Here is a 101,804-nt window from a genome sequence, read left to right on the forward strand (position 1 = left end):
CCAGCGTGGTTTCAGCTTCTCGCGGCCATACGGCAGTCATGTGATGGAAAACGTGCTGTTCAAGATCAGTTTTCCCGCCGAGTTCCACGCACAGACGGCCTGTGAGGCCGCTGTGACCCTGCACCCGCTAGTGCGCAATCGCCTGCATGAAATCGACAGGATCGTCATCACCACCCAACAATCGGCGATCCGCATCATTTCCAAGGTCGGCCCGCTGGCCAATGCTGCTGACCGCGATCACTGCATCCAGTACATGACCGCGGTGCCACTGGCGTTCGGCAACCTGGTCGCCGAGTACTACGAAGATGATTTTCACCAGGCGCATCCGATCATCGATGTGCTGCGCGAAAAGATGGTCATTGTCGAAGATCCGCGCTTCACCCGCGAATACCTGGAGGCCGACAAGCGCTCGATCGCCAATGCCGTCCAGGTGTTTTTCAAGGATGGGTCCAGCACCGAGAACGTGGTGGTGGAGTATCCGATCGGTCATCGTCGGCGGCGTGCCGAGGGCATTCCATTGTTGGAGGACAAGTTCAGGGCGAACCTGCTGACACGATTCACCGGGCAGCGCAGCGAGGAGATTTTTGCGTTGTGCAAGGATCAGCAGAGGCTTGAGGCGACACCGGTTAACCGGTTTGTAGACTTGTTTGTTATCTAGGAGACCGCGTCATCGTTCAATCGCCAGCAGGCTGGCTCCCACAATTGATCTGTGTTCACCGCAGATCAACTGTGGGAGCCAGCCTGCTGGCGATGAGGCCAGAACAGGCAAAAGAGAACTACTTGAAGCGCCGCTCCACACCTTTCTCCACAAGAATCTTCGCGGAGATCTCTTCCACGGAAAAATGCGTGGAGTTGATGTTCGGAATGTTCTCGCGGCGGAACAGGTTTTCCACCTCGCGCACTTCGAATTCGCACTGGGCGTAGCTCGAATAGCGGCTGTTGGGCTTGCGCTCGTTGCGGATCGCGGTGAGGCGGTCCGGGTCGATGGTCAGGCCAAACAGCTTGTGCTGGTGGGCACGCAGGGCGCTGGGCAGTTGCAGGCGCTCCATGTCGTCTTCGGTCAGCGGGTAGTTGGCCGCGCGGATACCGAATTGCATGGCCATGTACAGGCAGGTCGGGGTCTTGCCGCAGCGCGATACGCCGACCAGGATCAGGTCGGCCTTGTCGTAGTAATGCGTGCGGGCACCGTCGTCGTTGTCGAGGGCGAAGTTCACCGCCTCGATACGCTCCATGTAATTGGTGTTGGCACCGATAGAGTGGGATTTGCCCACGGTATAGGAAGAATGCTCGGTCAGTTCCTGTTCAAGGGGCGCCAGGAAGGTCGAGAAAATGTCGATCATGAAACCATTGGAAGTCGCGAGGATCTCACGAATGTCCTGATTGACGATGGTATCGAAGATAATCGGACGGAAGCCGTCGGTTTCGGCGGCTTTGTTGATTTGTTGTACCATGGCCCGCGCTTTGTCCACGTTGTCGATGTACGGCCGCGTGACTTTGCTGAAGGTAATGTTTTCGAACTGCGCCAAAAGGCTTTGGCCGAGGGTTTCGGCGGTAATGCCCGTGCCATCGGAGATAAAGAAAGCAGATCGTTTCATTTGCACCTTGGGCCTTAAGCTAGTGACGAATCTTGGATATGATAGGCGCGATTTGCCGGCCGCCAATGGCCCGCATTCTCACTTATTTTCCAGGTCCAGGCCATACAACTGGCAAACGCTCCTTTGAGCCGCCGGTTTCTGAGCTTTTCCAACACAGTTAGTGGAGAGATCACCTTGGTAGAGTACGTAGTTTCCCTCGACAAGCTCGGCAAAGACGACGTTGAGCACGTGGGGGGCAAGAACGCATCCCTGGGCGAGATGATCAGCAATCTTGCGGGTGCCGGTGTATCGGTGCCCGGTGGCTTCGCCACGACCGCTCAGGCATATCGTGATTTCCTCGAACTGAGCGGCCTGAACGATCAGATCCATGCCGCCCTCGACGCCCTGGACGTCGACGATGTCAATGCCTTGGCCAAGACCGGTGCCCAGATCCGCCAATGGATCATGGAAGCCGAGTTCCCGGAAAAACTGAATGCCGAAATCCGCACCGCGTTCGCCACGCTGTCTGCCGGCAACCCTGACATGGCCGTGGCCGTGCGCTCTTCCGCTACCGCCGAAGACCTGCCGGATGCTTCCTTCGCCGGCCAGCAGGAAACCTTCCTGAACATCCGTGGCGTCGAAAACGTCATTCGCGCCGCCAAAGAGGTGTTCGCTTCCCTGTTCAACGACCGCGCCATTTCCTACCGCGTGCACCAGGGCTTCGACCACAAGCTGGTCGCCCTGTCGGCCGGTGTGCAGCGCATGGTCCGCTCCGAAACCGGCACTGCCGGCGTGATGTTCACCCTCGACACCGAGTCGGGTTTCCGTGACGTGGTGTTCATCACCGGCGCCTACGGCCTGGGTGAAACCGTCGTACAAGGCGCGGTGAACCCGGATGAGTTCTACGTCCACAAAGGCACGCTGGCCGCCGGTCGCCCTGCGATCCTGCGCCGCAACCTGGGCAGCAAAGCCATCAAGATGATCTACGGCGACGAAGCCAAGGCCGGTCGTTCGGTCAAGACCGTCGACGTCGACAAGGCCGAACGCGCGCGTTTCTGCCTGACCGATGCCGAAGTCAGCGAGTTGGCCAAGCAGGCGATGATCATCGAGAAGCACTACAAGTGCCCGATGGACATCGAATGGGCCAAGGACGGTGACGACGGCAAGCTGTACATCGTGCAGGCCCGTCCGGAAACCGTGAAGAGCCGCACCCAGGCCAACGTCATGGAACGTTACCTGTTGAAAGAGACCGGCACCGTGCTGGTCGAAGGCCGTGCCATTGGCCAGCGCATCGGCGCCGGCAAGGTCCGCATCATCAAGGACGTGTCCGAGATGGACAAGGTCCAGCCAGGCGACGTACTGGTGTCCGACATGACCGACCCGGACTGGGAACCGGTCATGAAGCGCGCCAGCGCCATCGTCACCAACCGTGGCGGCCGTACCTGCCACGCGGCGATCATCGCCCGTGAGCTGGGCATCCCGGCCGTGGTCGGTTGCGGCAACGCCACCCAGCTGTTGAAAGACGGCCAGGGCGTGACCGTTTCCTGCGCTGAAGGCGACACAGGTTTCATCTTCGAAGGCGAACTGGGCTTCGACATCAAGAAGAACTCCGTGGACGCCATGCCGGACCTGCCGTTCAAGATCATGATGAACGTCGGCAACCCGGACCGCGCCTTCGACTTCGCCCAGCTGCCGAACGCCGGCGTGGGCCTGGCCCGCCTGGAATTCATCATCAACCGCATGATTGGTGTGCACCCCAAAGCGCTGTTGAACTACGACGGTCTGCCGCAGGACATCAAGGAAAGCGTCGACAAGCGCATCGCCGGTTACAACGATCCGGTCGACTTCTACGTCGACAAGCTGGTCGAAGGCATCAGCACCCTGGCTGCAGCGTTCACGCCGAAAAAGGTCATCGTGCGCCTGTCGGACTTCAAGTCCAACGAATACGCCAACCTGATCGGCGGCAAGCTCTACGAGCCGGAAGAAGAAAACCCGATGCTGGGCTTCCGCGGCGCTTCGCGTTACATCAGCGAATCGTTCCGTGACTGCTTCGAACTCGAGTGCCGTGCCCTCAAGCGCGTGCGCAACGAGATGGGCCTGACCAACGTCGAAATCATGGTGCCGTTCGTCCGTACCCTGGGCGAAGCCAGCCAGGTGATCGATCTGCTGGCTGAAAACGGCCTGGCCCGTGGCGACAACGGTCTGCGCATCATCATGATGTGCGAACTGCCGTCCAACGCGATCCTGGCGGAAGAGTTCCTCGAGTTCTTCGACGGCTTCTCCATCGGCTCCAACGACCTGACCCAGCTGACCCTCGGCCTGGACCGTGACTCCGGGATCATCGCGCACCTGTTCGACGAGCGTAACCCGGCGGTGAAGAAGCTGCTGGCCAACGCCATTGCCGCCTGCAACAAGGCTGGCAAGTACATCGGCATCTGCGGCCAGGGTCCTTCGGACCACCCGGACCTGGCCAAGTGGCTGATGGAGCAGGGCATCGAAAGCGTTTCGTTGAACCCCGATTCCGTTCTGGAAACCTGGTTCTTCCTGGCTGAGGGTCAGGCGCAGGCCTGATCCGGTGTGAACGGGCCGCTCTCTCTCTCTGTAGGAGCGAGCTCGCTCGCGATGGACGTCAACGATGACGCGTTTATCCTGGATAAACGTGGTGTCCTGAAGTTCTTCGCGAGCAAGCTCGCTCCTACAGGGGGGGCGGTCTGTTTTGAGATTTCAAGTAGGGCGGGCTCCTCCGGATGCCGCCCTTTTTTGTGCAAGAGATTATGCAAAGCAGCAGCAACCTGTTTCCTGTCGCCCTGATCAGCGCCGAGCGGCGCGGCGATCTGAGCGAAGATGTCTACCGGCTGAAACCCGGTAACAGCCCCGACGGCACCGTAGAGCTGGCGGTGACGCGCCTCGGCATGGCTGATGAACCGGCGTCCCGTGGCGTGCCGGTGATCCTGTTACACGGCAGTTTTTCCAATCGACGTTTCTGGTTCTCCCACAAGGGGCTGGGCCTGGGTGCCTATCTGACGCGCCTGGGGTTCGATGTCTGGATCGCGGAAATGCGCGGTCACGGGCTGTCCCAGCGCAACCAGAACTATCGCAAGAACCGTGTTGCCGACTACGCGCGATACGATCTGCCCGCCATTGGCGCCTTCGTGCGCGAGCAGAGCGGCCAGGTCCCGCACTGGATCGGCCATTCGCTGGGCGGCATTACCCTGGCGGCCGCGCTGGGGGGTGAATACATTGGCGAACCCGTGGTCGCTTCCGCGGCGTTTTTTGGCACGCAAGTCAGCCGCACCTACTGGCCGCTGAAGATTCCACCGGTGGAATGGAGCGGTCGTTTCATCCTCAAGCGCTTTGCCCAGCTGTCCGGTTCACGGCTCAAGCGTGGCCCGGAGGACGAGCCGATCGGCCTGGCCCTGGAAAGCATGCGCTGGTACGGTCTGTTCGGGCGCTTTGGCGACGCCGACAAGGACTGGTGGGCGGGGCTGGCCGAGGTCAAGGTGCCGGTGCTGGCGGTGAGTGCCGCCGGCGATCATCAGGACCCGGCCTGGGCGTGTCGCAAGTTGTTTGATCAGTTGGGTTCCGAGCACAAGCAATTTATCAACCTGGGACGCGAGCAGGGTTTTGCCGATAATTTCGGTCATGTGGAAATGTTGGTCAGCAAGGCCGCCCAGGCTGAAGTCTGGCCCCTGGTAGCGCGCTGGTTGACGGATCAGCACAGGCCATTGCTCGGTGATCAAGCGGATTTGGCCGCGGCGATCTAAGCTGGACGCTCTATCAAGGGCATTTCGCTCTGGTCGGCATGCGGCTAAGATATGACGCATTGAGCTGTTCCGGTCATTTTCGGTGACTGAATCAGTAGTGATGTTCGTGCTTTCTTCCTCTTTACAGGAGTTTCTCGATGAACCATTACCTCACGCCTGACCTGTGCGACGCCTATCCGGAGCTGGTGCAGGTGTTGGAACCGATGTTCAGCAATTTCGGTGGCCGGGATTCCTTCGGCGGCGAGATCGTGACCATCAAGTGCTTCGAAGACAACTCGCTGGTCAAGGAACAAGCCGAACTCAAGGGTAATGGCAAGGTGCTGGTAGTCGATGGTGGTGGCTCCCTGCGCCGTGCATTGCTGGGCGACATGATCGCCGAGAAAGCCGCGAAAAACGGCTGGGAAGGGCTGGTGATCTACGGTTGCATCCGCGATGTCGACGTCATCGCGCAAACCGACCTGGGGGTCCAGGCATTGGCCAGCCACCCGATGAAGACCGACAAGCGCGGCATTGGCGACCTGAACGTTGCCGTGACCTTCGCCGGCGTGACCTTCCATCCTGGCCACTACATCTATGCGGACAACAACGGCGTGATCGTCTCGCCCAGCCCGCTGAAGATGCCTGAGTAATTTTTTGAGCCAAGGAATGCGGATGTTCGAGGAAGAAAACGCGCAGTGGGGGCTGGTACATGCCCTGGTGCTGGACGGTAAAGGCGGTGCGCGTTCGATAGCCCGGACAGAACTCGACGAATTGCAGCTGCAGGCTCACGAAAGCCTGTGGCTGCACTGGGATCGCAGTCACCCGCAGACCCAGACCTGGCTGCGCAAGTCCAGTGGCCTGAGTGAGTTCAGCTGCGACCTCTTGCTGGAAGAAAACACCCGCCCGCGCCTTCTCGCGCTTTCGGACAGCGAACTGCTGCTGTTTTTACGCGGGGTCAACCTCAATCCGGGGGCCGAGCCTGAAGACATGGTGTCGGTGCGGATCTTCGCCTCCGCCCAGCGGGTGATTTCCCTGCGCTTGCGTCCGTTGCGCGCCACCGAAGAACTGCTGGTGCAGCTGGAGGAGGGCAAGGGGCCGAAAACCGCCTCCGAACTCATTCTCTACATGGCCCAGTACCTCACCAACAAGGTGCAGGACCTGGTCAGTTGCCTCTCGGAAGTGGTCGATGAGGAAGAAGAAAAGCTGGATTCCGACGAACGGTACACGCCCGAGCACGGCGCCGTTTTACAGATCCGTCGCCGGGCCGCTGCGTTGAAGCGCTTTCTCGCTCCGCAACGGGACATTTTTGGTCAACTGACGCGGATCAAGCTGCCCTGGTTCGTCGAGGACGACGGCGATTACTGGAACGAATTGAACAACAGCCTGACCCGCTATCTGGAAGAGCTTGAATTGACGCGGGAGCGGGTGGGGCTGGTCCTGGAGGCTGAAGACCGACGATTGAGCGTGCGCATGAATCGCACGATGTATCGCTTCGGCATCATCACCGGGATATTTTTGCCGATGAGTTTTCTGACCGGTCTTCTGGGGATCAACGTCGGAGGCATTCCATTTTCGGAGAGCCCCTATGGCTTCCTCGTCGCCTGCCTGCTGATGATCTCGGTGGCGCTTGGGCAGTGGTGGTTATTCCGACGTTTGCGCTGGGTTTGAAAATGCGCCATGTGACCCGGGCAAATTTGACCGCGTCTTTCACAGACATCACGAGAGGTGCGTATGCACGATCCGTTTGAACAGTCTTTGCGTGACATGCTCAATGCATCACCGTCTACCCGGGACGACGATGCGTGCCTGGGACGTGTCCTGAAAACCGCCAATCGCCAGGTTGGCGCCGGTGATTTGTTCAGCCTGCTGGGCCGCTGGCTGCCCGCCTTGATGATCGCTCTCAATAACGGCTCGGCCCATGTCACGCCGGTCTCCCGACTTCGTAAACCTACCGCTCGCACTGCTGATAAGGCTGATTGAATATGGAACTTGATCTCTGGACACAGAGCCTCGTCACTGCAATGACTGCGTTATGGACCAAGGTCGCGAACTTCATTCCGAACCTGTTTGGCGCACTGGTTGTGCTCCTGCTAGGGTTTGTCGTGGCCAAGCTGCTGGACACCCTGCTGTCCAAATTGCTCGCCAAACTGGGTCTGGATCGCCTGATGGGCGGTACCGGTTTGACCAAGTTGATGTCCCGCGCCGGGCTTCAAGTCCCCATCTCGACGCTGATCGGCAAAATCGTCTATTGGTTCGTTCTGCTTATTTTTCTGGTTTCTGCCGCAGAATCCCTTGGACTTGAGAGAGTTTCAGCTACGCTGGATATGCTTGCGTTGTATTTGCCGAAAGTATTCGGCGCGGCGCTGGTGCTGCTGGTGGGTGTCTTGCTGGCGCAACTGGCCAATGGCCTGGTGCGCGGTGCGGCAGAAGGCGTAGGACTGGACTACGCTTCCGGACTTGGGAGAATTGCCCAGGGCCTGGTGATCATCATCAGTATCTCGGTCGCGATCAGTCAGTTGGAGGTCAAGACTGACCTGCTCAACCACGTGATCGTGATCGTATTGATAACCGTTGGTCTGGCGGTTGCGCTGGCCATGGGGCTGGGAAGCCGGGAAATTGCCGGTCAGATTCTTGCGGGAATCTATGTGCGTGAGTTGTACCAGGTTGGGCAACAAGTGCGAGTTGGAGAGGTCGAAGGGCAGATCGAAGAGATCGGCACGGTTAAAACCACATTGCTGACCGATGAGGGTGAGCTAGTCTCTCTTTCCAATCGGATCCTCCTCGAGCAGCATGTGAGTAGCCGCTAACCCGGCAAACCCTGCTAATGTATGCCGCCGTAAAATGCCGCCTGATGCTGGCTGCGGCGGACATTGACCTGACTGTCGGCACGACTTGTTTTGAATAAAGCCCAATCGCTATCCATGCGCTACGACCCCCGCGAGCTCTCTGATGAGGAGTTGGTCGCGCGCTCGCATACCGAGCTGTTTCACGTGACGCGCGCTTATGAAGAACTGATGCGGCGTTACCAACGAACATTATTTAACGTCTGTGCAAGGTATCTCGGGAACGATCGCGACGCTGATGATGTCTGTCAGGAGGTCATGTTGAAGGTGCTGTATGGCCTGAAGAACTTCGAGGGCAAATCGAAGTTCAAGACATGGCTATATAGCATCACGTACAACGAGTGCATTACGCAGTATCGAAAGGAAAGGCGAAAGCGTCGATTGATGGACGCATTGAGTCTTGACCCCCTCGAGGAAGCGTCCGAAGAAAAGGCGCCGAAACCCGAGGAGAAGGGTGGACTTGATCGTTGGTTAGTGTATGTGAACCCGATTGACCGCGAAATTTTGGTGCTACGATTTGTCGCAGAGCTGGAGTTTCAGGAGATCGCAGACATCATGCACATGGGCTTGAGCGCAACAAAAATGCGGTACAAACGCGCTCTAGATAAATTGCGTGAGAAATTTGCAGGCATTGCTGAAACTTAGTTCAGCGCAAATATCTCTTACGTGTAGGCAAGTTCTGATAGACTTGCTGCCGAGTTGTCCCCCGGTTTGCGGGACTGCTTCACAATCACCAGATGGGGATTTAACGGATGAAACTGAAAAACACCTTGGGCTTGGCCATTGGTTCTCTTATTGCCGCCACTTCGTTCGGCGCTCTGGCACAGGGCCAAGGCGCAGTTGAAATCGAAGGCTACGCAAAGAAGCAGTATTTCGATAGCGACCGTAACTTCAAGAACGACGGTATCCTGCCGGGCGGTTCGATCGGTTACTTCCTGACTGACGACGTTGAACTGCGTCTGTCCTACGACGAAGTCCACAACGCCGTTACCGATGATGGCCAGAACGTGAAGGGCTCGAACGCAGCTCTGGACGGCCTGTACCACTTCAACAACCCAGGCGACATGGTTCGTCCGTACCTCTCCGGCGGTTTCTCCCACCAGAGCATCGACCAGAACGGTTCGGGCGGTCGTAACCACTCCACCTTCGCCAACGTTGGCGGCGGTGCCAAGCTGTACTTCACCGAGAACTTCTACGCCCGTGCTGGCGTTGAAGCTCAATACAACATCGACCAGGGCAACACCGAGTGGGCTCCTAGCGTCGGTATCGGTGTGAACTTCGGTGGCGGCTCCAAACCAGCTCCTGCTCCAGTTCCAGCTCCAGAAGTTTGCTCCGACAGCGACAACGATGGCGTTTGCGACAACGTTGACAAGTGCCCGGACACCCCAGCCAACGTAACTGTTGACGCTGACGGCTGCCCAGCAGTTGCTGAAGTTGTTCGTGTTGAGCTGGACGTGAAATTCGACTTCGACAAGTCGGTAGTCAAGCCTAACAGCTACGGCGACATCAAGAACCTGGCTGACTTCATGAAGCAGTACCCATCCACCAGCACCACTGTTGAAGGTCACACTGACTCCGTCGGTCCTGACGCTTACAACCAGAAACTGTCCGAGCGTCGTGCAAACGCCGTTAAGCAGGTTCTGACCAACCAGTACGGTGTTGAATCGTCCCGCGTTCAGTCTGTTGGCTACGGCGAATCCCGCCCAGTTGCTGACAACGCTACTGACGCTGGCCGTGCTGTAAACCGTCGCGTAGAAGCGCAGGTTGAAGCTCAAGCTAAGTAATTAGCTCGCAGCTACGAGAAAAGCCCGGCTCAGGCCGGGCTTTTCTTTGTCTGCGATTTGAGGATTTGTGTGGTGTGAAAAGATCGCAGCCTGCGGCAGCTCCTACACAAACTCTGCGTTCAACCTGTAGGAGCTGCCGAAGGCTGCGATCTTTAGATTTTCCTCGCGGGCCGCGACAGCGCCGATTACCAGAATGGCCGGGCTTTTCAACTCAAAGGCGTAGGCATCTTCCTCCATGCCTGTCAGATCACTCCTGCATTCCCGCTGATGGGGCAATGAAGCGTTTTCGATCATCGCCACCGGCGTGTCCGCCGCCATCCCGCCGGCCAACAGCTGCTCGCGGATTTCGCTGAGTTTGGCCACACCCATGTAGATCACCAGGGTCGTACCGCCCTGGGCCAGTGCCTGCCAGTTCAGGCTGCTGCCGTCCTGGGTATGGGCGGTAACCAGTGTCACACCGCGCGCCACACCGCGCAGGGTCAGTGGGATATCGCATTGCGTAGCGCCTGCGAGCCCAGCTGTGATGCCATTGACCAGTTCGACCTCGACTCCGCGCTCGCGCAGCCACTGGGCTTCTTCGCCACCACGCCCGAAGATGCACGGGTCACCCCCCTTGAGTCGTACCACGCATTTGCCCTGCCGGGCGTAACGCAGCATCAGGCGATGAATGAACGCTTGCGGCGTGGAGCGGCAACCACCGCGTTTGCCCACGGCCACGATCCGTGCCTCAGGGCAGTGTTCGAGAATCGCGCCATTGACCAGGTCATCGATCAGCACCACATCCGCTTCCTTCAATGCGCGCACCGCCTTGAGGGTCAGCAGTTCAGGATCACCGGGTCCCGCGCCCACCAGCCAGACTTTTGCGTTCATAGGGTTTTTCCTCACGAAATGACGATGATCGGTTTAAAAGGCAAGACAGGCTCAGCCATGGAACACCAGGAACAGCAGCGCCAGGTTCGCCACCAGCGACAGCAGGGCCAATGTGCGCCACACCTTCAGCGGTTCGCGCTCCAGCAAAGGCCTGGGCCGTATGCTTAAGCTGTTTCGCTCCCCCTGTTCCAACAGCCGCAACCATTCCTCTGCCGTTTCAAAGCGCTGGGCCGGGTCTGCGGCCACCGCGCGTTCCAGGCTTTGCGCCAGCCAATCCGGCAGGTCGGGGCGGTAGCGACTGGCACTGACCGGCACGCCGAACCGGGGGCGTTGAAAGGCTTCTATCTCACCGTAGGGATACTGCCCGGTGAGCAAAAAATACAAAGTCACCCCCACCGCATACAGGTCCTGTTGCGGCGTGGGTGCGTCACCGCGGAAGGCTTCCGGGGCGATATAGCTGGGGGTTCCCGGCAGGGCGCTGGGTTGATCCTCAGACAGGCCGGGGCAGTAGGCGAGGCCGAAATCCAACAGGCGCAGCTCGCCGTCGTCCCCTGACAGCAGGTTCTGCGGCTTGATATCGCGATGCAGGATCTGCCGTCGATGCAGCAGGCCGACCGCTCGCAGCAGGCGTTCCGCCACATCCTGCCACTGCGCCAGGGGCAAGGGCCCGATCTGCTCCTGCAGTTGCGCCAGGGTCGAGCCCGGATACTCGCGCATCACGTAGTACAGATGCTGACGCTGGCTGGCCGCATGCACTTCAGGAAAGTGCCGCCCGGCCACGCGCTTGAGGAACCACTCTTCGGACAGCAGCGCTTGTCCGGCCTGATGATCGTCGTGCAAGCGCGCGGGCAGTGTTTTCAGCAACCAGGATTGCTGTTGGCTGTCGCGTACCCGATAAAGCAACGATTGCTGGCTCTGGCCGAGAATCCCTTCAATCTGCCAGCCTTCGAAAACCTGCCCCGGTTTCAGTGTCGGCGGCAGCGGCCATTGCTGCAGATGGATCAAGGCATCGCCGATACTCGCTTCACCCAGGGCATCGACGCGCACCAGCAAGGCGCTGGCGTTGTCCTGGCTGCCCGCCAGGTGTGCGGCGTTGACCAGGGTTTGCGCGGCGCTGTCGAGGTCCGGTTGATCGCGCAGGATCGCCGCAATGGCAGTGTCACCCAGGACCGCCCACACGCCGTCGCTGAGCAGCACGAAGCTTTCATCGGTGCGCAGCTCGCCATCGAGGAAATCCAGCACCAAGTGCTGATCCAGTCCCAGTGCGCGCTTGAGTACATGCTGCATGCCCGGTTGGTCCCAGACGTGATCTTCGCTGACCCGCTGCAACTGCCCGGCGTGCCAGCGATAGACTCGGCAATCGCCGACATGGGCCAGGGTAAAACGCCGGCCACGCAGGACCAGGGCGCTGACGGTGGTCAGCAGCGGTTGGCCTGCGCCGTTGGCCTGCAACCAGCGGTTTTGCGCCAGCAGCAAGCGATCCAGGGCCTGGGCAACCCCCCAGGTTTCCGGCGTGGCGTAGTAGTCCAGGGCCAGGGCCTGCAAGGTCGAGCGAGCCGCCAGGCCGCCATCGGCGCACTGGCTGACGCCGTCAGCGATGGCGAACAGGAAGCCCTTGCTGGCCGCCAGCGCCGGGGCCGGTGTGACCAGGCGCAAGGCATCCTGGTTCTCTTCGCGCGGGCCGATGGCGCTGGCTTGGGCGAAACTCAGTTGCAGGCTCATCGCGCTGTCAGACCCGTGCAGCCGTCACGGCGGCCGAACCCCAGGTGGTCCTCCAGCGACGTTTCACGCCGTGAAGGCCGAACCAGGCGAGCACCCCCAGGCTGGCGAACAACCACAAGGCCATCTGGTAGCTGCCGGTGCTCTGCTTGATCGCGCCCATGCCGGCTGCCAGGGCAAAGCCACCGATGCCGCCGGCCATGCCGATCAGCCCGGTCATGACGCCGATCTCGCGACGGAAACGCTGGGGCACCAACTGGAACACCGCGCCGTTGCCTGCACCCAAACCGAGCATGGTGCACACGAACAGGGCCAGTGCGGCATAGGAACTCGGCAAGTTGAATCCGACGGCCGCGATGCAGATGGCCGCGACGGTGTACATCGCGAGCAGGGTGCGAATGCCACCGAAGCGATCGGCCAGGGCGCCGCCCAGCGGCCGCATCAGGCTGCCGCCGAATACACAGGCTGCGGTGTAGTAACCGGCAGTGACCGGGCTCAGGCCGTATTGGTCGTTGAAGTAACCGGGCAGGGCGCTGGCCAGGCCGATGAAACCACCGAAGGTCACGCTGTAGAAAAACATGAACCACCAGCTGTCGCGGTCGCCCAAGGCCTTGAAGTAGTCGGCCATGGATTTGGCTTTTGGTCGCTCAGGCGCGTTTTTCGCCAGCCAGGCGAAGACGATCAGGGTCAGGATCAACGGAATCAGCGCAAAGCCGAACACGTTGCTCCAGCCAAAGGCCGCAGCCAGCACCGGTGCAATCAGCGCCGCCAGTACGGTGCCGGAGTTACCGGCCCCGGCGATGCCCATGGCCTTGCCCTGATGTTGCGGCGGGTACCACTGCGATGCCAAAGGCAGGGCGACGGCGAAGGACGCGCCGGCCATGCCGAGGAACAGCCCCAGCAGCAAGGCTTGCTCGTAGCTGTGGATGCCCAGTTTCCAGGCGCCGAACAGCGCACAGATGACGATCACCTGGCCGATCAGGCCGGCGGTCTTGGGTGACAGGCGATCAGCCAGCATGCCCATCGCAAAACGCAGTACCGCCCCGGCCAGAATCGGCGTGGCGACGACCATCCCGCGTTGCTGGGTGGTCAGGTGCAGGTCGCCGGCGATCTGTACGGCCAGCGGGCCGAGCAGGTACCAGACCATGAAGCTCAGGTCGAAATAGAGGAAGGCCGCGAACAGTGTCGGGGTGTGGCCGGATTTCCAGAAGCTTGAATTCATCGCGCACCTCAGCTGATAGGAGTCTCGAACGGGGGCCAAAACAAAAAAAACGCCGCCACCTGATTCGCCATGGGGCAAATGAGGTGAGCGACGTCTTTGTCGTAGGTGGGGCAACCGCCGTTGGTTACCTGTAGTGAATACCTAGCGAGATCTGTGCCAACCGAAAAGATCGCAGCCTGCGGCAGCTCCTACAATTGGAATGCGTACCCCTGTAGGAGCTGCCGAAGGCTGCGATCTTTTGCCGTTCAGCCAAGCAACTCACTCATGGCAATGATCTGCTCCGCCACCTGGATCAGCTTCTGCTGGCGGCTCATCGCCTGGCGACGCATCAGGGTGTAGGCCTCTTCTTCGTTGCAGTCCTTCATCTTCATCAGCAGCCCTTTGGCCAGCTCGATGCGCTTGCGCTCGGCCAGTTGCTGGTCGCGGGCGTGCAGTTGGGCGCGCAGGGCCTGGTCGCTTTCGAAGCGTGCCATGGCCACGTCGAGAATCGGTTGCAGGCGCTGTGCGTGAATGCCTTCGACGATGTAGGCACTGACCCCGGACTTGATCGCCTGGCGCATCACATCGGGGTCGTGTTCGTCGGTAAACATCACGATCGGCCGTGGCTGGTCGCGGCTGACCAGCACCACTTGCTCCATGACATCGCGGCTCGGTGACTCGGTATCGATCAGGATCACGTCCGGGCGCACCGTTTCGACGCGTTCGGGCAGGTCGATGGTCAGCCCGGATTCGTCGATGACCTCGAAACCGGCCTCGGTGAGGGCGGCTTTCAGGCGTCCGACTTTTTTCGCGGTGTCGTTGATCAGCAGGATACGCAACATGTTCGCAGTCTCCTGTTCAGCGGCTGGCGAGAAGGGGCGAGCTGTCGCTCAAGGCGTTCAGTTTGAAACTGCGGGCATAACCGGCCGGGTCCGAACCGTCCCAGACCTTGCCGTCGATCAACTGGCTGCTGCGCATCTCGTTGCCTGGGGCGGTGACACCGACGGCGCTGGCGGCTTCACGGTATAAGCCTAGTTGTTGCACCTGGCGGGCCACGGCGAGGTAATCGGGGTCGTCGCGCAACAGGCCCCAGCGACGAAACTGGGTCATGAACCACATGCCATCGGACAAGTACGGCAGGTTGACCGCCCCCTGGCCATGGAAGCGCAGCGCATGCGGGTCCTGCCATTGGTTGCCCAGGCCGTCGGTGTAGTCACCCAGCAACCGCGGTTCGATGCACGCCAGCGGCGCATCGAGGTACTGCGGTGCGCTGAGTAATTGCGCGGTACTGCGGCGATTTTCGCTGCTGTCGTCGATGAAGCGGCTGGCTTCGAGAATCGCCATCACCAGTGCGCGGGCGGTGTTGGGGTATTGCTCGACGAAGGCACGGGTACAGCCGAGGACTTTTTCCGGGTGGTCGGGCCAGATGGCCTGGGACGTGGCCAAGGTAAACCCGAGATCCTGTTTCACTGCGCTGTCGGCCCAGGGCTCGCCGACGCAGAAGCCGTCGATGCGCCCGGCCTGCAGGTGCGCGACCATTTGCGGTGGCGGCACCACCACGCTGTCGACGTCGTGCAGCGGGTGAATACCCTGGCTCGCCAGCCAGTAGTACAACCACATGGCATGGGTGCCGGTGGGAAAGGTCTGGGCGAAGGTCAGTTTTGGGCGACTTTGGTGCACGTGCCGGTCCAATGCTTCAGGACTGGTCACGCCGGCGGCCTGCAGGCCGTGGGAGAGATTGATGCTCTGGCCGTTCTGGTTCAGGCCCATGAGCACCGCCATGTCGGTTGGAGCCACGCCGCCGATGCCCAGGTGCACGGCATAGATCAAGCCGTACAGGCTGTGGACGGCATCGAGTTCGCCGCTGACCAGTTTGTCCCGCAGGTTGGCCCAGGACGACTGGCGCTTGAGGTTCAAGGTCAGTCCATAGGGTTGGGCGAAGCCCTGGGTGGCGGCGACCACCACCGAAGCGCAGTCGCTCAGGGCCATGAAACCGAGGTTGATTTCGCTTTTTTCCGGGGCATCGCTGCCATTGACCCAGGCCAGGGGGCCGATTGAGGGTTCGTTCATCGATTTCGCACCTTCCAAAAAAAACGTCGTCCCGGACCCCGCAAGAGCAGGGCCGGCTGACGACGCCATTGTCCTGGCACGCATTCCGCCGTTGGCCTGCGTGCTGATGCCTGTGCTGGTGCAAGGCATATGCCATCGCCCGCTGATTTTGTCGCGCGCCTCGCTTGCGACCCCGATGCGCGGGTATAATCGCCGCCTCATTTCGCCGCCAATCGAGTCAAATCCGCCCATGTACACCCTGGCCCGTCAGCTGTTGTTCAAACTTTCCCCGGAAACCTCCCACGATCTGTCCCTGGACCTGATCGGCGCGGGCGGGCGACTGGGGCTCAACGGTTTGCTGTGCAAGGCCCCGGCAAGATTGCCGGTGAACGTCATGGGCCTGGAGTTCCCGAACCCGGTGGGCCTGGCCGCCGGCCTGGACAAGAACGGCGCCGCCATCGACGGTTTTGCACAATTGGGTTTTGGTTTCGTCGAAATCGGCACCATCACCCCGCGTCCGCAACCGGGCAATCCGAAACCGCGGTTGTTCCGTCTGCCGGAGGCCGAGGCGATCATCAACCGCATGGGCTTCAACAACCTGGGCGTCGATCACCTGCTGGCCCGCGTGGCGGCCGCCAAATACAAGGGCGTGCTGGGCATCAATATCGGCAAGAACTTCGACACTCCGGTCGAGCGTGCGGTCGACGACTACCTGATCTGCCTGGACAAGGTCTATGCCCATGCCAGCTACGTGACGGTCAACGTCAGCTCGCCCAATACCCCGGGCCTGCGCAGCCTGCAGTTCGGTGACTCGCTCAAGCAGCTGCTGGCGGACCTCGCCACCCGTCGGGCCGAACTGGCGCTGCGCCATGGCAAACACGTGCCGCTGGCGATCAAGATCGCCCCGGACATGACCGACGAAGAAACCGCGCAGGTCGCACAGGCGTTGATCGAAACCGGCATGGACGCGGTCATCGCCACCAACACCACCCTGAGCCGCGTGGGTGTCGAAGGCATGGAGCACGGTGACGAGGCGGGCGGTCTGTCCGGCGCACCGGTGCGTGACAAGAGCACGAACACCGTGAAGGTGCTGGCTTCGGAGCTGGGTGGGCGCTTGCCGATCATTGCAGCGGGCGGCATCACCGAAGGCAAACACGCAGCGGAGAAAATCACCGCGGGTGCGAGCCTGGTGCAGATCTACTCAGGCTTCATCTACAAGGGCCCTGCATTGATTCGCGAGTCCGTGGACGCCATCGCCGCCCTGCGCTGATCCCTGTAGGAGCCCGGCTTGCCGGCGATGGCGATCTCGAGGACGCCTTCGCCGGCAAGCCGGGCTCCTACAGAGAATCGGGATTGACCGCAGAGCAGACATAAAAAAGGGCCCCTTCTAAGGAGCCCCTGGGCCGTAGCCCGCCGTCCGGATGGGACGTGCGTGGTTAATTCGCTACAAATCAGATTGTGTGTCGGAGTGTGTGCCCTGTGTTAGCCGACGGCGTGAAGTTCGTTGAGTCTGTGGATTCCCGCAGTGCCGGTCATACCGTCCCAGTTGTCGCCGCGTCCTTCTCGCCAGCCGTTAATCCAGGCTTGGCGTACCGACGGTAGAGTAAATGGGCAAAGCTCACGGGATTTACCACCAACGCCATATTGATATCCGCGCAAAAATGCTCTTTCCAACGGATCACGCTTAAGTCTTCTCATAGGGTGTTGCCCTCACTTGTTGACTGTATGTATCGCGTTGACCTCAATCGAGGTCTGGCAGAAAAAACCTGCCGTTGGGGCTCGTTGCCGGCGTGACGAGCCAAGGTGTTGACGTCATTGCGGCGCCAACCTGTGTTGAGTTCTAACCAATGCGTCACATCGAGGGAATGATCGTTTTGTCATAAGGACGTAACCGTTAATGTGCTATGGCACTAAGTAACATGATGTTTGTGGCGTCTTTATTGATCAAACCCCGGTATGATCGGCCCTGCGTTGGATGATCAGGTTAATCCTTTGCTGAGAATGCCTCCTGTTGCCGGGACGGACTATTCGACGAAGGGTCGACTTATGTCATTTTGTTGCATCAACCTTTTTATCTGTCCTTGCATCTAAGCTCATTTAACCCGGGCAGCAAGGGTGGAATGGCACACCTTCGTGCCACGCGGGCGCTCTTCGAGAAAAGCGCCTGATTGAAAACCGGGCCGGCAATGCGTTGCCGGTCCACTCAGCAAAGGCTCCGAATCCCCATGTCCGATCGTTTCGAACTCTTCCTCACTTGCCCTAAAGGCCTTGAAGGCCTGCTCATCGAGGAAGCCGTCGGGCTTGGCCTTGAGGAAGCGCGTGAGCACACTTCTGCCGTGCGTGGCATGGCCACCATGGAAACCGCTTATCGCCTGTGCCTGTGGTCGCGCCTGGCCAACCGGGTGCTGCTGGTCCTCAAGCGTTTCCCGATGAAAGACGCCGAAGACCTCTACCACGGCGTGCTGGACATCGAGTGGCAGGACCACATGCTCAATGACGGCACCCTGGCCGTCGAATTCAGCGGTCACGGCTCCGGCATCGACAACACCCACTTCGGCGCCTTGAAGGTCAAGGACGCCATCGTCGACAAACTGCGCACCCCGCAGGGCGACCGTCCATCCATCGACAAGCTCAACCCGGACCTGCGCATCCATCTGCGCCTGGATCGCGGTGAAGCGATCCTCTCGCTCGACCTTTCCGGCCACAGCCTGCACCAGCGCGGCTATCGCCTGCAGCAAGGTGCGGCGCCGCTGAAGGAAAACCTCGCGGCGGCGATCCTGATCCGTTCCGGCTGGCCACGCATCGCCGCTGAAGGCGGCGCCCTGGCTGACCCGATGTGCGGTGTCGGCACCTTCCTGGTCGAAGCGGCGATGATCGCTGCCGACATCGCGCCGAACCTGCGCCGCGAGCAATGGGGTTTCACCGCCTGGCTCGGCCACGTGCCGGCACTGTGGAAAAAGCTCCATGAAGAAGCCAGTGAACGTGCGGCGGCCGGCCTGGCCAAGCCACCGTTGTGGATTCGCGGTTACGAAGCCGACCCGCGCCTGATTCAACCAGGGCGCAACAACGTCGAGCGTGCCGGCCTGAGCGAGTGGATCAAGATCTACCAGGGCGAAGTCGCGACCTTCGAGCCGCGTCCGGACCAGAACCAGAAAGGCCTGGTGATCTGCAACCCTCCATACGGCGAGCGCCTGGGCGACGAGGCGAGCCTGCTCTACCTCTACCAGAACCTGGGCGAACGCCTGCGTCAGGCGTGCCTGAACTGGGAAGCGGCGGTGTTCACCGGCGCCCCGGACCTGGGCAAGCGCATGGGCATCCGCAGCCACAAGCAGTATTCGTTCTGGAACGGCGCCTTGCCGTGCAAGCTGTTGCTGATCAAGGTATTGCCGGATCAATTCGTCACCGGCGAACGTCGTACCCCGGAACAGCGTCAGGCCGAGCGTGAGCAGGCGGCCTACGACCAGGCGCCGAGCGAGCCGCAAGAGCGCCAGTACAACAAGAACGGCAACCCGATCAAACCGACGCCGGCACCGGCACCGGTGATCGAGCAGCCGCGCCTGAGCGAAGGCGGGCAGATGTTTGCCAACCGCCTGCAGAAAAACCTCAAGGCGCTGGGCAAGTGGGTCAAGCGTGAAGGCATCGACTGCTATCGCGTCTACGATGCCGACATGCCGGAATACTCCATGGCCATCGACCTGTACCACGACTGGGTCCACGTCCAGGAATACGCCGCACCGAAATCCATTGATCCGGAGAAGGCCTCGGCGCGCATGTTCGACGCCCTGGCGGCGATCCCGCAGGCCCTGAACGTCGACAAGAGCCGCGTGGTGGTCAAGCGCCGCGAGCGTCAGAGCGGTACCAAGCAGTACGAGCGCCAGGCCGCCCAGGGCAAGTTCGTCGAGGTCAACGAAGGCGGGGTGAAGCTGCTGGTCAACCTCACCGATTACCTCGATACCGGGTTGTTCCTCGACCACCGGCCGATGCGCATGCGCATCCAGAAAGAGGCCGCCGGCAAGCGCTTCCTCAATCTGTATTGCTACACCGCCACGGCCAGTGTCCATGCGGCCAAGGGCGGCGCGCGCAGTACCACCAGCGTCGACTTGTCGAAAACCTACCTGGACTGGGCGCGTCGCAACCTGTCGCTGAACGGTTTCTCCGACAAGAATCGCCTGGAGCAGAGTGACGTGATGGTCTGGCTGGAAGCCTGCCGTGAAGAGTACGACCTGATCTTCATCGACCCGCCGACTTTCTCCAACTCCAAGCGCATGGAAGGGATCTTCGACGTGCAGCGTGACCAGGTGCAACTGATCGACCTGGCCATGGCGCGCCTGGCACCGGGTGGAGTGCTGTACTTCTCCAACAACTTCCGCAAGTTCGAGCTCGAGCCTAACCTCAGCGAGCGCTACGCGATCGAAGAGATCACCGCCCAGACCATCGACGCGGATTTTTCCCGTAACACCAAGATCCACCGTGCCTGGAAAATCACTGCCCGTTGATGGGGTGAATGGCACTGTAGGCGCCGGCTTGTCGGCGAAGGCGATTTCAGGATCGCCTTCGCCGACAAGCCGGGCCCCACGGTACTGGTCAAATTAGTGGCTAATAGCTATAACTCAACTCATGGCCAATGGGCTTTCCCGCACCTGGCGTTTTGAGTTGCGTCTATGTCGTTGCACGCCGTGCGCCCCAAGATCCTGGGTTTTATCAGCGAAGATGTCTCGGCCGGGCTGGTCGCGCTCATGGTCTTGCTCATCGGCGGGACTCTCACGGCATTGCTCGCCTGGTCGACGCTGAACCTGTTTCACCATCAATTGCGCCAGCGCTTCCAGTTGCTGGCCAGCGAACGCTACAGCCGTATCGAAGAACGTTTCCAGGATCAGGAACAGCGCCTCGATGGCCTGCGCCGGTTCTTTGCCAACTCCGATGCGGTCTCCCGCGCGGAATTCGACGGCTACACCCAACCTCTGCTGCACCGGACCCAGGCGTACTCGTTTGCCGAAAGGATCACTCGCGACCAGCGACCAGCCTTCGAGCGCCGGGCGCGCGAGGAGGGCCTGGGCGAGTTCACGCTGCGCGAACTGAATGCCGACGGCCAGTTGCAAGTGGCCGGCGAGCGGGATGAGTACGTAGCGGTGTTGTATAGCCAGACACAGAGCAAACTCGGTGCGCCACTGGGCTATGACTTGCTGGCACAGCCCTTGCGTCGCGCCGCGCTGGAACGGGCCGAGCAGCGCGGGGGCATGGCCGTGTCGCAACCGCTGCACCTGGTCAATATCGAGCCGGCTTATGCGCGAGGCGTACTCTTGATTGCCCCGGTCATGCTGCGCAGTAGCGCCGCCGACGCAACGGGCAAGCCGTTCGGTTATGTCATGGCAGTGATCAGCATGCGCCAGTTGCTGGCGGACGGTCTGCCGGAGGTGGACCGTGATTATCTCTCGGTGCGCATTCTCGACCTGTCTACCGATGAGCAGCATGAGGTGTTGTTTCAATCGCCCAATGCGCCCGCGCTCAGTGACCTGTCCGCGACTCGCCTGTTACGTCTGGCCGACCATGATTATCAGGTCGACATCCAGCCCAGCGAGGCTTTCCTGCGGGCCAATCACTCTTCGGTGACCACGCTGATGGTGCTCGGTGGCTTGCTCAGCGTGTTGCTCAGCGCATTGCTCTATGTGCTGGTCAGTCAGCGGCAACGGGCGCTGAAGATGGTCGAGCAAAGGACCGAGGAACTGCGCGCCCGCGAACAGGAGCTGCGCGGCACCCATGGCCAGTTGCGCGGGGTGCTGGATGCCGCGACCCAGGTCGCGATCATCGCCACGGACCTGCGCGGGGTGATCAGCACCTTCAACGCCGGCGCCGAGCACATGCTCGGTTATACCGTCGCCGAAGTGGTCGGGCGCATGACCCTGGAAAACCTGCACTTGCCCCGGGAGCTCGCGGTACGTTCGGCAGAATTGAGTGCCTGTTACGGCAAGCCGGTACCGGCCTGTCATGCGATGCTGGTCGAGGGGCGCGTCGAGGGCGGCCATGAGGCGCGGGAGTGGACGCTGGTGCGTGGCGATGGCAGCCATCTGATCGTCAACATGCTGGCCACGCCGGTATTCGATGAGCAGGGCCTGTGGGTTGGGCACCTGGCGATCTGCATCGACATCACCGAACGCAAGCGCGTGCATGAGGCCCTGGCCGCACGGGACCTGTTGTTGAAGAAACTCAGCGCCCATGTGCCCGGCGGGATCTACCAGTTCAAGATGGAGTTCGACGGGCGCTTCAGCGTGATCTACGCCAGCGACGGCATTCGCGAGATCTATGAGCTGGAGCCGGACGTGCTGCTGCTCAACGCCGAAGCGATTTTCACGCGGATTCATCCCCAGGACACCACGCGCGTGCGTGCCTCGATCCGGGACTCGGCCGAAACCCTCAGCCACTGGCGCGAGGAATACCGCGTGCAACTGCCCCAGCGCGGCCTGCGCTGGGTCCGCGGCGAGGCGACCCCGGAAGAACTGCCCGGCGGCGGCGTACTCTGGCATGGCTACATCTCGGACATTACCGACACCAAGCGGGTGGAAGAAGAACTGCGGGCGCTGTCGGTCACCGACGCCCTGACCGGCATCCACAACCGCCGTTATTTCCAGGAACGCCTGACCACCGAGATGGCCCGGGTGGAGCGCGGGGGTGGCGACCTGTCGGTGATCATGCTCGACATCGACCACTTCAAGCGCATCAATGACCAGTACGGCCATGCCGTGGGCGATCGGGTGTTGCAGGCGGTGTGCGAACGGGTTGGCCATCGGCTGCGGCGCACCGATGTGTTCTGCCGCCTGGGCGGTGAGGAGTTCATGGTCCTGTGCCCGGACATCGGCGGCGAGCAGGCCCATCTGCTGGCGCTGGAGTTGTGGCAATGCCTGCGCAGCGCGCCGATCGATGAAGTCGGCGTGGTCACCGCCAGTTTCGGCATTGCCAGCTGGCGTGAGGGCGAGGGCGCGGATGCGTTGTTGTTGCGGGCGGATTCGGGGGTGTATGTGGCGAAGCAGGAGGGCAGGGATCGGGTGCAGGGCGAAATGAACTGACCCGGGTGAACGCAGCCCCTGTGGGAGCCAGCTTGCTGGCGAAGGCGCAGGCAGATTCAGCATGGAGGTGCCTGGTCGTACGTCTTCGCTGGCAAGCCAGCTCCTACAGGGGGGTGGTGTTTTTATAGAACCGAAGCGGTCTGCGCCAGTTTCGGCTGGCGATACAGGTCCAGCAGCACCTGGTCGAGCACCGACGACGCGCCAAACGGTGCCTTGTCGTTGAGGATCGCCACCACCGCCCAGGTGTTGCCGTTGACGTCGCGGCTGAAGCCGGCGATTGCCCGCACGGTGTTCAGGGTGCCGGTCTTGACGTGGGCTTCACCGCGCATGGCGGTGGTCTTCAGGCGTTTGCGCATGGTGCCGTCGGTGCCGGCAATCGGCATCGAACTGATGTACTCGGCGGCGTAAGGGCTGCGCCAGGCGGCTTGCAGCATCGACGCCATTTCCCGGGCACTGACGCGTTCGGCACGGGACAGGCCGGAGCCGTTCTCCATCACCAGGTGCGGCGCGGTAATGCCTTTCTTCGCCAGCCACTGACGCACCACGCGCTGGGCGGCCTTGGCGTCGTCGGCGTCGGCATCGGTGCGGAACCTCTGGCCCAGGCTCAGGAACAGCTGCTGGGCCATGGTGTTGTTACTGTATTTGTTGATGTCGCGGATGATTTCCGCCAGATCCGGCGAGAATGCCCGCGCCAGTACCTTGGCGCCCTTCGGTGTCGGCGCCAGCACATCCTTGCCCTGGATGCTGCCGCCCAGTTCTTTCCAGATCGCGCGAACGGCGCCGGCGGTGTAGGTGGCGTGGTCCAGCAACGACAGGTAGGTCTGCGAGCTGCAGCCTTCGCCCAACTGGCCGCCGACCGTCACGGTCACGCTGCCATCGGGCTGGGGCACCGGGTTGTAGCGCACACCACCGGTGCATTGCTTGGAATTGAGCGCCTTGACCTGGTTTTCGATGCGGATGCTGGCGATCGGCGGCTCCACCGAGACCAGCACTCTGCCCGAGTCATTGCGCGCAACGAAACGCAGGGCCTTGAGGTTGACCAGCAACGCATCGGGCTTGACCAGGAACGGCTTGTTGTCGTCGTTGCCGTCGTCGTTGAACTCGGGCAGTTGCGGTTGCACGAAGAAGTTCTTGTCCAGCACCAGGTCGCCGGTGACCTGGGTCACGCCGTTGGCGCGCAGGTCGCGCATCAGCAGCCAGAGTTTTTCCATGTTCAGCTTCGGATCGCCGCCACCCTTGAGGTAGAGGTTGCCGTTGAGGATGCCGCCGCTGAGGGTGCCATCGGTATAGAACTCGGTTTTCCACTGGTGATTGGGGCCGAGCATTTCCAGGGCCGCGTACGTAGTGACCAGCTTCATGGTCGACGCCGGGTTGACCGAGACGTCGGCGTTGAAGATGGTCGGGGTGCCGGGGCCGTTGAGTGGAATCATCACCAGCGACAGGGCGTTGTCCTGCAATTTGCTGGCCTTGAGGGCTTTTTCGACGTTGGGCGACAGGCTGGTATTGATCGGTTCAGCGGAAACGGGGAGGGCCAGGGGGAAAAGCAGGCCGGCCAGGAGCAATGGACGCAACGATTTGATCATGTACATAAAACCCTACAGCCGAGGGGGAAATAAAGACGAGGGCATGAAGATAAATTCCCTCAGTGGTCATGAAAGTGTCGGCATTATGCCCCAAGGTGCCACGGCTTGTGCCGTGCGCGGGGCCACCAATGGGCTATTTTTTACCGACGGTAGGCGTTGCGCCCCAGAGAGTCGGGCAATTGGCGGCTTAAACTGCTAAAGTGCGGCCCGTTATTACTTAAGAGGATTGTTCCAATGGCGACTAACCGCTCCCAGCGTCTGCGCAAAAAACTGTGCGTTGATGAATTTCAAGAGCTGGGTTTCGAACTGAACCTGGATTTCAAGGAAGATCTGTCCGAAGAAGCCATTGATGCCTTCCTCGAGGCGTTCCTCAAAGATGCCATGGAAGCCAACGGTCTGGGCTATGTCGGCGGTGATGACTATGGTCTGGTTTGCCTGATCAAGCGTGGCTCGGTCAGCGCTGAACAACGCGCTGCCGTTGAAGCCTGGCTCAAAGGCCGCACCGAGCTGACCAGCGTTGAAGTCAGCCCGCTGCTGGACGTCTGGTACCCGGAAAAGCCGATCAATCCGGTAGCCTGATGTTATAAAAAAACGGCGACCATTGAGTCGCCGTTTTTTTTGGGAAGATCAAAAGATCGCAGCCTTCGGCAGCTCCTACATTGGAACGCGATCCCCTGTAGGAGCTGTCGAGTGAAACGAGGCTGCGATCTTCAGCCTTTACGCCAATTCAGAATCACCAGCGTCACCACCCCCGCCACAATCCCCCAGAACGCCGAACCGATGGAAAACAGCGTCAGCCCCGATGCCGTGACCATGAAGGTGATCAGCGCCGCTTCACGCTCCTTCGCTTCGCTCATGGCGATGCTCAGCCCGTTGATGATCGAACCGAACAACGCCAGTGCGGCAATCGACAGCACCAGTTCCTTGGGCAGCGCGGCAAACAAGGCTGCCAGCGTCGCGCCGAACACGCCGGCGATGCCATAGAAAATCCCGCACCAGACCGCCGCCGTATAACGCTTGTTGCGATCCTCATGGGCATGGGGCCCGGTACAGATCGCCGCGCTGATGGCGGCCAGGTTAATCCCGTGGGAACCGAAGGGCGCCAGCAGCAGCGAGGCGATGCCGGTGGTGGTGATCAGCGGCGAAGCTGGCACGTTGTAGCCGTCGGCGCGCAGCACGGCGATGCCCGGCATGTTTTGCGAAGTCATCGCGACCACGAACAACGGGATGCCGATACTGATGGTCGCGGCGAGGGAGAAGTGCGGTGTGGTCCAGACCGGCGTGGCCACTTCCAGGTGGAACGCGCTGAAGTCCAGCAGCCCCATGAGGCCGGACAAGGCCGTGCCGATCAGCAATGCGCCCAACACGGCATAACGCGGCGACAGGCGCTTGACCACCAGGTAGGTGAGGAACATGCCCAGCACCAGCGCAGTGCGATGCTGCGCTGCGACGAAAATCTCGCTGCCGATCTTGAACAGGATCCCCGCCAGCAATGCCGCCGCCAGGGACGCGGGAATCTTTTTCACCAGGCGTTCGAAACTGCCGGTCAGCCCGCAGATCGTCACCAGCAGCGCGCAGGTAATATAGGCACCGATGGCTTCGCCGTAGGTCACGCCCCCCAGGCTGGTGATCAACAAGGCCGCGCCCGGGGTGGACCAGGCAATGGTGATGGGGGTGCGATAGCGCAAGGACAGGCCGATCGAGCACACCGCCATGCCGATGGAGATCGCCCAGATCCACGACGAAATCTGCCCGCTGGTCAGCCCGGCCGCTTGCCCGGCCTGGAACATCAGCACCAGGGAACTGGTGTAGCCGGTCATCATGGCGATGAACCCGGCGACGATGGCTGATAGAGAGGTGTCGGCCAAGGGGCGCAGTTGGGTGTGCGTGGCGTCGTTCATGACGGCGGTGTTCCTTTATACGTGTGAAGATGTCCGCTGCAACACTGAACCCTTGTGGGAGCGGGCTTGCTCGCGAATGCGGTCCGTCAGCTACATTAATGTCTGCTGACACGCCCTCTTCGCGAGCAAGCCCGATCCCACAGGGATTGCGAACAAAGGCGGATTCTGCGAACAAGCCTAAACTCAAACGTAATGTATTGTTGCCATACAGCGGATGTGACAAACAGCCGTACAGTCGTGTTGGCACTAACCATTGTGTACAATCGTAGTGATTTTCACGCGATACTTGCCAGCGACCCACTGTGCCGTATTACAGTCACCGTCAATTCGCCGCAGTTCTTCCGACTCGAGTGCCCATGAACGAACAGTTGCAACCCCTAAAGAAACAGCCGCGAGCAGGCAAAGCCGGCCGCAGCGGAACCCAGGACGATATTGTCTACGCGCATATCTTCGAGGCCATCCTCGAACAGCGCCTGGCGCCCGGCACCAAGTTGAGCGAAGAAGCGCTGGGGGAAATTTTCGGGGTCAGCCGCACTATCATTCGCCGCGCGCTGTCGCGCCTGGCCCATGAAAGCGTGGTGTTGCTGCGGCCAAATCGCGGCGCCGTGGTTGCCAGCCCGAGCGTCGAAGAGGCGCGCCAGGTGTTCATGGCCCGGCGTCTGGTGGAGCGGGCGATCACCGAGCTTGCGGTCGAGCACGCCACCGCCGAACAGATTGCCGAGTTGCGGCAGATGGTCAACGACGAGCGCGACAGCTTTTCCCGTGGCGACCGGGGCGCCGGCATCCGCCTGTCGGGCGAATTCCACCTGAAACTGGCCGAAGCGGCGAAAAACGCCCCGCTGATCAGCTTCCAGCGCAGCCTGGTGTCCCAGACTTCGCTGATCATTGCCCAGTACGAAAGCGGCAACCGTTCCCACTGCTCCTACGACGAGCACACCCAGTTGATCGACGCCATTGAAAAGCGCGACGCGGAACTGGCGGTGAACCTGATGATGCATCACATGGATCACATCGACAGCAAACTCAATCTCGATGAGGAAAGTGCGTCGGATGATTTGCATGCGGTGTTCTCGCATTTGTTGCAGACCAAGAAGCCAGGGCGGTCGCCGGCGAAAATCTGATGTACCGCGTCGCGCCTATCGCCAGCAGGCTGGCTCCCACAGGATTTTGTGTCGAATGCAAAATTTGTGATCACTGAAGATCAACTGTGGGAGCCAGCCTGCTGGCGATGGCGGCAGGACAGGCAATAAAAATCCCCCGGGCTGAAAAGCGACGGGGGATTTTTATGCCCGGAAAACCTTACCGCTGATGCACCAGATTCCCCGCCGCATAAGTCTGCAACACAGTCCGGTCATCCCCCAGGGTCATCAGCACAAACAACGTCTCGGCAATGTTATTGGCCTGCTGCAAGCGATAACCCAGCAACGGCGTGGCGTTGTAGTCCAGCACCAGGAAATCGGCATCGCTGCCCGGCTGCAGGTTGCCGATCTTGTCTTCCAGGCGAAGTGCACGGGCGCCGCCGAGGGTCGCCAGGTACAGCGACTTGAACGGGCTCAGGCGCGCGCCTTGCAGTTGCATCACCTTGTAGGCTTCGTTGAGGGTTTGCAGCAGCGAGAAACTGGTGCCGCCACCCACGTCAGTGCCCAGGCCGACGTTCAGCTTGTGCTTCTCCGCCATCGGCAGGTTGAACAGACCGCTGCCGAGGAAGAAGTTCGAGGTCGGGCAGAACGAGATGGCCGAACCGGTTTCCGCCAGTCGCGCGCATTCGTCATCGCACAGGTGCACGCCGTGGGCGAACACCGAGCGCTCGCCGAGCAATTGGTAGTGGTCGTAGACGTCCAGGTAACCCTTGCGCTCCGGGAACAACTCCTTGACCCACTCGATTTCCTTGAGGTTCTCGCTGATGTGGGTCTGCATGTACAGATCAGGGTATTCGGTCAGCAACTGGCCGGCCAGGGTCAGCTGTTCCGGGGTGCTGGTCGGGGCAAAGCGCGGGGTGACCGCATAGTGCAGGCGACCCTTGCCGTGCCAGCGCTCGATCAGCGCCTTGCTTTCCAGGTAGCTGGATTCGGCGGTGTCGGTCAGGTAGTCCGGGGCGTTGCGGTCCATCATCACCTTGCCGGCGATCATGCGCAGGTCCAACTGCTCGGCGGCTTCGAAGAACGAGTTCACCGATTGCGGATGCACGCTACCGAACACCAGCGCGGTGGTGGTGCCGTTGCGCAGCAGTTCCTTGATGAAGATGTCCGCGACCTGGTCGGCGTGGGCCTTGTCGGCGAACTGGCTTTCGCAGGGGAAGGTGTAGGTGTTGAGCCAGTCCAGCAGTTGCTCGCCATAGGCGCCGACCATGCCGGTTTGCGGCAGGTGGATGTGGGTGTCGATGAACCCGGGGGTGATCAGCGCATCCTGGTAATGGGTGATCTCGATATCGGCCGGCAGGGTTGGCAACAATTCACTGGCGTGGCCGAGGGCGCTGATCTTGCCGTTGTCGATCACCAGCAAGCCGTCCTCGAAATACTCGTACGAGGCTTCGATCCCGACTTCGGCAGGGTCGGCGATGCTGTGCAGAATGGCGGCGCGGTAGGCTTTGCGAGTCAGGGGCATGATTATTCTCTATTTATGAAGCTCATCAATTGGAGGCTTTCAATTTTGTCGCCTGACTGCGGCGTGAAACGGGCAGCAGTTTGGCAATCGGTTCGGCGCTGGACGTTTGCTGACCGAAATTGGCGTTGTAAGTGGCGATGATCTCGCCGGCGATGGAGATGGCGATTTCCACAGGCAGTTTGCCTTTGACTTCGCCGATGCCCATCGGGCAGCGCATGCGTTGCACGACGCCGCTGTCGAAACCGCGGTCGCGCAGGCGGTGTTCGAATTTCACCCGTTTGGTCTTCGAGCCGATCAGGCCGAAGTAGGCAAAGTCGTTGCGCTTGAGGATGGCGGCGGTGAGTTCGAGGTCGAGTTGGTGGTTGTGGGTCATGACGATGCAGTAGCTGCCGGCGGGCAGGTCGTCGATTTCGTCCACCGGTTCCTCGCTGACGATCTTGCGCACGCCGTGGGGGATCTGTTGCGGGAATTCGTCTTCGCGCGAATCGATCCAGCGCACCCGGCAGGGCAGGCTGGCCAGCAATGGTACCAGCGCACGGCCGACGTGGCCGGCGCCGAATACGGCGATCTGCGCCTGGACCTGGCCCATCGGTTCGAACAGCAGCACGGTAGCGCCACCGCAGCACTGGCCCAGGCTGGCGCCGAGGCTGAAGCGCTCCAGATGGGTGTCCTGCTTGCCGCTGGCGAGCATCTCGCGGGCGATCTGCATGGCCTTGTATTCCAGGTGCCCGCCACCGATGGTGTCGAAGGTCTGGCGAGCGCTGACGACCATCTTCGAACCGGCATTGCGCGGCGTCGAGCCGAGCTCTTCGATGATGGTCACCAACACGCAGGGTTCACCCTGGTTTTGCAGGTCGGCGAGGGCGTCGATCCAGTTGTACATGTTTCACCTCAACATCTCTGTTGTCTGTCCCGGCCTCATCGCCAGCAGGCTGGCTCCCACATTGGAATGCATTCCCCTGTGGGAGCCAGCCTGCTGGCGATTGGCCGCGCCTCGGTATCAGAGCGGAGCCAACTCAACCTCGGTTTCGGCCGCCTTCGCCACCTTCAACTGGCGCATCTGCTCACACCCCCACAACACCCGCTCCGGCGTCGCCGGCGCGTCGATTTTCGGCTGATGCTTGTAATCACCCAGACTGGCCACCGCATCCTTGATCGCACACCACGCGGCGATGCCGAGCATGAACGGCGGCTCGCCCACGGCCTTGGAATGGAACACCGTGTCTTCCGGGTTCTTGCGGTTTTCCACCAGCTTCACCCGCAGGTCCAACGGCATGTCCGCCACGGCCGGGATCTTGTAGCTGGCCGGGCCGTTGGTCATCAGCTTGCCCTTGTTGTTCCACACCAGCTCTTCCATGGTCAGCCAACCCATGCCCTGGATGAAACCGCCCTCGACCTGGCCGATGTCGATGGCCGGGTTCAGCGAGGCGCCGACGTCGTGGAGGATGTCGGTGCGCAGCATCTTGTACTCGCCGGTCAGGGTGTCGATGATCACCTCGCAGCAGGCGGCGCCGAAGGCGAAGTAATAGAACGGACGCCCCCTGGCCTGGCTGCGGTCGTAGTAGATTTTCGGGGTCTTGTAGAACCCGGTACTCGACAGCGACACCTGGGCGAAATACGCCTGCTGGATCAGCGCTTCGAAGGTCAGGATGTGATCGCGAACCCGCACGTGGCCGTTGTGGAACTCCACGTCTTCTTCGCTGACCTTGTACTGGCGAGCGGCGAATTCCACCAGGCGTTGCTTGATGGTCTCTGCGGCATTCTGCGCAGCCTTGCCGTTGAGGTCGGCGCCACTGGACGCAGCGGTCGGCGAGGTGTTCGGCACCTTGTCAGTGTTGGTCGCAGTGATCTGCACACGGTCCATTTCCACCTGGAACACCTCGGCCACAACCTGCGCGACCTTGGTGTTCAGGCCCTGGCCCATTTCGGTGCCGCCGTGGTTCAGGTGGATGCTGCCGTCGGTGTAGACGTGCACCAGCGCGCCGGCCTGGTTGAGGAAGCTGGCGGTGAAGGAGATGCCGAATTTCACCGGGGTCAGCGCCAGGCCTTTTTTCAGGATCGGGCTGTTGGCGTTGTAGCGACGGATCGCTTCGCGGCGCTCGGCGTACTGGCTGCTGGCTTCCAGTTCGGCGGTCATTTCCTCGAGCATGTTGTGCTCGACGGTCTGGTAGTAGTGGGTGACGTTACGCTCGGTCTTGCCGTAATAGTTGGCCTTGCGCACCGCCAGCGGGTCGAGGGCCAGGTGCCGGGCGATGGCGTCCATCACCTCTTCGATGGCGACCATGCCTTGCGGGCCGCCGAAGCCACGGTAAGCGGTGTTCGAGGCGGTGTTGGTCTTGCAGCGGTGACCATTGATGGTCGCGTCGCCCAGGTAGTACGAGTTGTCGGAGTGGAACATCGCGCGGTCGACGATCGACGCCGACAGGTCCGGCGAGCAGCCGCAGTTGCCGGCCAGTTCCAGGGCAATCCCGTGCAGGCGCCCGGTGCTGTCGAAGCCGACGTCGTATTCGACATAGAAAGGGTGACGCTTGCCGGTCATCAGCATGTCTTCGACCCGCGGCAGGCGCATCTTGGTCGGCTGGCCGGTGAGGTGCGCGATTACGGCGCACAGGCACGCCGGGCTCGCCGCTTGCGTCTCCTTGCCGCCAAAGCCGCCGCCCATGCGGCGCATGTCGACGACGATCTTGTTCATCGACACGTCCAGCACTTCGGCCACCAGCTTCTGCACTTCGGTGGGGTTCTGGGTGGAGCAGTAGACGATCATGCCGCCGTCTTCGGTGGGCATCACCGAGGAAATCTGGGTTTCCAGGTAGAAGTGTTCCTGGCCACCGATGTGCAGGGTGCCCTGGATGCGGTGCTCGGCGGTGGCCAGCGCCGTGGCCGAATCGCCGCGCTGATGGGTGTGGCTGTCGAGCACGAAGTGGCGCTTGCGCAAGGCTTCGACCACGTCCAGCACCGGCTCCAGGTCTTCGTATTCGATGATCGCGGCCATCGCCGCCTTGCGTGCGGTTTCCAGGTCTTTCGCGGCGACGGCGAGCACCGGCTGGCCGACGAACTGCACGTCGTCGATGGCCAGCAGCGGGTCACCCGGCAGCAGTGGGCCGATGTCTTTCAGGCCCGGCACGTCTTCGTGGGTGATGGCGATGCGCACGCCCTCGAAGGCGTAGCACGGCTGGGTGTCGATGCTGATGATCCGGGCGTGGGCGCGGTCGGACAGGCGGGCGTACACGTGCAGCTGGTTGGGAAACTCCAGGCGATCGTCGATGTACTGCGCTTCACCGGACACATGCTTGGCCGCGCTGTCGTGTTTGACGCTGCGGCCGACACCGGTGGTCAGGTCCTTGGCGAACAGTTCAGCCAGTTCGGCCTGGGTCTTCTCTACGGCGTGATGGTTAGACATAAGCGGTCACCCGAGTCTCGATGTGCGGCGTTTGCAGTTCGATGAAGTATTTGCGCAGCAGGTTCTGTGCACTGAGCAGGCGATATTCCTTGCTGGCGCGGAAGTCCGACAGCGGCGTGAAATCTTCCGCCAGGGCAGCGCAGGCACGTTCAACGGTGGCGCTGTTAAAGGGCGCACCGATCAACGCGGTTTCGCAACTGTTGGCGCGCTTTGGAATGGCCGCCATGCCACCGAACGCCACGCGGGCATCGGCGATCACACCGTTTTCCAGGCGCAGGTTGAACGCCGCGCACACCGCGGAAATGTCATCGTCCAGGCGCTTGGACACCTTGTAGGCGCGGAACAGCTGTTCGACGCTGGCGCGCGGCACGATGATCTTCTCGATGAACTCGCTTTCCTGGCGTGCGGTGACGCGGTAATCGATGAAGTAATCTTCCAGCGCCAGGGTGCGGCGGGTATCGCCTTTGCACAGGACGATCTGCGCACCCAGGGCAATCAGCAGCGGTGGCGAGTCGCCGATGGGCGAGGCGTTGCCGATGTTGCCGCCGAGGGTGCCCTGGTTGCGGATCTGCAAGGAGGCGAAGCGCTGCAGCAGTTCGCCGAAGTCCGGGTACTCGGCCTTCAGGGCTTCGTAGCAGTCGGAGAGGGCGGTGGCGGCACCGATTTCCAGGCGGTCGTCGAAGCGGTCGATGCGCTTCATCTCGGCGACGTTGCCGACGTAGATCATCACCGGCAGGGTACGGTGGAACTGGGTCACTTCCAGCGCCAGGTCGGTGCCGCCGGCCAGCAGCCGCGCCTGTGGATAAGCGTCATAGAGGTCGGCAAGGTCGGCCACGGTCAGCGGCACCAGGCAGCGCTTGTCACCGCTGTTGAGTTCGCCGATATCGGTCGGCGCGATGGCTTTGAGCCGGGCGATGGTCTGGGCTTCATTGGCATCGAACTGATCCGGTTGCTTGGCGCAGCAGGACTGCTCGGCAGCTTCCAGGATCGGCCGATACCCGGTGCAGCGGCAGAGGTTGCCGGCCAGGGCTTCGTGGGCCTTGTGCTGATCCGGTGCGTCGCTGTTCTTTTGCAGGGCAAACAACGACATCACGAAACCCGGGGTGCAGAACCCGCATTGCGAACCGTGGCACTCGACCATGGCCTTCTGCACGCTGTGCAGCTCACCCTTGTGCTTGAGGTCTTCAACGCTGATCAGTTGCTTGCCGTGCAGGGACGACACGAAGGTCAGGCACGAGTTGAGGCTGCGATAACGAATGCGATCGCGGCCGTCGTCATCGGTCTGCAGCTCGCCGACCACCACGGTGCACGCGCCACAGTCACCGCTGGCGCAGCCTTCTTTGGTGCCGGGTTTGCCCACATGGTCGCGCAGATAATTGAGCACGGTCAGGTTCGGGTCCAGGGCGTGCTCGCTACGGAGTTCCTGGTTGAGTAAAAACTGGATCACGGAAGGCCTCGCAGACTCATTATTGTTGTTAACCGCCATGAACCGAATTTAGCAGGTCTGACTTTCCGGTCAATGATTTTCTGACTTAAAGGTCAGGAAAATGCATTTTGTCGATTAACGCCTGTTTTCTTCAGTATTGACCCTCGATCAATACCTTGCTTTTTGCTTGAATCGTGCCAAAACCACCGGGCAGGCCCTGCGCCATGACGTATCAATTGCGCTACACTGCGCCGCTTGTGCAAATCGAAGAGTTTGAAGGACAACCATGACGTTCAAGGCGCCGGACAGCCTCGCCGAGCAAATCGCGCATCACCTCGCCGAACGCATCATTCGCGGCGAGATGAAGCCCGGGGAGCGCATCCAGGAACAGAAGGTCACCCAGGCACTCGACGTCAGCCGCGGCTCGGTTCGCGAGGCCTTGCTGATTCTCGAGCGCCGGCACCTGATCGCCATCCTGCCGCGCCGGGGCGCCCACGTCACCGAGCTCACCGCGCACAAGGTCAAGAGCCTGTGCACGCTGATGAGCGAGATGTACATCCTGCTGGCCAACGCCGTGGCCAACGGCTGGAAAGTCCAGGCTGACCTGGCGCCATTCCTGCAAATCCAGCAGCGCCTGACGGCCAGCTTCGAACGCCAGGACATCCATAGCTTCGTCGACGACAGTTTCAATGTGATGCGCGCCACCTATCCGTTCGCCAACAACCCGTACCTGCAGGAAACCGTCGAAAACCTGCAGCCGGCCATGAGCCGTGCGTATTTTCTCGCCCTGGACCAGCGCAAGGCCTCGATGAGCGAATACCTGGCCTTGTTCGAGCGCCTGCTCGCCGCCGTGATCGCCCGTGACTTTGCACAGATCCGCGAAGTGCTGACCGCTTACGGCCAGCGCAGCTGCGATCTGGTGATCTCTGCCCTGACGGATGCATAAGCGTGCGGCTAAAGTGCATCAAGCTGGCGGGGTTCAAATCCTTCGTCGACCCGACCACGGTGAACTTCCCCAGCAACATGGCGGCGGTGGTCGGGCCCAATGGTTGCGGCAAGTCGAACATCATCGACGCCGTGCGCTGGGTGATGGGCGAAAGTTCGGCGAAGAACCTGCGTGGCGAGTCGATGACCGACGTCATCTTCAACGGTTCGACCAGCCGTAAACCGGTGAGCCAGGCGAGCATCGAGCTGGTGTTCGATAACACCGATGGCACTTTGCTCGGTGAATACGCCGCCTATGCGGAAATTTCCATTCGCCGCAAAGTCACCCGCGATAGCCAGACCACCTACTATCTCAACGGCACCAAATGCCGGCGCCGTGACATCACCGATATCTTCCTCGGCACCGGCCTCGGCCCGCGCAGCTACTCGATCATCGAGCAGGGGATGATCTCCAAGCTGATCGAGTCCAAGCCTGAAGACCTGCGCAACTTTATCGAAGAAGCGGCGGGAATCTCCAAGTACAAGGAGCGTCGGCGCGAAACCGAAAACCGCATCCGCCGCACCCACGAAAACCTCGAGCGCCTGACCGACTTGCGCGAAGAGCTGGAACGTCAGCTTGAACGCCTGCACCGCCAGGCTGAAGCGGCCAAGAAGTATCAGGAACTCAAAGGCGAAGAGCGTCAGCTCAAGGCGCAACTGTCGGCCCTGCGCTGGCAGGACCTGAACGAACAGGTCGGCCAGCGCGAAGCGATCATTGGCACCCAGGAAATCAGTTTCGAAGCCCTGGTGGCCGAACAGCGCAACGCCGATGCCAGTATCGAACGCCTGCGCGATGGCCATCACGACCTCTCCGAGCGCTTCAATCTGGTGCAAGGGCGCTTCTATTCGGTCGGCGGCGACATCGCCCGGGTCGAACAGAGCATCCAGCACGGGCAGCAGCGCTTGCGCCAGTTGCAGGACGATCTGAAAGAAGCCGAGCGTGCGCGCCTGGAGACAGAATCGCACCTGGGCCACGACCGCACGCTGCTGCTGACTCTCGGCGAAGAGCTGGACATGCTCACGCCGGAGCAGGAAGTCACCAGCGCCGCCGCCGAAGAGGCTGCCGCCGCACTGGAAGAATCCGAAACCACCATGCACGGCTGGCAGGAGCAGTGGGACACCTTCAACCTGAGCGCTGCCGAGCCGCGGCGCCAGTCGGAAGTCCAGCAGTCGCGCATCCAGCAACTGGAAACCAGCCTGGAGCGCCTGGCCGATCGGCAGAAACGCCTCGGCGAAGAGCGCGCCTTGCTCTCGGCGGATCCGGAAGATGCAGCGATCATGCAGCTTAGCGAGCAGCTCGCTGAATCCGAGGCGACCCTCGAGGATTTGCAGACCAGTGAAGAAGCTCAGGTCGAAAAGCTCGAGCAACTGCGTCAGCAACTGCAGCACTCGCTGACGGCACAGCAACAGGCCCAGGGCGATCTGCAGCGGCTCAATGGTCGCCTGGCCTCGCTCGAAGCCCTGCAACAAGCCGCGCTTGATCCGGGCACCGGCACCGCCGAGTGGCTGCGTGAGCAGCATCTGGCGGATCGCCCGCGCCTGGCCGAAGGGCTGAAGGTTGAAGCAGGTTGGGAACTGGCGGTGGAAACCGTGCTCGGTGCCGACCTGCAAGCAGTGCTGGTGGATGACTTCAACGACTTCGACCTGTCCAGCTTTGCCCAGGGCGATCTGCGCCTGCTCAGCCCGGCCAGCGATGGCCAGCGAGTGCCTGGCAGTTTGCTGGACAAGGTCGAGGCGCAGATTGATCTGTCGCCATGGCTGGGCCAGGTCAAACCGGTCGAGAGCCTGGAGCAAGCCTTGGCCATGCGCGGTCAGTTGGCCGCCGGCCAGAGCCTGATCAGCCGCGATGGATACTGGGTCGGCCGGCACTTTCTGCGGGTGCGCCGTGCCAGTGAAGCGGAAAGCGGCATGCTCGCCCGTGGCCAGGAAATCCAGAAACTGGGCCTGGAGCGCGAAGAGCGCGAAGCGGCGGTCGAGTCCCTGGAAACCGAATTGCAAAACCTGCGGGCGCAACAGCGTCAGCAGGAAAACGGTCGCGAACACTTGCGTCGTTTGCTGCAGGACGAAGCCCGTCAGCAAGGCGAGTTGAAGGCCCAACTGTCGGCCGGCAAAGCCAAGGCCGAGCAGTTGGCCCTGCGGCGCACCCGTCTTGACGAAGAAATCGAGGAACTGGGCGAGCAGCGCGCCCTGGAGCACGAAAGCATCGGTGAAGCGCGCCTGCAATTGCAGGAAGCCCTCGACGCCATGGCCCTGGACACCGAGCAGCGCGAGCTGCTGCTGGCCCAGCGCGACAGCTTGCGCGAACGCCTTGACCGGGTGCGCCAGGAGGCCCGCCAGCACAAGGATCACGCCCACCAACTGGCGGTGCGCCTGGGCTCGCTCAAGGCCCAGCACGATTCCACGCGCCAGGCCCTGGAGCGCCTGGAAATGCAGGCCGAACGCCTGACGGAAAAGCGCGAACAGTTGTCTCTGAATCTGGAGGAGGGCGAGGCGCCGCTGGAAGAGTTGCGCCTGAAACTCGAAGAACTGCTCGACAAGCGCATGACCGTCGACGAAGAGCTCAAGACCGCGCAGATCGCCTTGGAAGATGCCGACCGCGAACTGCGTGAGGCCGAGAAGCGCCGCAACCAGGCCGAACAACAGTCCCAGCTGATTCGCAGCCAGCTGGAAACCCAGCGCATGGAATGGCAGGCCCTGACCGTGCGGCGCAAGGCATTGCAGGACCAGTTGCTCGAAGACGGTTACGACCTGCACGGCGTGCTGGCCACCCTGACCGCCGAGGCCAGCGAGAAAGCCGCCGAGGAAGAGCTTGAGCGCATCGCCGCGCGGATCCAGCGCCTGGGCGCAATCAACCTCGCGGCCATCGATGAGTACCAGCAACAATCGGAGCGTAAACGTTATCTGGACGCCCAGAACGACGATCTGGTCGAAGCCCTCGATACGCTCGAAAACGTGATTCGCAAGATCGACAAGGAAACCCGAAACCGTTTCAAAGATACCTTTGATCAGATCAATGGCGGTTTACAGGCACTTTTCCCAAAAGTTTTCGGTGGAGGCCGCGCGTATTTGGAACTGACGGGCGAAGATCTACTCGATACAGGGGTGACGATCATGGCGCAGCCGCCCGGAAAGAAGAACAGCACCATCCATTTGCTCTCCGGTGGCGAAAAAGCCCTGACCGCATTGGCCCTGGTTTTTGCGATCTTCAAGTTGAACCCGGCGCCGTTCTGCATGCTCGATGAAGTGGACGCGCCATTGGATGACGCTAACGTTGGACGTTATGCGCGACTGGTCAAGGAGATGTCGCAGACGGTGCAGTTCATCTACATCACCCACAACAAGATCGCCATGGAAATGGCCGAGCAATTGATGGGGGTGACGATGCACGAACCGGGTTGCTCGCGTCTGGTGGCGGTGGATGTCGAGGAGGCCATGGCGATGGTGGATGCCTGAGGCGTGGCTTTCAGGGGGGATTTTTTTACAGTGGGACTCAATTTGCCATGCCGACTTGCTGGCCAATCGACATATTCGCGGGACCAACGTGCCAGACGGTGTAAAGTTGCCTTTGGTCGTGCTAGTTTAATGTCAATTTTTCGTATACGTGGGTAAAACGCCTGTCAGAACATAGAGTTGGCGCCACGTTTTAAAGCGGTTTACAGAATGTAAGCCCCTTATTTTTCAGCATTTTTTATAGAGGCACGGGATTACATGGAAATCGGTCTGCGCGAGTGGCTGATCGTCATCGGCATTATTGTCATTGCCGGTATTCTTTTTGATGGCTGGCGCCGTATGCGCGGCGGCAAGGGAAAACTGAAATTCCGTCTCGACCGGAGCCTGTCCAACCTGCCCGAAGAGGACGCCAGCCCCGAGGTGTTGGGCCCGTCCCGCGTGCTGGATACGCACAAGGAACCGCAACTGGACGAGCACGACCTGCCGTCGGTGAGCATGCCGGCCCGGGACTCCCGCGATTCGGGCTCCAAGCGCGGCAAGCGTGGCCATGGCGAGCCTTCCCAGGGCGACATGAACCTCAGCCTGGACCTGGACGGCGGCCCGAGCTTCAGCAGCCGTGACGACGATTTCCCGGATGACACCAAGCCTGCGCCAGCGGTCAGCGACAAGGAACAGCCGCAAGCCGAGGAAGTGCTGGTCATCAGCGTGATCTGCCGCGATCCTGCCGGCTTCAAAGGCCCGGCCCTGCTGCAGAACATTCTCGAAAGCGGCCTGCGTTTTGGCGAAATGGACATCTTCCACCGCCACGAAAGCATGGCCGGCAATGGCGAAGTGCTGTTCTCCATGGCCAACGCGGTCAAGCCGGGCGTGTTCGACCTGGACGACATCGACCACTTCAGCACCCCGGCGGTGAGCTTCTTCCTCGGCCTGCCAGGCCCGCGTCATCCGAAGCAGGCCTTCGACGTGATGGTGGCGGCGGCGCGTAAATTGTCGCAAGAGCTGAACGGCGAACTGAAGGACGACCAGCGCAGCGTATTGACCGCCCAGACGATCGAGCACTACCGTCAGCGCATCGTTGAATTTGAACGTCGCGCATTGACCCAGAAGCGCTGATATTTGCACCGTGTGGATATCCACCTCCACACCCTGTAGGAGCCGGCTTGCTGGCGATGGCGTATTTGAAATCGCCTTCGCCGGCAAGCCGGACTCCTACAATGATTTGTACAGCATCAACAAATTGAGCAGCCTCGGCTGCTCTTTTGCTTTATGAGAGAACACCCATGACTGCCGCCCAAGACCGCATTCTAGAGCTACGCGCCGAGCTGGACCTGCACAACTATCGCTACCACGTGCTGGACGAGCCGAGCATCCCGGACGCCGAGTACGACCGGTTGTTCAACGAGCTCAAGGCCCTCGAAGCGGCCAATCCCGACCTGGTCACCAGCGACTCGCCCACCCAGCGGGTCGGCAGCGCCGCGCTGTCGGCGTTCACCCAGGTGCGCCACGAAGTGCCGATGCTCAGCCTGGGCAACGCCTTCGAAGAAACCGACATGCGCGAGTTCGACCGTCGGGTGACCGAAGGCCTGGACCTGCCGGCCGGTGATCTGTTCGGCGCTGGCGCGGCGGTTGAATACAGCTGCGAACCCAAGCTCGATGGCCTGGCGGTCAGTCTGCTCTATCAGGACGGCATGCTCGTACGCGGAGCAACGCGCGGCGACGGCACCACCGGTGAAGACATCAGCGTCAACGTGCGCACCGTGCGCAACATCCCGCTCAAGCTGCACGGCACCGGCTGGCCGGCGACCCTGGAAGTGCGCGGCGAAGTGTTCATGTCCAAGGCCGGTTTCGAACGGCTCAACGCCACGCAACTGGAAGTCGGTGGCAAGACCTTCGCCAACCCGCGCAACGCCGCGGCCGGCAGCTTGCGCCAGCTGGACTCGAAGATCACCGCCAACCGTCCGCTGGAATTCTGCTGCTACGGCATTGGCCAGGTGTCCGCGGACATCGCCGATACCCACATCGGCAATCTGCAGCAGCTCAAGGTTTGGGGCATGCCCATCAGCCACGAGCTGAAACTGGCGAACGGCATCGACGAATGCCTGGACTACTACCGCGACATCGGCGAACGCCGCAACGCGCTGCCCTATGAAATCGACGGCGTGGTGTTCAAGGTCAACAGCATCGCCTCCCAACGTGAACTGGGCTTCCGCGCCCGCGAACCGCGCTGGGCCATCGCCCATAAATTCCCGGCCATGGAAGAACTCACCGAGTTGCTCGACGTCGAGTTCCAGGTCGGTCGCACCGGTGCGGTGACGCCGGTGGCGCGCTTGAAGCCGGTCAAGGTCGCCGGTGTCACCGTGGCCAACGCGACGCTGCACAACATGGACGAAGTGGCGCGCCTGGGCCTGATGATCGGCGACACGGTGATCATCCGCCGCGCCGGCGACGTGATTCCGCAAGTGGTGCAAGTGGTCACCGAGCGCCGCCCGGAAAACGCCCGGCCAGTACAGATTCCAGAGCAATGCCCGGTGTGCGGCTCCCACGTCGAGCGTACGCAACTGGTCAAGCGCAGCAAGGGCCGCGAGACCGTCAGCGAAGGCGCGGTGTATCGCTGCGTCGGGCGCCTGGCCTGCGGTGCGCAGCTCAAGCAGGCGATCATTCACTTCGTCTCCCGCCGGGCCATGGACATCGAAGGCCTGGGCGACAAAAGCGTCGAACAACTGGTCGACGAAGGCCTGGTGAGTTCACCGGCCGACCTGTACGCCCTGAAGTTCGAAGACATCGTCGATCTGGAAGGCTTTGCCGAACTGTCGAGCAACAAGCTGCTCAGCGCCATCGCCGACAGCAAGAAACCGAGCCTGGCCCGCTTCATCTACGCCCTGGGAATTCCCGATGTCGGCGAAGAGACGGCCAAGGTGCTGGCGCGTTCCCTGGGTTCGCTGGAGCGGGTGCAGAAGGCCTTGCCGCAAGTGCTGACCTACCTGCCGGACGTCGGCCTGGAAGTGGCCCACGAAATTCACAGCTTCTTCGAAGACGCGCACAACCAGCAGGTGATCGACGAACTGCTCAAGCACGGCTTGCAGATTCAGGACCAGGGCGAGCTGGGCGCCGAGTTCGCCGCCAGCACCACCCTGGGCGGTTTCCTCGACAAGCTGCACATCCCTTCGGTAGGGCCGGGCGGGGCGCAGAAACTGGCTGACAAGTTCGGTTCGCTGCAAGCGGTGATCAGCGCCGACTGGCTGGACATGCGTCAGGCATTGCCCGAAAAGCAGGCCACCTCGGTACGTGAGTTTTTCGCCGTCGAGGCCAATCGCCAACTGGCTGAGGACGCCGAGAAACAACTGGCCGATTTCGGCATGCACTGGCAGAGCGAGAAGAAAGTCGTCGAAGGCCTGCCACTGGCCGGACAGACCTGGGTGCTCACCGGTTCGCTGGAACTGATGAGCCGCGATGTGGCCAAGGACAAACTCGAAAGCCTCGGCGCCAAAGTGGCCGGCTCCGTATCGGCCAAGACCCACTGCGTGGTCGCAGGGCCTGGTGCGGGGTCTAAACTGACCAAGGCCAATGAGCTCGGGTTAAAGGTGCTGGATGAAGAAGCATTCGTCGAGTTCCTGAAAGGGCACAACATCACGGTCTGACGCCCTCAAGATCAAAAGATCGCAGCCTGCGGCAGCTCCTACAAGGATCGCGCAAACGCCGCCGTCCCCCTGTAGGAGCTGCCGCAGGCTGCGATCTTTTGATTCACCCCCCGCAAAGCGGGGGAACGATCACCCCCCAGCAATGATCTAGTCTTGGCAAGCCCCAGGGAGAGATCGCTCATGTACCGCTTCTTCGAACAGCTCAGCTCGCGCATCGCCGCCCCCTTCATGGGCGAAAGCTCGCGCAACAGCAAGATCTGGCCCTGTCGTTGCGGCCAGTCGCTGTTCTTTCGCAACAGCCAGTGCCTGGCCTGTTCCGCAGCCCTGGGTTACCAACCCGAGCAAAGTCGCCTGTCCTCGCTACAACCGGGCGAGCAGCCCGACACCTGGCTACTCGACGCCGATCCCGCAGCCGGCATGTTCCGTCGCTGCGCCAACCTCGATTCCCCAGCCGCCTGCAATTGGCTGCTACCAGCCAACGACCACGATGCCCTATGCATCGCCTGCAGCCTGAACCGTACCATCCCCGATTTATCCATCGCCGAAAACCACGAGCGCTGGCGCAAGGTGGAAACCGCCAAGCGCCGCCTGATCGCGCAGTTGCTCAGCCTCGGGTTGCAAGTCATCCCGAAAACCCAGGACGAAGAAACCGGCCTGGCCTTCGACGTCATCGGCGTCGACCTCGAAGGCAAGGCACCCACCACCGGCCACGCCAACGGCCTGATCACCCTCGACATCAAGGAAGCCGACGACGCCCACCGCGAACAGGTGCGGGTGCAGATGCACGAACCCTATCGCACCTTGCTCGGGCATTTCCGTCACGAGGTCGGGCATTATTATTGGGACCGTTTGATTGCCAACAGCGACTGGCTGGAACCCTTTCGCGACCTGTTCGGCGATGAACGCGCCAGCTACGCCGATGCCCTGGAACGGCATTACCAGCAAGGCGCGCCGCTCGACTGGCAGCAGCAGTACGTCAGCGCCTACGCCACCATGCACCCTTGGGAAGACTGGGCCGAAACCTGGGCTCACTATCTGCACATGATGGACGCCGTCGACACCGCGCTCGGCTTTGGCATGAGCGCGCGGGAAATGGACTTCGACTACCAGCCGTTTCCCTCCAGCACCCTCTACGATCCGCAGCACCCCGGCGGCGCCGCCTTCCTGTCGTTCGTCAACGCCTGGATCGAACTGGCCGGCATGCTCAACGAGCTGTCGCGCAGCATGGGCCAGCCGGATTTCTACCCCTTCGTGCTGCCGCCCGCGGTGATCGCCAAGCTGCACTTCATCCACTTGGTGATCCAGCGCGAAGGCGGCAGGGCCGACGAGGTGCTGGCACAATAGTCGCGCATGATGGCAATTCAGTTTCAATTAAGTTGGTTTCGCTAAGGTGGCCCCCGTAGGCAACACATAAAAAATACGGAGACACCCATGAAATCCTTTACTGCCCTGTTCGCCGCATCCCTCATCGGCCTGACCGCCAACCTCGCCCAGGCGCGCGACCTCGGCCCCGACGAAGCCCTGAGGCTGCGCGACGCTGGTACCATTGTGTCTTTCGAGAAGCTCAATGCCACGGCGCTGGCCAAGCATCCCGGCTCCACCGTCACCGAAACCGAACTGGAAGAAGAGTACGGCAAGTACATCTACCAGGTTGAACTGCGCGACCCGCAGGGCATCGAGTGGGACCTGGAGCTGGACGCGGTCAGCGGGCAGATTCTCAAGGATCATCAGGACACGTAATGACGCTGCATTCCTTTTCCCCTCGACGCGCCAGCGCCCGCATGGCCCTGGCGCTGCTGGTTTTCTGCTCGGTGGTCATGGCCCGCGACCTCGACCAGGACGAGGCCCTGCGCCTGCGCCAACAGGGCGTGATCCTGCCGCTCGAGCAGCTTCTGCAAAAAGCGCTGGATCGTTATCCGGGGGCCAAGCTGCTGGAAGCCGAGCTCGAAGAGAAGCACGACGTCTACATTTATGAAGTCGAATTGCTGACCACCGAGGGTGTGGTCCGCGAACTGGACATCGACGCCACCACCGGCCATTTACTCAAAGACAAGGAAGATTGACCGATGCGATTGCTCCTGGTGGAAGACCACGTGCCGCTGGCCGACGAACTGGTGGCCGGCCTCAATCGCCAAGGTTATGCCGTGGACTGGCTGGCCGACGGCCGCGACGCGGTGCACCAGGGCAGCACCGAACCCTATGACCTGATCATCCTCGACCTCGGCCTGCCGGGGCTGCCCGGGCTAGACGTGTTGACCCAGTGGCGCGCCGCCGGCCTGGCGACGCCGGTGCTGATCCTCACCGCCCGCGGTTCCTGGGCAGAGCGCATCGAAGGCCTCAAGGCCGGCGCCGACGACTACCTGACCAAACCTTTCCACCCCGAAGAACTGCACCTGCGCATCCAGGCCCTGTTGCGCCGCTCCCATGGCCAGGTCAATCAACCGACCCTGAAGGCCGCCGGCCTGCAACTGGATGAGGGGCGCCAGTGCGTCACCCGCGATGGCGCCGACATCCAGCTCACGGCCGCCGAGTTTCGCCTGTTGCGTTACTTCATGCTGCACCCGGAACAGATCCTCTCCAAAAGCCACCTGGCCGAACACCTCTACGACGGTGAAACCGAGCGCGATTCCAACGTGCTGGAAGTCCACGTCAACCACCTGCGGCGCAAACTCGGGCGCGACGTGATCGAAACCCGTCGCGGCCAGGGTTACCTGCTGGGTGGGCAAGCCCGGTGAGGTCGATCCAGCGCCGTTTGAGCCTGGGCCTGATCAGCGTGATGGTGATCGTCGGCCTGGTGTTGGCACAAACCAGCCTGTGGCTGTTCGAAGTGGGATTGCAGCGCTACCTCGAAGCCGGCTTGCGCAACGACAGCGAAAACCTGCTGGTGGCGCTGGTGCGCGGCCCCCAGGGTTTGCAACTGGATGAGCGTCTGCTGTCGCCGGCTTACCAGCGGCCGTTTTCCGGCCACTATTTCCGCATCGATTTTGCTGACAGCCACTGGCGCTCCCGTTCACTCTGGGACCAGGAACTGCCACGCCTCGAACGGCCGGGCCTGGAGAGCAACCTGCAACTGGGCCCGGAAGGCCAGCAACTGCTGGTGCTGCGTTCGGACTATCGGCGCCTCGGCCAGTCGATTTCCATCAGCGTGGCCCAGGACTACACCCCGGTGCGCGAGAGCTTCCAGCGCATGCAACAGATCGGCCTCGGCCTGGGGCTGGCGGGCCTGCTGCTAATCCTGCTGCTGCAACGGCTCACCGTGCGCCGCGCCTTGCGCCCGCTGGAAAAGGCCCGGGAACAGATCGCGCAACTGCAACAGGGCCAGCGCTCGCAACTCGACGATCAGGTGCCGATCGAGCTGGAACCACTGGTGACCCAGATCAACCACTTGCTGGCCCACACCGAAGACAGTCTCAAGCGTTCGCGCAATGCCCTGGGCAACCTCGGCCATGCCCTGAAAACCCCATTGGCGGTGTTGTTGAGCCTGGCCTCCAGCGAACAACTCGACGCCCACCCGCAACTGCGCCAGGTCCTCAAGGACCAGCTGGAACAGGTCCGCCTGCGACTCAATCGCGAACTCAACCGCGCCCGCCTGGCCGGCGACGCATTGCCCGGGGCCTTGTTCGATTGCGACGCCGAACTGCCGGGATTGCTCGCCACCCTGAACATGATCCACGGCGAACACCTGCACCTCAGCTATGTCGCGCCCAGCGGCCTGCAGCTGCCCTGGGACCGCGAAGACCTGCTGGAACTGCTCGGCAACCTGCTGGACAACGCCTGCAAATGGGCGGACGCCGAAGTTCGCCTGAGCGTGATCGAAACCGCACAAGCCTACGAGCTGAGCGTGGAAGACGACGGCCCGGGAATTCCCCAGGACCAGCGCGATCAGGTAATCAGCCGCGGCACCCGCCTGGATGAACAGACCGACGGCCATGGCCTGGGCCTGGGCATCGTGCGCGACATCGTCGACAGCTGGGGCGGGCAGCTACTGCTACAAGAAAGCGAGTGGGGCGGCTTGAAAGTGACCATCGACTTACCCAAACGCTGAAACAACGGGGCGATCAACGCCCCTCGAGCAACCCGGCCGCCTGATCCAGCAAGGCCAGCGGATCTTTCGCCTTGTGGATATCCACCGACAACAACTGACGAAACTTGCGCGCGCCCGGAAACCCGGTACCCAGCCCCAGCACATGGCGAGTGATATGGTGCATCGCGCCACCGGCTTCCAGGTGCGCAGCGATATAAGGTCGCAACTGCGCCAACGCCTCGGCGCGAGAGATCACCGGCGCGCTGCTGCCAAACAACTGCTGATCCACCTCGGCCATCACATAGGGATTGTGATAAGCCTCACGCCCGAGCATCACCCCGTCGAACGTCTGCAAATGCTCGTGACAGGCTTCCAGGCTCTTGATCCCGCCGTTGAGAATAATCTCCAGCTCCGGAAAATCCGCCTTCAACCGCGCAGCCACGTCATAACGCAGCGGCGGAATATCGCGATTCTCCTTCGGCGACAACCCCTCCAGAATCGCAATCCGCGCATGCACGGTAAAACTGTTGCAACCTGCATCACGCACCGTGCCAACGAAATCGCACAGCTCTTCATAGCTGTCACGCCCATTGATCCCGATCCGATGCTTCACCGTCACCGGAATCGACACCGCATCACGCATCGCCTTCACACAATCGGCCACCAACTGCGGATGCCCCATCAGGCACGCGCCGATCATATTGTTCTGCACCCTGTCACTGGGGCAGCCCACATTCAGATTCACCTCATCGTACCCATGCTCCTGCGCCATCCGCGCACAAGCCGCCAAGTCCAACGGCACACTGCCACCCAACTGCAACGCCAACGGATGCTCGGCCTCGTTGTGCCGCAGGAACCGCTCGTGATCACCGTTGAGCAAGGCACCGGTGGTGACCATTTCGGTGTAGAGCAGCGCGTGTTTGGAAAGCAGGCGCAGGAAGAAACGGCAGTGACGGTCGGTCCAATCCATCATCGGAGCGACGGAGAAACGACGGGAGAGCGGGGCGGGTGTGGCGTTGGATACGGACATGGGGGATCTGGAATCGGTGAGGCTGGGAGGTGGGGGAGTTTATCAGGATTGGGGGTTTGGTGAGTCTTGCGCCTTCTACAGCCATCGGAAACGCCGTAATTAGCTGCGTTTTCAACGGTCCTAGGCTCTGTACGAAATCCCGAGAAACCCAATCGACGCCCCTAGGACGCTGAAATTTTGTAGAGTCCCCCGCCATCGACGGAAAGGAATTCTGTGATGGCAAAGCGTTACGAACTCTCGGACGAGGCCTGGGGAGTAGTCTCCGATCTCTTCATCGAAACCCATGGCCGAGGAAGGCCGCGACTGAGCGACCGCCTGATGCTCGACGGCGTGCTCTGGGTGCTCTGCTCGGGTGCAGCGTGGCGAGATATGCCGGAGCGCTACGCCGCTACTGCGACAAATATCGAATGCAACCCGTCATCCCTCTGCGCTCGATGAAGCGCAAGCCTAAGCCCGGTTTACCCAGACTCTTCGATCGGCCCAAGTACCGTCAGCGCAACATCATCGAGCGCATGTTTGGCTGGCTGAAAGAACCGCCGGATCGTAACGCGCTTCGACAAACTCGCGAAAAGCTACGCCGCCATGGTCTCACTGGCTTGTTCCATGCGGTGTTTGCGACATCTCTTTTCGTACAGAGCCTAGCTATTCGACATCCATAACGTCTTTTCGGCAACATATAGCATGTGCATCGCGCTCGCGTCGGTCGGAGGATAATCGGGATGAAGGAATTCGCCGCCCACAACTCTCGTCATCCCCAGCCGCTGCATTACAATTTCAGAACGCTTGTTCGCCAATGCAGTAAAAGCGTAAACGCGGGGCACATCCAAGGTGCTAAATGCATAATCGAGAGCCGCGCGAGCTGCTTCGGTCGCATAACCCTTGCCCCAATAGTCGCGACCAAGTCGCCACCCCACCTCTAAGGCCGGACCGAATGGAAAATCATCTCCGAGCCAATGGAGGCCAACTGCGCCGACCAACGAGCCATCATCGATACGTTCGGCAGCCCAGAAAGTTGGCTCGCCGCCTTCAGAAAGCCGCGTCAGTTGGTCAACTACATCGCAGGTCTCAGACGCAGTCTTCGTGCCCCCGAGGAACTGCATTACCTCAGGGTCAGCATGGATTACGCAAAGCAGGGGCTTATCCGCCTCTCGCCAATCCCTGAGCTTCAACCGGTCTGTTTCAATCATTCTTTCCCTCATAGCGAACAGGCTTGTTCCCGCTGCCACAATATCATCGTGCCCTTTACAAGTCCCCGTTCTCAATTTATCGAGCGGCGGCTTATGGGAGCTCCCAGGCATGGAATGAATGACCAGAACGGAGACAAGAATGACTTGGGTGTAAGACCTGGAACGGCTAATAGCAAGGTGTTCTCGTTATGAGTTACTTATGAGTACTAGGCTCTGTACGAAAAGTTTTGTGGGAGCGGCGGTGCGGCGATCCGACTTGTCCCGCGATGGAGTGCGAAGCGCTCCTGTAACCGATATCAAATAGTGTCAAAGAAGCCGCGCATTCAGGCTTTGCTGCCGCGTTGCGGCAGATCGCGGGGCAAGCCCGCTCCCACAACGATGGATGACCATACTTTTCGTACAGAACCTAGAGCGCGTGTTTAAAAAACACTCAGTGATTCTTATCAAGAGCCAATTCAAATGAGCGCTCAGCTCGCGCCAGGTGTTCGAGTGGCAGAGGATGACCCGCCCCGAAACCCTCACCGACATTCAGCGCGCCGCCCATCTCCGATACTGCCCCCAAGTCACTCTCGGCAATTCAACATTTCCACTGATTTGCGAAACGGTGTGTCATGAACTGGATAGTCTCCGTCGCGAGATGTACATAACCCACGTTCGAACATTCGTATATTCCAGTCCAAAGGGCCCTAGCGCCGACAAGAAAATTCAGACTGGAGAAACGAGATGGCCAAAGCTGTTCGCTTTTACGAAACCGGTGGACCCGAAGTGCTTTGTTATGAAGACGTCGAGGTCGGTGAACCGGGGCCGGGACAGGCTCGCGTTCGACATAGCTACATCGCGGTCAATTTCATCGACATCTACCACCGCACTGGCTATTACCCTTCTCAACTGCCGGGCGGCCTCGGTTCGGACGCTGTCGGTGTCGTCGAAGCGGTAGGGCCGGGTGTGACCGATATCAAGGTCGGAGACCGGGTCGGTTATCTGATGGGGCCGCAAGGTGCCTATTCCGACGTGCGTTTGATTCCCGCCGAGGTGCTGATTCCGTTGCCAGACGGGATATCGGATCGCACAGCGTCGACGCTCATCATGAAGGGCCTGACGGCGCAATATCTTTTCCGTCAGGTTTATCCGTTGAAGGGTGGCGAGACGATTCTCTACCACGCGGCTGCCGGTGGCGTCGGCCTGATCGCTTGCCAATGGGCGCGTGCGCTTGGGGTCACGATGATCGGCACCGTCAGCAGTGACGAAAAGGCGGAAATCGCCAAGGCCAACGGTTGCACGCATACGATCGTCACCTCTCGCGAGAACATCGCAGAGCGTGTGCGCGAACTGACGGATGGCCAAGGTGTACCCGTCGTCTATGACTCTGTTGGCAAGGACACCCTGCAGGCTTCGCTGGACAGCCTGCAAGTGCGTGGCACCCTCGTCAGCAACGGCACGAGTTCCGGCCCCGTCAATGTCGATGCGCTGACGCTTGCCCTGAAGGGATCAATTTGGTTCACGCGTCCGGCGATGGTGCATTACATCAAGCCTCGCTCGCACATGCTCTCCATGGCCAAGGAGCTGTTCGACCTGGTGCTTGCCGGGAAAATTTCGAGCGAGCCGAAACAGATCTTCGCGCTCGCCGAGGCCGCCGACGCGCATCGCATGCTGGAGTCGCGAAAGACGATCGGGGCGACTGTGCTGGTTCCGTGACGTCAAGGAAGAATCAGGAGACTTTGCGTAATGCACATAAAACAACAAACCTGTGCGCTGGGCGCCGAACTGGTGGGCGTGAAGCTGGCGGATGCCATTCACGATGACGATTTGTTCGCCGAGATCCGCGGGGCAATGCTCAAGTATCGTGTCCTGTTCCTGAGGAATCAGGACATCAGCAGCGCAGAACACGTAGCGTTTGCGCGGCGCTTTGGTGATCTCGAGGATCACCCGGTCGCGGGCAGTGATCCGGATTATCCAGGCCTGGTCCGTATCTACAAGACACCGGATCAATCACCCGACCGATACGAAAATGCTTGGCACTCCGATGCCACCTGGCGGGAAGCACCACCCTTCGGAGCAGTGTTGCGGTGCGTTGAATGCCCTCCAGTTGGCGGAGACACGATGTGGGCAAACATGGCGCTGGCTTATGAAAACCTGCCTGCCCATATCAAGGACAAGATTGCCAACTTGAGGGCTCGCCACAGTATCGAGGCCACCTTTGGCGCATCGATGCCGATGGATAAGCGTCTGGCACTCAAAGCCCGATTTCCGGACGCAGAGCATCCAGTCGTGCGAACGCATCCGCAAACTGGCGAGAAGGTGTTGTACGTGAATGTCTTTACCACGCACTTCACCAATTTTCACACCAGTGAGCATGTCCGCTACGGGCAGGACGCGAACCCCGGTGCCGGGGAATTGCTGCGTTATCTGCTAAGTCAGGCATACATCCCGGAGTACCAGGTGCGTTGGCGCTGGGAGCCCAACAGTGTCGCCATCTGGGACAACAGCGCTACGCAACACTATGCAGTAATGGATTATCCGGCGTGCCATCGAAAGATGGACCGAGCCGGAATCATAGGCACCAAGCCCTATTAGATATTTCTTCCTGTCGACTGACAAAAACGCGTCACCCAACAATACGTCCTCGGAGATACCCATGAATTTCATTGACGGTTCGCTGTACCCCGAAAACCAGGAAAAACTGGTCATCACTGTGGCTCCCTATGGCCCTCAGTTCGAGGTCAGTGACTTCCCGGAAGACATTCCGGTCACCATGGATGAGCAAGTTCAGAAGGCTGTCGACTGCTATGAAGCCGGTGCCACTGTGCTGCACCTGCATGTGCGCGAACTCGACGGCAAAGGCTCAAAACGCTTGTCCAAGTTCAACGAACTGATCGCCGGAGTACGTGAAGCTGTACCGGATATGATCATTCAGGTGGGTGGCTCGATTTCATTTGCGCCCGAATCGGAAGGCGAGGTCGCGAAATGGCTGTCTGACGACACACGCCACATGCTGGCCGAGCTGACACCGAAGCCGGATCAGGTGACCCTGGCTATCAACTCGAACCAGTTCAACATCATCGAGGCGCTGTCCGAGGTCGATCTCGCCGGAACTTCGTTCGCTGATCCGGTGAAGCAGCTCGCCTACCGCGAAATGACCATTCCGGCCGGCCCCGGGTGGGTGGAAGAGCACGTCAAGCGCCTGAGCGCGAATGGCATCCAGGTGCAGTTCCAGATGGGCAACATCAACTCACTGGAAACCGTCGAACGCATGATGCGCCGCGGCGTTTGCAACGTGCCTTTGATTCTGACCTGGATTCCCATCGGTGGCGGCGCTGACGCGATGACGCCGTACAACATGACCAATTTCATGCGCGCAGTGCCGGACGGTGCAGTGCTGACATTCGAGGGCCAGATGAACAACGTGCTGCCGCTTAACATGATGGCCATTGCGATGGGCCTGCATGTGCGCTGTGGTATCGAAGACACGATCTGGACGCCTGATCGTTCGCGCAAGATGAGCAGCGTGGAGCAGATCCAGCAACTGGTGCGCATCGCCAATGAATGTGCACGACCGGTTGCCAATGGCAAGGAGGCGCGCGAAATCTACAAGATCGGCACGTTCTACAAGGACGCGGATGAAACCCTGGCCGCGAACGGATTCACACCGAATCGCAAGCCGCATCAGTAACGGATCTACCCTCACCCAAGACCTGTGCTATCGATGGCCAGCCAGACTGGCCAGGGCAGGGGACGCTTAACGTTCCCTGCCGTCTAACCTAATAACAACAAGACACATCGAATCAAGGATCTGCCATGGCTTTCCATCACGCCACCGTCGGTGACGGCGCGGACGTCGCCGTCAGCGTTCCCCGTACGTTTGCCTGGGTTGTGTTCGCACTGACCTTTGGCCTGCTGATTTCCGATTACATGTCACGCCAGGTGCTCAACGCGGTTTTCCCGCTACTGAAGGCCGAATGGGCGCTGAGTGACGCACAGTTGGGGATGCTCAGCAGTATCGTCTCGGTCATGGTCGGTGTGCTGACCATTCCATTGTCGTTGCTCGCGGACCGTTGGGGACGCGTCAAGAGCCTGGTGCTGATGGCCATGTTCTGGAGCCTGGCGACACTGGGGTGCGCCATTGCGGAAAACTTCAATCAGATGTTTGTCGCGCGCTTTCTGGTAGGTGCCGGTGAGGCCGCCTATGGCAGTGTCGGTATTGCCGTGGTGTTATCCGTTTTCCCCAAACACATGCGCGCCTCCCTGTCGGGCGCGTTCATGGCCGGCAGCATGTTCGGTTCGGTGCTGGGCATGGCGTTGGGCGGCGTCATCGCTGCGCACCTGGGGTGGCGTGTCGCGTTCACCAGCATGGCACTGTTCGGGATGTGCCTGGCGGTGATTTACCTGATTGTCGTGCGTGAGCGACGCATTACCGCGCAACGCCCATGCAGTTCGCAGGGCCGGGCCGCAGGAGCCCCCGTTAAACGGCCACTGGCCACACTGTTTGCCAGTCGCTCGGTGATCTGCGCCTACATTGGCAATGGCCTCCAGCTGTTTGTCGTTGGCTCGGTACTCGCCTGGTTTCCGAGCTATTTGAATCGCTACTACCACATGAACACCGACAAGGCCGGCATGCTTTCGGCGTTGATCGTCCTGATCGGCGGTGGCGGCATGATCCTGTGTGGCATGTTGAGTGATCGCCTGTGCCGCAATGCACCAGACCGCAAAATCACCTTGGCCATCGCTTATTGCCTGATCAGCGGATTGTTACTGGGAGTGGCTTTCCATTTGCCGCCCGGTGCCTTGCAACTCACCTTGATCAGCATGGGGATGCTGGTTGCCAGTGGCACTTGCGGGCCGGCCGGTGCCATGGTGGCTAATCTGACCCATCCTTCGGTGCACGCCACGGCATTCGCGGTGCTGGCGTTGGCCAACAATATTTTGGGTCTGGCGCCTGGCCCACTGGTCACCGGCATGCTGGCCGACGCGGTCAGCCTGGACCACGCCTTCCAGATCATCCCGCTGATGGCCGTCGCGTCTGCCCTGGTGTTCTGGTACGGCAAGCGTCACTACCACCGCGATATCGGAAAGTTGCGGGCGCCTGGCTCCGCCCCGGTGGTGGGAGCGGCGCCATGAGATTCATCCGTTGATGTTGCTGCATCCGGGCTTGACCTGAGCACCTTTTATTTCGGCCGCTTCGCTCTGGCCGTCTGCCTGTACCAAGAGAGACTGATATGAACGAGAAACCCATTTTCCAGCCCAGCGCCGAGCGCATCTCCAACACGCGCCTGATGGCTTTCATGCAATTTGCGCAGTCGCGTACCGGGCATGATTTCACTGACTACGACGCATTGTGGCGTTGGTCGGTCGAAGAGATTGAGCAGTTTTGGCCGCTTGTCTGGGAATTTTGTGGCGGCGTCGGCAAACTGGGTGATGTGGTGCTGGAAAACAGTGGCCAGATGCCCGGTGCACGCTGGTTCCCGAATGCGCAATTGAACTACGCGCAGTCGATGCTGGCGCGCCGCGACGACGCAGATGCCTTGGTCTTCTGGGGTGAAGACAAGGTCCGCCGGCGCTTGTCCCGAGCTGAACTCTATAACCAGGTTTCTCGCTTTCGCCAGGGCCTGGAAGCATTGGGCATCGGCAAGGGCGATCGCGTTGCAGCCGTCATGCCAAACATGCCCGAAACCCTGGTTGCCATGCTGGCCACCGCCTCGCTCGGCGCAGTCTGGTCCTCGGCCTCACCCGACTTCGGTGTGCAGGGAGTGCTCGACCGTTTCGGGCAAATCGAGCCCAAGCTGCTGTTGTGCGTAGACGGCTATTGGTACAACGGCAAACGCGTCGATTGCCTGGCGAAAAATGCTGAAGTAGCGGCTCGACTGCCGAGCCTCCTGCGTACCGTAGTCGTGCCGTATGTCGAGGACGTGCCGGATGTTGCCAATATTGTCGGCGGAGTTCGTTTCGCTGACTTTATCGAGCCCTATGCCGCTGTCGAGATCGCGTTTGTCGAGGTGCCTTTCGACCATCCGTTGTTCATCCTGTTTTCCTCCGGGACGACCGGTGTCCCCAAGTGCATCGTTCATGGTCATGGCGGCTCATTGCTGCAACACCTCAAGGAACACCAGTTGCACACCGATGTGCATGCCGATGATCGCCTGTTCTACTTCAGCACTTGCAGCTGGATGATGTGGAATTGGCTGGTGTCCGGCCTGGCGTCCGGGGCAACGGTGCTGCTCTACGACGGATCACCGTTTATCGCAGGCCGTGACGGACGTCCTGGCAGTATTCTTTTCGATTACGCCGACGACGAAGGCATGACCCATTTCGGCACTTCGGCGAAGTTTATCGATGCGTTGCTCAAGCAGGAGCTTTCGCCACGGCACAGCCATTCGTTGACGGCGTTGCGGGCTTTTCTGTCGACCGGCAGCCCACTGGCTCCAGAGGGGTTCGATTACGTCTACCGCGAGATCAAGAGCGACTTGCACCTGGCCTCGGTCGCCGGCGGGACCGACATCCTGTCGGGCTTCGTGGTCGGCGTACCTATCCAGGCTGTGTATCGCGGTGAAATCCAGCGTGCGGGTCTGGGCATGGCGGTGGCGGTTTTCGATGAGCAAGGTGAATCCGTACGCGAAGTCAAAGGTGAGCTGGTGTGCACCCGGCCGTTCCCATGCATGCCGGTAGGTTTCTGGAATGACACTGATGGCTCGCGCTATCACGCGGCCTATTTCGCCCGTTTCAGCAACATCTGGTGCCATGGCGACTTTGCCGAGATCAATGGTCGTGGCGGTTTCGCTATCTATGGGCGCTCCGACGCCACCCTGAATCCCGGAGGCGTACGCATCGGCACTGCGGAGATTTACCGCCAGGTTGAGCTACTGCCGGAAATTGTCGAATCGTTGGTGATCGGGCAGGAATGGGCGGGCGACACCCGCGTCGTTCTGTTCGTGAAGCTGCGTGATGGCCAACAGCTCGACGATGATCTGGTGGCGCGGGTTAAACAGCAGGTGCGCAACAACACCACACCACGTCACGTTCCTGCGAAGGTCCTGCAAGTCGTGGATATACCCCGGACCAAGAGCGGCAAGATCGTTGAGCTGGCTGTTCGTAATGTCGTTCATGGTGAGTCGGTGAAGAACGTCGAGGCACTCGCCAATCCCGAGGCGTTGGAATACTTCCGTGATCGCAGTGAGCTGACTGTCTAAGGGCCGGGGAGAGGCGCATGGGGGCACTGCAATGGTGCCCCCTGGGTGCAAAAACTTCCCGAGCTTGATACTTGTTCTATTCCTGGTAGTCGAGGTTTTGGCGCCGCCAGGCTGTCGGTGTCATGCCGTACTGAGCGGTGAACCAGCGGGTGAATGAACTTGGGGTCGAGTAGCCAAGCAGACCTGCGACCTGGCTGAAGGAGTAACGTGGGTTCGCCATGTAACGGTTCAAAAGTTCGCGTCGTACTTGATCATGCAGTTCGGAGAAACTGACGCCGCTGTCTTCCAGTCTGCGTTGCAAGGTGCGCACATTTACGTCGAGGGATTGGGCGACCAGACTGATCGAGGCCCGATCCATGGGTAGCAGCAGGTAAATGGCCTGGCGTACTTCATTCAGGGTCGAGCCCTTGCTGGCCCCAGGCAATGCTTCGAAAAACTCTCGTGCATAGTTCGCCATTACCGGGTCAGCGGTAGGATTCGCCGTATTCAAATCAGCGACAAGGCAGACAATGCCATTGAACTGGCAGTTGAATTCAACGTTACAGCCAAATACCCGACGGTGGACGTTCAGGTCTGCCGGGGCGTTGTGAGTGAAGCTTACGCTCTGTGGGCGCCAACTCTTGCCGAGCAACGCACTGCAAAGTCGATGCAGCACCCCGATTGCCAGTTCGATACTTTGCCGCTTTGGCGTGGCCGGGTCGATTGTGATTTCCTCACGGATGATCACTATCTTGTCTGTCTCCGAGATATCCATTGCCAGGGATTCGTTGAGCAGGTGCCGGTATTGTCCGATGGTGGTCAAGGCATCGCGCAGGGTTGGCTGGTGGGTGAGCAACAAGCTGATTGCGCCGAAACTCGAAAGCTGTCGTGACTCAGCCATGCGCAGGCCAAACGTTTCGCAACCACTGGCCTTTGCCGACGCTTCAAGCAACTTTGCCACAACTGTCATGGGGATGCGCAATTCCGGATTCTTCAACATCGCCTTGCTGAGTGCGAACTCATTGAGCAGTGGCAGAGGATTGAGAGCCAGTTGCGTGCACAATTCCAGGTAATTCGTCAGGGCAGCTGTACGTGCCATTAGGGCCATGATGTTGACCTCGTTGTTGTGTTTATTGCCCCATCCTGCCCAGTGCAGAAGTGAAAAAATCGTCTGAAGTGGCAAGTGAATATTTCAAAATCAGGCCCTTTATAGAGGTTTGAGCGAGAAATGAAAACCGTCCTGCCTGCATCCTCCAAAGTAATTTTGCAGACCTTAAATGTTGGGGTTTCGGGCGTTGTACTTTTCGGAATTTGTCGTGAAATGGGCAGTGGCTGGCACCAAATGTACAGCATGGAGGTCCGGTAAAACTTACCTTGCCACACCACGGTTCGAAGTGGATAGGGTCCCTGTACTTGCTGTTTAGCGGCGGGAGAACAGTGGGACAACACCTGAAATACGGGAGTGAGAAAAAACACCATGCTGACTACAAAAATAATCAAGCCAGCGCCAGACGCTTATGCCTACCCGCTACTGATCAAGCGCTTGCTGCTGTCGGGGGTACGGTACGAACCAGATCAGGAAATCGTCTATGCGGACAAACTGCGGTACAGCTACCGCATGCTTCATGAGCGAATCCAGCGCCTGGCCAATGCCCTGACGGCGGCGGGCGTCAAGGCTGGGGATACCGTAGCGCTGCTCGACTGGGACAGCCATCGCTATCTGGAGTGTTTTTTTGCGGTCCCGATGATCGGCGCAGTTCTGCACACCGTGAACATCCGACTGTCCGCAGACCAGGTGCGCTACACCATGAATCATGCTGAAGATGATCTGGTGCTGGTCCATGACGATTTTATCCCCCTGATCGAGCAGATTCACGACGGGCTATCGACCGTCAAAGGTTACATCCAACTCTCTGACGACGTTGCAGCCGTTACGGATTTGCCCGTGCTGGGGGAGTATGAGTCTTTGCTGGGCAAGGCCAGTGCAAACTACGACTTCCCGGATTTTGATGAAAACTCGGTGGCGACCCTTTTCTACACAACCGGTACTACGGGTAATCCTAAAGGTGTGTATTTCTCGCACCGCCAATTGGTGCTGCACACCTTGAATGCAGTCGGGACGTTAGGTGCCTATCAAGGCCAACCGTTATTACGTTCCGATGACGTCTACATGCCAATCACTCCCATGTTTCATGTGCATGCCTGGGGCGTGCCTTATGTCGCCACATTGATGGGGGTCAAGCAGGTATATCCCGGTCGATACGAGCCCAATCGCCTGGTCAGTCTCTTTCGCGAAGAGAAGGTCACTTTTTCCCATTGCGTGCCCACAATCCTGCAAATGATCCTGGGATGCGAAGAGGCCACCCGGACTAACCTGTATGGCTGGAAAATGCTCTTGGGCGGAAGCTCCCTGACCATGGGTATCGCGCAGCGAGCGACCAGCCGTGGCATACGTGTGCATGCTGCATATGGGATGTCCGAGACCTGTCCATTGCTCTGCACCACCTACCTGCATGCGCAGGATCTTGAATTACCTGCACAAGCTCAGCTCCCCAGTCGAATCAAGACGGGGATGCCATTACCGATGGTCGATTTGAAAATCATCGATGCGGGCGGCAATGACGTTCCTCATGATGGTGAGTCGCTGGGTGAAGTCGTGGTGCGAACGCCATGGTTGACCCAAGGTTATTTCAAGGATGAGGAACAGAGTGCAGAACTGTGGCACAACGGATGGCTGCACACCGGTGACATGGCTTCGATCGATTCCCGGGGGGTGGTGGAAATCAAGGATCGAATCAAGGATGTGATCAAGACGGGAGGGGAATGGGTCAGTTCGCTTGAACTGGAGAGCCTGATCAGCGAACACTCATCGGTCAGCGCTGTCGCTGTAGTCGGCATCGCCGATGAGCAATGGGGCGAGCGCCCGATAGCCCTGGTAGTCTGCGTACCAGGCAAACACCTCGACCAGGCATTGCTCGAAGCCCATCTACAACCGTTTGTGGCGTCTGGCCGTATCAACAAATGGGCGATTCCGAGACGGTTCAAGTTCGTCACGGAGATTCCTAAAACCAGTGTTGGAAAGATCAACAAGAAACTGATTCGGGAATCTGAGACCAACTGAACACATCATAGGGACACAGACCATCTCAAAAGCGCATACATTGCCCTCCTGGGAGTACGTGAGGTGGTCGGCATGCGAGTCTCTGGCGCATGTAGCTCACGAATTGGGTCGAGCAGCGGGGAGGTAAGCATTCAGCGTAGCAGTCGGATGTTGAAATAGGGGGACTTACAGCCGCCCGCACTCGACTACCTGAGACTACAAACTAAGAACCGATAGTATCCCTGACAGGCCTGTGTGAAAGCTTGCTTAAAAACTGCTACAAAGCTGAATGAGTAAAGCCGATCGGACCGGCGGGCCGGGGACACAGCGGATACCTACATCCAATCCATTATCGGGGCGACGGAGAAACGGCGGGAGAGGGCAGGTGTGGCGTCGACTCGAGCTACCTGAGTAGCTACGTTCATTGTGGCGAGGGGGGCTTGCCCTATTCGTCAGCGTAGTAGTTGTAAAGCACCATTGGTGTAGAAGCCCATTCTTACTCCAATGGTGTTTTGGCAGAAATGGAACAGATTTATTTTTTCGTCCCCTTTTTCCTCTCCGAACCTGTATATGTCTAGTCCTTCAATAGGTTTACACCGGCTTCACCCTTTTATGCACAGGTTTCGCTACTCATGGGTCGGCACTGCGCAAGCGTAGGGCCGACTTTTCATCGTGCTCTTAGCTGGATAAGTTCATGTGTAGTAGTGGAAACGGTCTGCCTTCACCGTCCAAAGGAGAGCGACCTGTTTGAACGAACCCGTAATGGAGATAGAAGCCTACCGCCTGGGGATTTTGCTCGTTTACGTCAACGCTCATCGTATAGCGCGAACTGCGGGCGTGATTCAGTAGCGCACGGCCTATACCTTGGCCGCGAAGATCAGGATCAATGAAGAGCATTTCTACGTGGTTTTGATTGAGTCCAATAAAGCCAAGCGGACAGTGTTTCACGCCTAACGCAATCCATACGTCAACAACGGGTAGATAGATGTCGCGAAGCTGCGGAAGCAGAGCGTCTATGTCGGACTCTTGAAGGAAGTGGTGAGTAGCGCTAACGGATCGCAGCCAAATGTCGAGCAGTTGCGGGTAGTCGGCAGCATTGGCCTGACGAATGATCATGAAATCAACCTTATACACTTGATATCGAAATAGAGGCACGCCAGTAAATAGCGGCCGCGTAAGTGTCGGCATCTGTATGACCGCTTCGCGAGTTAACGCCTGGGCGGTGCACGGCAGAGGTAGCCGAAAAGGAGGGGAGGTGAAAAATACTTTGTGTTTTTCGATGCGTCAAGAAAACGGGCGCTTGAGAAGCGTCAAGTGCGCGCTCAATCAAAACACCCGTCTCACCTGAGATGTTTTCCCTGAGCATCGAATTGTGAGCACAATGCTAAACACGCTTACGCATGATAAACTCTTACGAAGTCAAACAAATAACCAGTAAGAGCTCGAACAGCATGCTGATACTACTTAAAGGGGAAGCCAAAGGTTTAAAGGTTGCACCTCGCTGGCCATCCTCTAAAGTATTAATTGAAGAAAATGTATTTCTTAAGTTGCTTGAAGTCCAGTCAAAACTCCCATCATCCATTAAGCTACTGCTCGTTCGTGGATATGAAAATAAAAGTAGCAGGCTTGGTATGTTCAGGCACATATCAAGATGGCTAGGTATCAAGCTATTTTGCACATGCTACCCCAGGCGAAAGAGCGAGGTGGATGATATATTTGGCTCCAATGGGCATGACGTGGATGGCTCTCATGTAGATGTGTCAATTGTTCTGGATGGAAAAAGACTGCGATTTTTGCCCCTGGGAGTCTTTACATCGTTGAGTCTTCAACATAGTAGAACGGAGGAGCACCTTACTGTTATTAAACTCGTCAAAGGAGCACTTGAGCAGTGCGACTTCAGTATCCACCACAACCAAACAGAGAGCATGCAAATCCATTGTGACTATAATGGGTGACTACAGTGACGAAGACGGCCTGTTTGTTGGGCACATCGTGGATATCAAGGATGTCGTGGGTTTTCATGGCGAGTCGGTCAGTGAGCTCCGAGTGGCATTTGAAGAGGCCGTCACCGATTACCTGGCGACCTGCACCAAACTCGGACGCGCACCGTAGAAACCCTACTCGGGTAACCTGAGCTTGTGCCTGGCGCAGAGCCCAATGAATACGAGCGGAGCAACGATCATGGAATACGACGAAAAACTGATTGAAGACGCCGTGCTTGCCCTGTTGGCAACCTTCAGTTCGGACGACGGCAATGCCTGGAAAGGGTTCGACTTCGAGATCATGAACCGATTGCATGAGCACGGTTTCATCAGTAATCCGGTGAACAAGAACAAATCGATCTGGTTGACGCAGGAAGGGCTGGAGCGAGGTCGGCAGATAGCCGATCGATTGTTTGGGGTAGCTCCAGGGGAGCCTGCATCCGACTCGCGTTCCTGAGTGCCACATGAGAACAAGTCAGCGGTAACGCCACCATCGGCCAGGTGGTTTTTTGGATTGCATACGGATGAACAGGAGGTGTTGGGAAGGCGCAGTCCTCTACCTTCACCACTTGGTGCGGGGCGTTGTCGAGTGTGAAAGACACCGAGGATTTGAAGGCGATCGCCGCGCACGCGATAAGGAATTAGATAGGACCAGTTTGGTACTGCCCATTCGCGCGTCTGTTTGACTCGCCCTTCACGGCCCATGGCCGGAAACTGAGCCAATTTATCTACACTGGCGAAAATTGCATCGGAAAAGTCGTCAGCGGCCTTGGGATTTTCAAGAGCAATATAGTTGGCTTCGTCTTCCAGGTTTTTGAGTGTTTTTTCCAGCCACTCAACCCGCATTCCGACTCCAGCGCCGAGCGCGCATCGCCGCCACTTGGTCTTCGCTGGCGAAATTGCCTTGGTCAGCTTCCTTTACCGCCAATTCGATCTGTGCGGTCAAGGTCCTTTCGTGCTCGATGTAGTCGCGCAGAACATCCATCGCCAGGTAGCTTGCAGTTTGGCCGTTTGTCTTGGCCAGTTCGACGAGAGAATTCGACAAGTCTTCCGGCAGGTCCAGGGATATCCCAGTCATGGCAGCCTCGATGATGGACGTTTGTCGGGCATCTTACACCGTCAAGCGCCCGCTTGAATCAACAGGCTGTCGCGAGGTGTGTCTCGACATAAATCATTTTCTTTTCTGCACAGATTTAGCCGGTTGCTGGAGATGATAGAGGCTTAAAGGAGCGCTGGCTAAACAAGGTCATCTTCGTCGTCTTTCAGGTGGCGATACCAACCATACAACGCCAAGGCAAGGATGGCGAAGATGATGACTATGAGGAGGATGGCTATGTAACGCATTTTACTCAGTGCCTTCGGCGTGAGTGTCTGTTTGGAATGCGTCCTTGCCGGTGAGCGAATGTAAGCTCCCGGCAAACAGCTGTCTTTAATACATAAGTTTGGGGGAAGGGTAGCGGTTGGACCGACGCCGGGAGAGTTGTGCGCAAACCACCGATCCTGAACGAACCCTGTCACTCATCCAGGTTTCATTATAGGCGACGGGTCAGCGGCCTAGAATGAAGGCGTCGGCTCAAATCACCGCGCCTCCCCACAGGAATCCGAAAATGATCTCAACCCAAATCAAAGTCGCGCTAATCGCCAGCGCTTTGCTGTTGAGCGCCTGTTCGGGGACGAGTACCCACAGCTGTTATTCCGAAGACTGCCAGCCGTCTGCTGGCTTTACCCCAAGTCACAGCAACAACCCCGGCAAACTGAATTTCCAGGGCAGTGCGCTTGGCAGCAGTTTCAGTGAATACAGCTCAGGTTTGCTGCAGGGCGACTGATTCGTCGCGAATTTCAGAACGGCCTTCTTGATCTGACGATCAAGCCTCAACGCTGGGCAAACGTATCCGCCCGACTCCCCGACACCTTCCGGCAATGCACCAGCGCATCGCGAATCATGAAGTTCACCAGCGTCGGTGACACGCCCAACTCCTTGGCGATGTCCTTCTGCGGCACGCCATGCAAGCGGTACATCTCGAAGGCATAACGCGTGCGGCTTGGCAGTTCGGTCAGGGCGTCGGCGATGTTTTCCAGGGTGGAGAAGTTGATGTGCGAGGTTTCTGGTGAGGCGCCCTGGATGACCACGTTTAGGCCTTCTTCTTCAGGGCCGGAGTATTTCTGCTCCAGGGCCTGCTTGCGGTAGTGGTCGATGGCCAGGTTGCGCACGATCTGGAACAGGTAGCTGAGCTGCGCCTTGAACGAGGAGGTGATGTTCGGCGCCGATTGCAGGCGGAAGAACGCGTCCTGCACCACATCTTCAGCGCGCGAGCGGCAGCCGGTGATGCGGGCTGCAATCTTGACCAGTATCAGTCGATTGTCGACGAATGCCTGAAGTAGCGGCGAATCGCACCTGCTTGTGGACGCTTGTTCCGTCATGGAGATCACCTTGCTGCCAATAGGTTAGTGGGACGACAAGAAGGCCGGGGCCGCCCTACACATCGAGCGACAAATTATGTTGAATGATAATGATTGTCAATTGAGAAAGAGAACTAATGCTCCTCAAAGGTGCAGAGTGAGAACTGCGACACGCTGTCGCGCCTTGGTCTGGTTGGCTAGCAGGGCAGTCGACTAATTATTTGCCAAGGTCATCCGTTCTCATTGGTGAATGGCTTCGGGCTGCAGCCCCGGACACCACAGCATTGCCAATGCCTTGCGCGGTCGGCGAAGACCGCGTCCTGCATGCCCCCCCAATGGGGCGTGACGTTACGACACCGATTCCAATTGCAAGCCGAATTCAGGCAGGAAACCTCATGACCGACGCGTTCGAACTCCCCAGCACACTGGTCCAAGCCCTCCAGCGCCGCGCGGCCCTGACGCCGGATCGGGTGGCCTTGCGTTTTCTCGCCGAAACCCAGGACCAGGCTGTGGTGCTCAGTTATCGCGAGCTGGATCAGCGGGCGCGCACCATAGCCGGCGCGCTGCAGGCCGAGGCCGGTTTTGGCGATCGCGCGGTGTTGCTGTTTCCCAGTGGGGCGGATTACGTCGCGGCGTTTTTCGGTTGCCTGTATGCCGGGGTGATCGCGGTGCCGGCCTATCCGCCGGAATCGGCGCGCCGGCATCACCAGGAGCGTCTGCTGTCGATCATCGGCGATGCCGAGCCGCGCCTGTTGCTGACCAGCGCCGGGCTGCGCGATTCTTTGCTGCAGATTGAAGGCGCGCCGCCGCTGCTGTGTGTCGATACCCTCGACAGCGTCCACGCCGAACGCTGGGTCGCGCCGGACCTGGCAGACGATGACATCGCCTTCCTGCAATACACCTCCGGTTCGACCGCATTGCCCAAAGGTGTGCAGGTTAGCCACGGCAATCTGGTGGCGAATGAATTGCTGATCCGCCACGGTTTCGGCATCGACCTGAACCCCGACGACGTGATCGTCAGCTGGCTGCCGCTGTACCACGACATGGGTCTGATCGGCGGCCTGTTGCAGCCGATTTTCAGTGGCGTGCCGTGCGTGTTGATGTCGCCGGCGTACTTCCTCGGTCGGCCGCTGCGCTGGCTCGAAGCGATCAGCGAATACGGCGGCACCATCAGCGGCGGGCCGGATTTTGCCTATCGCCTGTGCAGCGAACGGGTCAGTGAGTCGGCCCTGGAGCGCCTCGACCTGAGCGGCTGGCGCGTGGCCTATTCCGGGTCGGAACCGATTCGTCTCGACACCCTCGAGCGCTTCGCCGAGAAGTTCGCCAGCTGCGGTTTCAGCGAAGCCAGTTTCATGGCTTCCTACGGTCTGGCCGAAGCGACGTTGTTCGTCGCCGGTACTGCGCGTGGCCAAGGCATCGGCAATCTGCGGGTGGACGACGTGGCCCTGGCGCAAAACCGTGCCAAAGCCGGCGAGGGCAGCGCGATCATGAGCTGCGGCATCAGCCAGCCGGAGCATGCGGTGTTGATCATCGACCCGGCGTCGCTCAGCGAACTGGCGGACAACGCGGTCGGTGAAGTCTGGGCCAGCGGCCCGAGCATCGCCCATGGCTACTGGCGCAACCCCGAGGCCTCGGCAAAAACCTTCGTCCAGCATGCCGGCAAAACCTGGCTGCGCACCGGTGACCTGGGCTTCATCCGCGAGGGTGAACTGTTCATCACCGGGCGCCTGAAAGACATGCTGATCGTGCGTGGGCACAACCTTTATCCACAGGACATCGAGCAGACGGTCGAGCGTGAAGTGGAGGTGGTGCGCAAGGGTCGCGTCGCCGCCTTTGCGGTGAATATCGACGGTGAGGAAGGCATCGGCATCGCCGCGGAAATCAGCCGCAGCGTGCAGAAAATCCTGCCGCCCGACGGCTTGATCAAAGCCATCCGCCAGGCCGTGGCCGAGGCCTATCAGCAAGCACCGAGCGTAGTGGTGCTGCTCAATCCGGGCGCCTTGCCCAAGACCTCCAGTGGCAAACTGCAACGCTCGGCGTGCCGAAATCGCCTGGTGGATGGCAGCCTCGACAGTTATGCGCTGTTCCCTTCGGTGGTCAGCGAAAATGCAACCAACAGCGAATCCGGCTCGGAATTGCAAAGCCTGATTGGGCAGATCTGGTGCGAGCAATTGCAGGTCCAGCAGGTTGCTGCTGACGATCACTTCTTCCTGCTGGGCGGTAACTCCATCGCGGCCACGCAGGTGGTGGCGCGTCTGCGCGAACAACTCGGCCTGGAGCTGAACCTGCGCCTGCTGTTCGAAGCGCCGACCCTGGGCGCGTTCGCCGAAGCGGTGGCCCGGCAGCAACAGGACGGTGGCCTCGCCCAAGGCGCGATCACCTCGCTGTCGCGCACCGAGGCCATGCCACAATCCCTGGCGCAAAATCGCCTGTGGATCACCTGGCAACTCGATCCGCAGAGCAGCGCCTACAACATTCCCGGTGCCTTGCGCCTGCGCGGCGAACTCGACGAAGACGCGCTGCGCAGCAGTTTCCAGCAGTTGATCGAGCGCCACGAATCCCTGCGCACGCGTTTCTTCGAGCGTGATGGTGTGGCGTTGCAGCAGGTCGATGCGGCGGCTGAATTCAATCTGCAATGCATCGACATCAGCGATCTGCCGATGGCCGAACGTGAAGCCCGGGCCCGACAAATCCGCGAGGACGAAGCGCGCACCCAGTTCGACCTGGAGAAAGGTCCGTTGCTCTGGGTGACGCTGGTGCGCCTCGACGACGAAGATCACCAGCTGCTGGTGACGATGCACCACATCATCGCTGACGGCTGGTCGATGAATGTGTTGATCGACGAATTTTCCCGGCTGTACGCGGCGGCAACCCAAGGGCAACAGGCCACGCTCGCGCCGCTGCCGACCCAGTACGCCGACTACGGCAGCTGGCAGCGCCAATGGCTGGCGCAAGGGGAGGGCGAGCGCCAACTGGCTTACTGGAAGGCGCAGTTGGGCGATGAGCATCCAACCCTGAACCTGGCCACCGACCACCCGCGCTCGGCGCAACAGCTGCACAGCGCCGCCCGCCACACCGTGCGCCTGGACGCGGCGCTGAGCGATGCCATTCGCCGCACCGCCCATGCCCACGAAGCCACGCCGTACATGCTGTTGCTCGCCGCGTTCCAGACCCTGTTGCATCGCTACAGCGGACTGCGCGACATCCGCATCGGCGTGCCGAATGCCAACCGTCCGCGCCTGGAAACCCAAGGTCTGATCGGCTTCTTCATCAACACCCAGGTGCTGCGCGCCGAGGTGGACTCGCGTCTGCCATTCATTGAGTTGCTGGCGCAAACCCGCCAGGCCGCGTTGGGTGCACAGGCGCATCAGGACCTGCCGTTCGAGCAACTACTTGAAGCCTTCCCCCAGGCCCGTGAACAAGGCCTGTTCCAGGTCATGTTCAACCATCAGCAGCGCGATCTCAGCGCCTTGAAGCGTCTGCCCGGGCTGCTCGCCGAAGAGCTGCCGTGGCACAGCCGCGAGGCCAAGTTCGACCTGCAGTTGCATAGCGAAGAAGACCGCAACGGTCGCTTGAGCCTGTCCTTCGACTACGCCAGCGAGCTGTTCGATGCAGCGACCATCGAGCGTCTGGCGGAGCATTACAGCCACCTGTTGCGCGCCATCGGTGAGCAACCGGAAACCGCCATCGGCGACCTGCCTCTGCTGACCGGACCTGAGATTAATCAACAAGCCGAGTGGGCCGTTGCACCTTGCCCGCCCGCCAGCCAATGGCTACCGGAACTGCTCAACCATCAAGCTCGCCAGACCCCGGAGCGCACCGCGCTGATGTGGGACGGCGGCAGCCTCGATTTCGCCGAGCTGCACACCCAGGCTAATCGCCTGGCCCACTACCTGCGCGACAAAGGCGTCGGTCCGGATGTCTGCGTGGCCATTGCTTGCGAGCGTTCGCCGCAACTGCTGATCGGCCTGCTGGCGATCATCAAGGCCGGTGGCGCCTACGTGCCGCTCGATCCGGATTACCCGGCCGAGCGCCTGGCCTACATGCTCAGCGACAGCAAGGTCGATTTGCTGCTGACGCAAACACCGTTGCTCGATCGCCTGCCGGCCAGCGAAGGCGTCAGCGTCATTGCCATGGATGCCCTGCATCTGGAAAGTTGGCCGAGCCATGCGCCGGGCCTGCATTTGCACGGCGACAACCTGGCCTATGTGATCTACACCTCCGGCTCGACCGGCCAACCGAAAGGCGTCGGCAACACCCACGCGGCCCTCGCCGAACGCCTGCAATGGATGCAGGACACTTACCGCTTGAATGAAACCGATGTGCTGATGCAGAAAGCGCCGATCAGTTTCGACGTGTCGGTGTGGGAGTGCTTCTGGCCGTTGATCACTGGAGCCCGGCTGCTGCTTGCCGGCCCGGGTGAACACCGCGATCCGCAGCGCATCGCGCAGCTGGTCCAAGCGTACGGGGTGACCACGCTGCACTTCGTGCCGGCGCTGCTGGCGGTGTTCATCGACGAGTCGCTCAGCGCCGAATGCACCAGCCTGCGCCGGCTGTTCTGCGGGGGCGAAGCGCTGCCCGCCGAACTGCGCAACCGCGTGCTGGAACAGCTGCCAGCGGTGCAATTGCACAACCGCTACGGCCCGACCGAAACCGCGATCAACGTGACCCATTGGCACTGCACCGCCGCCGATGGCGAGCGCTCGCCGATCGGTCGACCGTTGGGCAACGTCGTCTGCCGTGTCCTCGACAGCGTCCTCAACCCGGTGCCGGCCGGTGTGCCGGGGGAACTGTGCATCAGCGGTATCGGCCTGGCCCGCGGTTACCTGGGGCGTCCGGGCCTGACCGCCGAGCGTTTTGTGGTCGATCCACTGGGCGAGCAGGGCGCGCGTCTGTACCGCACCGGTGACCGTGCGCGCTGGACCGCCGATGGCGTGATCGAGTACCTCGGACGTCTCGATCAGCAGGTCAAGCTGCGCGGCTTCCGTGTCGAGCCGGAGGAAATCGAAGCGCGGCTGTTGGCGCAAGTCGGCGTCACCCAGGCGGTGGTGCTGGTGCGCGAAACGTCAGCCGGCGGTCAGTTGATCGGTTACTACACCGCCGATTCCAGTGAAGCCGAAGAAGCCCAAAGCACCCGCCTGAAAACCGCTCTGGCAGCCGAACTGCCGGAATACATGGTCCCGGCGCACCTGATGCGCCTGGAGCAAATGCCCCTCAGCCCGAGCGGCAAACTCGACCGTCGGGCCTTGCCGGAACCCCAGTGGCAGGTGCGTGAACACGTCGCGCCTGTGACTGCGCTGGAACAGCAGATCGCCGGCATCTGGCGTGAAGTGCTGGGCCTTGCACAAGTCGGCCTGTGCGATGACTTCTTCGCCCTCGGCGGCCATTCGCTGCTGGCCACGCAAATCATTTCCCGCACCCGCCAGGCCTGCGACGTCGAGTTGCCGCTGCGCGCGCTGTTTGAACACAGTGAGCTGGGCACCTTTGCCGAACAGGTGCGTTTGATCCAGGCCAGCGGCCGCACCAACGAACAGCCGCCGATCGCCAGGGTCGACCGCAGCCAACCGGTGCCGCTGTCCTATTCCCAGCAGCGCATGTGGTTCCTCTGGCAGATGGAACCGGACAGCCCGGCCTACAACGTCGGCGGCATGGCGCGCTTGCGCGGGGTGCTGGATGTCGAGCGTTTCGAGGCCGCGTTGCAGGCCTTGATCCAGCGTCACGAAACCCTGCGCACCACTTTCCCGAGCGTCGATGGCGTCGCGCGCCAGCAGGTGCATGCCGAGACTGGCGTGCGCCTGGACCGCAAGGACTTCACCGCGCTGGATGCCGATGGCCGCGAGTGGCAAGTGCAGCAACTGGCCGACGATGAGGCGCACCAACCCTTCGACCTGGAGACCGGGCCGCTGCTGCGCGCCTGCCTGGTCAAGACCGCCGAGCAGGAACACTACCTGGTGCTGACCCTGCACCACATCGTCACCGAAGGCTGGGCGATGGACATCTTTGCCCGGGAACTCAGCGCGCTCTACGAAGCCTTCGTCGACGACCGCGAATCGCCGCTGGCGCCGTTGCCGGTGCAGTACCTGGATTACAGTGTCTGGCAGCGTCAATGGCTGGAGTCCGGTGAACGCCAGCGCCAGCTCGACTACTGGACGGCGCAACTGGGCCGTGAGCATCCGCTGCTGGAATTGCCGGCCGACCGTCCGCGTCCGCCGGTGCAAAGTCACCAGGGTGAGTTGTACCGTTTCGACCTGAGCGATGAGCTGGCGGCACGGGTCCGCGCCTTCAACGCGCAAAATGGCCTGACCCTGTTCATGACCATGACCGCCGCCCTCGCCACGCTGCTGTACCGCTACAGCGGCCAGACCGACCTGCGCATCGGCGCGCCGGTGGCCAACCGCATTCGCCCGGAAAGCGAAGGGCTGATCGGCGCGTTCCTCAACACCCAGGTGTTGCGTTGCCAACTGGACGGGCAGATGTCCGTCGGCGAGTTGTTCGAGCAGGTGCGCCATACCGTGATCGAAGGCCAGTCCCATCAGGACCTGCCGTTCGATCATCTGGTGGAAGCCTTGCAGCCACCGCGCAGCGCCGCCTACAACCCGCTGTTCCAGGTGATGTGCAACGTGCAGCGCTGGGAGTTCCAGCAGAGCCGCCGCCTCGCCGGCATGACCGTTGAGTACCTGGCCAACGATGCCCGCGCGACCAAGTTCGACCTCAACCTGGAAGTCACCGATCTCGATCATCGCCTCGGTTGCTGCCTGACCTACAGCACCGACCTCTTCGACGAGCCGCGCATTGCGCGCATGGCCGCCCATTGGCGCAACCTGCTGGAGGCGCTGATTGCCGATCCGCAACAGCGCCTCAGTGAATTGCCGTTGCTCGACGCCGGCGAACAACAGCAGTTGCTCGATAGCCTTGGCGTCGAGCCGGGCGAGCATCGACTCGACCAGTGCATCCATCAGTTGTTCAGCGAACAGGCCCAAGCACGTCCCGATGCGCCGGCCTTGACCTTCGCCGGGCAGACCTTGAGTTACGCCGAACTCGACAGCCGCGCCAATCGCCAGGCCTGGATGCTGCGCGAGCGCGGCGTCGGCCCGCAGGTGCGCGTGGGCCTGGCGCTCGAGCGTTCGCTGGAGATGGTCGTCGGCCTGCTGGCGATCCTCAAGGCCGGTGGCGCCTACGTGCCGCTGGACCCGGAATATCCGCTGGATCGCCTGCACTACATGATCGAAGACAGCGGCGTCGGCCTACTGCTCAGTGACGCGGCGATGTTCCAGTCCCTTGGTGAACTGCCCGCGGGCGTTGGCCGCTGGTGCCTGGAAGAAGACAGCGCGGCGCTGGCCAACTACCCGGTCACCGAACTGCCAAACATCAACCTGCCGCAACACCAGGCCTACCTGATCTACACCTCGGGCTCCACCGGCAAACCGAAAGGCGTGGTGGTGTCCCACGGCGAAATCGCCATGCATTGCCGCGCCGTGATCGAACGTTTCGCCATGCGCCCCGACGACTGCGAGCTGCACTTCTATTCGATCAACTTCGACGCCGCCACCGAGCGTCTGCTGGTGCCGCTGTTGAGCGGTGCCCAGGTGGTGCTGCGTGCCCAGGGCCAATGGGACGCGGAAGAAATCTGTGGCCTGATCCGTCGCCACCCCATCAACATCCTCGGTTTCACCCCGAGCTACGGCAGCCAGTTGGCGCAGTGGCTGGCAACCCAAAACGCAACCCTGCCGGTGCGCATGATCATCACCGGCGGCGAAGCGCTGACCGGTGAACACCTGGCGCGGATTCGTGCAGCGTTCAATCCCAAGCTGTTCTTCAACGCCTACGGCCCGACGGAAACCGTGGTCATGCCACTGGCCAGCCTCGCGCCCCAGGTGTTGGAAGAAGGCGCCGGCAGTGTGCCGATCGGCAGCGTGATCGGTGACCGCGTGGCCTACATTCTCGATGCCGACCTGGCGTTGGTGCCGCAGGGTGCGACCGGCGAGTTGTACGTCGGTGGTGCCGGCCTGGCCCAGGGTTATCACCAGCGTGCGGGCATGACCGCGGAACGTTTTGTGGCTGATCCTTTTGCCGGCAACGGCGGGCGTATCTATCGCACCGGCGACCTGGTGCGCCAGCGCGCCGATGGCCTGGTGGAATACCTCGGGCGTATCGACCATCAAGTGAAGATTCGCGGTTTCCGCATCGAGCTGGGTGAGATCGAAACCCGTCTGCTGGAGCATGAATCGGTGCGCGAAGCGGTGGTGCTGGCGCTCGATGCGCCGAGCGGCAAACAACTGGTGGGTTATCTGGTCTGCGACGTCGCCGAACAGGACGAGTCCCGACAAAGCGCACTGCGTGAATCGCTCAAGTCGCACCTCAAATCCCAGCTGCCGGATTACATGGTGCCCACGCACCTGGTCCTGCTGGCGAGCATGCCGCTGACCGCCAACGGCAAACTCGACCGCCGCGCACTGCCGGCGCCAGACCCGGAGTTGAACCGCCAGCAGTATGTGGCACCGAGCAACGAGCTGGAGCTGGCGTTGGCGCAGATCTGGTGCGAAGTGCTGAACGTCGAACAGGTCGGGCTCAACGATAACTTCTTCGAGCTCGGTGGCGACTCGATCCTGTCGATCCAGGTGGTCAGCCGCGCGCGGCAGCAGGGCATTCACTTCAGCCCCCGCGACCTGTTCCAGCACCAGACGGTGCAGACCCTCGCCGCCGTGGCCACCCGCACCGAGCAGGTCACCGCCGAGCAAGGCTTGATCAGCGGCGAGTCGCGCCTGACGCCGATCCAGCACTGGTTCTTCGACACCGCCATTCCCCAGCGTCAACACTGGAACCAGGCGTTGCTGCTGCAACCGAGCGTAACTCTCGAACCCCATCGCCTGGAGCAAGCGCTGCTGGCGGTGATTGAACAGCACGATGCGTTGCGCTTGCGCTTCAACCAGGTGGGCAGTCAATGGCAAGCCCGGCACCAGGCGATGTCCGATATGCCGGTACTGTGGCAAGTGCGCGTCACGTCCATGGACCAATGCGCCGCCCTGTTCGCCGATGCCCAGCGCAGCCTCGATCTTGCAGAAGGGCCGATGCTGCGTGTGCTGCTGGTCGATGGTCCCGAAGGCCAGCAACGCCTGTTCATCGCGATTCACCACCTGGTGATCGATGGCGTTTCCTGGCGTGTGCTGCTGGACGATCTGCAGAACGTCTATCGCCAGCTCGACGCACAACAGCCGGTGAAACTGCCGGCCAAAACCAGCGCCTTCAAGGACTGGGCCGCGCGCTTGCAGGCCTATGCCGGCAGCGAATCCCTGCGTGAAGAACTGGGCTGGTGGCAGACGCAATTGGCCGGGCCGAGCGCCGAGCTGCCCTGCGATCATCCGCAAGGTGGCCGTCAGCATCGCCATGCGCAAACCGTCAGCGTGCGCCTCGACAGCGAGCGCACCCGGCAATTGCTGCAGCAGGCGCCGAGTGCTTATCGCACCCAGGTCAACGACCTGCTGCTGACCGCGTTGGCCCGAGTATTGTGCCGTTGGAGCGGCAACGATTCGGCGCTGATCCAACTCGAAGGCCATGGCCGCGAGGCGCTGTTCGACGAGATCGACCTGACCCGCACCGTCGGCTGGTTCACCAGCGCCTATCCGCTGCGCCTGACACCTTTGAACATCGAAGAGGCGGCCGGGCAGGGCGCTTCGATCAAGGCGATCAAGGAGCAACTGCGTGCCGTGCCGCACAAGGGGCTGGGCTATGGCGTGCTGCGTTATCTGGCGGATGAGCCAAGTCGTCAGCGCATGGCCGAGCTGCCGGCGGCACCGATCACCTTCAACTACCTGGGGCAGTTCGACCAGAGCTTTGCCGCCGATGCGCTGTTCCATCCGCTGGATGAAACCATCGGCGCGGCCCACGATGCCCGGGCGCCGCTGCCCAATGAATTGAGCGTCGACAGTCAGGTCTATGGCGGCGAGCTGGTGCTGCGCTGGACCTTCAGCGCCGAACGTTACGAGCCACAGACCATCAGCGAATTGGCCGATGCTTACCTGGGCGAACTGAGCAGCTTGATCGAGCACTGCCTGGGCGCTGACGCGGGCGGTCTGACGCCGTCGGACTTCCCGCTGGCGAAACTGACCCAGGCGCAACTGGATGCGCTGCCGATTGCCGCGGCAGTGATTGAGGACGTCTACCCGCTGACGCCGATGCAGGAAGGCATGCTGCTGCACACCCTGCTGGAACCGGGCACGGGCCTGTACTACATGCAGGATCGCTACCGCATCAACAGCGAGCTCGATCCCCAGCGTTTCGCCCAGGCCTGGCAAGCGGTGATCGCCCGCCACGAAGCCCTGCGCGCCTCGTTCTGCTGGAATGTCGGCGAAGACATGCTGCAGGTGATCCACAAGCCGGGCAGCACGCCGATCGAATATCTGGACTGGAGCGACATCGTCGACGCCGAGCAGGAGCCAAAGCTGCAGGCCTTGCTCAAGTCTGAGCGCGAGGCCGGGTTCGATCTGCTCAATCAGGCACCCTTCCACCTGCGCCTGATCCGGGTGGGCGCGGCGCGTTACTGGTTCATGATGAGCAACCACCACATCCTGATCGATGCCTGGTGCCGTTCGTTGCTGATGAACGACTTCTTCGAGATCTACACCGCCCTCGGCGAAGGCCGGGAAGCGCAGTTGGCCGTGCCGCCGCGTTACCGCGACTATATCGCCTGGCTGCAACACCAGAGCCTGGCCGAAGCGCGGAATTGGTGGAAAACCAACCTGCAAGGCTTCGAGCGAACCACGCCGATCCCGAGCGACCGGCCGTTCCTGCGCGAACATGCCGGCGACAGCGGCGGCATGATCGTCGGCGATCGCTACACCCGCCTCGATGCCCGCGACGGTGCACGCCTGCGTGAACTGGCCCAGGCCCATCAGCTGACCATCAACACCTTTGCCCAGGCGGCGTGGGCCCTGGTATTGCGCCGCTTGAGCGGTGATCGCGACGTGCTGTTCGGTGTCACCGTGGCCGGGCGTCCGGTGCAGATGCCGGAGATGCAACGCACCGTCGGCCTGTTCATCAACAGCATCGCACTGCGGGTGAAAATGCCCGAAGACCATCAGCGTTGCAGCGTGCGCCAATGGCTGAGCGGTCTGCTCGACAGCAACATGCAGCTGCGTGAGTACGAATACCTGCCGCTGGTGAGCATCCAGGAAAATAGCGAACTGCCCAAGGGCCAGCCGCTGTTCGACAGCCTGTTCGTGTTCGAGAACGCCCCGGTGGAGGTCTCGGTACTGGACCGTGCGCAAAGCCTGAACGCGACCTCGGACTCGGGCCGCACCCACACCAACTTCCCGCTGACGGCGGTGTGTTATCCGGGGGATGACCTGGGCTTGCACCTGTCCTATGACCAGCGTTATTTCGACGAGTCCACGGTCGAGCGCATACTAGGCGAGTTCAAGCGCCTGCTGTTGGCGTTGGTCGAAGGCTTCCATGGCGACATGGCGGACCTGCCGCTGCTGGGTGCCGAAGAGCAGGACTTCCTGATCCACGGCTGCAACCAGAGCGAACACGCATACCCGCTGGAGCAGAGCTACGTTGCATTGTTTGAAGCACAGGTGGCCGCGCATCCGCAGCGGGTCGCCGCCAGTTGCCTGGATCGGCAATACAGCTACCTGGAGCTGAACCAGCGCAGCAACCGCCTCGGTCATGCACTGATGGCGGCGGGCGTCGGGCTGGATCAGCCGGTGGCGCTGCTGGCCGAACGCAGCCTCGACCTGCTCGGCATGATCATCGGCAGCTTCAAGGCGGGTGCGGGTTACCTGCCGCTGGACCCGGGGCTGCCGAGCCAGCGCCTGGGCCGCATCATTGACCTGAGTCGCACGCCGCTGCTGGTTTGCACTCGGGCCTGTCACGAACAAGCGCTGGCGTTGCTGGATGAGTTTGGTTGCGCCAGTCGGCCGCGGTTGCTGGTCTGGGAAGAAGTGCAGGCGAGCGATGTATCGGTGGCCAATCCGGGCATCCACAGCGGGCCGGATAACCTGGCCTACGTGATCTACACCTCCGGCTCCACCGGTTTGCCCAAGGGCGTGATGGTCGAACAGCGCGGCATGCTCAACAACCAGTTGAGCAAGGTGCCGTACCTGGAGCTGAGCGCGGCCGACGTGATTGCCCAGACCGCTTCGCAAAGCTTCGATATTTCCGTGTGGCAGTTCCTCGCCGCGCCATTGTTCGGCGCGCGGGTGGACATCGTGCCGAACGCCATCGCCCACGACCCGCAAGGCTTGCTCGCCCATGTGCAGAGCCAGGGCATCACCGTGCTGGAAAGCGTGCCGTCGCTGATCCAGGGCATGCTCGCCCAGGAGCGCATGAGCCTCGACGGCCTGCGCTGGATGCTGCCGACAGGGGAGGCGATGCCGCCGGAGCTGGCCCATCAATGGCTGCTGCGCTACCCGCAGATCGGCCTGGTGAATGCCTATGGCCCGGCGGAATGCTCGGATGACGTGGCGTTCTTCCGCGTCGACCTGGCCTCCACCCGCGGCAGCTACTTGCCGATCGGTACGCCGACCGACAACAACCGCCTGTACCTGCTCGACGGTGCGCTGGAACTGGTGCCGCTGGGTGCGGTGGGCGAGTTGTGCGTCGCGGGCACCGGCGTCGGGCGCGGCTACGTCAGCGATCCGCTGCGCACCGCCCAGGTGTTCGTGCCGAACCCGTTCGGCGCACCGGGCGAGCGTCTGTATCGCACCGGCGACCTGGCCCGCCGTCGCACTGACGGCGTGCTGGAATACGTCGGGCGGATCGACCATCAGGTGAAGATTCGCGGCTACCGCATCGAACTGGGTGAAATCGAAGCGCGCCTGCATGAACAACCGCAAGTCCGCGACGCGGCGGTCGGTGTGCAGGAGGGGGTCAATGGCAAGCATCTGGTGGGCTATCTGGTGGCGGCGGATTCGACACTCACTCCGCCTGAACGCCTGGAGCGCATCAAGCAACGCCTGCGCGCCGAGCTGCCGGAATACATGGTGCCGCTGCACTGGCTGTGGCTCGACAAGCTGCCCCTCAACGCCAACGGCAAACTGGACCGCAAGGCCCTGCCGGCGCTGGAGATCGGCCAGCTGCAAAGCCAGGACTACCAGGCGCCGCGCAACGACCTGGAGCAGACTTTGGCGGACATCTGGGCCGAGGTGCTGAAGGTGGAGAAAGTCGGCATCCGCGACAATTTCTTCGAATTGGGCGGGCATTCGCTGCTGGCCACGCAGATCGCCTCGCGGGTGCAGAAAACCCTGCAGCGCGATGTGCCGCTGCGGGCGATGTTCGAATGCAGCACGGTGGAGGAGCTTTCTGCGTACATCGATGGGTTGGCGGCCAGTGAGATCACCGAGGAGAAGGTGGATCGGTTGAATGATCTGATGGCGGAGTTGGAGGGCCTTTGATTCTCTAGCGCCTGTGAATCCCTCATCGCCAGCAGGCTGGCTCCCACAGTCGATCGCGTTCAACTGTGGGAGCCAGCCTGCTGGCGATGAGGTTGTACGTATGCATACATTCGTGTGATTGACTACAGACCCTCATCCGCTCAGTCTTCCTGCTCCCTTTCCACCGGCGGAGCCACTCGATGCCCTTCGTAACGATAGACGGCCAACCCCTCCACTACCTCGATCAAGGCACCGGCCCGGCAGTCCTGCTGGCGGGCAGTTACCTGTGGGACCAGGCCATGTGGGCCCCGCAGATTGCCACGTTGTCGCAACAGTATCGGGTGATCGCCCTGGACCTGTGGGGCCACGGTGAATCCGGGCCGCTGCCTGCCGGCACAACGTCGCTGGATGACATCGCACACCAGGCCCTGGCGCTGCTCGATCACCTGGACATCGATCGCGTGACCCTGGTCGGCCTGTCGGTGGGTGGCATGTGGGGTGTGCGCCTGGCGTTGGCGGCGCCGCAACGGCTCAACGGGCTGGTGTTGATGGACACTTACGTCGGTGTCGAACCGGAACCGACCCGGCAATACTATTTTTCGCTGTTCAAGATGATTGAAGAAACCGGCGTCATCTCGCCGCAATTACTGGATATCGTGGTGCCGATCTTTTTCCGTCCGGGCATCGATCCGCAGTCGGCGCTGTATCAGGACTTCCGCAGCAAACTCGCCGCGCTGCCGCCTGAGCGTTTGCGTGAAAGCATCGTGCCGATGGGGCGGATTACCTTTGGCCGGGATGACCTGTTGCCGCGTCTGGGGCAATTGAACGCAGCGACCACGCTGGTGATGTGTGGCGATCAGGACAAACCACGTCCGCCGAGTGAAACGCAGGAAATGGCCGGGTTGATTGGTTGCCCGTATGTGCTGGTGCCGGAGGCGGGGCATATTTCCAATCTGGAGAATCCGGGGTTTGTCACTCAAGCGTTGCTGCAGTTTCTAAACGAGAGAACCCGAGCGACCGCGTAATCGTTCTTCGCGAGCAAGCCCGCTCCCACAGTAGATCCCGGTCAAAATGTGGGAGCGGGCTTGCTCGCGAGGGCGTCGGTGAGTTCACCACCGAATCTTCGGAAAACTACTTCGGCCCAAGAATCTGCGCCAACTTATCCGGCGAAGGCGCCCCTTGCTGTTGCTGCAACTCGCCCTTGTCATCCATATAGAAAATCGCCGGAGTGGCCTGCAGCTCCAGGTCTTCCATCAATTGCATATTGGCCGCGAGCTTGGCCTGGATCGCCGGTGGCACTTCTTTCAAGGCCTTGAGCGAGCTGCCCTTGCCAGCCGCTTCGTGGTCCGCCAGGGCTTTTTGCGGGTCCTTCGCAGCCAGCAGCGCGGCGGATTTGCCCGGGCTGTCCTCGCGAATGATCCCGACCATGATGTGCCGCAACTGCACCTTGCCGGCCTTGACCCACGGCCGCGCCTGTTCCCAGAACATGTTGCAGTAGGGGCAGTTCGGGTCGCTGAACATGTAGACAATGCGTGGCGCATCCTTCTTGCCGTCGGCGATCCAGTTGCTCGTTTCCATCTTGGCCCAGACTTCCTTGGACATTGGCGCGTACACCAGTTTCTGCAACGGCGCGCTGCTCAGGTCATTGCCTTTCTCGTCGTACAGGTTGCCCAGCAATACATGCTTGCCATCGGGCGTCAGGTACAGCGCCATACCGCGGTTCTGGTATTGCGCCGCGTACCCGCGCAGGCCGTCGGGGGCGTCGAATTGACCGACGATTTTCGCGCCCTTGGCCTCGATCTTCTTGATCGCCTCGGGCAGCTCTTCGGCCTGCACCGATGGCAGGTGCAGCAGGGCGGCACCCAGGCTCAGGGTTAGCAGGTGGCGGAGGCGGGGCATGGCAGTTTCCTTGCAGAAGTGGCAGGTACGGAATCGAAGTTTTCCAGGGCGCGGGCCAGGCTGGCTTGCGACAGCTCGCCCAGGTGGCTGCCCAGCAGGCGGCCGTCGGGACTATAGAACAGCGTAGTCGGCAAGGCCATTGAGCCGACAGCCTGGCCCAGGCGACCGCTGCCGTCGAACAGCACATTGGACAGGCTCAGGCCCTGGGTCTCCAGGAAGGTGCTGACACTTTGCATGCTTTCGGCCTGGTTGACGAACAGGAAGGTCAGGTCCGGGCGTTGCATCTGGGCGTCTTCCAGCACCGGCATTTCCCGGCGGCAGGGCGGGCACCAGGTGGCCCACAAATTGATCACCAGCGGGCCACCCTTGTAGTCCGCCAGTTGCACGGTTTCACCGGCGGAATTGCGCAGGGTGATCTCCGGCAGGCGCGTGCCCTGTTCATAAATGGTCAGCGAGAAGGTCGCCAGCAACCAGAACGCCAGGCCGCTGGCCACGCCGAAGCCCAGCGGACGGCGCAGGCCCGGGCGACGCCAGCCCCGGTACAGCGCGGCGAGCACCAGCGCGATGACCCCTGGCCAGGCGAGGAACCCGCCATCGCGCAGGTCGATGACCTGCCACGGATCGCTGCGATAGTGGGCCCAGTAAACGGCGACGAAACCGATCCGCGCCGCGAGCATGCCGATCAGGAAAAGGCTAAACAGCACCGACTCGGGGTTCTCGCCACCGCGCTTGGCCACCCGCCAACCGACGAACGTCGCCAGCACCAATGCACTGATCAGCAGCAAATGGTTGAGCGCGATGGCAAAGGTGCCGAGAGTAAAGGTCAGCATTAACGGGCGTCTCGGGTGGTGGTCCAGCGTTGCAGGAAGGTGTCGGCATCGACCTCGCCGGTGATGCGCTGGCTGCGTCGCTCGAGGCCGTCGGCACCTATCCACAGCAAGCTCGGTGGGCCTGGCACTTTGTAACGGCCGAGCAGTTCACGGCTGGCGGCATTGTCGGCGGTGACGTCCAGTCGGAGCAAGCGCACGTCGCTCAGGGCTTGCATTACCTTCGCTTTGCCGAAAACCTGTTTTTCCATGACCTTGCACGACACGCACCAGTCGGCGTAGTAGTCCAGCAGCACCCACTGGCCTTGCGCCTGCGCCGCGTCGAGTTCGCGCTGCAAGGCCGCAGGGTCCTTGATGGTGGTAAAGGCGTCGTGGCCGCTGGGCACGGCGGCGACGGCCGAGCCGGAAGTGCGGAACACCTGCAATGGCTTGAACAGGTCATCACTGCCTCCCGCCGCGCCGATCATCAACAGGCTGCCCCACAAACCCAGCAGGAGCGAGGTGGCGCCGAACAGATGGGCGATGCGCCCAAATCCGTCCGACTGCTTCCAGGCGCTGTAGGCCGCGACCAGCAGCAATGCACCACACAAGCCGACCCACAGCGACTCATCCAGCACCGGGCGCAGCATCAGCAATGCCGTGGCGAGGAACAGGAAGCCGAAGATGCCCTTGAGCAGGTTCATCCAGGCGCCAGGCTTGGGCAGGAAACGATTGCCCACCGTCACCAGCAGCAACAACGGCACACCGATGCCGATGCCCATTGCAAACAGGATCAATCCACCGTGCAGCGCGTTGCCGCTCTGCGCGATATAAAGCAGCGCGCCGGCCAGCGGCGCGGTCATGCACGGGCCGACCAGCAGGCCGGACAACGCGCCCAAGGCACCTGCGCCGACCAGGCTGCCACCGCGCTGGTTGCGCGAGACGTTTTCCAGGCGATCACGCACCGCCACCGGCAGTTGCAGCTCGAAGAAACCGAACATCGGCAAGGCCAGCAGCACGAAAATCGCCGCGAAACTGCCCAGCAACCAAGGGTTTTGTAGCCAGGCTTGCAGGTTCGCCCCGAGGGATGCGGCCAGCACACCCATCGCCGCGTACACCAGCGCCATGCTCACCACATAACTGCCGGCCAGGGCCACGCCACGCTTGGGCGTCGCGCCGCTGCCGACGATCAGCCCGGCCAGAATCGGCAGCATTGGCAGCGAGCAGGGGGTGAACGCCAGCAGCAGGCCCAGGCCGAAGAACACCAGCAGGCTCCAGCCCAGGGCGCGTTGCTGCAGATTGCTGGCCAGGGCCTGGTCCGGCGCTTCATTGGCCGTGCCCAGGGCGTTAGAGTTGCCCAGGTCCACGACCCGGGTTTGCGGTGGATAACACAGCCCGGCATCGGCGCAGCCCTGGTAACTGACCTTGACCTGACCGCTGGCGCCCGCCGGGAGCTTCAGCTCCAGGCCTTGACGATAAACCTGCTGTTCACCGAAAAACTCGTCGCTGTGGGCTTCGCCTTCCGGCAGCGCGGGATGCTGCTCGACAGCCAGACCGTCGAATTTCAAGCGTTTCTGATACAGGTAATAACCGTCGGCAATCTGCCAGAACAGCTGGGTTTCGCCGGACTCAAGGCGCTCGGAGGTGAAAACGAACGCTTTGTCGACGGGCAGGAAGTCGGGTTTGGTCTCGAACGGATTGCCGCCCGCCTGGGTCAGGCCGGAGAACAGCAGGGCGACGAGTAGAAACAGCTGACGCATGGAAAAGCCTTATCCTTTAGCAAGTGAGCTGCACAATGGGTGGTGTCGATTAACCGATGATTAACCCCGGTCGCCGGGTTTCAGCGGCAGTTGCGGCATAATGTCCGCTTAATCGGTCGATGGCCTAATCAGCGTTATTTACACGAGGCTCTCCATGCACGTACTGGTTTGCGAAGACGATGAGTTGATTGCCAGCGGCATCGTCGCCGGCCTGACGGCCCAGGGCCTGACCGTGGAACATGTCGCCACCGCGTCGGCGGCCCGGGCGATGCTCAAGGTCGCCGAATTTGATGTCATGGTGCTCGACCTCGGGCTGCCGGACGAAGACGGTCTGAAACTCCTGCAGCAACTGCGTCACAACGGCCTGGAGTTGCCGGTGCTGATTCTCACGGCCCGCGACTCGGTCACCGATCGGGTCGACGGCTTGCAGGCCGGTGCCGACGATTATCTGCTCAAGCCGTTCGACCTGCGCGAACTCGCCGCGCGGCTGCACACGCTGTTGCGGCGGGTGGCCGGTCGCAGCGTCAACCTGATCGAGCACGGCGCCCTGACCTACGACCCGAGCAGCCGCGAAACCACCCTGGCCGGCCAGCCGGTGGACCTGTCGCGCCGCGAGCAGTCGCTGTTGCAGGCGCTACTGCATAACCGCGGCCGGGTGCTGTCGACCGAGCAGCTCAAGGACAGCGTCTACGGTTTTAACGACGAACTGGAGAGCAATGCCCTCAACGTCCATATCCATCACCTGCGGCGCAAGCTCGGCAACGGCATCGTCGAGACCGTGCGCGGCCTGGGCTATCGCCTGGGGCCGGCCGATGGCGGAGATCAATCGAAGTGATGAGCCTGCGTTTGCGCCTGAGCCTGACGCTCGGCGGCGCCTTTGCCCTGATCTGGGCGCTGGCCGCGGCCTGGATGCTCAGCGACCTGCGCAATCAGATGATGTTTTCCCTCGACCAGCGCCTGGTGGCCTCGGCGCGCATGGTCGCCGGGCTCATGGAGCAATTACCGGCGTTGCCAAGCAAGGGCGAGGGCACCCATTTCAGCGCTGAACAACTGAACATTCCCGGTGGCATGGCGTGTCAGGTCAGTTCGTTGCGCGGGGAAATCCTCGCCCGCAGCCACAGCGATCCGGGGCAAACCCTGGAAGCCGAGAAAATGGGCTTCCACGACCAGATCATCGACGGCGCGCCGTGGCGCAGTTTCACCCTGGCTCGTGGCGATTTGCGGATCACCACGGCCGATCGGCAGATTGAACGCGAGGCGCTGAACATGTCGATCCTGCTGGCCGCTTCGGTGCCGGTGGGCGTGGCGCTGCTCGGCTGCCTGTGCCTGCTCTGGCTCGGCATCGGCCAGGGGCTGGCGCCGCTCAACCGCATGCGCGACGCCTTGATGCGCCGCAGCCCTGACTCCCTGGAGCCTTTGCAGGTCCAGCCATTGCCCAGCGAACTGCAACCGCTGCTCGACACACAGAACCAGTTGTTCCAGCGCATCGGCAAGACCATCGAACGGGAACGGCGGCTGACCGGTGACGCCGCCCATGAATTGCGCAGCCCCCTGACCGCGATCAAGACCCACCTGCAAGTGGCGCGCATGACCGACGGCGCGGCCCGGGATCAATCCCTGGCCCGGGCCGAAGAGGGTGCTGACCGTCTGCACCGAACCCTTGAGCAACTGCTGTTGCTGGCGCGGGTCGAGGGCAGCCTGTCGTTCGACGATGGCGTGCAGTGCAGTGCCGAGCAGGTGGCGAAACTGGCGATCCAGGATGCAGCCGGGGGTGATCGTCAGCGCATCAAGCTCCATCTGCCAACAAGGGCTTCTCCCGCCCCGGTGAAAATGCCCGCGGTGCTGTCGATTGCGGCGCTGCGCAACCTCCTGGACAACGCCTTGCGCCACACACCTGGTAACGGGCCGGTGGAGTTGAGTCTGGAAACCACCGGCAACCGCGTGCAGTTCGTGGTTCGCGACCATGGCCCGGGCATTGCCGAAGACGACCTGCAACACTTGACCCAACGCTTCTGGCGCAACGGCCAGAGCAACGGCTGTGGGCTCGGCCTGGCGATTGTCCAGGCGATCGTCCAGCGCTGCGGCTGTACCTTGCGTTTCGACAGTCGGCCGGATGGATTGCGGGTGGAGCTGACGATGCCGTTGCAACCCCTCTGACGTACATGAGATGTAACTTCTCGACATTGGCCGCCTGGACCTTCCACAACTATCGTTTTGCTCACTCTCAACGGATTGAGGTGACAGCACCATGGAAGCATCGATACGCACCTGCCAGGCAACCCCGGCCGACGCCGGCATCATCAGCCGCATCATCGAGCGCTCCATCCGGGTCGGTTGCGCGCTCGACCATCGCAACGATCCGCACATCGTTGCCACCTGGACCCACAACAAGACCATCCAGCACATCCAGCCGTGGCTGACCGATCAGCGGTTGTACCTGAGCATCGCCCTGCTGCAGGACAAGCCGGTAGGCGTCGCCATGGCCGCAACCACCGGCACGCTCGCGTTCTGTTACGTGCAGCCGGAATCGTTCCGGCGAGGGGCGGGGCTGGCGCTGGTGCAAGACCTCGAAGGCTGGTTGGTCGCCCGGGGCCTGAACCAGGCGCGACTCTATAGCACCAAGACCAGCGAAGCGTTTTATCGGCGCCTGGGCTACCAGCGGTGTGCCCGATCCTTCATGGTCGCGGGGCTTCACGCCATCCCCATGCATAAAGGCCTGGCGTCACCTTCATGGAAAGACGATCAAGGGTCTAAATCCCCGGCGCCCTGATGCGTTTCCAGAACAGGAAAACCTTATTGAGGGGTCGAGAGATGTCAGTCGCTACCAGGCTTATGGAAGACCAGTCGGCCCGGATCACTCCGGTGCCGGCCGAGACGCTTTATCAGTTCAACGAATCGCCGTTGCTGGCGCGTCAAAGCCAGCAGGAGTCCAATGCCCGCAGTTACCCGCGACGCATTCCGCTGGCACTCAAACGCGCCAAGGGCCTGTATGTCGAAGACGTCGAAGGCCGCACCTTCATCGATTGCCTGGCGGGCGCCGGGACGCTGGCCCTGGGGCACAACCACCCGGTGGTGATCGAAGCGATCCAGCGCGTGCTGGCGGACGAACTGCCGCTGCACACCCTGGACCTGACCACGCCGGTCAAGGATCAGTTCGTCCAGGACCTGTTCGGCTTGTTACCGCCGGCCCTGGCCGCTGAAGCGAAGATCCAGTTCTGCGGTCCTACCGGTACCGACGCGGTGGAAGCCGCCTTGAAACTGGTTCGCACCGCCACCGGCCGCAGCACCGTGCTGTCGTTCCAGGGCGGCTACCACGGCATGAGCCAGGGCGCGCTGAGCCTGATGGGCAGCCTTGGGCCGAAAAAGCCCTTGGGTGCCTTGCTCAGCAGTGGCGTGCAGTTCATGCCGTACCCCTACGATTACCGTTGCCCGTTTGGCCTGGGCGGTGCGCAGGGGGTGAAGGCCAACCTCAACTACCTGGAAAACCTGATGAACGATCCAGAGGCCGGCGTGCAACTGCCCGCGGCGGTGATCGTCGAGGTGGTGCAGGGGGAGGGCGGGGTCATCCCGGCCGATCTCGACTGGTTGCGCGGCTTGCGCCGGATCACCGAAAAAGCTGGCGTGGCGCTGATCGTCGACGAGATCCAGAGTGGCTTCGCGCGCACCGGCAAGATGTTTGCTTTCGAGCACGCCGGGATCATTCCGGACGTGGTGGTGATGTCGAAAGCCATCGGTGGCAGCTTGCCATTGGCCGTGGTGGTCTATCGCGACTGGCTCGACACCTGGCTGCCGGGCGCCCATGCCGGGACCTTCCGCGGCAATCAAATGGCGATGGCCGCCGGTTCTGCGGTGATGCGTTACCTGGTGGAGCACAAGGTCTGCGAACACGCCGCCGCCATGGGCGAACGCCTGACCGAGCACCTGCGCATCCTGCAGCGCGACTTTCCGCAGCTGGGCGATATTCGGGGTCGAGGCCTGATGCTCGGGGTGGAGCTGGTCGATCCGACCGGCGCGCCCGATGCCCTGGGTCACCCACCGTCGTTTGCGCGACTGGCGCCGCTGGTGCAGCGCGAATGCCTCAAGCGCGGCTTGATTCTTGAACTGGGCGGGCGACATGGCGCGGTGGTGCGTTTCCTGCCACCGCTGGTGATCACCTCCGCGGAAATCGATCGAGTGGCCGAGATTTTCGGCAGGGCCTTGGCCGCAGCCACCGCCAACCTCTAAATTTTCCCGGCCCTGCAACGTTCCTTCTACATAGCGGCTGCACACAGCGTACAGCCCACCCTACAGCGATGGAGAGACAGCATGACGTCAGTATTCGACCGTGAAGACATCCTCTTTCAGGTCGTGGTCAACCATGAAGAGCAATACTCGATCTGGCCCGACTACAAAGCCGTGCCCGAGGGCTGGCGTACCGTGGGCAAGAGCGGGCTGAAAAAGGAATGCCTGGCCTACATCGAAGAGACCTGGACCGATATGCGTCCGCTGAGCCTGCGCCAGAAGATGGACGAGCAGGCGGCAGTGGCGCACTAAGCCATCTCGCATGAAAAGGCCCGCTGAACCGGTCAGGTCAGCGGGCTTTTTTGTATCTGGGGGCGACATGCCCTTGTAGGAGCCCGGCTTGCCGGCGAAGGCGTCCTCGAGGGCCTCTTCGCTGGCAAGCCAGCTCCTACAATGTTTTGCGCCGCACGTGAATCGGTGGCCGCCGCGGACCTGTAGGAGCCCGGCTTGCCGGCGAAGGCGTCCTTGCGGGCCTCTTCGCTGGCAAGCCAGCTCCTACAATGTTTTGCGCCGCACGTGAATCGGTGGCCGCCGCGGACCTGTAGGAGCCCGGCTTGCCGGCGAAGGCGTCATCGAGGGCCTCTTCGCTGGCAAGCCAGCTCCTACAATGGGTTGTGCAGCGCGTGAGTCGATGGCCGCCGCGGACCTGTAGGAGCCCGGCTTGCCGGCGAAGGCGTCCTTGCGGGCCTCTTCGCTGGCAAGCCAGCTCCTACAATGTTTTGCGCCGCACGTGAATCGGTGGCCGCCGCGGACCTGTAGGAGCCCGGCTTGCCGGCGAAGGCGTCCTCCTACAGTTAGGCGCCGCTCAATCCCTTGATCACCAGATCCACATCCCCTTCCAGTTCGGCCACCGGATCAGCAGCATCGACACTCAACACCACCAACCGACTTCCACCCTCGGTGACCGCCGCTTTCACCGCGTCCGACGGCTGCCGATGATGCAACACCACCGCCACGTCGTTGTCCTTGAGCGTCGCCGTCAAGGTCTTCAGTGCCTCAGGTGTCCACTCGGCATCCGGTCGTGCATCCAGCCCTACCAACTCCAGATTGAGCCCGCCAATCAGGTAGCCAAAGTGATCGCTCAAACTCATCACGCTGAGGTTGTCGGCGGCCGCTAGGCGCGCTTCGCTGGCGGCGCTGAGCTTGAGCAAACGCTGTTTCAGCGCCGCCAGGTTCGCCTCGATCGCAGGCTTGGCCGTGGGGGCCAGGCGCACCAGGTCCGCCGCCAAAACGTCGGCCATGCGTCCCATGTTGTTGCTGGCCAGCCACGGCTGACTGTTCAAGCCATCGACCTGATTGCCCGGCTGCACGGCAATGCCGGGCAGGGCACCATCCACCGGTCGGGCGGCGTCGACTTCGATGATGCGGATGTTGCTGCGCCGGGAGATCGGGTACAGCGGATCGTCCGGCCACAGTGAACGCAAGCCGATCACCGCATCGGCGTCGGTCGCCAATTTAGCCAGCGCCGGGGCACCACGGCCGGTGAAGTAGGCGGTCTGGCGACTGCCCGGCAGGTTGGCGGGCGCCGCGCGTTCAAGGCTGACGTCAGTGCCTTTGAGCAACACTTCGCCCAGGCCGTAGGTGATGGGCAACGAGGCCAGCACCCGCAGCGGTTTGCTGCCGTCAGCGCCGAAGGTTGTGGTGGCGAGCCCGCACAGGGCGAGGGCCAGGGTCAGTTGTCGCAGAGAAAATGACATTTATCCAAGGTTCCCTTTGAGGCTGGGGACGACGCCGCGCGCGATGGCGGCCAGGGCGAAGGCGATACCGGCCACGAGGATGATCGCGGCACCGGACGGGATCGGCAGGTCGAAGACGATCGGCGCGAGAATCCCGCACAGCGTGCTCACCGTGGCGATCAGCACCGAGCACCAGAAGAAGCCCTTGAGTGACTGGCTGAGCAAGCGTGCGGCCGCGGCCGGTATCACCAACAGCGCGCCGACCAGGATGGCGCCAATGACTTTCACGGCGGCGACGGTGATCAGCGTCACCAGGATCACGAACAGGTAATCCAGGGACTTCACCGCCACCCCGCGCACCGCCGCCAGTTGCGGATTGAAGCTGGCGAGCATGATGCGGTTGTACAGCGGCAAGGCCAGGGCCATGACCAGCGAACCGACGATGGCCAGCACCAGCAGGTCATTGCCGTTGACCGTCAGCACCGAACCGAACAGCACGTTTTCGAGGATGTGCACGTTGATCTTGCCGGCCAGGATCAGCAGCAAACTGGCACCCAGCGCCAACGACACCGACAGGAACACGCCGATCAAGGTATCCGGCGCCAGGCCCGTGCGGTTGCGCAGGTAGTTGAGCAGGATGCCGAACAACAGGCAGTAGCCGAACAGGCTGCCGTAAGGCCCGGTGTAGGGTTCGCCCAGCAGGATGCCGATGGCCACGCCGGTCAGCGCCGCGTGACCCACCGCTTCGGAGAAAAACGCGAAGCGCTTGACCACCACCAGGGTGCCCAAACCACCCAGCACCGGGCCGATCAGCAAGCCGGCGAGCAGCGCGTTGACCACAAATCCATAGGCCAGCGCCTCAGGCAGATAACCCGACGAGGCCCAGCCCTGGACCATCAAGCGAAAGGCTTCGTAACTCATCAGGCAAGGCTCCGTGGATGGGTCGAAAACAGCGTCAGCAGGCGATCCGGGGTCAGCGCCTGTTGCGGCGTGGCGTCGAACAGCACCCGGCGGTTGAGCCCGGTGACGTGATCGGCCAGGCGCCCGACCGCTTCCAGGTCGTGCTCGATCCACAGCACGGTGATGCCCGCCGCCCGCCAGTCGCCCAGCAAACGTTCGAATACGCGGATGCCGGCTTCATCGAGGGCTGACATCGGTTCGTCCAGCACCAACAGCTGCGGCGCTGGAATCAACCCTTGCGCCAACAACACCCGCTGACGTTCGCCGCCCGACAGCGCACCCATGCGCCGCTTGCGCTTGTCCTGCATGCCGACCCGCTCCAGCGCCTCACCAATCGCCGTTGCGTAATGCTTGCTCAAACCGAGGAACGCCGGACGCCGCTGGCACATCGCAGCCATGAAATCGTCCACGGTCATCGGCAGGCCACGATCGAATTCCAGCGCCTGGGGCACGTAGCCGATCGTCCCCGGCTCGCCCGGCCATTGCAGGCTCAAACGGCCCTGGTGCGGCATCTGCCCGAGCAGGGTCTTGATCAGCGAACTCTTGCCGCCACCGTTGGGGCCGACCAGCGCATGCACGCTACCGGGGCGGACCTGAAAGGTGACTGTGTCGAGGATCGTCGTGCGCCCGAGGGTCAGGCTGACGTCGGCGAAATCCAGGGTCGGCCCCGAAACCTGTGGGAGCGAGCCTGCTCGCGATTGCGCTGTGTCATTCAATGAAGATGTCGCCAGACTGGACGCCTTCGCGAGCAGGCTCGCTCCCACAGGGGATTGCGCATCGGCCAGGAGGGTTTCTTTCGATGTCATGCCCCGGACTCCTGAATCGCCCTCACCACGGTGTTGAGGTTGCCGGTCATTTCCTTTTCATACTTGTCGGCGGTGTATTCGCCGTAGGAAATGTGCGACAGCGGGTACAGCTTCACCCCGGATTCGCGCTGGATGGTGTCGACGTAGGTGGAAGGGAAGTCCATCTCCGAGAAGATCACCTTCACGTCCAGCTCACGCAGCTGGTCGATGGTCTTTTTCAGCTGGCTCGGGCTCGGTTCGATGCCGTGTGCCGGCTCAACCACCGCCGTCACCTCCAGGCCGAATTCGCGTAGCAGGTAATCGTAGGCGGCGTGAACCGTGGCCACGCGCAATTCGGCGTTCGGCGCCTCGGTCAACTTGGCCAGGGCGTCGGCGCGCATCTTGCGCAGGCGCTTGCCGTAGGCTCGGGCGTTCTCGGTGTAGGTCTTGGCATTGGCCGGGTCGAGTTTTCCCAGTTCCCGGGCAATATTGTTGACCTGGGCAATCGAGGCGCTGATCGACAGGAAGGTGTGCGGGTTGACCACCTTGCCGGCGCCGCGTGCGGCAACGCCGGTAGCGGCCAGCAGCGGCACGTTTTCGTTGGCCTCGATCACCGGCACGTTCGGCGTTTCACTGGCAGCGATCATGCGGTCGGCGAAATCGTCATGGCCGACGCCATTGAGCACGATCACGTCGAGCCCGCTGATGCGCTTGATGTCCTCGGCCCGTGGTTCGTAGGCGTGGGGGTTGAAGCCGGCGGGAATCAGCGGCACCACTTCGGCCTTGTCGCCGACGATGTTGGCCACGTAGCTGTAATAAGGGTGCAGGGTGATGCCGATGCGCAGGCGCTTGGCCTGGTCGGCGCTGGCCAGGGGTGTCAGCAGGCAGGCCAGCAGGCCGACCAGTGACAGGCGCAGGAAAGAACGTAGCGATGAAGTAGGCATGGGAAAGCGGTCTTCTCTCGGAGGAAGGCGAGGGTTCAGTGTCGGTGCTGGCGGGTCACGCCGGCATCGAATTGCGCGACGATCTGCTGCCAGCCGGCGCCTTCGAGCGTGGCATCGCTGAGGTCGGCGGGGGCCTTGAGGTCGGTGGCGCGGTTGAGCCAGATGTCCGGCGCGTCGTCGTCAGCGCTCAGGCGCATCAGGAACGAGCCGGCCACTGTGGTGCTCTGGCTCTGTCCGAAGTACGCCCTGGCGTCGAGCAACTGCCAGGCATGACCACCGCGGCTGACCGAACTGGCGTCTTGGGCAAAGGGGGCAAAGCCTTCATCGGCGAGGGTTTCAGGTGTCGGCAGGGTCTGTTGTTCCTGGCGCAGCAAGTGAATCTCGTCGAGGGTCACGCGCAGATCGGCATAGATGCCTTGTTCGGAGGCGCTCAGGTCGCGGCGGGCATCCAGTTGATGACTGTTGACGCTGCTCACCTGCTGCGACTCACCACGCCAGGCGACCACGGAACCTGCCACCGCCAGGATCATCAGGCACAACAGCAATACGTAGAGGGTTTCGTGGCCGGCACCGGCCGGGCGGACGACTTGGGTGGTTGGCGTACTCATGGGCTTTCGATGTCCGCCTGGTCGATTTCGACCACATGGCCCGGGCCCGCGTCGAACAGCACATAGAACTCGGCCCCGGGTTTCTTGAAGGTCAGGGTCGAGTCGGCCCCGAGCTTGCCTGGCACCAGAATGGTTTCGTCGTAGCCGATCACGTCCAGGGTCACGCCCGGTGCGCCACTGCCGTCGGAAAAACCGCCGGTGCACTTGATCTGCTCGGCATCGATGGCCTTGCATTCGCACATCGGGTTGTGGGCCAGGGCGCTTGCGCTGAAGCCGGCGCAGAGCACCAGCAGCGCGGCGCGCAAAGGACGAAGAGGGTTGATCATGGTTTGCCTCCTTGGGTGGACAGCCAGGCGAGGGTGGCGGGGGAAGCCTGGCTCAGAGGAATGGATGCCTGGTGCATGGAGCCGTCCCAGCCTTCCATGGTGATCCACAGTTCGGCGTCGGCTTTGGTTTTTTCCGGGATCGGCAGCATGGCGCCCATGCGGTACGGGGTGCCGAAGAAAATCACCCCGGCGGCGCGCAGGCTGCGTGGCTTGCCGATGCGCAGGTATGTCGCCTTGACCTGCTCGCGGCAGCTGTCGCACAGCGCGGCATTGAAGCTTTTCATGTGGCCGGCCGGGCCATCGGGCCGTGGTGCTTCGTTGCGCAGTTCGGCCAGGCGCAGGCTCCAGGGTCCGACCTGGACTTCGCCAATTTCCCGCTCGCCCAGACCCGTGTCACCGCGAAACAGCGCAGCATCGGCGAAGTATTTGGGCATGAAGCCCAGCGGCACCAGCAACAGCAGGACGTTGATGTGGAAGCGCCATTTGTGCCAGAGGCGGCTCAGGGTCGAACGGGGTGCTTGAGTGGCGACCTGGCTCATGGGCTGACCTCCGTGGTTTCACGGCTGTTGGCCGTAGCAGGCTCGTTGCGCGGGCGTTTGTTGCTGCGCTTGAGGGCGTTGGCCGTGGCCAGGGCGGTGCGTTTGGTCCAGATCAGCAGGCCGCTGAGCACCATCATGCTCAACAGCAGGCCGAAGAAGCACCAGATCAGCTTGATCCAGATACCACCGAAATCACCGGTGTGCAGCGGACGCATGGATTCGGTGACGAACTCCAGGCCTGAGCGGTCCGACAGCAGGCGCGTGGCGGCGACTTCGCCGGTGTAGGGGTTGATGTCAGCGGTCTGGAACATCAGCGGGTACCAACTGCGCCCACCCACCGACAGGTAGCTGTAGGCATTGGCCGGCATGCTGATGAAACTCTCGTCGAGCCCCGGGATACGTGCCTTGGCCTCGCGGATCGCCGCTTCCAGGCTGATCATCGGCGTGGGCGACCCATCGGCGGTGAGCGGCACGCTTTCCCGCGGGACCACGGCAGCCACCGGCGCGGTGGAGATGGAAATCTGGTTGTCGAACATGAACGCCTCGATCAGGAACCAGGTACTGGTGACGGAAATCACCGCGATGAACCAGATCGACCAGATGCCGCTGAGACGGTGGAAATCCCCCCAGAAAATCCGCGCGCCATGGCGAATGCGCAGGGTCGGACGCAAAAAACCCTTCCAGAACCGCTTGTACACCACCAGCCCGGTCACCAGGGACGCCAGCATCGGCAGGCTGAGAAACGACACCAGGTACCAGCCCCAGCTGTAGCCGTTGGTGAACGGCACCAGCCACCAGCCATGCAGGGCACGGGTGAAGGCCTGGAAGTTGAACTGCGGCGCGGGGCCCTGGATGGCACCGGTGTAGGGGTTGACGTACACCGTCAGCGCCCGCCCGTCGGGGTAGGTGACGCCGACGTCCAGGGCGAAGTGCGATTCGTCGGGGCGGCTGATGCTGTCGACGATGATGTCGGGCTCGGCCTGCCTGATCGCGGCGACGATCTGGTCGTAATTGAGCCGCGGCGCATCGTCCGCAGGGGCGCTAGCGCGCATTTGCGGGTTGGCCAGCCAGACGATCTCCTGGCTGACCACCGCGAGAGTGCCGGTCACGCAGACGATCAGGACGAAAAACCAGATCGGCAGCGCCAGCCAGCTATGGACCAGGAACCAGAGTTTGGAGCGGGATTTCTTCGACATGATCAGGGCGTCTTATATCGATGAAAGGCCTCTGCTACGGGCTTCGCAGCGATGAGGTCAATGGAAGGTCCGGTCGTGGCTTTTGCCTACGCGACAGGACTGCATCTATATAGGACGGATGAGCACCCTAAATCAGGAAGGGAGATATGAAAGAAAATGTTTCGTGTTTCGCCAGGCCATCGTCGCCAGGAGCAAACCCACTCCCACCGGTTCACAGAAGATCCCCTGTGGGAGCGAGCTTGCTCGCGAAGAGGGCCGCTCAGGCACCGCATATTTCATCCTTGCTGGAACATCTCCTTCGCCCGCTGCTCGATCTGCTCCTGGGTCAGGTCCTCTTTACGCGTGGCCAGGAACCACATATGCCCATAGGGATCCTTCAAGGTCCCGGAGCGGTCACCGTAAAACTGATCCTTGACCTCGGAAACCACGGTGCCGCCAGCGTCGATCGCCTGTTTGTAGGACTTGTCCACATCGGTCACGTACAGGTGCAGGCCCACCGACGGCGAGTTGTCGGGATTGCTCAGCGGCCCTTGATCGCACGGAGTGCCGAGCATGATCGGGCAATCGCCAATGCGCAGTTCGGCGTGGCCGATGCCGCCGTCGGGCATGGACAGGCGCATGACCTCGATGGCGCCGAAGGCCTTTTTGTAGAAATCGATGGCTTCGGCTGCTTTTTGAATGCCCAGGTACGGGGTGATGCTGTGATAACCCTCTGGAATCGGTTTAACGCTCATGATGGGTTCTCCCTTTTCTTGTTGTGGATTGAAGATCGCTCTCCAGCCGAACAATTGTAGGAGCTGCAGGAGGCTGCGATCCTTTGATTTTGATCTTCGGAATGTTTCAAGTTCACAAAAAGATGCTCGCGATGGCCGCGCCGCTATCTCGGCTCAACCCCCGATTCCAGCAACTGCGCCCCTGGCCCACGCTCCCCCAGCACATCGCCAAAATTACGCAACGGACACGCCTCCATCGACAAACACCCGCAACCAATGCAGCCATTCAACTTGTCCCGCAACAAGGTCAACTGATTGATCCGCTCATCCAGCTCCCGGCTCCACTGCGCCGACATCACCTGCCAGTCCGCCGCCGTCGGTGCGCGATTGTCCGGCAGGGTCTTGAGCGCCTCGCCGATCTCCGCCAACGGAATGCCCAGGCGCTGGGCCACCTTGATCAACGCCACCCGCCGCAACACCTCCCGTGGATAACGGCGCTGGTTGCCCTGGTTGCGGTTGCTCTTGATCAATCCCTTGGTTTCATAAAAGTGCAGCGCCGTGACCGCGACGCCGCTGCGGGCCGCCAGTTGGCCGACGCTGAGCTCCTTATGGGAGTTTTGCGAGGTAATCATTTAAAAAATGCCCCTTGACCTTGACTTAACTGGAGGTTTTACCCTGCACGTCTTCGGATCGCAAGATTCGCTTTGCACCTGAGTGGGGACTATCCATGAACGCGCCAGCCAAACATCGCAGCTTCACCCAACTGATCGAATTCGAAATCGAACCGCATCAACAATTGGCGCTGGTGTCGGCGCTGTCGCAGCAGACCGAGCGTCTGGCCCAGCATCACAGCGGCTTTCTAAGTGCCAGCATCCAGGCCAGCGAGGACGGTCGGCGGGTGCTCAATTACCTGCAATGGCAAACCCGTGAGGCGGGGGAGGCGGCGTTTCAGGCGTTTGAAAGCGGCGAACAGGATTTCTGGCAGCTGATCCGCGCCCATCAGGCGAAGGCCGTGACCTTCGGCTCGTTCCAGGTGCTGCGCAGCCTGGAACGCAGCCACGATCAGGCGCTGCACTGCAATCTGCCGGGTTAGATCGACAGTTGCTCGGCTAATTGCGCCAGCAGAGCCTGGGTCAGCACCAGGGTGCGCGAAGGGCGCCAGGTACCGCCGGAGAGGGCAATGACTTTCAATGGACGCTACATCATATGAAGCCTGCATTGGAAAATCCCGATAGCCACTATCGAGAGCGTTGATTTCTGCTCGGATAAAGGCGCGAGTAGCCTGTGTTCATTGCCCCGAACCTGATGCCAGGACGCCGAAAATGAAACCTCTAATCGCCACTTTCTTGCTGCTCGCGGTCTCCGTACTCGCTGGATGTGCCAGCCATGTTTCCCCGGAATTGCGCCCCTACACCGCTGAAGAAACCCGGGAACTGGCGCTGGAGGCGCTGAATCGTCGCGGCTTGTCCTTCGACGAATACCACGCGAAGAAAGCCGAACTGCTCGGCCAGCCACAGAAGACATTTGGCTTCGACAAACAGGGCGAGATGAACGCCGAGCGAGCTGTACAGCTGCACGGTCGCCCGAGCTGAGCCAAGACTGTACTGCTCGAACTTTCGCCTAACTGTCCATGGGTTTCCCCCAAGGTTCGCGATAGGGTCAATACCTGACTGACCCCGATGGACTGCCACCCATGACACTCTCGTTCGATCTGCTGCTGGGCTTTGCCCTGTTTGCCCTCGTCACCTCGATCACGCCCGGTCCGAACAACACCATGTTGCTGGCCTCCGGGGTGAACTTCGGCTTTCAACGGACCATTCCCCACATGCTGGGCATCACCTGCGGATTCTTCGTGCTGGTCGTGGCAGTAGGGTTCGGGCTGGGCGCGGTGTTCCAGGCTTATCCCGTGCTGTACACGGTGCTGCGTTACGTCGGTGCGGCATACTTGCTGTACCTGGCGTGGAAAATCGCCCATTCCGGCCCCGTCTCCGACAGCGCGAAAGGCGAGGCCAAGCCGATCAGCTACCTGGGCGCCGCCGCTTTCCAGTGGGTCAACCCAAAGGCCTGGATCATGGCGATCGGTGCCATCAGCACCTACACACCCATGCAGGGCTACTTCACCAACGTGATCGTGATTGCGGCGGTGTTCGCCCTGATCAACCTGCCGAGCGTCGGCGTCTGGGCCGCTTGCGGCACGCTGTTGCGCAACGTGCTCAAGGATCGGCGCTGGTTGCGCCTGTTCAACTGGGGCATGGCCGCGCTGCTGGTGGCGTCGCTGTATCCGATCTTGCTCGAAAGCTTTAGCTGACGCATTGCTTCAACCGCTTGCCCGATGCCTGTTAAGCTGGCTTTTCAGGAGCGTTCCGACGCATTTTTAAATGAAGTTGTTCTTCTTTAACGGCATCCGATCAGGTATTGGTAACCTTCTGAAAACCGCACGCAGCTCATGAGGCTGCGTCTTGCCGTTTGCAGTCATGAGCTTCCTGATCCCGGAACACGCTCTGCGAGTCTTTTATGAATAAACGTCCGCTGTATTTCGACTACGCCGCCACCACGCCGGTGGATGAGCGCGTCATCAAGATCATGGTCGAGTGCCTGGGCTTTGAAGGCAACTTCGGCAATCCGGCCTCCAGCTCCCATGCTTTTGGCCAACAGGCCCGGCAAACGGTCGAGCAGGCGCGGCGCCAGGTCGCCGAACTGGTTGGCGCCACGCCCGAACAGATCGTCTGGACCTCGGGCGCCACCGAATCCAACAACCTGGCCCTCAAGGGTGTTGCCCAGGCCCGCGGCGTATCCGGCGGCCACATCATCACCAGCCAGATCGAACACAAGGCCATCCTCGACACCGCGAAACAGTTGCAGGACAGCGGGGTGGCGGTGACGTACCTGGTGCCGGACGCCGATGGCCTGATCAGCGCGCAAGCGGTGCGCGAAGCCATGCGCGAGGACACCTTCCTGGTGTCGCTGATGCTGGTCAACAATGAACTGGGCACGGTCAACGACATCCCGGCCATCGGCCAGGTGGTGCGCGGGCGCAATGCGTTGTTTCATGTCGACGCGGCGCAAGGCGCGGGCAAGGTAGCGATCGACCTGGCGCAGTGGCCGGTGGACCTGATGTCCTTCTCGGCGCACAAGCTCTATGGTCCCAAAGGCATCGGCGCGCTGTATGTCGGCCCGCGTGCGCAGCAGCGCCTGCTGGCGCAGATCCACGGCGGCGGTCACGAAGGCGGCCTGCGTTCCGGTACCCTGGCGACCCACCAGATTGCCGCGATGGGCGCGGCCTTTGCCCTGGCGGCAGCCTCGTTCGATGAAGAAAAAGCCTCGATCGTGCATCTGCGCGAACGCCTGCTCGAGCAATTGCTGAGCATTCCCGGCGTGCGGCTCAATGGCAGCCTGACTCAACGCATCCCGCATACCTTGAGCCTGACCTTCAGTGAAGGCGAGTTCAACTCGGCGGTGTTGCTCGCCTCGATGGCGTTCTCCGCGACCTCGGCCTGTAATTCCGCGAGCAATGCGCCCTCCCATGTGCTGCTGGCCCTGGGGCATGATGCCCGTACGGCGAGTCGCACCATTCGCTTGAGCCTGGGGCGTTTCACCACCGAACAGGATATCGACCAAGCGGTACAGCTGATTAGAACCGCCTGCGCCAGTGCTCCGGCCTTCTGGCAATAGGGTAACAAAGTGCCGACCTTGATCGGCACCGAACAATAATGACGAGTGGTTAGCAGGAGTCACGATGAATACGCAGTTTACGATCACCGGGTCAGTGCCCCAGCGCCTGGCGCAAACCCGCGAGCTGATGAGCCGGGAGGGCATCCATGCCCTGCTGGTGCCGTCCGCCGATCCCCACCTGTCCGAATACCTGCCGGGTTACTGGCAAGGGCGCCAATGGTTGTCGGGTTTCCACGGTTCGGTCGGCACCCTGATCGTTACCGCGGATTTCGCCGGCGTCTGGGCCGACAGCCGTTATTGGGAACAGGCGAGCAAGGAACTCAAGGGCAGCGGCATCGAGCTGGTCAAGCTGCAACCGGGACAACCCGGGCCGCTGGATTGGCTGGCCGAGCAGACCCCGCAAGGCGGCGTGGTCGCGGTCGATGGCGCGGTGATGGCGGTGGCTTCCGCGCGCACATTGGGCAGCAAGCTGGAAGAGCGGGGCGCACGCCTGCGCACCGACATCGACCTGTTGAGCGAAGTCTGGAGCGACCGCCCGAGCCTGCCGAACGAGCCGATCTATCAGCACTTGCCGCCACAGGCTACCGTCAGCCGTGGCGAAAAACTCGCCAAGCTGCGCGAAACCCTGCAGGCACGGGGTGCCGACTGGCATTTCATCGCCACTCTCGATGACATTGCCTGGCTGTTCAACCTGCGCGGCGGCGATGTGTCGTTCAACCCGGTGTTCGTTTCCTTCGCCTTGATCAGCCAGCAGCAGGCAACACTGTTCGTGGCGCTGAGCAAGGTCGATGCGCCGTTGCGTGCGGCCCTGGAACAGGACGGCGTGACCTTGCGCGATTACAGCGAAGTGGCCGAGGCCCTGCGCGCTGTGCCGGCGGGGGCGAGCCTGCTGGTCGACCCGGCGCGGGTCACGGCTGGCCTGCTGGGTAACCTCGACAGCGCTGTCAAACTGCTCGAAGGCCTGAATCCGACCACCCTGGCCAAGTCCCAGAAGAGCCTGGCCGACGCCGAACACATCCGCCAGGCCATGGAGCAGGACGGCGCGGCGCTGTGCGAATTCTTCACCTGGCTCGAATCGGCCTGGGGCCGTGAGCGGATTACCGAACTGACTATCGACGAAAAACTCACCGCTGCGCGCGAACGCCGGCCGGGTTACGTTTCGCTGAGCTTCAACACCATTGCCGCCTTCAACGCGAACGGCGCCATGCCGCATTACCACGCCACCGAAGAAGAGCACGCGGTGATCGAAGGTGACGGCTTGTTGCTGATCGATTCCGGCGGCCAGTACCTGGGTGGTACCACCGACATCACGCGCATGGTCGCGGTCGGCACGCCGACGCAGGAACAGAAACGCGATTGCACTCGGGTGCTCAAGGGCGTGATCGCGCTGTCCCGTGCGCGGTTCCCCAAAGGCATCCTGTCGCCACTGCTGGACGCCATCGCCCGGGCACCGATCTGGGCGGAAAACGTCGACTATGGCCACGGCACCGGTCACGGCGTCGGCTACTTCCTCAACGTTCACGAAGGTCCGCAGGTGATTGCCTACCAGGCTGCACCCGCGCCGCAAACCGCGATGCTGCCAGGCATGATCACCTCGATCGAACCCGGCACCTATCGTCCAGGCCGCTGGGGTGTGCGCATCGAGAACCTGGCGATGAACCGCGAGGCAGGCACCAGCGAATTCGGCGAATTCCTCAGTTTCGAAACCCTGACGCTGTGCCCGATTGACACACGCTGCCTGGAAACCTCGTTGCTGAGCGAGGAAGAAAAGCAGTGGTTCAACGCTTACCACGCCGAAGTGCGCGAGCGTTTGAGCCCGTTGCTCGACGGCGCTGCGCTGGAGTGGTTGAACACCCGTACTGCGACCATCTGATTGACTTGAGCTCGGGCGCCGTCTCCAGCGCCCGGGCCTCGGGTTTTAACTCAGGGCTTCGATGACAAAATCCAACCGATCCTGGCCAAAAAACAGCTGATCACCGACAAACATGCTCGGTGCGCCGAACACGCCGCGTTGCACGGCTTTTTCAGTGGTTTCCTTGAGGGCATTCTTGACCTCTTCGTCAGCGCTCAGGGCCAGGATTTCTTCCGGGTCGAAACCGTTTTCGCTCAATACTGCCCCGACAGTGGCCGGATCATTGAGGTTGCGACCATCGATCCACAGTGCCTTGAAGAGGCAATCGATGAACGCGGCAAAGCGCTCGGTTTGGCGCAACTGCACACCTGTCACGGCACGCATGAGCACCAGTGTGTTGATCGGGAAGTGCGGGTTGATTTTCAATGGCACGCCATAGCGATTGGCGTAACGATCCAGGTCTATGAACATGTAGCGACCCTTGGCAGGTATGGTCGCCGGGGAAGCGTTGCCGGTGGCTTTGAACACACCGCCGAGCAGGATGGGCACGTAGATCAGCTGGCTGTCGGTCTGCTCACAGATCTTCGGTAGTTGGGTGTACGCCAGGTAGGTGGCGGGGCTGCCCAGGTCGAAATAGAACTCCACGATCTTGCTCATGGTCGATGCACTCTTTTTGTTGTTGTAGGGGAGGGGTTACCAGCGTTCGCTCCAGGGGCGCAGGTCCATTTCGAAGGTCCAGGCGTCGCGGGGCTGGCTGTGCAGGTACCAATAGTTCTCTGCGATGTGTTCGGGGTCGAGAATGCCGTCCTGATCCTTGGTCGCGTACTTCTCGGGGAAACTGTCACGGATGAAATCGGTATCGATGGCGCCGTCGACGACGACGTGGGCGACATGAATATTCATCGGCCCCAGTTCGCGCGCCATGCTTTGTGCCAGCGCACGGATCCCGTGCTTGGCGCCGGCAAACGCCGCAAAACCTGCGGCGCCGCGCAAACCGGCGGTGGCGCCGGTGAACAGGATCGTGCCCCGTTGCCGCGTGGCCATGCGCTTGGCCACTTCCCGGCCATTGAGAAAGCCTGAGAAGCAGGCCATTTCCCAGATCTTGAAATACTTGCGGGCGGTTTCTTCGAGGATGCTGCAAGGCACGTTGGCGCCGATATTGAACACGAACGCTTCGATCGGGCCGATCTCGCTTTCGATCTGCTCGACCAGTGCAACCACATCGTCTTCCTTGCGGGCATCGCAGGCGAAGCCGTGGGCTTCACAGCCGGCTGCATTGATGGCATCGACCAGAGGCTGGAGCTTGTCCGCGCTGCGCCGGGTCACGCAGGCAACAAATCCCTCCTGTGCAAAGCGTTTGGCAATGGCGCCACCCGTGGCGTCCCCCGCGCCGACAACCAGTACGACCTTCTTGTTATTCATTGCCTGGACCTCTTTAGTAAACGATCGTTAACTAAACGAACGTTATGCTACGATTCGACAGGCGTCAAGATGATCGAACCAGAGGTAAGGACAATGCGTTATTCAGCCAGTCACAAGCTGGAAACCCGAGAGAAACTGCTGCAAAGCAGCGCGGTGTCGGCCAAGCAATCGGGTTTTTCCACGGTAGGTGTCGATGGTTTGATGAAGGCCATCGGTTTGAGTGGCGGGGCGTTCTATAGTCACTTCGCGTCCAAGGACGAGTTGTTCGCATCCATTGTCGAGCGTGAGCTGCGGCAAAGCCTGGAGCGGCTGGGGGCGGACAAGGATCGCGAAAAATTCGAGCGTTGCCTCAAGCTCTACCTGAGCATGTCCCACGTCGAGCACCCGGAAACCGGTTGTGCATTACCGGCGTTGGGAGCCGAAATTGCCCGCTCGGATCTACTGATCAGGCAGCAGGCCGAGCACTGGATCTGCCAGCTTCAGGAGCGTTGGGCGCAGGTGCTGGAGAGCGACAGCCTGGCCTGGGCGATTCTGTCGCAATGCGTCGGTGCACTGGTGGTGGCGCGAATGCTCGCCACGCCGGAGCTGCAGCGCAAGGTGCTGAAGTCCAGTCATGAGGAGATTGGCCGCCAGCTGGCAGGCCCGAGGGCCTGACAGGATGGCTGCAGATTATTTGCAGATGACGATCATGCTGCGGCTGGTGTAGCCCGCGGGGTTGATCCCGAACAGATAATCACCCGGTTCTTCAACGGCGTCGCCGGATTTGGCAATGACCTTGTAGCTCTTGGGGGCGCACGAGTGGGCGGCGCTGGAGTAGCACTGGTCCCATGAGGACGACAGCCCCGAACAGTTGATATGGATTCCTTTCTTGCCGTGTTTGGTCTGGGGTTTGGCGGTCGCCGCGCAGCCCGCAACTGCAAGAACGGCGATCAGTATCAAAATTCGTTTCATTGCTATCCTTGTAGCGTTCCCGGATCTATCGCCCGGTCTGGCAGTGTTCGCTTTACGCATGAAGCGTTTTGAGGCCCCTGTCCTGAAAAAATCCATTTCTGGCACTGGGTTGCGGGCCTAAACATGGCCTAATTGCGCGGCAATTACCAGAGTCTATGCAAATCCGCCCCTCAATCGGCTGCAACGGCGGGCTTGGCGTTACTGCCCATGGTCATGGTGGCGCCCACGGAAGCCAGGATGATGCACAAGATGGCCATCCACTGTGACAGAGACAGGAATTCCTGCAGGAACAACAGACCGGACAAGGCACCCACCGCCGGCTCGATGCTCATCAATGTGCCGAAGGTCCTGGCCGGCATGCGGGTGAGGGCGACCATTTCCAGCGTATAGGGGAGGGCCGTGGACAGCACGGCAACCCCGAGGGCGATCGGAATCAATGCCGGGGTCAACAGCGCCGCGCCGGCATGCACAATGCCGATCGGGGCGACAAACAGTGCGGCAATCACAACGCCCAGGGCGGCGGTCTGCACGCCGTTGTCGGCACCGGCCTTTTGCCCAAAAAGAATGTACAGCGCCCAGCAGGCACCTGCCCCCAATGCGTAACCAGCCCCCAGCAGATCAATGCCTTGCGCCGTTGCGCCCGTCGGTATCAACAGCAGCAGGCCGACAGCGGCCAGGGCGATCCACAGGAAGTCGATGGCGCGGCGTGAAGCGTAGATGGCAACGGCCAATGGCCCGGTGAACTCCAGCGCGACCGCGATACCCAGGGGAACCGAGCGCAGGGACATATAGAAGAGGAAGTTCATCCCGCCCAGTGCCATGCCATAGACAATCACGGTGCGCAGTGATTTTGCGGTGAGCCTGGCCCGCCATGGGCGCAGCAGCAACACCATGATCACGCTGGCGAAGGTCAAGCGCAGGGTGGTGGTGCCCTGGGCGCCGATAATGGGGAACATGCTTTTGGCCAGTGAGGCTCCCGACTGAATCGATGCCATGGCTATTAATAGCAGGCCGACCGAAAACAGGGTCGAGGCAAGGCTGCGCGGCTGATCGTTCATTGAGAGGCACCGTCCGAGGTATGGAGCTGAAGTGTTATATTTTGTGTTGAGCAATATACTGCGCAAACGCTGCCGGCGCATCTATATATAAGCAGTGTTTTTGTTCCTCACGATAGATAAAGCAAATCAGTGCTTGACGGCAGATTCTGGAAGCCTATAATTCGCCCCACTTCCGGCGCAGTCGAAACGGAAAACTCCTTGGTAAACAATGAGTTACGTGGTTTTGACAGCAGGTTGCTTCAGTTCATCGAGGCCAAGAGGAAGTTGAAAAAG

At 61.2% G+C, this 101,804-nt stretch carries 81 protein-coding genes and 4 pseudogenes (1 of these 85 cut by a window edge); 47 read left to right on the forward strand and 38 right to left on the reverse strand.

Features of this window, described 5'->3' with window-relative positions; genetic code table 11:
- A protein-coding gene (gene prpD, locus ACM6I6_RS24030) for a 2-methylcitrate dehydratase (protein ID WP_414920806.1) crosses the window boundary here: on the forward strand, nucleotides 1-658 show its end. 827 nt of this gene lie to the left of the window's left edge; 658 of the gene's 1,485 nt are visible here — the last part of the coding sequence; the start codon falls outside the window, past its left edge; the stop codon is at nucleotides 656-658.
- Between the two features lie 118 nt (nucleotides 659-776).
- On the opposite strand, the gene ACM6I6_RS24035 is transcribed toward prpD, so the two are convergent.
- On the reverse strand, nucleotides 777-1,595 hold the full coding sequence (locus ACM6I6_RS24035; protein ID WP_008048584.1) for a pyruvate, water dikinase regulatory protein: 819 nt from the start codon (nucleotides 1,593-1,595) through the stop codon (nucleotides 777-779).
- A 174-nt stretch (nucleotides 1,596-1,769) separates the two neighbouring features.
- Here ACM6I6_RS24035 and ppsA point away from each other — a divergent pair, with 174 nt between their 5' ends.
- The 8 genes from ppsA to ACM6I6_RS24075 all read left to right on the forward strand — a co-directional run bounded on the left by ppsA (nucleotide 1,770) and on the right by ACM6I6_RS24075 (nucleotide 9,944).
- Nucleotides 1,770-4,145, forward strand: coding sequence for a phosphoenolpyruvate synthase (ppsA, locus tag ACM6I6_RS24040; RefSeq protein ID WP_274073175.1), 2,376 nt, complete (start codon nucleotides 1,770-1,772; stop codon nucleotides 4,143-4,145).
- 203 nt (nucleotides 4,146-4,348) lie between these two features.
- Nucleotides 4,349-5,338: an alpha/beta fold hydrolase gene (locus ACM6I6_RS24045; RefSeq protein ID WP_414920807.1), complete on the forward strand. Its 990-nt coding sequence runs from the start codon at nucleotides 4,349-4,351 to the stop codon at nucleotides 5,336-5,338.
- Nucleotides 5,339-5,475: 137 nt separating this feature from the next.
- Entirely contained in the window at nucleotides 5,476-5,967 is a 492-nt protein-coding gene (rraA, locus tag ACM6I6_RS24050; RefSeq protein WP_008061717.1) for a ribonuclease E activity regulator RraA, read from the forward strand.
- Nucleotides 5,968-5,989: 22 nt separating this feature from the next.
- Nucleotides 5,990-6,985, forward strand: a complete 996-nt coding sequence (locus tag ACM6I6_RS24055; protein ID WP_274073177.1) for a zinc transporter ZntB — start codon at nucleotides 5,990-5,992, stop codon at nucleotides 6,983-6,985.
- A 63-nt stretch (nucleotides 6,986-7,048) separates the two neighbouring features.
- Nucleotides 7,049-7,297 (forward strand): CrfX protein, encoded by a 249-nt coding sequence (locus ACM6I6_RS24060; RefSeq protein WP_274073178.1) that lies wholly within the window; start codon nucleotides 7,049-7,051, stop codon nucleotides 7,295-7,297.
- Nucleotides 7,298-7,299: 2 nt separating this feature from the next.
- Nucleotides 7,300-8,124 (forward strand): mechanosensitive ion channel family protein, encoded by an 825-nt coding sequence (locus tag ACM6I6_RS24065; RefSeq protein WP_007916401.1) that lies wholly within the window; start codon nucleotides 7,300-7,302, stop codon nucleotides 8,122-8,124.
- A 90-nt stretch (nucleotides 8,125-8,214) separates the two neighbouring features.
- Nucleotides 8,215-8,805 carry an RNA polymerase sigma factor SigX gene (gene sigX / locus ACM6I6_RS24070; RefSeq protein WP_075949123.1) on the forward strand — a complete coding sequence of 197 codons (591 nt, stop codon included), beginning with the start codon at nucleotides 8,215-8,217 and terminating at the stop codon, nucleotides 8,803-8,805.
- A 107-nt stretch (nucleotides 8,806-8,912) separates the two neighbouring features.
- The gene (locus ACM6I6_RS24075) at nucleotides 8,913-9,944 is read left to right on the forward strand and encodes an OmpA family protein (RefSeq protein ID WP_323607088.1); all 1,032 of its coding nucleotides are present in this window, start codon (nucleotides 8,913-8,915) and stop codon (nucleotides 9,942-9,944) included.
- Nucleotides 9,945-10,046: 102 nt separating this feature from the next.
- Here the strand turns inward: ACM6I6_RS24075 and cobA are convergent, their stop codons facing one another.
- The 5 genes from cobA to ACM6I6_RS24100 all read right to left on the reverse strand — a co-directional run bounded on the left by cobA (nucleotide 10,047) and on the right by ACM6I6_RS24100 (nucleotide 15,804).
- Complete coding sequence (cobA, locus tag ACM6I6_RS24080; RefSeq protein WP_274073180.1) at nucleotides 10,047-10,814, reverse strand: uroporphyrinogen-III C-methyltransferase; 768 nt, start codon at nucleotides 10,812-10,814, stop codon at nucleotides 10,047-10,049.
- A gap of 51 nt (nucleotides 10,815-10,865) precedes the next feature.
- Nucleotides 10,866-12,536 carry a protein kinase domain-containing protein gene (locus ACM6I6_RS24085; RefSeq protein ID WP_414920808.1) on the reverse strand — a complete coding sequence of 557 codons (1,671 nt, stop codon included), beginning with the start codon at nucleotides 12,534-12,536 and terminating at the stop codon, nucleotides 10,866-10,868.
- Between the two features lie 7 nt (nucleotides 12,537-12,543).
- Entirely contained in the window at nucleotides 12,544-13,755 is a 1,212-nt protein-coding gene (locus tag ACM6I6_RS24090) for a nitrate/nitrite transporter (protein WP_274073182.1), read from the reverse strand.
- Between the two features lie 245 nt (nucleotides 13,756-14,000).
- Nucleotides 14,001-14,576 carry an ANTAR domain-containing response regulator gene (locus tag ACM6I6_RS24095; RefSeq protein WP_008056396.1) on the reverse strand — a complete coding sequence of 192 codons (576 nt, stop codon included), beginning with the start codon at nucleotides 14,574-14,576 and terminating at the stop codon, nucleotides 14,001-14,003.
- A gap of 16 nt (nucleotides 14,577-14,592) precedes the next feature.
- Nucleotides 14,593-15,804 (reverse strand): CmpA/NrtA family ABC transporter substrate-binding protein, encoded by a 1,212-nt coding sequence (locus ACM6I6_RS24100; protein WP_414920809.1) that lies wholly within the window; start codon nucleotides 15,802-15,804, stop codon nucleotides 14,593-14,595.
- A 229-nt stretch (nucleotides 15,805-16,033) separates the two neighbouring features.
- Here ACM6I6_RS24100 and ACM6I6_RS24105 point away from each other — a divergent pair, with 229 nt between their 5' ends.
- Nucleotides 16,034-17,053, forward strand: a complete 1,020-nt coding sequence (locus ACM6I6_RS24105) for a quinone-dependent dihydroorotate dehydrogenase (RefSeq protein ID WP_323607092.1) — start codon at nucleotides 16,034-16,036, stop codon at nucleotides 17,051-17,053.
- A 212-nt stretch (nucleotides 17,054-17,265) separates the two neighbouring features.
- Here the strand turns inward: ACM6I6_RS24105 and rmf are convergent, their stop codons facing one another.
- Nucleotides 17,266-17,481: a ribosome modulation factor gene (gene rmf, locus ACM6I6_RS24110; protein WP_003223300.1), complete on the reverse strand. Its 216-nt coding sequence runs from the start codon at nucleotides 17,479-17,481 to the stop codon at nucleotides 17,266-17,268.
- Between the two features lie 527 nt (nucleotides 17,482-18,008).
- Here rmf and rlmKL point away from each other — a divergent pair.
- Entirely contained in the window at nucleotides 18,009-20,279 is a 2,271-nt protein-coding gene (gene rlmKL, locus ACM6I6_RS24115; RefSeq protein WP_408598003.1) for a bifunctional 23S rRNA (guanine(2069)-N(7))-methyltransferase RlmK/23S rRNA (guanine(2445)-N(2))-methyltransferase RlmL, read from the forward strand.
- A 165-nt stretch (nucleotides 20,280-20,444) separates the two neighbouring features.
- A complete protein-coding gene (locus ACM6I6_RS24120; protein ID WP_406591326.1) occupies nucleotides 20,445-22,844 on the forward strand; it encodes a diguanylate cyclase in 2,400 nt (799 codons plus the stop codon).
- Nucleotides 22,845-22,966: 122 nt separating this feature from the next.
- On the opposite strand, the gene dacB is transcribed toward ACM6I6_RS24120, so the two are convergent.
- On the reverse strand, nucleotides 22,967-24,427 hold the full coding sequence (gene dacB, locus ACM6I6_RS24125; RefSeq protein ID WP_323607094.1) for a D-alanyl-D-alanine carboxypeptidase/D-alanyl-D-alanine-endopeptidase: 1,461 nt from the start codon (nucleotides 24,425-24,427) through the stop codon (nucleotides 22,967-22,969).
- Nucleotides 24,428-24,661: 234 nt separating this feature from the next.
- Between dacB and ACM6I6_RS24130 the strand changes: the two genes are divergently transcribed.
- Nucleotides 24,662-25,006: a YggL family protein gene (locus ACM6I6_RS24130; RefSeq protein ID WP_274073188.1), complete on the forward strand. Its 345-nt coding sequence runs from the start codon at nucleotides 24,662-24,664 to the stop codon at nucleotides 25,004-25,006.
- A gap of 131 nt (nucleotides 25,007-25,137) precedes the next feature.
- Here ACM6I6_RS24130 and ACM6I6_RS24135 read toward each other — a convergent pair whose 3' ends face one another.
- Nucleotides 25,138-26,328: a benzoate/H(+) symporter BenE family transporter gene (locus ACM6I6_RS24135; RefSeq protein ID WP_414920810.1), complete on the reverse strand. Its 1,191-nt coding sequence runs from the start codon at nucleotides 26,326-26,328 to the stop codon at nucleotides 25,138-25,140.
- Between the two features lie 356 nt (nucleotides 26,329-26,684).
- On the opposite strand from ACM6I6_RS24135, the gene ACM6I6_RS24140 reads away from it, so the two are divergent.
- Complete coding sequence (locus tag ACM6I6_RS24140; RefSeq protein ID WP_046816196.1) at nucleotides 26,685-27,449, forward strand: GntR family transcriptional regulator; 765 nt, start codon at nucleotides 26,685-26,687, stop codon at nucleotides 27,447-27,449.
- A 178-nt stretch (nucleotides 27,450-27,627) separates the two neighbouring features.
- Here ACM6I6_RS24140 and guaD read toward each other — a convergent pair whose 3' ends face one another.
- The 4 genes from guaD to xdhA all read right to left on the reverse strand — a co-directional run bounded on the left by guaD (nucleotide 27,628) and on the right by xdhA (nucleotide 33,779).
- Entirely contained in the window at nucleotides 27,628-28,932 is a 1,305-nt protein-coding gene (gene guaD / locus ACM6I6_RS24145) for a guanine deaminase (protein ID WP_414920811.1), read from the reverse strand.
- Nucleotides 28,933-28,957: 25 nt separating this feature from the next.
- Nucleotides 28,958-29,815 carry a xanthine dehydrogenase accessory protein XdhC gene (gene xdhC / locus ACM6I6_RS24150; RefSeq protein WP_274073191.1) on the reverse strand — a complete coding sequence of 286 codons (858 nt, stop codon included), beginning with the start codon at nucleotides 29,813-29,815 and terminating at the stop codon, nucleotides 28,958-28,960.
- Nucleotides 29,816-29,932: 117 nt separating this feature from the next.
- The gene (xdhB, locus tag ACM6I6_RS24155; protein ID WP_274073192.1) at nucleotides 29,933-32,332 is read right to left on the reverse strand and encodes a xanthine dehydrogenase molybdopterin binding subunit; all 2,400 of its coding nucleotides are present in this window, start codon (nucleotides 32,330-32,332) and stop codon (nucleotides 29,933-29,935) included.
- Entirely contained in the window at nucleotides 32,325-33,779 is a 1,455-nt protein-coding gene (gene xdhA, locus ACM6I6_RS24160; protein WP_274073193.1) for a xanthine dehydrogenase small subunit, read from the reverse strand. The genes xdhB and xdhA overlap by 8 nt, the downstream gene beginning before the upstream one ends.
- A 265-nt stretch (nucleotides 33,780-34,044) precedes the next feature.
- Between xdhA and ACM6I6_RS24165 the strand changes: the two genes are divergently transcribed.
- The 9 genes from ACM6I6_RS24165 to ACM6I6_RS24205 all read left to right on the forward strand — a co-directional run bounded on the left by ACM6I6_RS24165 (nucleotide 34,045) and on the right by ACM6I6_RS24205 (nucleotide 45,875).
- Complete coding sequence (locus tag ACM6I6_RS24165) at nucleotides 34,045-34,704, forward strand: GntR family transcriptional regulator (protein WP_274073194.1); 660 nt, start codon at nucleotides 34,045-34,047, stop codon at nucleotides 34,702-34,704.
- Between the two features lie 2 nt (nucleotides 34,705-34,706).
- Nucleotides 34,707-38,195, forward strand: a complete 3,489-nt coding sequence (smc, locus tag ACM6I6_RS24170) for a chromosome segregation protein SMC (protein WP_414920812.1) — start codon at nucleotides 34,707-34,709, stop codon at nucleotides 38,193-38,195.
- A 255-nt stretch (nucleotides 38,196-38,450) separates the two neighbouring features.
- The gene (gene zipA / locus ACM6I6_RS24175; protein ID WP_274073196.1) at nucleotides 38,451-39,305 is read left to right on the forward strand and encodes a cell division protein ZipA; all 855 of its coding nucleotides are present in this window, start codon (nucleotides 38,451-38,453) and stop codon (nucleotides 39,303-39,305) included.
- Between the two features lie 167 nt (nucleotides 39,306-39,472).
- The gene (ligA, locus tag ACM6I6_RS24180) at nucleotides 39,473-41,830 is read left to right on the forward strand and encodes an NAD-dependent DNA ligase LigA (RefSeq protein WP_414920813.1); all 2,358 of its coding nucleotides are present in this window, start codon (nucleotides 39,473-39,475) and stop codon (nucleotides 41,828-41,830) included.
- A 180-nt stretch (nucleotides 41,831-42,010) separates the two neighbouring features.
- Nucleotides 42,011-43,174: a putative zinc-binding metallopeptidase gene (locus ACM6I6_RS24185; RefSeq protein WP_414920814.1), complete on the forward strand. Its 1,164-nt coding sequence runs from the start codon at nucleotides 42,011-42,013 to the stop codon at nucleotides 43,172-43,174.
- Between the two features lie 87 nt (nucleotides 43,175-43,261).
- Nucleotides 43,262-43,570, forward strand: a complete 309-nt coding sequence (locus ACM6I6_RS24190) for a PepSY domain-containing protein (protein ID WP_274073199.1) — start codon at nucleotides 43,262-43,264, stop codon at nucleotides 43,568-43,570.
- Nucleotides 43,570-43,893, forward strand: a complete 324-nt coding sequence (locus ACM6I6_RS24195; protein WP_414920815.1) for a PepSY domain-containing protein — start codon at nucleotides 43,570-43,572, stop codon at nucleotides 43,891-43,893. Before ACM6I6_RS24190 ends, ACM6I6_RS24195 begins: the two co-directional genes overlap by 1 nt.
- A 3-nt stretch (nucleotides 43,894-43,896) precedes the next feature.
- A complete protein-coding gene (locus tag ACM6I6_RS24200) occupies nucleotides 43,897-44,565 on the forward strand; it encodes a response regulator transcription factor (RefSeq protein ID WP_274073201.1) in 669 nt (222 codons plus the stop codon).
- Nucleotides 44,562-45,875 carry a sensor histidine kinase gene (locus ACM6I6_RS24205; protein WP_274073202.1) on the forward strand — a complete coding sequence of 438 codons (1,314 nt, stop codon included), beginning with the start codon at nucleotides 44,562-44,564 and terminating at the stop codon, nucleotides 45,873-45,875. The genes ACM6I6_RS24200 and ACM6I6_RS24205 overlap by 4 nt, the downstream gene beginning before the upstream one ends.
- Nucleotides 45,876-45,888: 13 nt before the next feature.
- Here the strand turns inward: ACM6I6_RS24205 and dusA are convergent, their stop codons facing one another.
- Entirely contained in the window at nucleotides 45,889-46,884 is a 996-nt protein-coding gene (gene dusA / locus ACM6I6_RS24210; protein ID WP_414920816.1) for a tRNA dihydrouridine(20/20a) synthase DusA, read from the reverse strand.
- Between the two features lie 216 nt (nucleotides 46,885-47,100).
- On the opposite strand from dusA, the gene ACM6I6_RS24215 reads away from it, so the two are divergent.
- The gene (locus tag ACM6I6_RS24215; RefSeq protein WP_414920817.1) at nucleotides 47,101-47,322 is read left to right on the forward strand and encodes a transposase; all 222 of its coding nucleotides are present in this window, start codon (nucleotides 47,101-47,103) and stop codon (nucleotides 47,320-47,322) included.
- Between the two features lie 200 nt (nucleotides 47,323-47,522).
- On the opposite strand, the gene ACM6I6_RS24220 is transcribed toward ACM6I6_RS24215, so the two are convergent.
- Nucleotides 47,523-48,071 (reverse strand): GNAT family N-acetyltransferase, encoded by a 549-nt coding sequence (locus ACM6I6_RS24220; protein WP_414920818.1) that lies wholly within the window; start codon nucleotides 48,069-48,071, stop codon nucleotides 47,523-47,525.
- 463 nt (nucleotides 48,072-48,534) lie between these two features.
- On the opposite strand from ACM6I6_RS24220, the pseudogene ACM6I6_RS24225 reads away from it, so the two are divergent.
- The 6 genes and pseudogenes from ACM6I6_RS24225 to ACM6I6_RS24250 all read left to right on the forward strand — a co-directional run.
- Nucleotides 48,535-48,624, forward strand: a pseudogene (locus tag ACM6I6_RS24225) (DNA adenine methylase); the annotation flags it as partial.
- 170 nt (nucleotides 48,625-48,794) lie between these two features.
- Complete coding sequence (locus ACM6I6_RS24230) at nucleotides 48,795-49,766, forward strand: quinone oxidoreductase (protein ID WP_323607102.1); 972 nt, start codon at nucleotides 48,795-48,797, stop codon at nucleotides 49,764-49,766.
- A 30-nt stretch (nucleotides 49,767-49,796) separates the two neighbouring features.
- Nucleotides 49,797-50,645: a TauD/TfdA dioxygenase family protein gene (locus ACM6I6_RS24235; RefSeq protein WP_274073248.1), complete on the forward strand. Its 849-nt coding sequence runs from the start codon at nucleotides 49,797-49,799 to the stop codon at nucleotides 50,643-50,645.
- A 61-nt stretch (nucleotides 50,646-50,706) separates the two neighbouring features.
- Entirely contained in the window at nucleotides 50,707-51,741 is a 1,035-nt protein-coding gene (locus ACM6I6_RS24240) for a 3-keto-5-aminohexanoate cleavage protein (RefSeq protein ID WP_274073249.1), read from the forward strand.
- Nucleotides 51,742-51,866: 125 nt separating this feature from the next.
- Complete coding sequence (locus ACM6I6_RS24245; protein ID WP_323607103.1) at nucleotides 51,867-53,186, forward strand: MFS transporter; 1,320 nt, start codon at nucleotides 51,867-51,869, stop codon at nucleotides 53,184-53,186.
- 98 nt (nucleotides 53,187-53,284) lie between these two features.
- Entirely contained in the window at nucleotides 53,285-55,252 is a 1,968-nt protein-coding gene (locus ACM6I6_RS24250; RefSeq protein WP_323628119.1) for an acetoacetate--CoA ligase, read from the forward strand.
- 76 nt (nucleotides 55,253-55,328) lie between these two features.
- Here the strand turns inward: ACM6I6_RS24250 and ACM6I6_RS24255 are convergent, their stop codons facing one another.
- Complete coding sequence (locus ACM6I6_RS24255) at nucleotides 55,329-56,339, reverse strand: AraC family transcriptional regulator (RefSeq protein ID WP_274073287.1); 1,011 nt, start codon at nucleotides 56,337-56,339, stop codon at nucleotides 55,329-55,331.
- A gap of 369 nt (nucleotides 56,340-56,708) precedes the next feature.
- On the opposite strand from ACM6I6_RS24255, the gene ACM6I6_RS24260 reads away from it, so the two are divergent.
- The gene (locus ACM6I6_RS24260) at nucleotides 56,709-58,352 is read left to right on the forward strand and encodes a fatty acid--CoA ligase (protein WP_406591226.1); all 1,644 of its coding nucleotides are present in this window, start codon (nucleotides 56,709-56,711) and stop codon (nucleotides 58,350-58,352) included.
- Nucleotides 58,353-59,009: 657 nt separating this feature from the next.
- Here ACM6I6_RS24260 and ACM6I6_RS24265 read toward each other — a convergent pair.
- Entirely contained in the window at nucleotides 59,010-59,447 is a 438-nt protein-coding gene (locus tag ACM6I6_RS24265) for an acetyltransferase (RefSeq protein ID WP_274073253.1), read from the reverse strand.
- A gap of 831 nt (nucleotides 59,448-60,278) precedes the next feature.
- On the opposite strand from ACM6I6_RS24265, the pseudogene ACM6I6_RS24270 reads away from it, so the two are divergent.
- Nucleotides 60,279-60,440, forward strand: a pseudogene (locus ACM6I6_RS24270) (type II toxin-antitoxin system HicB family antitoxin); the annotation flags it as partial.
- A gap of 72 nt (nucleotides 60,441-60,512) precedes the next feature.
- Complete coding sequence (locus ACM6I6_RS24275; protein WP_274073288.1) at nucleotides 60,513-60,770, forward strand: DUF6429 family protein; 258 nt, start codon at nucleotides 60,513-60,515, stop codon at nucleotides 60,768-60,770.
- Nucleotides 60,771-60,889: 119 nt separating this feature from the next.
- Here ACM6I6_RS24275 and ACM6I6_RS24280 read toward each other — a convergent pair.
- A pseudogene (locus ACM6I6_RS24280) lies at nucleotides 60,890-61,159 on the reverse strand (type II toxin-antitoxin system RelE/ParE family toxin); the annotation flags it as partial.
- Nucleotides 61,149-61,391: a CopG family transcriptional regulator gene (locus ACM6I6_RS24285; protein ID WP_323607106.1), complete on the reverse strand. Its 243-nt coding sequence runs from the start codon at nucleotides 61,389-61,391 to the stop codon at nucleotides 61,149-61,151. The gene ACM6I6_RS24285 and the pseudogene ACM6I6_RS24280, both read right to left, overlap by 11 nt.
- 529 nt (nucleotides 61,392-61,920) lie before the next feature.
- Here ACM6I6_RS24285 and ACM6I6_RS24290 point away from each other — a divergent pair.
- Nucleotides 61,921-62,139 (forward strand): hypothetical protein, encoded by a 219-nt coding sequence (locus tag ACM6I6_RS24290; protein ID WP_274073255.1) that lies wholly within the window; start codon nucleotides 61,921-61,923, stop codon nucleotides 62,137-62,139.
- Nucleotides 62,140-62,185: 46 nt separating this feature from the next.
- Here the strand turns inward: ACM6I6_RS24290 and ACM6I6_RS24295 are convergent, their stop codons facing one another.
- A complete protein-coding gene (locus tag ACM6I6_RS24295) occupies nucleotides 62,186-62,734 on the reverse strand; it encodes an RNA polymerase factor sigma-70 (RefSeq protein ID WP_188265168.1) in 549 nt (182 codons plus the stop codon).
- A gap of 374 nt (nucleotides 62,735-63,108) precedes the next feature.
- Between ACM6I6_RS24295 and ACM6I6_RS24300 the strand changes: the two genes are divergently transcribed.
- Entirely contained in the window at nucleotides 63,109-76,104 is a 12,996-nt protein-coding gene (locus tag ACM6I6_RS24300) for a non-ribosomal peptide synthetase (RefSeq protein ID WP_414920819.1), read from the forward strand.
- A gap of 179 nt (nucleotides 76,105-76,283) precedes the next feature.
- Nucleotides 76,284-77,108 (forward strand): alpha/beta fold hydrolase, encoded by an 825-nt coding sequence (locus ACM6I6_RS24305; RefSeq protein ID WP_323628122.1) that lies wholly within the window; start codon nucleotides 76,284-76,286, stop codon nucleotides 77,106-77,108.
- A gap of 106 nt (nucleotides 77,109-77,214) precedes the next feature.
- On the opposite strand, the gene dsbG is transcribed toward ACM6I6_RS24305, so the two are convergent.
- From dsbG to dsbD, 3 genes are read right to left on the reverse strand one after another with little or no spacing between them, the layout of a single operon-like run.
- Nucleotides 77,215-77,982 (reverse strand): thiol:disulfide interchange protein DsbG, encoded by a 768-nt coding sequence (dsbG, locus tag ACM6I6_RS24310; RefSeq protein WP_274073258.1) that lies wholly within the window; start codon nucleotides 77,980-77,982, stop codon nucleotides 77,215-77,217.
- Nucleotides 77,958-78,812: a TlpA disulfide reductase family protein gene (locus tag ACM6I6_RS24315; RefSeq protein ID WP_274073259.1), complete on the reverse strand. Its 855-nt coding sequence runs from the start codon at nucleotides 78,810-78,812 to the stop codon at nucleotides 77,958-77,960. Before ACM6I6_RS24315 ends, dsbG begins: the two co-directional genes overlap by 25 nt.
- Nucleotides 78,812-80,548: a protein-disulfide reductase DsbD gene (dsbD, locus tag ACM6I6_RS24320; RefSeq protein ID WP_323607110.1), complete on the reverse strand. Its 1,737-nt coding sequence runs from the start codon at nucleotides 80,546-80,548 to the stop codon at nucleotides 78,812-78,814. The genes ACM6I6_RS24315 and dsbD overlap by 1 nt, the downstream gene beginning before the upstream one ends.
- Before the next feature lie 154 nt (nucleotides 80,549-80,702).
- Here dsbD and ACM6I6_RS24325 point away from each other — a divergent pair, with 154 nt between their 5' ends.
- The 5 genes from ACM6I6_RS24325 (at nucleotide 80,703) to ACM6I6_RS24345 (ending at nucleotide 85,081) form a co-directional block, all read left to right on the forward strand.
- A complete protein-coding gene (locus ACM6I6_RS24325; RefSeq protein WP_034151358.1) occupies nucleotides 80,703-81,383 on the forward strand; it encodes a response regulator in 681 nt (226 codons plus the stop codon).
- Nucleotides 81,380-82,705 carry an ATP-binding protein gene (locus tag ACM6I6_RS24330; protein WP_323607111.1) on the forward strand — a complete coding sequence of 442 codons (1,326 nt, stop codon included), beginning with the start codon at nucleotides 81,380-81,382 and terminating at the stop codon, nucleotides 82,703-82,705. The genes ACM6I6_RS24325 and ACM6I6_RS24330 overlap by 4 nt, the downstream gene beginning before the upstream one ends.
- A 91-nt stretch (nucleotides 82,706-82,796) precedes the next feature.
- A complete protein-coding gene (locus ACM6I6_RS24335) occupies nucleotides 82,797-83,318 on the forward strand; it encodes a GNAT family N-acetyltransferase (RefSeq protein WP_274073262.1) in 522 nt (173 codons plus the stop codon).
- Nucleotides 83,319-83,359: 41 nt separating this feature from the next.
- Nucleotides 83,360-84,772 carry an aspartate aminotransferase family protein gene (locus ACM6I6_RS24340; protein ID WP_414920820.1) on the forward strand — a complete coding sequence of 471 codons (1,413 nt, stop codon included), beginning with the start codon at nucleotides 83,360-83,362 and terminating at the stop codon, nucleotides 84,770-84,772.
- Between the two features lie 81 nt (nucleotides 84,773-84,853).
- Nucleotides 84,854-85,081 (forward strand): MbtH family protein, encoded by a 228-nt coding sequence (locus ACM6I6_RS24345; RefSeq protein WP_128608950.1) that lies wholly within the window; start codon nucleotides 84,854-84,856, stop codon nucleotides 85,079-85,081.
- Between the two features lie 542 nt (nucleotides 85,082-85,623).
- Here the strand turns inward: ACM6I6_RS24345 and ACM6I6_RS24350 are convergent.
- The 10 genes from ACM6I6_RS24350 to soxR all read right to left on the reverse strand — a co-directional run bounded on the left by ACM6I6_RS24350 (nucleotide 85,624) and on the right by soxR (nucleotide 93,208).
- Nucleotides 85,624-86,526 carry a metal ABC transporter solute-binding protein, Zn/Mn family gene (locus ACM6I6_RS24350; protein WP_414920821.1) on the reverse strand — a complete coding sequence of 301 codons (903 nt, stop codon included), beginning with the start codon at nucleotides 86,524-86,526 and terminating at the stop codon, nucleotides 85,624-85,626.
- On the reverse strand, nucleotides 86,527-87,426 hold the full coding sequence (locus ACM6I6_RS24355) for a metal ABC transporter permease (protein ID WP_033041974.1): 900 nt from the start codon (nucleotides 87,424-87,426) through the stop codon (nucleotides 86,527-86,529).
- Complete coding sequence (locus ACM6I6_RS24360; RefSeq protein WP_414920822.1) at nucleotides 87,426-88,271, reverse strand: metal ABC transporter ATP-binding protein; 846 nt, start codon at nucleotides 88,269-88,271, stop codon at nucleotides 87,426-87,428. Before ACM6I6_RS24360 ends, ACM6I6_RS24355 begins: the two co-directional genes overlap by 1 nt.
- Nucleotides 88,268-89,194: a metal ABC transporter substrate-binding protein gene (locus ACM6I6_RS24365; protein ID WP_274073266.1), complete on the reverse strand. Its 927-nt coding sequence runs from the start codon at nucleotides 89,192-89,194 to the stop codon at nucleotides 88,268-88,270. Before ACM6I6_RS24365 ends, ACM6I6_RS24360 begins: the two co-directional genes overlap by 4 nt.
- Nucleotides 89,195-89,229: 35 nt before the next feature.
- Entirely contained in the window at nucleotides 89,230-89,802 is a 573-nt protein-coding gene (locus ACM6I6_RS24370; protein WP_323608114.1) for a DUF6162 family protein, read from the reverse strand.
- A complete protein-coding gene (locus ACM6I6_RS24375; RefSeq protein ID WP_274073268.1) occupies nucleotides 89,799-90,128 on the reverse strand; it encodes a hypothetical protein in 330 nt (109 codons plus the stop codon). The genes ACM6I6_RS24370 and ACM6I6_RS24375 overlap by 4 nt, the downstream gene beginning before the upstream one ends.
- Entirely contained in the window at nucleotides 90,125-90,667 is a 543-nt protein-coding gene (locus tag ACM6I6_RS24380; RefSeq protein ID WP_274073269.1) for a thiamine pyrophosphate-binding protein, read from the reverse strand. Before ACM6I6_RS24380 ends, ACM6I6_RS24375 begins: the two co-directional genes overlap by 4 nt.
- The gene (locus ACM6I6_RS24385; RefSeq protein ID WP_406592919.1) at nucleotides 90,664-91,863 is read right to left on the reverse strand and encodes a PepSY-associated TM helix domain-containing protein; all 1,200 of its coding nucleotides are present in this window, start codon (nucleotides 91,861-91,863) and stop codon (nucleotides 90,664-90,666) included. The genes ACM6I6_RS24380 and ACM6I6_RS24385 overlap by 4 nt, the downstream gene beginning before the upstream one ends.
- A 275-nt stretch (nucleotides 91,864-92,138) precedes the next feature.
- On the reverse strand, nucleotides 92,139-92,597 hold the full coding sequence (locus ACM6I6_RS24390; RefSeq protein WP_274073271.1) for a VOC family protein: 459 nt from the start codon (nucleotides 92,595-92,597) through the stop codon (nucleotides 92,139-92,141).
- Nucleotides 92,598-92,740: 143 nt separating this feature from the next.
- Nucleotides 92,741-93,208, reverse strand: coding sequence for a redox-sensitive transcriptional activator SoxR (soxR, locus tag ACM6I6_RS24395; protein WP_406592918.1), 468 nt, complete (start codon nucleotides 93,206-93,208; stop codon nucleotides 92,741-92,743).
- Nucleotides 93,209-93,303: 95 nt separating this feature from the next.
- Between soxR and ACM6I6_RS24400 the strand changes: the two genes are divergently transcribed.
- Nucleotides 93,304-93,669: an antibiotic biosynthesis monooxygenase gene (locus ACM6I6_RS24400; protein WP_414920823.1), complete on the forward strand. Its 366-nt coding sequence runs from the start codon at nucleotides 93,304-93,306 to the stop codon at nucleotides 93,667-93,669.
- Here the strand turns inward: ACM6I6_RS24400 and ACM6I6_RS24405 are convergent.
- Nucleotides 93,669-93,767 (reverse strand): annotated as a pseudogene (locus ACM6I6_RS24405) (FMN reductase); the annotation flags it as partial. The gene ACM6I6_RS24400 and the pseudogene ACM6I6_RS24405 overlap by 1 nt on opposite strands.
- 131 nt (nucleotides 93,768-93,898) lie before the next feature.
- On the opposite strand from ACM6I6_RS24405, the gene ACM6I6_RS24410 reads away from it, so the two are divergent.
- The 4 genes from ACM6I6_RS24410 (at nucleotide 93,899) to ACM6I6_RS24425 (ending at nucleotide 98,121) form a co-directional block, all read left to right on the forward strand.
- Nucleotides 93,899-94,168 (forward strand): hypothetical protein, encoded by a 270-nt coding sequence (locus tag ACM6I6_RS24410; protein WP_274073274.1) that lies wholly within the window; start codon nucleotides 93,899-93,901, stop codon nucleotides 94,166-94,168.
- 101 nt (nucleotides 94,169-94,269) lie between these two features.
- Nucleotides 94,270-94,884 (forward strand): LysE family translocator, encoded by a 615-nt coding sequence (locus ACM6I6_RS24415; protein WP_274073275.1) that lies wholly within the window; start codon nucleotides 94,270-94,272, stop codon nucleotides 94,882-94,884.
- 206 nt (nucleotides 94,885-95,090) lie between these two features.
- Nucleotides 95,091-96,248, forward strand: a complete 1,158-nt coding sequence (locus ACM6I6_RS24420) for an aminotransferase class V-fold PLP-dependent enzyme (RefSeq protein WP_274073276.1) — start codon at nucleotides 95,091-95,093, stop codon at nucleotides 96,246-96,248.
- A 64-nt stretch (nucleotides 96,249-96,312) separates the two neighbouring features.
- Nucleotides 96,313-98,121 carry an aminopeptidase P family protein gene (locus ACM6I6_RS24425; RefSeq protein WP_274073277.1) on the forward strand — a complete coding sequence of 603 codons (1,809 nt, stop codon included), beginning with the start codon at nucleotides 96,313-96,315 and terminating at the stop codon, nucleotides 98,119-98,121.
- Nucleotides 98,122-98,166: 45 nt separating this feature from the next.
- Here ACM6I6_RS24425 and ACM6I6_RS24430 read toward each other — a convergent pair whose 3' ends face one another.
- Both ACM6I6_RS24430 and ACM6I6_RS24435 read right to left on the reverse strand, forming a co-directional pair.
- Nucleotides 98,167-98,757: a 2-hydroxychromene-2-carboxylate isomerase gene (locus ACM6I6_RS24430; protein WP_274073278.1), complete on the reverse strand. Its 591-nt coding sequence runs from the start codon at nucleotides 98,755-98,757 to the stop codon at nucleotides 98,167-98,169.
- Between the two features lie 36 nt (nucleotides 98,758-98,793).
- Nucleotides 98,794-99,522: an SDR family oxidoreductase gene (locus ACM6I6_RS24435; protein WP_274073279.1), complete on the reverse strand. Its 729-nt coding sequence runs from the start codon at nucleotides 99,520-99,522 to the stop codon at nucleotides 98,794-98,796.
- A 93-nt stretch (nucleotides 99,523-99,615) separates the two neighbouring features.
- On the opposite strand from ACM6I6_RS24435, the gene ACM6I6_RS24440 reads away from it, so the two are divergent.
- The gene (locus tag ACM6I6_RS24440; RefSeq protein WP_274073280.1) at nucleotides 99,616-100,176 is read left to right on the forward strand and encodes a TetR/AcrR family transcriptional regulator; all 561 of its coding nucleotides are present in this window, start codon (nucleotides 99,616-99,618) and stop codon (nucleotides 100,174-100,176) included.
- Nucleotides 100,177-100,191: 15 nt separating this feature from the next.
- Here ACM6I6_RS24440 and ACM6I6_RS24445 read toward each other — a convergent pair whose 3' ends face one another.
- Complete coding sequence (locus ACM6I6_RS24445) at nucleotides 100,192-100,473, reverse strand: hypothetical protein (protein ID WP_274073281.1); 282 nt, start codon at nucleotides 100,471-100,473, stop codon at nucleotides 100,192-100,194.
- A 170-nt stretch (nucleotides 100,474-100,643) separates the two neighbouring features.
- A complete protein-coding gene (gene rhtA, locus ACM6I6_RS24450; RefSeq protein ID WP_274073282.1) occupies nucleotides 100,644-101,531 on the reverse strand; it encodes a threonine/homoserine exporter RhtA in 888 nt (295 codons plus the stop codon).
- Nucleotides 101,532-101,804 lie beyond the last annotated feature (273 nt).

This window comes from Pseudomonas sp. IT-P218, from assembly GCF_949767605.1.
Classification (GTDB): domain Bacteria; phylum Pseudomonadota; class Gammaproteobacteria; order Pseudomonadales; family Pseudomonadaceae; genus Aquipseudomonas; species Aquipseudomonas putida_AE.

Bases quoted from the DNA above. Each gene is read 5' to 3' on its own strand.
- ACM6I6_RS24305 (WP_323628122.1), top strand. From the start codon at position 76,284: ATGCCCTTCGTAACGATAGACGGCCAACCCCTCCACTACCTCGATCAA.
- ACM6I6_RS24425 (WP_274073277.1), top strand. From the start codon at position 96,313: ATGAATACGCAGTTTACGATCACCGGGTCAGTGCCCCAGCGCCTGGCG.
- ACM6I6_RS24365 (WP_274073266.1), bottom strand. From the start codon at position 89,194: ATGCCTACTTCATCGCTACGTTCTTTCCTGCGCCTGTCACTGGTCGGC.
- ACM6I6_RS24380 (WP_274073269.1), bottom strand. From the start codon at position 90,667: ATGAGCCAGGTCGCCACTCAAGCACCCCGTTCGACCCTGAGCCGCCTC.
- ACM6I6_RS24055 (WP_274073177.1), top strand. From the start codon at position 5,990: ATGTTCGAGGAAGAAAACGCGCAGTGGGGGCTGGTACATGCCCTGGTG.
- ACM6I6_RS24325 (WP_034151358.1), top strand. From the start codon at position 80,703: ATGCACGTACTGGTTTGCGAAGACGATGAGTTGATTGCCAGCGGCATC.
- ACM6I6_RS24220 (WP_414920818.1), bottom strand. From the start codon at position 48,071: ATGATTGAAACAGACCGGTTGAAGCTCAGGGATTGGCGAGAGGCGGAT.
- guaD (WP_414920811.1), bottom strand. From the start codon at position 28,932: ATGCCCCTGACTCGCAAAGCCTACCGCGCCGCCATTCTGCACAGCATC.
- ACM6I6_RS24200 (WP_274073201.1), top strand. From the start codon at position 43,897: ATGCGATTGCTCCTGGTGGAAGACCACGTGCCGCTGGCCGACGAACTG.
- ACM6I6_RS24135 (WP_414920810.1), bottom strand. From the start codon at position 26,328: ATGAACGACGCCACGCACACCCAACTGCGCCCCTTGGCCGACACCTCT.
- dacB (WP_323607094.1), bottom strand. From the start codon at position 24,427: ATGATCAAATCGTTGCGTCCATTGCTCCTGGCCGGCCTGCTTTTCCCC.
- ACM6I6_RS24245 (WP_323607103.1), top strand. From the start codon at position 51,867: ATGGCTTTCCATCACGCCACCGTCGGTGACGGCGCGGACGTCGCCGTC.
- rlmKL (WP_408598003.1), top strand. From the start codon at position 18,009: ATGTCCGATCGTTTCGAACTCTTCCTCACTTGCCCTAAAGGCCTTGAA.
- ACM6I6_RS24295 (WP_188265168.1), bottom strand. From the start codon at position 62,734: ATGACGGAACAAGCGTCCACAAGCAGGTGCGATTCGCCGCTACTTCAG.
- ACM6I6_RS24255 (WP_274073287.1), bottom strand. From the start codon at position 56,339: ATGGCCCTAATGGCACGTACAGCTGCCCTGACGAATTACCTGGAATTG.
- ACM6I6_RS24140 (WP_046816196.1), top strand. From the start codon at position 26,685: ATGAACGAACAGTTGCAACCCCTAAAGAAACAGCCGCGAGCAGGCAAA.
- ACM6I6_RS24410 (WP_274073274.1), top strand. From the start codon at position 93,899: ATGAAACCTCTAATCGCCACTTTCTTGCTGCTCGCGGTCTCCGTACTC.
- ACM6I6_RS24035 (WP_008048584.1), bottom strand. From the start codon at position 1,595: ATGAAACGATCTGCTTTCTTTATCTCCGATGGCACGGGCATTACCGCC.
- ACM6I6_RS24385 (WP_406592919.1), bottom strand. From the start codon at position 91,863: ATGTCGAAGAAATCCCGCTCCAAACTCTGGTTCCTGGTCCATAGCTGG.
- xdhC (WP_274073191.1), bottom strand. From the start codon at position 29,815: ATGTACAACTGGATCGACGCCCTCGCCGACCTGCAAAACCAGGGTGAA.
- ACM6I6_RS24335 (WP_274073262.1), top strand. From the start codon at position 82,797: ATGGAAGCATCGATACGCACCTGCCAGGCAACCCCGGCCGACGCCGGC.
- ACM6I6_RS24100 (WP_414920809.1), bottom strand. From the start codon at position 15,804: ATGAACGAACCCTCAATCGGCCCCCTGGCCTGGGTCAATGGCAGCGAT.
- ACM6I6_RS24060 (WP_274073178.1), top strand. From the start codon at position 7,049: ATGCACGATCCGTTTGAACAGTCTTTGCGTGACATGCTCAATGCATCA.
- ACM6I6_RS24130 (WP_274073188.1), top strand. From the start codon at position 24,662: ATGGCGACTAACCGCTCCCAGCGTCTGCGCAAAAAACTGTGCGTTGAT.
- ACM6I6_RS24045 (WP_414920807.1), top strand. From the start codon at position 4,349: ATGCAAAGCAGCAGCAACCTGTTTCCTGTCGCCCTGATCAGCGCCGAG.
- zipA (WP_274073196.1), top strand. From the start codon at position 38,451: ATGGAAATCGGTCTGCGCGAGTGGCTGATCGTCATCGGCATTATTGTC.
- ACM6I6_RS24215 (WP_414920817.1), top strand. From the start codon at position 47,101: ATGGCAAAGCGTTACGAACTCTCGGACGAGGCCTGGGGAGTAGTCTCC.
- ACM6I6_RS24105 (WP_323607092.1), top strand. From the start codon at position 16,034: ATGTACACCCTGGCCCGTCAGCTGTTGTTCAAACTTTCCCCGGAAACC.
- rraA (WP_008061717.1), top strand. From the start codon at position 5,476: ATGAACCATTACCTCACGCCTGACCTGTGCGACGCCTATCCGGAGCTG.
- soxR (WP_406592918.1), bottom strand. From the start codon at position 93,208: ATGATTACCTCGCAAAACTCCCATAAGGAGCTCAGCGTCGGCCAACTG.
- ACM6I6_RS24390 (WP_274073271.1), bottom strand. From the start codon at position 92,597: ATGAGCGTTAAACCGATTCCAGAGGGTTATCACAGCATCACCCCGTAC.
- ACM6I6_RS24415 (WP_274073275.1), top strand. From the start codon at position 94,270: ATGACACTCTCGTTCGATCTGCTGCTGGGCTTTGCCCTGTTTGCCCTC.
- ligA (WP_414920813.1), top strand. From the start codon at position 39,473: ATGACTGCCGCCCAAGACCGCATTCTAGAGCTACGCGCCGAGCTGGAC.
- ACM6I6_RS24420 (WP_274073276.1), top strand. From the start codon at position 95,091: ATGAATAAACGTCCGCTGTATTTCGACTACGCCGCCACCACGCCGGTG.
- dsbD (WP_323607110.1), bottom strand. From the start codon at position 80,548: ATGCGTCAGCTGTTTCTACTCGTCGCCCTGCTGTTCTCCGGCCTGACC.
- ACM6I6_RS24355 (WP_033041974.1), bottom strand. From the start codon at position 87,426: ATGAGTTACGAAGCCTTTCGCTTGATGGTCCAGGGCTGGGCCTCGTCG.
- xdhB (WP_274073192.1), bottom strand. From the start codon at position 32,332: ATGTCTAACCATCACGCCGTAGAGAAGACCCAGGCCGAACTGGCTGAA.
- ACM6I6_RS24275 (WP_274073288.1), top strand. From the start codon at position 60,513: ATGGAATACGACGAAAAACTGATTGAAGACGCCGTGCTTGCCCTGTTG.
- ACM6I6_RS24345 (WP_128608950.1), top strand. From the start codon at position 84,854: ATGACGTCAGTATTCGACCGTGAAGACATCCTCTTTCAGGTCGTGGTC.
- ACM6I6_RS24440 (WP_274073280.1), top strand. From the start codon at position 99,616: ATGCGTTATTCAGCCAGTCACAAGCTGGAAACCCGAGAGAAACTGCTG.
- ACM6I6_RS24265 (WP_274073253.1), bottom strand. From the start codon at position 59,447: ATGATCATTCGTCAGGCCAATGCTGCCGACTACCCGCAACTGCTCGAC.
- ACM6I6_RS24300 (WP_414920819.1), top strand. From the start codon at position 63,109: ATGACCGACGCGTTCGAACTCCCCAGCACACTGGTCCAAGCCCTCCAG.
- ACM6I6_RS24435 (WP_274073279.1), bottom strand. From the start codon at position 99,522: ATGAATAACAAGAAGGTCGTACTGGTTGTCGGCGCGGGGGACGCCACG.
- ACM6I6_RS24075 (WP_323607088.1), top strand. From the start codon at position 8,913: ATGAAACTGAAAAACACCTTGGGCTTGGCCATTGGTTCTCTTATTGCC.
- ACM6I6_RS24430 (WP_274073278.1), bottom strand. From the start codon at position 98,757: ATGAGCAAGATCGTGGAGTTCTATTTCGACCTGGGCAGCCCCGCCACC.
- ACM6I6_RS24445 (WP_274073281.1), bottom strand. From the start codon at position 100,473: ATGAAACGAATTTTGATACTGATCGCCGTTCTTGCAGTTGCGGGCTGC.
- cobA (WP_274073180.1), bottom strand. From the start codon at position 10,814: ATGAACGCAAAAGTCTGGCTGGTGGGCGCGGGACCCGGTGATCCTGAA.
- ACM6I6_RS24085 (WP_414920808.1), bottom strand. From the start codon at position 12,536: ATGAGCCTGCAACTGAGTTTCGCCCAAGCCAGCGCCATCGGCCCGCGC.
- ACM6I6_RS24315 (WP_274073259.1), bottom strand. From the start codon at position 78,812: ATGCTGACCTTTACTCTCGGCACCTTTGCCATCGCGCTCAACCATTTG.
- ACM6I6_RS24290 (WP_274073255.1), top strand. From the start codon at position 61,921: ATGATCTCAACCCAAATCAAAGTCGCGCTAATCGCCAGCGCTTTGCTG.
- ACM6I6_RS24350 (WP_414920821.1), bottom strand. From the start codon at position 86,526: ATGTCATTTTCTCTGCGACAACTGACCCTGGCCCTCGCCCTGTGCGGG.
- dsbG (WP_274073258.1), bottom strand. From the start codon at position 77,982: ATGCCCCGCCTCCGCCACCTGCTAACCCTGAGCCTGGGTGCCGCCCTG.
- rhtA (WP_274073282.1), bottom strand. From the start codon at position 101,531: ATGAACGATCAGCCGCGCAGCCTTGCCTCGACCCTGTTTTCGGTCGGC.
- ACM6I6_RS24185 (WP_414920814.1), top strand. From the start codon at position 42,011: ATGTACCGCTTCTTCGAACAGCTCAGCTCGCGCATCGCCGCCCCCTTC.
- ACM6I6_RS24240 (WP_274073249.1), top strand. From the start codon at position 50,707: ATGAATTTCATTGACGGTTCGCTGTACCCCGAAAACCAGGAAAAACTG.
- ACM6I6_RS24120 (WP_406591326.1), top strand. From the start codon at position 20,445: ATGTCGTTGCACGCCGTGCGCCCCAAGATCCTGGGTTTTATCAGCGAA.
- dusA (WP_414920816.1), bottom strand. From the start codon at position 46,884: ATGTCCGTATCCAACGCCACACCCGCCCCGCTCTCCCGTCGTTTCTCC.
- ACM6I6_RS24260 (WP_406591226.1), top strand. From the start codon at position 56,709: ATGCTGACTACAAAAATAATCAAGCCAGCGCCAGACGCTTATGCCTAC.
- ACM6I6_RS24285 (WP_323607106.1), bottom strand. From the start codon at position 61,391: ATGACTGGGATATCCCTGGACCTGCCGGAAGACTTGTCGAATTCTCTC.
- ACM6I6_RS24090 (WP_274073182.1), bottom strand. From the start codon at position 13,755: ATGAATTCAAGCTTCTGGAAATCCGGCCACACCCCGACACTGTTCGCG.
- ACM6I6_RS24095 (WP_008056396.1), bottom strand. From the start codon at position 14,576: ATGTTGCGTATCCTGCTGATCAACGACACCGCGAAAAAAGTCGGACGC.
- ACM6I6_RS24375 (WP_274073268.1), bottom strand. From the start codon at position 90,128: ATGATCAACCCTCTTCGTCCTTTGCGCGCCGCGCTGCTGGTGCTCTGC.
- ACM6I6_RS24190 (WP_274073199.1), top strand. From the start codon at position 43,262: ATGAAATCCTTTACTGCCCTGTTCGCCGCATCCCTCATCGGCCTGACC.
- ACM6I6_RS24340 (WP_414920820.1), top strand. From the start codon at position 83,360: ATGTCAGTCGCTACCAGGCTTATGGAAGACCAGTCGGCCCGGATCACT.
- ACM6I6_RS24400 (WP_414920823.1), top strand. From the start codon at position 93,304: ATGAACGCGCCAGCCAAACATCGCAGCTTCACCCAACTGATCGAATTC.
- ACM6I6_RS24165 (WP_274073194.1), top strand. From the start codon at position 34,045: ATGACGTTCAAGGCGCCGGACAGCCTCGCCGAGCAAATCGCGCATCAC.
- ACM6I6_RS24370 (WP_323608114.1), bottom strand. From the start codon at position 89,802: ATGAGTACGCCAACCACCCAAGTCGTCCGCCCGGCCGGTGCCGGCCAC.
- rmf (WP_003223300.1), bottom strand. From the start codon at position 17,481: ATGAGAAGACTTAAGCGTGATCCGTTGGAAAGAGCATTTTTGCGCGGA.
- ACM6I6_RS24250 (WP_323628119.1), top strand. From the start codon at position 53,285: ATGAACGAGAAACCCATTTTCCAGCCCAGCGCCGAGCGCATCTCCAAC.
- ACM6I6_RS24235 (WP_274073248.1), top strand. From the start codon at position 49,797: ATGCACATAAAACAACAAACCTGTGCGCTGGGCGCCGAACTGGTGGGC.
- ACM6I6_RS24065 (WP_007916401.1), top strand. From the start codon at position 7,300: ATGGAACTTGATCTCTGGACACAGAGCCTCGTCACTGCAATGACTGCG.
- ACM6I6_RS24230 (WP_323607102.1), top strand. From the start codon at position 48,795: ATGGCCAAAGCTGTTCGCTTTTACGAAACCGGTGGACCCGAAGTGCTT.
- ACM6I6_RS24195 (WP_414920815.1), top strand. From the start codon at position 43,570: ATGACGCTGCATTCCTTTTCCCCTCGACGCGCCAGCGCCCGCATGGCC.
- ACM6I6_RS24360 (WP_414920822.1), bottom strand. From the start codon at position 88,271: ATGACATCGAAAGAAACCCTCCTGGCCGATGCGCAATCCCCTGTGGGA.